The organism is Pseudoalteromonas sp. NZS71_1 (assembly GCF_015864305.1).
GTDB classification, from domain to species: Bacteria; Pseudomonadota; Gammaproteobacteria; order Enterobacterales; family Alteromonadaceae; genus Pseudoalteromonas; species Pseudoalteromonas arctica.
The window spans coordinates 1-115343 of the sequence record NZ_JADYXM010000006.1 but is presented as its reverse complement, the minus strand read 5'-3'; the positions used below and the strand labels follow the sequence as shown (position 1 = coordinate 115343).

The 115343-nt window shown below is 39.7% G+C and carries 88 protein-coding genes, 2 tRNA genes and 1 pseudogene (1 of these 91 running past the window's edge); 56 read left to right on the top strand and 35 right to left on the bottom strand.

Annotated elements, in window-relative coordinates:
* Positions 1-1424, bottom strand: the 5' portion of a protein-coding gene (nirB, locus tag I6F43_RS11155; RefSeq protein ID WP_197102327.1) for a nitrite reductase large subunit NirB. The gene continues 1150 nt to the left of window position 1, outside the view; 1424 of the gene's 2574 nt are visible here — the first part of the coding sequence; its start codon is at positions 1422-1424; the stop codon falls past the left edge of the window.
* A gap of 394 nt (positions 1425-1818) precedes the next feature.
* Here nirB and I6F43_RS11150 point away from each other — a divergent pair, with 394 nt between their 5' ends.
* Positions 1819-3975 (top strand): 2Fe-2S iron-sulfur cluster-binding protein, encoded by a 2157-nt coding sequence (locus I6F43_RS11150; RefSeq protein ID WP_197102325.1) that lies wholly within the window; start codon positions 1819-1821, stop codon positions 3973-3975.
* A 45-nt stretch (positions 3976-4020) separates the two neighbouring features.
* Here the strand turns inward: I6F43_RS11150 and I6F43_RS11145 are convergent, their stop codons facing one another.
* Both I6F43_RS11145 and I6F43_RS11140 read right to left on the bottom strand, forming a co-directional pair.
* On the bottom strand, positions 4021-4311 hold the full coding sequence (locus I6F43_RS11145; RefSeq protein WP_149602508.1) for a hypothetical protein: 291 nt from the start codon (positions 4309-4311) through the stop codon (positions 4021-4023).
* A 641-nt stretch (positions 4312-4952) separates the two neighbouring features.
* Positions 4953-5576 carry a glutathione S-transferase gene (locus I6F43_RS11140; RefSeq protein WP_197102322.1) on the bottom strand — a complete coding sequence of 208 codons (624 nt, stop codon included), beginning with the start codon at positions 5574-5576 and terminating at the stop codon, positions 4953-4955.
* A gap of 115 nt (positions 5577-5691) precedes the next feature.
* On the opposite strand from I6F43_RS11140, the gene I6F43_RS11135 reads away from it, so the two are divergent.
* Entirely contained in the window at positions 5692-6585 is an 894-nt protein-coding gene (locus I6F43_RS11135; protein ID WP_197102321.1) for a LysR family transcriptional regulator, read from the top strand.
* Positions 6586-6736: 151 nt separating this feature from the next.
* Here I6F43_RS11135 and I6F43_RS11130 read toward each other — a convergent pair whose 3' ends face one another.
* From I6F43_RS11130 to I6F43_RS11120, 3 genes are all read right to left on the bottom strand, one after another.
* Entirely contained in the window at positions 6737-7588 is an 852-nt protein-coding gene (locus tag I6F43_RS11130) for a universal stress protein (protein WP_197102319.1), read from the bottom strand.
* A 10-nt stretch (positions 7589-7598) separates the two neighbouring features.
* On the bottom strand, positions 7599-9089 hold the full coding sequence (locus tag I6F43_RS11125; RefSeq protein WP_121954540.1) for a SulP family inorganic anion transporter: 1491 nt from the start codon (positions 9087-9089) through the stop codon (positions 7599-7601).
* A 271-nt stretch (positions 9090-9360) separates the two neighbouring features.
* Entirely contained in the window at positions 9361-10089 is a 729-nt protein-coding gene (locus tag I6F43_RS11120) for an NUDIX hydrolase (protein ID WP_096793274.1), read from the bottom strand.
* A 364-nt stretch (positions 10090-10453) separates the two neighbouring features.
* Between I6F43_RS11120 and I6F43_RS11115 the strand changes: the two genes are divergently transcribed.
* From I6F43_RS11115 to I6F43_RS11075, 9 genes are all read left to right on the top strand, one after another.
* Complete coding sequence (locus tag I6F43_RS11115) at positions 10454-11809, top strand: MFS transporter (RefSeq protein WP_197102317.1); 1356 nt, start codon at positions 10454-10456, stop codon at positions 11807-11809.
* A gap of 62 nt (positions 11810-11871) precedes the next feature.
* Positions 11872-12939, top strand: coding sequence for a glycoside hydrolase family 43 protein (locus I6F43_RS11110; protein WP_197102315.1), 1068 nt, complete (start codon positions 11872-11874; stop codon positions 12937-12939).
* A gap of 387 nt (positions 12940-13326) precedes the next feature.
* The gene (locus I6F43_RS11105) at positions 13327-16356 is read left to right on the top strand and encodes a TonB-dependent receptor (protein WP_197102313.1); all 3030 of its coding nucleotides are present in this window, start codon (positions 13327-13329) and stop codon (positions 16354-16356) included.
* Between the two features lie 177 nt (positions 16357-16533).
* The gene (locus I6F43_RS11100; protein ID WP_197102311.1) at positions 16534-17277 is read left to right on the top strand and encodes a SapC family protein; all 744 of its coding nucleotides are present in this window, start codon (positions 16534-16536) and stop codon (positions 17275-17277) included.
* Positions 17278-17287: 10 nt separating this feature from the next.
* Positions 17288-18298, top strand: coding sequence for a cupin-like domain-containing protein (locus I6F43_RS11095; protein ID WP_197102309.1), 1011 nt, complete (start codon positions 17288-17290; stop codon positions 18296-18298).
* Between the two features lie 22 nt (positions 18299-18320).
* The gene (locus I6F43_RS11090) at positions 18321-19805 is read left to right on the top strand and encodes a tryptophan halogenase family protein (RefSeq protein ID WP_197102307.1); all 1485 of its coding nucleotides are present in this window, start codon (positions 18321-18323) and stop codon (positions 19803-19805) included.
* 5 nt (positions 19806-19810) lie between these two features.
* On the top strand, positions 19811-20533 hold the full coding sequence (locus tag I6F43_RS11085; protein ID WP_197102305.1) for a DUF6445 family protein: 723 nt from the start codon (positions 19811-19813) through the stop codon (positions 20531-20533).
* Between the two features lie 7 nt (positions 20534-20540).
* Positions 20541-21362 (top strand): ThuA domain-containing protein, encoded by an 822-nt coding sequence (locus I6F43_RS11080; RefSeq protein WP_197102303.1) that lies wholly within the window; start codon positions 20541-20543, stop codon positions 21360-21362.
* A 222-nt stretch (positions 21363-21584) separates the two neighbouring features.
* Positions 21585-22865 (top strand): glycosyl hydrolase family 8, encoded by a 1281-nt coding sequence (locus I6F43_RS11075; RefSeq protein ID WP_197102301.1) that lies wholly within the window; start codon positions 21585-21587, stop codon positions 22863-22865.
* A 153-nt stretch (positions 22866-23018) separates the two neighbouring features.
* On the opposite strand, the gene I6F43_RS11070 is transcribed toward I6F43_RS11075, so the two are convergent.
* Positions 23019-23993: an SMP-30/gluconolactonase/LRE family protein gene (locus I6F43_RS11070; RefSeq protein WP_197102299.1), complete on the bottom strand. Its 975-nt coding sequence runs from the start codon at positions 23991-23993 to the stop codon at positions 23019-23021.
* Positions 23994-24108: 115 nt separating this feature from the next.
* Here I6F43_RS11070 and I6F43_RS11065 point away from each other — a divergent pair, with 115 nt between their 5' ends.
* The 3 genes from I6F43_RS11065 to I6F43_RS11055 all read left to right on the top strand — a co-directional run bounded on the left by I6F43_RS11065 (position 24109) and on the right by I6F43_RS11055 (position 29073).
* Positions 24109-25242 (top strand): endo-1,4-beta-xylanase, encoded by a 1134-nt coding sequence (locus I6F43_RS11065; RefSeq protein ID WP_165721800.1) that lies wholly within the window; start codon positions 24109-24111, stop codon positions 25240-25242.
* 583 nt (positions 25243-25825) lie between these two features.
* Positions 25826-28048 carry an endo-1,4-beta-xylanase gene (locus tag I6F43_RS11060; RefSeq protein ID WP_197102297.1) on the top strand — a complete coding sequence of 741 codons (2223 nt, stop codon included), beginning with the start codon at positions 25826-25828 and terminating at the stop codon, positions 28046-28048.
* Positions 28049-28239: 191 nt separating this feature from the next.
* Positions 28240-29073 carry a hypothetical protein gene (locus tag I6F43_RS11055; RefSeq protein ID WP_197102295.1) on the top strand — a complete coding sequence of 278 codons (834 nt, stop codon included), beginning with the start codon at positions 28240-28242 and terminating at the stop codon, positions 29071-29073.
* A 135-nt stretch (positions 29074-29208) separates the two neighbouring features.
* Here I6F43_RS11055 and I6F43_RS11050 read toward each other — a convergent pair whose 3' ends face one another.
* Positions 29209-29646, bottom strand: a complete 438-nt coding sequence (locus tag I6F43_RS11050; RefSeq protein WP_197102293.1) for a cupin domain-containing protein — start codon at positions 29644-29646, stop codon at positions 29209-29211.
* Between the two features lie 14 nt (positions 29647-29660).
* The gene (locus tag I6F43_RS11045; protein ID WP_197102291.1) at positions 29661-31508 is read right to left on the bottom strand and encodes a DUF5060 domain-containing protein; all 1848 of its coding nucleotides are present in this window, start codon (positions 31506-31508) and stop codon (positions 29661-29663) included.
* 157 nt (positions 31509-31665) lie between these two features.
* On the opposite strand from I6F43_RS11045, the gene I6F43_RS11040 reads away from it, so the two are divergent.
* Positions 31666-32814 carry an endo-1,4-beta-xylanase gene (locus I6F43_RS11040; RefSeq protein ID WP_197102288.1) on the top strand — a complete coding sequence of 383 codons (1149 nt, stop codon included), beginning with the start codon at positions 31666-31668 and terminating at the stop codon, positions 32812-32814.
* A 68-nt stretch (positions 32815-32882) separates the two neighbouring features.
* On the opposite strand, the gene I6F43_RS11035 is transcribed toward I6F43_RS11040, so the two are convergent.
* From I6F43_RS11035 to xylB, 6 genes are all read right to left on the bottom strand, one after another.
* Positions 32883-33860 carry an aldose epimerase family protein gene (locus tag I6F43_RS11035; RefSeq protein ID WP_197102286.1) on the bottom strand — a complete coding sequence of 326 codons (978 nt, stop codon included), beginning with the start codon at positions 33858-33860 and terminating at the stop codon, positions 32883-32885.
* Between the two features lie 13 nt (positions 33861-33873).
* Positions 33874-34257, bottom strand: coding sequence for a hypothetical protein (locus I6F43_RS11030; protein WP_197102284.1), 384 nt, complete (start codon positions 34255-34257; stop codon positions 33874-33876).
* Positions 34258-34364: 107 nt separating this feature from the next.
* Complete coding sequence (gene tkt / locus I6F43_RS11025; protein WP_197102282.1) at positions 34365-36383, bottom strand: transketolase; 2019 nt, start codon at positions 36381-36383, stop codon at positions 34365-34367.
* Positions 36384-36441: 58 nt separating this feature from the next.
* The gene (gene tal / locus I6F43_RS11020) at positions 36442-37383 is read right to left on the bottom strand and encodes a transaldolase (protein ID WP_442960240.1); all 942 of its coding nucleotides are present in this window, start codon (positions 37381-37383) and stop codon (positions 36442-36444) included.
* Positions 37384-37419: 36 nt separating this feature from the next.
* The gene (gene xylA / locus I6F43_RS11015; protein WP_007375167.1) at positions 37420-38739 is read right to left on the bottom strand and encodes a xylose isomerase; all 1320 of its coding nucleotides are present in this window, start codon (positions 38737-38739) and stop codon (positions 37420-37422) included.
* 30 nt (positions 38740-38769) lie between these two features.
* A complete protein-coding gene (xylB, locus tag I6F43_RS11010; protein WP_197102278.1) occupies positions 38770-40227 on the bottom strand; it encodes a xylulokinase in 1458 nt (485 codons plus the stop codon).
* Positions 40228-40389: 162 nt separating this feature from the next.
* On the opposite strand from xylB, the gene I6F43_RS11005 reads away from it, so the two are divergent.
* Entirely contained in the window at positions 40390-41346 is a 957-nt protein-coding gene (locus tag I6F43_RS11005) for a Gfo/Idh/MocA family protein (protein WP_182681203.1), read from the top strand.
* A 105-nt stretch (positions 41347-41451) separates the two neighbouring features.
* On the opposite strand, the gene I6F43_RS11000 is transcribed toward I6F43_RS11005, so the two are convergent.
* Positions 41452-43062, bottom strand: coding sequence for a glycoside hydrolase family 43 protein (locus I6F43_RS11000; protein WP_197102276.1), 1611 nt, complete (start codon positions 43060-43062; stop codon positions 41452-41454).
* A gap of 211 nt (positions 43063-43273) precedes the next feature.
* On the opposite strand from I6F43_RS11000, the gene I6F43_RS10995 reads away from it, so the two are divergent.
* From I6F43_RS10995 to I6F43_RS10955, 9 genes are all read left to right on the top strand, one after another.
* Positions 43274-44314 (top strand): LacI family DNA-binding transcriptional regulator, encoded by a 1041-nt coding sequence (locus I6F43_RS10995; protein ID WP_007585144.1) that lies wholly within the window; start codon positions 43274-43276, stop codon positions 44312-44314.
* 59 nt (positions 44315-44373) lie between these two features.
* A complete protein-coding gene (locus tag I6F43_RS10990; protein WP_442960239.1) occupies positions 44374-45777 on the top strand; it encodes a sugar porter family MFS transporter in 1404 nt (467 codons plus the stop codon).
* Positions 45778-46424: 647 nt separating this feature from the next.
* Positions 46425-46817, top strand: a complete 393-nt coding sequence (locus tag I6F43_RS10985; protein WP_101163157.1) for a hypothetical protein — start codon at positions 46425-46427, stop codon at positions 46815-46817.
* Between the two features lie 605 nt (positions 46818-47422).
* A complete protein-coding gene (locus tag I6F43_RS10980) occupies positions 47423-48571 on the top strand; it encodes a N(5)-(carboxyethyl)ornithine synthase (RefSeq protein ID WP_197102272.1) in 1149 nt (382 codons plus the stop codon).
* Between the two features lie 170 nt (positions 48572-48741).
* Positions 48742-50106 carry a Na+/H+ antiporter NhaA gene (nhaA, locus tag I6F43_RS10975; RefSeq protein ID WP_197102270.1) on the top strand — a complete coding sequence of 455 codons (1365 nt, stop codon included), beginning with the start codon at positions 48742-48744 and terminating at the stop codon, positions 50104-50106.
* A gap of 776 nt (positions 50107-50882) precedes the next feature.
* Complete coding sequence (gene hflK / locus I6F43_RS10970) at positions 50883-51824, top strand: FtsH protease activity modulator HflK (protein WP_002962612.1); 942 nt, start codon at positions 50883-50885, stop codon at positions 51822-51824.
* Complete coding sequence (gene hflC, locus I6F43_RS10965; RefSeq protein WP_197102268.1) at positions 51821-52804, top strand: protease modulator HflC; 984 nt, start codon at positions 51821-51823, stop codon at positions 52802-52804. The genes hflK and hflC overlap by 4 nt, the downstream gene beginning before the upstream one ends.
* 52 nt (positions 52805-52856) lie before the next feature.
* Complete coding sequence (locus tag I6F43_RS10960) at positions 52857-53315, top strand: hypothetical protein (protein WP_024610325.1); 459 nt, start codon at positions 52857-52859, stop codon at positions 53313-53315.
* Positions 53316-53771: 456 nt separating this feature from the next.
* Entirely contained in the window at positions 53772-56330 is a 2559-nt protein-coding gene (locus I6F43_RS10955; protein ID WP_197102267.1) for a putative bifunctional diguanylate cyclase/phosphodiesterase, read from the top strand.
* 76 nt (positions 56331-56406) lie between these two features.
* On the opposite strand, the gene I6F43_RS10950 is transcribed toward I6F43_RS10955, so the two are convergent.
* From I6F43_RS10950 to I6F43_RS10940, 3 genes are all read right to left on the bottom strand, one after another.
* On the bottom strand, positions 56407-56610 hold the full coding sequence (locus tag I6F43_RS10950; protein ID WP_024590352.1) for a hypothetical protein: 204 nt from the start codon (positions 56608-56610) through the stop codon (positions 56407-56409).
* Between the two features lie 171 nt (positions 56611-56781).
* Positions 56782-58269 carry a bifunctional 2-methylcitrate dehydratase/aconitate hydratase gene (locus tag I6F43_RS10945; protein ID WP_197102265.1) on the bottom strand — a complete coding sequence of 496 codons (1488 nt, stop codon included), beginning with the start codon at positions 58267-58269 and terminating at the stop codon, positions 56782-56784.
* Between the two features lie 22 nt (positions 58270-58291).
* Complete coding sequence (locus tag I6F43_RS10940; protein WP_197102255.1) at positions 58292-67120, bottom strand: GH36-type glycosyl hydrolase domain-containing protein; 8829 nt, start codon at positions 67118-67120, stop codon at positions 58292-58294.
* 648 nt (positions 67121-67768) lie between these two features.
* On the opposite strand from I6F43_RS10940, the gene I6F43_RS10935 reads away from it, so the two are divergent.
* On the top strand, positions 67769-68506 hold the full coding sequence (locus I6F43_RS10935; RefSeq protein ID WP_024590349.1) for a Crp/Fnr family transcriptional regulator: 738 nt from the start codon (positions 67769-67771) through the stop codon (positions 68504-68506).
* A 140-nt stretch (positions 68507-68646) separates the two neighbouring features.
* On the opposite strand, the gene I6F43_RS10930 is transcribed toward I6F43_RS10935, so the two are convergent.
* The gene (locus I6F43_RS10930) at positions 68647-68838 is read right to left on the bottom strand and encodes a DUF2934 domain-containing protein (protein WP_010552595.1); all 192 of its coding nucleotides are present in this window, start codon (positions 68836-68838) and stop codon (positions 68647-68649) included.
* 540 nt (positions 68839-69378) lie between these two features.
* Here I6F43_RS10930 and I6F43_RS10925 point away from each other — a divergent pair.
* The gene (locus I6F43_RS10925; RefSeq protein WP_024590347.1) at positions 69379-70104 is read left to right on the top strand and encodes an HAD family hydrolase; all 726 of its coding nucleotides are present in this window, start codon (positions 69379-69381) and stop codon (positions 70102-70104) included.
* A gap of 184 nt (positions 70105-70288) precedes the next feature.
* Here I6F43_RS10925 and I6F43_RS10920 read toward each other — a convergent pair whose 3' ends face one another.
* Positions 70289-71113: a PRC-barrel domain-containing protein gene (locus tag I6F43_RS10920; RefSeq protein WP_197102253.1), complete on the bottom strand. Its 825-nt coding sequence runs from the start codon at positions 71111-71113 to the stop codon at positions 70289-70291.
* Between the two features lie 665 nt (positions 71114-71778).
* Here I6F43_RS10920 and corA point away from each other — a divergent pair.
* From corA to I6F43_RS10860, 12 genes are all read left to right on the top strand, one after another.
* Positions 71779-72876, top strand: coding sequence for a magnesium/cobalt transporter CorA (corA, locus tag I6F43_RS10915; protein ID WP_225305725.1), 1098 nt, complete (start codon positions 71779-71781; stop codon positions 72874-72876).
* 180 nt (positions 72877-73056) lie between these two features.
* Positions 73057-73296 carry an SHOCT domain-containing protein gene (locus I6F43_RS10910; RefSeq protein ID WP_008168384.1) on the top strand — a complete coding sequence of 80 codons (240 nt, stop codon included), beginning with the start codon at positions 73057-73059 and terminating at the stop codon, positions 73294-73296.
* A 70-nt stretch (positions 73297-73366) separates the two neighbouring features.
* Positions 73367-75751, top strand: coding sequence for a phosphoketolase family protein (locus I6F43_RS10905; protein ID WP_197102251.1), 2385 nt, complete (start codon positions 73367-73369; stop codon positions 75749-75751).
* On the top strand, positions 75748-77205 hold the full coding sequence (atpD, locus tag I6F43_RS10900; protein ID WP_197102249.1) for a F0F1 ATP synthase subunit beta: 1458 nt from the start codon (positions 75748-75750) through the stop codon (positions 77203-77205). Before I6F43_RS10905 ends, atpD begins: the two co-directional genes overlap by 4 nt.
* A 40-nt stretch (positions 77206-77245) precedes the next feature.
* Positions 77246-77572 carry a F0F1 ATP synthase subunit epsilon gene (locus I6F43_RS10895; protein ID WP_290293871.1) on the top strand — a complete coding sequence of 109 codons (327 nt, stop codon included), beginning with the start codon at positions 77246-77248 and terminating at the stop codon, positions 77570-77572.
* A 20-nt stretch (positions 77573-77592) separates the two neighbouring features.
* Positions 77593-77946 carry an AtpZ/AtpI family protein gene (locus I6F43_RS10890; protein ID WP_024607604.1) on the top strand — a complete coding sequence of 118 codons (354 nt, stop codon included), beginning with the start codon at positions 77593-77595 and terminating at the stop codon, positions 77944-77946.
* A complete protein-coding gene (locus tag I6F43_RS10885; protein ID WP_024594210.1) occupies positions 77939-78268 on the top strand; it encodes an ATP synthase subunit I in 330 nt (109 codons plus the stop codon). The genes I6F43_RS10890 and I6F43_RS10885 overlap by 8 nt, the downstream gene beginning before the upstream one ends.
* Positions 78252-78941 carry a F0F1 ATP synthase subunit A gene (locus I6F43_RS10880; RefSeq protein ID WP_024590339.1) on the top strand — a complete coding sequence of 230 codons (690 nt, stop codon included), beginning with the start codon at positions 78252-78254 and terminating at the stop codon, positions 78939-78941. Before I6F43_RS10885 ends, I6F43_RS10880 begins: the two co-directional genes overlap by 17 nt.
* Positions 78942-78975: 34 nt before the next feature.
* Positions 78976-79257 carry a F0F1 ATP synthase subunit C gene (locus tag I6F43_RS10875; protein ID WP_010552606.1) on the top strand — a complete coding sequence of 94 codons (282 nt, stop codon included), beginning with the start codon at positions 78976-78978 and terminating at the stop codon, positions 79255-79257.
* 3 nt (positions 79258-79260) lie between these two features.
* Positions 79261-80061, top strand: coding sequence for a F0F1 ATP synthase subunit delta (locus I6F43_RS10870; RefSeq protein WP_197102241.1), 801 nt, complete (start codon positions 79261-79263; stop codon positions 80059-80061).
* Entirely contained in the window at positions 80061-81641 is a 1581-nt protein-coding gene (locus I6F43_RS10865) for an alternate F1F0 ATPase, F1 subunit alpha (protein ID WP_197102238.1), read from the top strand. Before I6F43_RS10870 ends, I6F43_RS10865 begins: the two co-directional genes overlap by 1 nt.
* Positions 81638-82525: a F0F1 ATP synthase subunit gamma gene (locus tag I6F43_RS10860; protein WP_197102236.1), complete on the top strand. Its 888-nt coding sequence runs from the start codon at positions 81638-81640 to the stop codon at positions 82523-82525. Before I6F43_RS10865 ends, I6F43_RS10860 begins: the two co-directional genes overlap by 4 nt.
* 548 nt (positions 82526-83073) lie before the next feature.
* On the opposite strand, the gene I6F43_RS10855 is transcribed toward I6F43_RS10860, so the two are convergent.
* From I6F43_RS10855 to I6F43_RS10840, 4 genes are all read right to left on the bottom strand, one after another.
* Positions 83074-83150: transfer RNA gene (locus I6F43_RS10855), tRNA-Val, on the bottom strand.
* Positions 83151-83271: 121 nt separating this feature from the next.
* Positions 83272-83348 (bottom strand) — tRNA-Val (locus I6F43_RS10850).
* A 113-nt stretch (positions 83349-83461) separates the two neighbouring features.
* A complete protein-coding gene (locus tag I6F43_RS10845) occupies positions 83462-84508 on the bottom strand; it encodes a DUF3080 family protein (RefSeq protein ID WP_101217814.1) in 1047 nt (348 codons plus the stop codon).
* The gene (locus I6F43_RS10840; RefSeq protein ID WP_007585131.1) at positions 84489-85859 is read right to left on the bottom strand and encodes an MATE family efflux transporter; all 1371 of its coding nucleotides are present in this window, start codon (positions 85857-85859) and stop codon (positions 84489-84491) included. The genes I6F43_RS10845 and I6F43_RS10840 overlap by 20 nt, the downstream gene beginning before the upstream one ends.
* Before the next feature lie 128 nt (positions 85860-85987).
* Between I6F43_RS10840 and I6F43_RS10835 the strand changes: the two genes are divergently transcribed.
* Positions 85988-86614, top strand: coding sequence for a riboflavin synthase (locus I6F43_RS10835; RefSeq protein ID WP_007585130.1), 627 nt, complete (start codon positions 85988-85990; stop codon positions 86612-86614).
* A gap of 1 nt (position 86615) precedes the next feature.
* On the opposite strand, the gene I6F43_RS10830 is transcribed toward I6F43_RS10835, so the two are convergent.
* Positions 86616-86819, bottom strand: a complete 204-nt coding sequence (locus I6F43_RS10830; protein WP_008166246.1) for a CPXCG motif-containing cysteine-rich protein — start codon at positions 86817-86819, stop codon at positions 86616-86618.
* Positions 86820-86922: 103 nt separating this feature from the next.
* Entirely contained in the window at positions 86923-87795 is an 873-nt protein-coding gene (locus I6F43_RS10825) for a fructosamine kinase family protein (RefSeq protein ID WP_182197008.1), read from the bottom strand.
* Between the two features lie 125 nt (positions 87796-87920).
* Here I6F43_RS10825 and I6F43_RS10820 point away from each other — a divergent pair, with 125 nt between their 5' ends.
* The 4 genes from I6F43_RS10820 to I6F43_RS10805 all read left to right on the top strand — a co-directional run bounded on the left by I6F43_RS10820 (position 87921) and on the right by I6F43_RS10805 (position 92421).
* Positions 87921-88613, top strand: coding sequence for a hypothetical protein (locus I6F43_RS10820; protein WP_024603971.1), 693 nt, complete (start codon positions 87921-87923; stop codon positions 88611-88613).
* 279 nt (positions 88614-88892) lie between these two features.
* A complete protein-coding gene (locus I6F43_RS10815) occupies positions 88893-89678 on the top strand; it encodes a hypothetical protein (protein WP_197102234.1) in 786 nt (261 codons plus the stop codon).
* A 100-nt stretch (positions 89679-89778) separates the two neighbouring features.
* Positions 89779-91161: an amidohydrolase gene (locus I6F43_RS10810; RefSeq protein ID WP_165734843.1), complete on the top strand. Its 1383-nt coding sequence runs from the start codon at positions 89779-89781 to the stop codon at positions 91159-91161.
* Positions 91162-91173: 12 nt separating this feature from the next.
* Positions 91174-92421, top strand: coding sequence for an amidohydrolase family protein (locus I6F43_RS10805; protein WP_197102232.1), 1248 nt, complete (start codon positions 91174-91176; stop codon positions 92419-92421).
* 294 nt (positions 92422-92715) lie between these two features.
* Here the strand turns inward: I6F43_RS10805 and I6F43_RS10800 are convergent, their stop codons facing one another.
* Both I6F43_RS10800 and cspD read right to left on the bottom strand, forming a co-directional pair.
* Entirely contained in the window at positions 92716-94938 is a 2223-nt protein-coding gene (locus I6F43_RS10800; RefSeq protein WP_197102221.1) for an NADP-dependent isocitrate dehydrogenase, read from the bottom strand.
* A 525-nt stretch (positions 94939-95463) separates the two neighbouring features.
* The gene (gene cspD / locus I6F43_RS10795; RefSeq protein WP_002962500.1) at positions 95464-95682 is read right to left on the bottom strand and encodes a cold shock domain-containing protein CspD; all 219 of its coding nucleotides are present in this window, start codon (positions 95680-95682) and stop codon (positions 95464-95466) included.
* 209 nt (positions 95683-95891) lie between these two features.
* Here cspD and clpS point away from each other — a divergent pair, with 209 nt between their 5' ends.
* Both clpS and clpA read left to right on the top strand, forming a co-directional pair.
* On the top strand, positions 95892-96200 hold the full coding sequence (clpS, locus tag I6F43_RS10790) for an ATP-dependent Clp protease adapter ClpS (protein ID WP_007585109.1): 309 nt from the start codon (positions 95892-95894) through the stop codon (positions 96198-96200).
* Positions 96201-96294: 94 nt separating this feature from the next.
* The gene (gene clpA / locus I6F43_RS10785; RefSeq protein WP_007585108.1) at positions 96295-98556 is read left to right on the top strand and encodes an ATP-dependent Clp protease ATP-binding subunit ClpA; all 2262 of its coding nucleotides are present in this window, start codon (positions 96295-96297) and stop codon (positions 98554-98556) included.
* A gap of 213 nt (positions 98557-98769) precedes the next feature.
* Here the strand turns inward: clpA and infA are convergent, their stop codons facing one another.
* The 4 genes from infA to trxB all read right to left on the bottom strand — a co-directional run bounded on the left by infA (position 98770) and on the right by trxB (position 101540).
* On the bottom strand, positions 98770-98988 hold the full coding sequence (gene infA / locus I6F43_RS10780) for a translation initiation factor IF-1 (RefSeq protein WP_002962494.1): 219 nt from the start codon (positions 98986-98988) through the stop codon (positions 98770-98772).
* 90 nt (positions 98989-99078) lie between these two features.
* Positions 99079-99783, bottom strand: a complete 705-nt coding sequence (locus I6F43_RS10775; protein WP_197102439.1) for an arginyltransferase — start codon at positions 99781-99783, stop codon at positions 99079-99081.
* A complete protein-coding gene (aat, locus tag I6F43_RS10770) occupies positions 99776-100492 on the bottom strand; it encodes a leucyl/phenylalanyl-tRNA--protein transferase (protein WP_024594164.1) in 717 nt (238 codons plus the stop codon). Before aat ends, I6F43_RS10775 begins: the two co-directional genes overlap by 8 nt.
* A gap of 97 nt (positions 100493-100589) precedes the next feature.
* On the bottom strand, positions 100590-101540 hold the full coding sequence (gene trxB / locus I6F43_RS10765; RefSeq protein WP_008168643.1) for a thioredoxin-disulfide reductase: 951 nt from the start codon (positions 101538-101540) through the stop codon (positions 100590-100592).
* 287 nt (positions 101541-101827) lie between these two features.
* Here trxB and pssA point away from each other — a divergent pair, with 287 nt between their 5' ends.
* Positions 101828-103153, top strand: coding sequence for a CDP-diacylglycerol--serine O-phosphatidyltransferase (gene pssA / locus I6F43_RS10760; protein WP_197102219.1), 1326 nt, complete (start codon positions 101828-101830; stop codon positions 103151-103153).
* A 134-nt stretch (positions 103154-103287) separates the two neighbouring features.
* On the opposite strand, the gene ald is transcribed toward pssA, so the two are convergent.
* The gene (ald, locus tag I6F43_RS10755; RefSeq protein ID WP_010552621.1) at positions 103288-104409 is read right to left on the bottom strand and encodes an alanine dehydrogenase; all 1122 of its coding nucleotides are present in this window, start codon (positions 104407-104409) and stop codon (positions 103288-103290) included.
* Between the two features lie 142 nt (positions 104410-104551).
* Between ald and lrp the strand changes: the two genes are divergently transcribed.
* The 7 genes from lrp (at position 104552) to I6F43_RS10720 (ending at position 112573) form a co-directional block, all read left to right on the top strand.
* Positions 104552-105031, top strand: a complete 480-nt coding sequence (lrp, locus tag I6F43_RS10750; protein ID WP_007582985.1) for a leucine-responsive transcriptional regulator Lrp — start codon at positions 104552-104554, stop codon at positions 105029-105031.
* A gap of 173 nt (positions 105032-105204) precedes the next feature.
* Positions 105205-107700 carry a DNA translocase FtsK gene (locus I6F43_RS10745; RefSeq protein WP_024607615.1) on the top strand — a complete coding sequence of 832 codons (2496 nt, stop codon included), beginning with the start codon at positions 105205-105207 and terminating at the stop codon, positions 107698-107700.
* Positions 107700-108326 carry an outer membrane lipoprotein chaperone LolA gene (gene lolA / locus I6F43_RS10740; RefSeq protein WP_197102217.1) on the top strand — a complete coding sequence of 209 codons (627 nt, stop codon included), beginning with the start codon at positions 107700-107702 and terminating at the stop codon, positions 108324-108326. The genes I6F43_RS10745 and lolA overlap by 1 nt, the downstream gene beginning before the upstream one ends.
* A complete protein-coding gene (locus I6F43_RS10735) occupies positions 108319-109662 on the top strand; it encodes a replication-associated recombination protein A (RefSeq protein WP_101217384.1) in 1344 nt (447 codons plus the stop codon). The genes lolA and I6F43_RS10735 overlap by 8 nt, the downstream gene beginning before the upstream one ends.
* Positions 109655-110035 (top strand): fluoride efflux transporter CrcB, encoded by a 381-nt coding sequence (gene crcB / locus I6F43_RS10730; RefSeq protein ID WP_024590323.1) that lies wholly within the window; start codon positions 109655-109657, stop codon positions 110033-110035. Before I6F43_RS10735 ends, crcB begins: the two co-directional genes overlap by 8 nt.
* A gap of 9 nt (positions 110036-110044) precedes the next feature.
* Entirely contained in the window at positions 110045-111349 is a 1305-nt protein-coding gene (gene serS / locus I6F43_RS10725) for a serine--tRNA ligase (RefSeq protein WP_002962971.1), read from the top strand.
* Positions 111350-112279: 930 nt separating this feature from the next.
* Positions 112280-112573 carry a hypothetical protein gene (locus tag I6F43_RS10720; protein WP_197102215.1) on the top strand — a complete coding sequence of 98 codons (294 nt, stop codon included), beginning with the start codon at positions 112280-112282 and terminating at the stop codon, positions 112571-112573.
* A 405-nt stretch (positions 112574-112978) separates the two neighbouring features.
* On the opposite strand, the pseudogene I6F43_RS10715 reads toward I6F43_RS10720, so the two are convergent.
* Positions 112979-114169 (bottom strand): annotated as a pseudogene (locus I6F43_RS10715) (PQQ-dependent sugar dehydrogenase).
* On the opposite strand from I6F43_RS10715, the gene I6F43_RS10710 reads away from it, so the two are divergent.
* Both I6F43_RS10710 and I6F43_RS10705 read left to right on the top strand, forming a co-directional pair.
* The gene (locus I6F43_RS10710) at positions 114154-114600 is read left to right on the top strand and encodes a hypothetical protein (protein WP_197102213.1); all 447 of its coding nucleotides are present in this window, start codon (positions 114154-114156) and stop codon (positions 114598-114600) included. The pseudogene I6F43_RS10715 and the gene I6F43_RS10710 sit on opposite strands and share 16 nt — an antisense overlap.
* Positions 114601-114682: 82 nt before the next feature.
* A partial coding sequence (locus I6F43_RS10705; protein WP_197102212.1) for a transposase occupies positions 114683-115343 on the top strand: 661 nt, incomplete at its 3' end.

Sequence of the window (115343 nt, the reverse complement as noted above, 5' to 3'; positions counted from 1 at the left end):
ACTCCGCGACTTGCTAATTCGTTATCAACAACTGATTTTAGTAACGCAGCACAACCGCCACAGCCGCTTGCTGCTTTAGTGCATGATTTTACCGAGGCTAAATCGCATGAGCCGCCATCAATTGCACCTACAATGTCGCCTTTACTCACATTGTGACACGAACAAATAGTGGCGGTGTCGGGTAGGGCACTGCCAGATAACGACGGCGCGCCGCTGCTGTCTGGTAAAATTAAACACTCAGGGTTTTCTGGTAAGTCCATGTCGTTAAGCATGTACTGTAATAAAGTATCGTAATCGCTGGTATCGCCAACAAGTACAGCGCCCAGTAATTTATCGCCTTTTTCACTTAGTATTATTTTTTTATAACAGCCGCGAATAGCGTCTTGATATATAAGCTCTTTACAGTCTGGCGTTTTTGCATGAGCGTCGCCAATTGAGCCTACTTCCACGCCTAATAGCTTAAGTTTGGTGCTCATATCGGCACCTAAAAACTCAAGCTCGCCACCACTTAATTGACTCGCTGCAACGCGCGCCATGTTGTAACCCGGTGCTACTAAACCAAATAGTTTTTTGTCCCACAGGGCACATTCACCAATGGCTAAAATATCAGGATCTGACGTTTGGCATTGATTATTAATAATAATACCGCCGCGTTCACCCAGTTCTAAATCAGCAATTTTACCTAGCTGATCATACGGGCGAATACCGGCAGAGAACAAAATTAGGTCTGTTTCTAAAAATGACTCATCCGAAAAATTTAATCTAAAGCGACTGGTTTCGCCTTTTACTATTTCGCTGGTTGCTTTTGATGTGTGTACCGTTACGCCAAGTTTTTCTATTTTATTTTTTAGTAGCGTACCGCCTTGTCCATCAAGTTGAACAGCCATAAGTTGTGGCGCAAATTCAACTACGTGGGTATCAAGCCCTAGTTGCTTAATGGCGTTTGCGGCTTCAAGCCCCAACAAACCACCGCCAATAACAACACCGCTTTTACTTACAGCGGCACTGGCTTTTATTTGTTCTAAATCTTCTAATGTGCGATACACCAAACAATGGGGTTGGTCGTTACCTTTTATAGGCGGCACAAACGGAAATGAACCTGTTGCAAGTATAAGTTTGTCGTACGGGTATTGCTCACCTGTTAATGTGGTCACTATTTTTGCTGTTCTATCAATGCCTTCAACCCACTGGCTGGTATGCACATTAATATTAAGCTGTTTGTAGTTGTCGTGAGTGGTAAGTGCTAAATCGGCGGCGGTTTTGCCATCAAATACACTTGATAAGTACACGCGATCGTATGCAAGATTTGCTTCTCCGCAAAGTACAGTAATGTCTGCGTTGGCATCGCTTTGGCGCATTTGCTCAACAAAGTGGTGTCCGACCATACCATTACCAATAATGAGTATTTTTTGCGAGGTTTGCATAGGGCATTCCTTAAAGTGACGGTTTAAATACAAATAACAAAAAAGCCCGCCACAAATACGCAATATGCATAACTGTGTGCGGGCTTCTTTGCCGATGGTTGCTAATAGCTATTGTGCTCACAACCTAAATTTTTGCCGTAAGTAAAACGGGCTTGTTAATAGAATGTTTGCAAAAATACAGCCAGTTTTTTAAGTTATTGTTTAAATAGTATTTAATGTGTTTTTAGAGTGAGGATAAAACCTATTTTGTTATATGTTGGTGCGCGCCTGGCACTAAGAGGGTGCAAGTATTGTCATTGTTTTGTGCATTATCAGTCAATAAAACACCCATTATCATTCATTGTGTATTGGGTTAAATTTATCCCATGAAATACGCACACGAATTACGAGCAAAATGATAAATACAAACTCAATAGATGCTTCACCTTTTCACGAAGGCGAGCTGGCAATACAAGACAAACTCGGTAAACGAGAAATAATGGAAACATTTGGCAAACGTGCCGTGCGCTCATTTATGCCAAAGCAGCATCAAGCCTTTTTTGAGCAGTTACCATTTGTGGTTGCAGGCAGTGTTGATGAAAATGCTAATCCGTGGGTATCTATTGTTTCAGGACAGTCAGGCTTTTTAAGCACCCCAACTCCTACGTCGTTATTAATGAAGCACGCGGTTGATAAAAACGACCCCTTACATAACACGTTAAATATTGTCGGCTCGCCAATTGGTTTATTAGGCATTGAGCTGGGCACGCGTAGGCGTAACCGTTTAAATGTGCGCGTAGGTGAGGCAATTGACGATAATCAGGTGAGTTTTAATGTTGATCAATCCTTTGGAAATTGCCCACAGTATATTCAAACGCGCGACTTAACGTTTAATAGAGATCCTTTAGTTAAAAGTAGTGCAGTACAAAAAGTTGAATTTAATACACTTGATAACGCAGCTAGTGTGTTAATTGACACAACCGATACATTTTTTGTATCGAGTTTTATAACCGCAAAAAACAATCCAAAAATTGAAGGTGTTGATGTTTCTCACCGTGGTGGGTTGCCGGGCTTTGTAAAGCGAAAAGGCAATACATTAACGATTCCTGATTACGCAGGTAACAATTTTTTTAATACCTTGGGTAACTTTTTATTAAACCCAAAAGCAGGTTTGTTATTTCCTGATTTTGACACGGGTAATGTATTAATGCTTACCGGCAGCGTTGAAATTTTATGGGACGGGCACCCAGAGCTTGAAGGCTTTATTGGCGCAGACCGAGGCTGGAAATTTACCCTCACTAAAGGAATGTGGCTTAAAAACTTACTCCCGTTTAGTGCTAAATTTGATGCTTATTCCCCTAACACTAAAATGACGGGCACGTGGCTTGAGGCTGATAAAAACAAACAAGCCGAAAAACTAAAACATACTTGGCAGCCTTTAAAAGTAACTAAAATAACGAAAGAAAGTGATGTAATTACATCATTTTATTTAGAAGGGCATAACAATACAACCTTGCTACCGTTTAAAGCTGGGCAGCACTTAACCGTACAAATACCAAGTAAAAGTAGTGGTAATAGCAATAACAGTAATAGCAAAGTCGTTATTAGAACCTACACCGTGTCATCGAGCCCTCATGAACTATTTTATCGGTTATCGATTAAAAAAGAACTCAGTGGCGAGGTGTCTAACTACTTTCATAATAACGTAAAAGTAGGCGACGTTATTTTAGCTAAATACCCACAAGGGCAGTTTTTTATTGACCCGACTAGTACCAAGCCTGCGGTACTCATTGGTGGCGGAATAGGCATTACACCTATGATTTCAATGGCTAAACACATTGCCAATGAAGGGTTAAGAACCCGCTATACACGCCCCCTGCATATTTTCCACAGTGCTAAAAATAAACAGCAGCGTGCTTTTTATAACGAGTTAAAAGCACTAGCAGATACGAGCGGCGGGGCAATTGATTACTACTCACTTTTATCGCAGTCTGAGCTTAATGAAAAACAAGACGACATTTTTGATTTAAAAGATAATAGCTTTAATTTAAAAGATCAGAGCTTTAATTTAAAAGGGCGCATAAATGCGGATGTGTTTAGGTATTATTTACCACTTGATGATTACGAGTTCTTTTTATGCGGACCTGCTGCGTTTATGCAACACGTATATAACGAGCTGTTATTGCTCGGTGTGCAGGACAAAAACATATTTGCGGAAGCATTTGGACCCTCCAGTATTAAGCGCAAAGTGCTTAACACAAACGAAGCACCTAATAAAACCAAAGAGATTAGTGTTGAGGAAGCAGACAACACTGTAATTAAATTTAGTAAATCGGGCTTTGAACAGCGCTGGAATAAAGGCGACAACACTATACTTAATGTAGCCGAAGCTCATGGTTTAGAACCTGAGTTTGGTTGTCGAAACGGCAGCTGCGGCAGTTGCGCCGTAAAAATAAACGCAGGTGCTGTGGTTTATCGCAATAACGTAAGTTATCCAGTAGAGGTAGGGCAGGCGCTGATTTGCTGCGCCGTACCGGCTAAAGGCGTTGATGAACTTGATTTAGAGCTGTAGCCCTCAAGCTACTTAAATTTCGATGGGTTAGTAAAACATTTGTGGTTATGAACAGGCTTCTTCATGTGCGATTTTGATCGTAGCAATTTTATTTCTTAAATCCGTACTTGAAGATGAAGAATTATTAGCAAGAGGGAATAAGCATAATTTGAAAATTGAAGCTATTAGGCTATCGCCACTATATCGCTTTGTTATTTCGTTATCGCTTACATCAAACTTAGTTAAAAGCATACTATAAGCGTTAAGCGCATTAGAAGCATACAACTCATAGTCAATGCTTCCTAAAGCTTCAAAAAGCTCCTCTTTTGAGTATTGTGAGTAATCAGTATTATTCATATACCTTTGATCCAATTCGATGTTAAGTGAGCCTACAAGAGGCATAACGTTTATTATGGGTAGTTAACTTGTTTAGTACTAAACGATTTTCATTCACTTTTTAGTCTTTATAAGCTCTTGTCCACCGAATATAAAACATAAGAGCAATATTAGTTCATCAATTAGCCATATTTGAGATAAGCCAGTTGGTATTAATAACAGCATCAAAATCATACCAGGGATAAAAAATGAAAAAAATTTAACTTTTTTCTGACTAGGGAAATAATATAGGTATAAAGAAACCAAAGTTATACCAATTGCGGAGGATAGTAAATAAGGGAACAAATTAGTTAAAATTAGTTCGTCTTCACCGAATAACCCACGTAATAAAAAAAACGTCAAAGACATCGTAATACACATTATTAAGAGTTTTATAATTTTATTAGCGGTAATGAGCACGGTGATCATCCTTATCGTTTAGTTTCCAAGGTTCTATTATTTAGATATAAAAGCCCTAAAGCCATAGCTAACTATTAATACCAAACTCTAAAACCTATTGCCAATTATAAATACTATAGACTAGCTTTTCAGATTCCACTTAAACAAGAACAAAAAAAGAGGCTATTAAGCCTCTTATAAAACACTCTTAAATACTTGAACGACTAAGCCAACAAACCTGCTTTTGTTTCAGGCATTGCTATAAAACCATCAAGTTTTCGAATGTTGCTTAACCATCTTAAAATATTTGGGTATTGCTCAAGCGATACGCCGCCCTCTGGTGCGTGCGCTATGTAAGAAAAGTTGGCAATGTCGGCAATAGTTGGCTGAGTGCCTACTAAGTACTCGCGATTTTGTAAATACGCATCCATTGTTTTAAATAATGTGTGGGCAATGTTTATCGCGTTTTGATGATCAAGCTCTGCGCCAAATACAGTAACTAAACGCGCCGAACACGGACCTGAAGCCACAAGCCCTGCAGCAACGCTCAACCAGCGCTGAATATGCGCTTGAACAGTTACATCTTCAGGGTACCAGGTTCTGTTAGCATCAAATTTTTGTGCTAAGTACACTAAAATAGCGTTTGAATCGTTAATAATGTCGTCGTTGTTTTTAAGCACCGGTACTTGTCCAAAAATATTCATTTTTAGAAAGTCATCGTGCTTTTGTGCGCCGTCTTGCAGTGCCACATCAACCATATTTACATCAAGCTTTAAAAGCGATGTAAATAGCTCTGCACGATGAGAATGACCAGATAAAGTAAAACGATATAGCGTTAAGTTGCTCATGGGTTGTCCTGTTTTTAATTTGAATAGTGATTTTTAATAACGCTATTCTTTCACTATTATCAGTTTTGAAAAACCGAGCTAGTAAGGAATAAATGTCAATGCTATATTGACAATCATGGATACTATTATTGGCATTAAAACAATCATCGCGGTTGTTGAAACAGGCTCTTTTACAGCCGCAGGCGACAGACTAGGGCTTTCAAAGGCGCTGGTTAGTAAATATGTGGGCATTGTAGAGCAAGACTTAGGGGTTAGATTATTTAATCGTTCCACGCGCAGAATTTCGATTACCGAGGCGGGGCAAAGTTATTACGCAAGCGTAGTGCCGGTAATTGAAAGCTACAGCGAAATGCTCGATAACTTATCGGGTCAAACAGCCCTTGCCAGCGGCAAGCTTCGGGTGAGTGCGCCGGTGTCGTTTGGTGAATCAAACCTTGCGCCGTTAATGCCTGAGTTACTAAGCCGATATCCTGATTTAAGTATTGATTTAGTGCTTTCAGACAAAACAATTGATTTGCTAGAAGAGGGGGTTGATTTAGCAATTAGAATTGGCAGTATGTCTGACTCTAATTTAATCGCGAGGCAAATTACCAGTTACCCTTTAATTTTATGTGCGTCAGCCGAATATATTCAGCGCTTTGGCGCACCAGCGAGTGTTGATGAGCTTGAACAACACGCCACAGTGATTGATAGCAACTTTAAAATAGGTCGCCATTGGCCTTTAATTTCACCTAGTGGTGAGGCATTAACGGCAAGCGTAAACTCGCGTGTTTCGGTTAATAATCCGCAAGCTGTAAAAGAGGTGGTTGTAGCAGGTGGCGGTATTGGCTTAATTCCTGAGATAGTGGTGAGAGACGATATTGCATCGGGTAAGCTTGTACAGGTTATGCAAGGTTATAAAACCTTTGAGTTTGGCTTATTTGCTATTTATCCGCATAGAAAGTTTGTGGCTCAAAAGGTTACGTCGTTTATTCAGTTTTTATTTGAAAAGTTTGAAGCTAAAAAGTAAAGCCACTCTAAACCTTACTTTAAATTTAAAACTAAAACTAAAACCCAACCTAAGCCAAAAACAAAAAGCCTAAAATCAGTTAAGTGATTTTAGGCTTTTTGTATGGGATTCTAAAACTTATTTAAAACCAATCCTTATTTAAAAATGGTCCTTACTTTAAAATAACCACTGGCACATCGCTGTTTTCGAGCATTTTAATGGTGTTACTACCTACAAAAAACTGCCTTAGTTTAGAGTGCCCAAACGCACCCATTACAATTAACTCTACATTATTTTGTTCTTTGTATTGCATTAACGAGTCAAAAACATTGCCCTCTAAAAAGCTTGCAGACACTTCAAAACCCATACTACTGAGTTTAAATTGAGCGTTAAGAAACTTCTCTTCTAAGTTCTTCTCATTATTATTAATACTCACTAAATGACAATGAAGCCCATGTAATAAACCGCCATCAATGACTTGTTGCAGTGCTTTGTCGGCTGTTTCGCGACCATCGTACGCAATCATAAATGATTTAGGCTGCTTAAACTTTTTAGAAATAAGCAATATTGGTTGCGAGGCGCTACGCACGAGCGTTTCGATGTGTGAACCAAGTGCATTTAAATCAACACGATGATCAACACCATTTCGACCAATAACGATTAAGCGAGTATCATCTTTAAAATCAATAATAGCGTCGATTACATCACCGTGACGTTTAATTAATTCATAGTTTTGAATATGAGCAATTTTTGCTTGTACAGCAACCGAGTCGAGTAATTCATCTGCTAGTTTTAAAGAAACTTTACTACGGTGTTCATCGAGTTTTGTCATTTCTTCAAGCAAAGCCGATTGGGCACCTAAACCAATTGTACCGGTGTAGTTACCTACATTAGTTTGTTGTATTTTTTCAAGCATATGTATAAAGCTAATTGATTTATCTAGCTTTTTTGAAGCCCAAATAGCAGCTTCGGTTACAGCGTGTGTAATGACAGAGCCATCGATACAGGTAATTATTTTTTCCATTACATTCTCCTTAATGACCGCCAAGTAGTTTATCGACTTCTTTGGGGTCGTTATGTACGCCAAACTTATCAACAACTGTTTCGGTTGCGCTATTCATACCAACAATATTAACTGTTGCGCCTTCGCGTCTAAACTTAATAACCACCTTATCGAGTGACGATACACCGGTTATATCCCAAAAGTGGGCATGGGTTAAATCAATTACTACGTTAGAAACCGCATTTTTAAAATCGAACGACGCTATAAACTGCTCAGCTGAGGCAAAAAATACCTGGCCTACAACTTCATAAGTTACTAGGTTTTTAGTTTCATCGTGCTTAGTTGTAACAACCATAAAGCGACCAATTTTGTTCGCAAAAAACAACGTAGCTAGCAATACGCCAACTAAAACACCAATGGCAAGATTATGCGTGGCAACAACCACAATAACGGTTGAAATCATCACTACGTTTGACGAAAGAGGGTTCTTTTTTAAATCTTTAACTGATGCCCAAGAGAATGTACCAATCGACACCATAATCATTACTGCAACTAATGCCGCCATAGGAATTAAACGCAGCCACTCATCTAAAAACACCACCATGATGATTAAAAATAAACCAGCAATAAAGGTTGAAAGTCGTCCACGACCGCCCGATTTAACGTTAATGATTGACTGTCCAATCATGGCGCAACCCGCCATACCACCAAATAAACCTGCGCCAATATTAGCAATACCTTGGCCCTTACATTCTTTATTACGATCGCTCGTTGTATCAGTTAAGTCATCAACAATGGTGGCGGTCATCATTGATTCAAGTAAGCCCACAACCGCAAGACCAATTGAATACGGTAAAACAATTTGCAGTGTTTCGAGTGTTAGTGGTACATCGGGCCATAAAAATATAGGTAGGGTGTCTGGCAGTTCGCCCATGTCGCCAACGGTTCTTATATCAAGACCCAAAAACAGTGAAACCAGTGTAATAACAACAATACACACTAAAGGAGAGGGAAGTATTTTGCCAATAGTTGGAATGTATGGGAATAAGTAAATAATACCTAAGCCTGCAGCAGTCATGGCGTAAACATGCCAAGTAACATTGGTAAGCTCAGGTAACTGTGCCATAAATATTAAAATCGCCAGCGCATTTACAAACCCTGTTACAACAGAACGCGATACAAACCGCATTAATTCACCGAGCTTTAAAAAGCCTGCAAATATTTGTAGTACACCAGTAAGTAAGGTAGCAACCAGTAAGTATTCCAGACCATGATCTTTAACCAGCGTCACCATTAACAGCGCCATTGCACCGGTAGCAGCCGATATCATGCCAGGGCGTCCGCCTACAAAGGCAATAATAACCGCAATACAAAATGAGGCGTATAAACCCACTTTAGGATCAACACCCGCAATAATAGAAAAGGCAATAGCTTCCGGTATTAGGGCAAGCGCCACAACAATACCAGCAAGCACATCACCACGAACATTAGAGAGCCAATCTCTTTTTACGTGATCAAACATGTAATAAACCTAATTAGTTAGTTTCCCAAAGTATAGGGGAGTATTTTATTTAAATAACAATGATTCTCGCGCAGATGGCGATTAAGGGTGCACGCAACGTGCTGATGAAAAAGGGAGTGGTTGCCTAGGGCGGCGTAAGTTTCAAGTAAAAAGCTCCTTTTTGATTAGTGTGCATTGATAATGGGAATAAATTGTAAGTAACGCATACACTTTAGCAATATGCAGTTAGTTCATAAAGAGTAAACCTCAAAACAATAAGGTTCTTAAGCAATTAAAACTCAAACGTAAAACCAAACTCTCTTAATTTTTCGTACACGTTTATGTCAAAACGATAAAGCGTTGCGGCTCTGTGAGCTACGTTGGTTTGTTTTTCTTTGCAGTTTATTAATAAGTTCATTTTTTGAAACTTACGTCTAAAGTTAGGTTTATCGAGTGATTTATTTAAAATCGACTCGTAAATTCCTTGTAGCTCAAGCAGGGTGAATTTTTCAGGGAGTAAGCTAAAACCAATAGGCTCGTGTCTTACTTTGTAGCGTAAGTAGTCTAAGCCGCTTTTTAAAATATCAGCATGGTCAAACATTAAAGCCGGTACACTATTTACATCAAACCATTCACACTCTAAAGCATTGTCGCCGCTCACAAGGTTGGTTTCTTCAAAGCGAACGAGCGAATAATAAACAATGGTAATAATACGTCTGGCAGGGTAGCGGTCTACGTTACCAAAAGCACCTAACTGATCTAAATACAGGTTTTCAACACCGGTTGTACTTTTAACGACACGAAGTGCGGCTGAATCTAGGTTTTCATTCTTTCGAACCCAATGACCAATTAAACCCCACTGGCTTGTTGCAAGGCCGCGGTTATATTTAACCAGCAACACCTTTAACTTACCTTCATGAATAGCAAATACAATATTATCTACGGTTAGATTGCTAATGCAGTCATCAGGAATCGATTCTTCGTCGATGTTGTTAGAAATGTTTGATGTTTTATAGTGCATAAATTACTCAGCCAAAGCTATACGTAGATATTGTTATAAAGACTATTAAGGGTATATAAAAGGTGGGTAAAGCGCAAATAAAAAGCTTTTATAATTCCTATTTAAAACAATCACATCTATTTAATTACTCACTTTATAAACTGTACCTGTTTTTACGCGTTCACGCCGATATTCGATTTTGGTTTGGTATTGGTTTTTTATTGAACGGATAATACCTTTGTATGTTAGTAAATTTAACGGCTAATTAGCGTCGTGTATTAAATACATTACTAGCAAATTAAAAATGTAACATAAATGTTTACATGCGCTAAAAATGCATATAGTATTTTTGACTATATCGATTTGCATTGAAAATTGAGCACACATGAACAACACAAAACACACACTCACAATTAAAGAAAAAATAGGGTACGGCCTTGGTGATACAGCCAGTAATATTGTATTTCAAATGGTCGCTAACTTTATGTTGATATTTTATACCGATGTTTACGGTTTATCTGCAGCCGCTGCGGGTACCTTATTATTAGCGGTTCGTTTATTTGATGGTATTACCGACCCTATAATGGGCAGCATTGCCGATAGAACGCGCAGCCGTTGGGGCTCTTACCGCCCATATATATTATTTTTAGCCGTGCCTTACGGTGTGTTTGCTTGCTTAGCATTCATAACCCCAGATTTTGATTCCACGGGCAAGCTTATATATGCCTACTTTACTTACGGACTTTTAATGACATGTTATACCGCCATTAATATACCGTACGGCGCACTTGGCGCAGTAATGACAAACGACCCTAAAGAGCGTGCATCGCTTCAGTCATATCGATTTGCAATGGCAATGGCTGCACTACTTGTAATTGTATGGGCACTGCCTAAGCTGGTTGCTTTTTTTGGTGACGGAGACGATGTAGTAGGTTACCCGCTAGCCATGGTGTTTTTAGGCGGACTTGCTGCGGCTTGTTTTTTACTGTGTTTTAAAATGACCAAAGAAACCAAACAAGTTAAACCCGCGCAAAGTAAAAAGAATGCTTTCCTTGAATTTTTAAGCTTATTTAAAAACGATCAATGGGTTGTTATAGCCGTTATAAGCCTAGCAACATTAATATTAATTGGCGTTAGAGCCTCAGTAGCACCGCATTATATTAAGTACTACGTAGGAGAAGCCTCACTTACTTCTAACTTTTTAACACTCTCAGCAATTGGCTCAGTATTGGGCGCTGTGTCTACCAACTTTTTAACCAAATTTATTGAAAAGAAAACACTATTTATAGTCGCTTTAGTGGTCGTAATTATTTCTCACAGCATGTTTTACGTACTTGAGAGCGACGCCATAGTCACCATTTTTATCGTCTACTTTATTGCTAACTTTGCCCACATGATAATTACCCCAATTATGTTTTCGATGGTGGCAGATACGGTTGACTACGGCGCATTAAAAGTTGGTCGCCGATTAACCGCTGTTACGTTTTCGGGTCATTTATTAGCAATAAAATTAGGCTTTGCAATTGGCGGTGCTATTGCAGGGTGGATATTATCTGGCTATGCATACGTGCCTAATCAAGAGCAATCAGAACACACGTTATCAGGCATTTTACTCGCCTTTGCTGGCATTCCAGTAATTTGTACCGTGGCATGTTTAATTTTTATAACACGTTACAAACTTACCGAGCCTGAGGTAAAGCGCATTCAAACGCAGCTGGCTGATAACAAAACCATAAACTAATTTAGCAGTCCACTTTGCACCTTTTAAAAGTGCAAAGTGGGCAGGCAATACTAGGAGTAAAAATGCAAAATACAGCACAAGCAGCACCCCCATCTAATGGATTAAGTGACGCTGAACTTAAACAGTTAAAAGACTTACAACGAGCCAACTCGTTAATACAAAATCATAATGTGTTAGTTGATCACATGTATACCGCCGATCCGTCTGCGCATGTGTTTAACGGCAAAGTGTATATTTATCCATCGCACGACATTGAATCAAAAAATGAAATTAATGATAACGGCGACCACTTTGCAATGCGCGACTACCATGTGTTTTCCCTTGACGAAAGCTCAGGCAAAGCCATAGACCATGGCGTAGCACTTTGTGTAGATGACGTAAAATGGGCAAGCAAGCAAATGTGGGCACCCGATGCAGCGCATAAACTTGGTCAGTATTACCTTTATTTTCCGGCGCGCGATCAGCAAGGTATTTTTAGAATTGGCGTTGCAAAAAGTGATAGTCCAACAGGTCCATTTAAAGCCGAAGATGATTACATTCAAGGGACGTTTAGTATCGACCCAGCTGTATTTGAAGATGATGACTCAAGCCATTATTTATATTTTGGCGGTTTGTGGGGCGGCCAATTACAAAATTGGCAAACCAGCGAATTTAATGAACAAAGCACGTATCCAAAAAATGGTGAACCTGCAATCCCTGCGCGTGTTGCAAAATTATCTGAAGATATGATCAGCCTAAGCGAAGACGTAAAAGAGGTTGTTGTATTAGATGAGAGCGGCTCGCCAATTACAGTGTGCGATAATAACCGCCGCTTTTTTGAAGGCCCTTGGGTACACAAACACAATGGTGTTTATTACTTTTCGTATTCAACGGGTGATACGCACAAAATTGTATACGCAACAGGCGATAACCCATACGGACCATATACCTATCAGGGCGTTATTTTAAACCCAGTACTAGGTTGGACCACGCATCACTCAATTGTTAAACACAATGGTGATTGGTTTTTATTTTATCACGACAGTACGTTGTCGGGCGGGCAAACCCATTTACGCAGTATGAAAATGGCTAAGCTTGAGCACGACTCAAACGGAAAAATTCAAACAATAAGCCCATATGAACACGCTTAGTAAAAATAGTTACAAACATTGCAAATTATCTGCGTAAGCACCGCTACGGCTTTTATTTGCATAAAAAAGATATAGTCAATATGACCATTAATTTTTATTGTTAATGGTCAAAATAAGAGGAAGCTGAGGACATATGACAAAATGAAAATATTTTAAAGCAAAAAATTAGCACAAAGAATTAGCATAAACGTGCTGTTATTTAACGGTTTTTAGTTAAGTAACACATGTTTAAAACTGGTTGTGGTCTTTGTAAAACGTTTAAAACATACACACACAATAATTATTTATTGACCGTAAAATGAAACAAATAGTTTACAATTATGTTTCGAGTAATTCTTAAAGTCTTGCAGTACGTCAATAATAATTAAATAAGAAAAAGGCATCATGATGTTTAAGAAAAAGATAATTTCAACAGCCATACTCGCTGCAATGGGTACCGTTACGCTTCCTCACCAAAGCTACGCTGCCGAAACTGTTGCCGATGAAGATGTAGAAATAATACAAGTAACCGGCATTAGAGGTTCATTGCAACGCTCTATGGATGTTAAACGCGACTCTTCTGGTATTGTCGATGCAATTTCGGCTGAGGATATGGGGAAATTTCCTGATACCAATCTTGCTGAATCGCTACAACGTATTACCGGCGTATCAATTGATAGAGCGGGCGGTGAAGGTAGCCGCGTAACAGTACGTGGATTTGGACCTGCTAATAACTTAATTACTATTAATGGCCGCCAACTTCCAAATACAACAGGTGACCGCACATTTGATTTTGCAAATGTCGCATCTGAAAGCGTATCGGGCGTGCAAGTTTATAAAACATCAGACGCAAGTGTTACCTCAGGTGGCATTGGCGCAACTATAAACTTAACAACAAACAGACCTTTAAATAGCCCAGGTATAAAAGCATCGTTTGGCGTAAAAGCTGTAGACGATCAATCAACCGACGAGGGTAGCATTACACCAGAGGTAAGCGGTTTATATTCGCAAACATTTGGGGATGACAAGTTTGGTATTTCGATTTCAGGTAGCTACCAAGACCGTGAAAGCGGTATGCAGCAGTTTATTCAAGATCAAGGCTACAGAGCATCTGATTACACAAATACAGGATGGGGCGGTGTACCTGCAGGCGCAGAAGGCGGAGCAAACAGACCTACATCAGGCACTTACTCAAACCCGCAACAACCACGTTATGTGTTTGAAGAACGTCAACGTGAACGTGTAAATGGTCAGTTGGTATTTCAATATCAACCTGTTGAAAATATTACAGCAACCCTTGATTACACGGGCTTTAAAACAACCGTTGAAGAGCAGCACACTGACGCCTCAGTTTGGTTTAACTACGCTGGCGACAGAAGTGAATCTGTTTGGGCGGGCGAGCCTAACGCGTACCCACTCATTTACTCAGAAATTTATGACATCCAAAGTGATGCCGATTACCGCGATACGTCGCTTACGGTAGGTTCTTGGGGTCGCGAAGAAAAAACAGATTCATTAGGCTTTAATTTAGAGTGGACAGTGTCTGATCAGCTTAACCTAGAGTTTGATCACCACAGTTCAAAAGCCTCAATGAAAGCAACTGATCCACGCCACGGTACACGTAATAATATTCAGTTACCGTCGTACACACGTTCGCGCTCAGGGCTTGATTTAACCGGCGACTTACCCGGTATTGCTATTGGTAATATTGAAAACTTTAACCCAAGTACTATGCGTTTATCTGGTAGCTGGTTTGCAAACGATAAATACGATTCAGAAATCGATCAAACGCAAATTTCAGGTAAGTACTTTTTTGACGACAGTTTAAGTATTGATTTTGGTGTTGCAGTTAATAAAGTAAATAACCATTACCGTCATACACAAGTACAGCGCCCAGATTGGGGTGGTGTTGGTGTTGAGGGCGACTTTGCTGATATCGATTGGCGCCAAGATACTATTTTAGATAAGTTTCAAGCTAAAGCGGGTAACTTTGAAGGCACTGCAACACAAGGCGAATACGATTTATTTAATACAATCTTTTTTGCCGACTTTGATGCGATTGTAAATGCAGCAGAGTACGCAGATCCTATTGCCAACGTAGATAACCTTTATGGTGATTGTAAAGCAGCCGACGGCGCAGCGGCAGGACCAAACGGCGAAGGACAATTTTGTGCTTCAACCGACTGGGATGCAGCAACAAACCGCTTTACTGAAGAAAAAACGCAATCTGCTTTTGCACAAGTAAACTACAAAGGCGAATTGAGCGGCATGTTCTTCGACCTGCAAATTGGCTTACGCTACGAAAAAACAGACGTATTTTCTAAAGCAACCGCACCAGGTTACAGCCGCGTAGAGTGGAACGAAGATACAGCCACATCAGTAACCGGTGTTACTGGTATTGAAACGCTAAGCCAATCGGCAGATTACAGTCAATTCCTACCTAATATTAACTTTAATATTGAAGTTGTTGAAGATGTAATGATACGTGCAGCAGCGAGTAAAACTATTTCAAGAGCGGGCTACGGTCAGCTACAAGGCGGTACAACTATTAATACCGGTGGTAGTTTAAGTGGTTATTCGGGTGGCTCTGGTAATCCAGGTCTTAAACCGCTTGAATCAATTAACTACGATTTATCAAGTGAATGGTATTACGACGAAGGAAGTTATATTTCGTTTGGTTACTTTAAAAAAGACGTAACAAATTGGATCACTACAGGCACTATCGACTCAAATATATTTAACTTATATGACCCATTAAATGGTGAAAAATTTAGAGCTGCATCAAGTGCACTAGGTGGTAATGCATCTAACGAAGACATCAGAAATTACATTTTTGAAAACTTTGCTGATGATCCAAATGTGCAGCCTAATTTTGATGAAGATGGTGAATTAGACGGTGGCACAATTGTTGGTGACCCAGACTCAGATGATCCAATTAACTTTAGAATAAACGTGCCTGTAAATGGCGACCAAGAATACACTATTGATGGCTTTGAATTTAATATTCAGCATTTATTTGGTGAGTCAGGTTTTGGCGGTATTTTTAACTACACTATGGTTGACTCAGGTCTTGAATACGACAACGACTCATTAGAGGATACAGAAGCACTCGTAGGGTTAAGTGATACAGCAAACGTGGTGTTCTTTTACGATAAAGAAGGCTTACAAGCACGTATTGCGTATAACTGGCGCGACTCGTTTTTAAATGAGCGTCGTGTAAATGGCGATTTAACCGCACCAATTTACACCGATGAGTATTACCAAATAGACTTTAACGTAAGTTACGAAGTACCCGCAGTAGAGGGACTTACTGTATTTATTGAAGGTATAAACATTACTGACGAGTACGTAACATCGTACGGGCGTAAGCAAGAGCTGATTTATAACATTACTCAAACTGGCTCTCGTTACGGTTTAGGTGTTCGTTATAATTTTTAATAAATTACTCTTGTAGCAACCTTATAAAAGCCGCATTTTGCGGCTTTTTTATTTGCCTAAATTAACCTAGTAATAATAATATTCAGCTGTTATAGTCAATATGAATTTAACTTATTAGTTACATTTAATGTGTAGCAATAGGTAAAGGCACACAACAACAATTGGAGCACACAATCCATGGCCAATCATGCATTATTAAATAATGTTGAGCATCAGCATTTAAAAATAAACCCTGCACGCAGCACACACCTAGGTGACGGGGTTTGGTATAGCGAAACATTTGTGAGCGAATTTAGAGTCGCTCAAGCACATTACCCAATATTTTTTACCAAAGATGACGCAACAAATACATTTTTGGCGGTGTGTTTATACGGCATAAACAAAGACGAAAACTTATTTTTAGTAAACCAACAATGGCAAGCACACTACATTCCGCTCAGCATGCAGCGACTGCCTTTTGCTATTGCGACTCAAAATACAATGCAAAACGGTGTAGCAACGCAAGAGCGCATGCTTAGTATTGATTTAGACTCGCCAAAAGTGTCAACAAAGCAGGGTATTAGCCTCTTTTTAGAACACGGCGGGAATAGTGATTACCTCGAAAATATAATAAACGTGCTCGACAGCCTTCATCATGGCCTTCAAGAAAATCAGCCTTTTATTAAAACCTTAATTAAACATGGTTTGCTTGAGTCGGTATCGCTAGAGCTTGATTTAGTAAACGGGCTTAAACATAACTTACTCGGTTTTTATACCATAAACGAAGACTCGCTTAACCAGCTAGGTAGCGAGGCAATTGCAGAGCTTCACTCACAAGGGTATTTAGCGTGTATATATATGGTCATTGCATCGCAAGTACATGTACGTGATTTAGTGGCGCTTAAAAACGAGCAACTTATGCTACAAAAGCACGCGGTGTAAGTGCTTAACTATGGCAAATTTAGTAAATAAAATTCAAACGCTCAGTGGTTTAACTCCCAGTACGTTACCAAGGGAGCTTTTAAACTCGCCTGTGCCTATTGTACTAAAAGGGTTTGTAAGCGAATGGCCCCTCGTTATTGCTGCTAAAAAATCTGATGCTGCAGCAATTGATTATTTAACGCCGTTTTACGAAGGTTTTTTAGTTAATACCTGCACAATAGCCGCCAGTCAAAATGGGGTTGTAGGGTATAACCCCGATATGAGTGGTTTTAATTTTACTAATCAACAAGCGCCATTTATTAACGCGCTTGAGCAAATAACGCAAACTGCAAATAATCCACACGCAGATACGGTATACATTGGCTCTACTAGCATTGCACAATGCTTACCTGCTTTGGTTGATCACTGCCACGTTAATGCGTTAAGCGAAGGCTGTTTATTTAATGTGTGGGCAGGCGGCAAGGTTACCGTGCCAGCACATTACGACGTAGCGCAAAATTTAGCCTGTTGCGTTGCAGGTAAAAGGCGTTTTACTTTATTTCCCCCCGATCAAATCGATAATTTATATATCGGCCCGCTTGATAAAGCACCAGGTGGTCAGCCTATAAGTTTAACCACCACAACAGCACCCAACTTTAAGCAGTTTCCTAAGTTTGAACAGGCAATAAAAGCGGCAATTACCGTTGACTTAGAGGCGGGCGATGCGCTTATTTTACCCAGCATGTGGTGGCACCAAGTACAGGGACTTGGCAGTTTAAATATTCTGTTTAATTATTGGTTTAAAAATACGCCAGCGGTTTATGGTCAGCCGACTAATGCACTGCACCTTGCTATTTTAAACATACGTAATTTACCAAAGCATGAGCGCGCCGCATGGCAACGTTTGTTTAATTACTACGTATTTGCCGATAACGAATTTACCCACATACCAACGCCTGCACAGTCTATTTTAGCAAAGCCAATGGATGAGCTTACAGCGCGTAAATTAAGAGCCGAATTACAAAATAAATTAAGACGCTAAGCGTACTTGTAAGGTTTGAAATATGAATCAAAATGCAATTAAAAAAATCGTAATAGCAGGTGGCGGCACCGCCGGTTGGATGTGCAGCGCTGCAATGGCAAAGTTACTAGGTAAAAATATTGAAGTGTGCTTAGTTGAATCTGATTTAATACCGACCGTAGGGGTCGGGGAATCAACTATTCCTACGCTGCATATATTTCATGATTTACTAAAAATTAGTGAATCAGAATTTATGGCAGCCACTAACGCCACGTTTAAATTAGGTATATCGTTTGAGGGCTGGAAACAAAACCAGCAAAGCTACTTTCACTCATTTGGTTATGTTGGGCAAGGCTGTTGGGCTGCAGGTTTTCAGCACTTTTGGCTAAAAGGTATGCAACAAGGTGTTGCAGCCGATATTGGCGACTATTGCACAGAGCACGTAGCAAGTCGCTTGGGTAAATTTGCCGTAGTACCGAATCAAGACCGTAACCATGCTTATCAGTTAGATGCCGGTTTGTACGCTAAATTTTTACGAAATTTTGCAGAGCAAAACGGCGCTAAACGTATAGAAGGCATGATAAGCAAAGTTAATTTAGAGCCCACCAATGGCTTTATAAAATCGCTTACTTTAGGTGACGGGCAAATTATTGAGGGCGATTTATTTATAGATTGCACCGGCTTTAAAGGTTTATTAATAGAGCAAGCGCTACACACCGGATACGAAGATTGGAGCCATTGGCTCCCGTGCGACAGCGCAGTAGCAGTGCAAACAGAATTAGTAAGCCCAATTGTGCCATACACACGTGCAATGGCACATAAATGTGGTTGGCAGTGGCAAATACCCCTACAAAGCCGCCGTGGTAATGGCTTAGTGTTTTGTAGTAAATACATGAGCGATGATGAGGCAAAAATAGCGCTACTCAATAACGTAGAAGGCAAACCTATTAATGAGCCGCGCGTTATTAAATACCGCACCGGTACACGGCGTAAACATTGGAACAAAAACTGTGTGGCTATTGGCTTAGCAAGCGGTTTTATTGAACCGCTGGAGTCAACCAGTATTCATTTAATTCAGCAAAGCATTATTAGATTAATGCAAAACATGCCAACCAAAGCAATCGAGTCGTGCTATCAAGATGACTTTAATAACAAAATGCGCTTTGAAGCCGAAAATATTCGCGACTTTATTGTGCTGCATTACCATGTGACGCAGCGCACCGACAGCGACTTTTGGCGCTACTGTAAAAACATGCCAATACCAGAGTCACTCGCCAAGCGCATTGAGCTATTTAAGCAAAGCGGGCATGTATATAAAGCAGAGCAAGAGCTATTTGGCGAAGCATCGTGGTTACAAGTGATGTTAGGGCAAGGGCTAATGCCGCAAAATTATCACCCAATTGTTGATAGCATGAGCGATGATGAGCTTAAACGATTTTTAGAATCAATAAAAAATCATGTGGCTAAAAAAGCAAATAGCTTACCGAGTCACATTGATTTTATTAATCATTATTGCAAAGCTAAGTAAGTATTATGCTAACACTTGGCAATAACTTACAGCCGCAATATGAGTTTATTGGGCAAGAGCAAACGCCAATTATTATAATTGACGACTACCTTAGTGAGCCGCAAAAACTTATAAACTTAGCGCAAAGTGCTGATGAAAATCATGCGCAAAATCAGGGAGAGTTTAAGCCTGACGAACTCACTCAATACCCAGGTTTACGCATGCCGCTGCCAAAGCAATGTGTGGTTGATTACTTAAAGCCGCTTATACAGGGGTTTTATAACGTATTTAATATTGGGCAAACACTTACCCCATGCCCAAAAGATAATACCTTATCGTTAATTACTAAAACGGAGCAGCAGCTATCACCAATACAAACCTTGCCACACTTTGATACCAACGATCCTAACCTAATTGCCATTATTCATTACCTTGGAGAGGGAGCGCACGGCGGCACTGGATTTTTTAGACATAAAAAAACAGGGTTTGAAACAATAAGCTCAAAGCGCAAAAACACGTATTTAACATATGCTCAGAAGTACCTTGAATCAGATAATGCAAAGCCTAGTTATTGCACCACGCAGCACAGTGAATTTGAGTGCTACAAGCACATAGAATATAAGCCAAATAGGCTTATTGTGTTTCCTGGGTATTTGCTGCACACCAGTTTACTTAACACCTCTACTGATATTTCACCGTGTTCACAAACAGGGCGGCTAACGGCCAATATGTTTGTTCATTTTAAATAGGAATACTATGTCTTGTTTTTTACCTAGATTCGCATATAAAGGTTGGCTATTAAGCTTTTTTGTATTGGTTTTGAGTACGGCAACAGTGCAAAAAAGTCATGCTACAGGGTTTGATACCCTCCCTAAAAAGCAATTTAATGTGCTGGTATTTACAAAAACCGCAGGGTGGCACCATAAGTCGCAAACCGAAGGCGTTAAAGCGCTAGAAGGCTTAGCCGATAAGCACTTTTTTAACTTAATTTGGCACGAAGAAAGCCATTATTTTAACGACGATTACTTAAAAAATGTTGATGTAGTAGTGTTTTTATCAACCACGGGCGATATTTTAAACCCAAAAGAGCAAGCCGCGCTTGAGCGATTTGTAAAAGCAGGCAAAGGCTTTGTTGGCATTCATAGCGCATCAGATACCGAATACGATTGGCCTTGGTATCAAAAGCTGGTGGGGCGTACCTTTAATATTCATCCTGTTATTCAAACTGGTGTATTAAGTAAAGTGCCTAATACTAACTTTATTGGCTTAAATCACATGCCGCAGCAGATGCTTTGGACAGACGAGTGGTACGAGTTTGGGCCAGAGCTGACTAAATTAAACTACTTACTCACGGTTGATGAGCAAACTTACAACCCAAATGCCGATTGGGGTAATAACAAAACAGGCTCGGGTATGGGGGCGTTTCATCCTATTTCGTGGTATCACAATTACGATGGCGGACGCTCGTTTTATACAGCCCTTGGGCATACTAATGCGGTGTATAGCAGTGAGTTTTTAGCCGAGCATATTTATGGCGGAATTTATTGGGCTGCAACGGGTAAAGGATTAAAAAAGTAGTAATTAATAGATACGCTTTTTAGCACAATTCATGTCGATTCAGGCTGCTTTTTTAAGCGGCCTTTTATATTTTTTAAGCACTTCTTAAACACTTATTAAGCACCTCACACATTTCACTTAGTTTATAAAACAAACAAATAGTTTTGAGAATCACTTGATCAAATGGTCAAAAAGACTATATTAAATTTGCACGCTGATATAATTCAAATAAAGAGGATAAACATGAAAGTATTTTTTAAAATAACAACTTTATTGTTAACACTAATAAGCTATCAATCACTTGCTGCATTTAATAATAACCCATCGAGTGTAGGCGCCGACAGTTCAGGGGCATACCGTAACCTCGCACAAGAAATGGGTAAAACAAACATACAGCAAAAGGTGAATAGTACTTTTGACAATATGTTTGGCTATAACAACACTCAACAACTTTACTACCCGTACACCGAAAACGGTGTTTATAAAGCACACTACATAAAAGCAATTAACCCTGACGAGGGTGATGATATAAGAACAGAAGGGCAATCGTGGGGAATGACCGCCGCTGTCATGCTTAATAAACAAGAAGAATTTGATAATCTATGGCGCTTTGCAAAAGCGTATCAAAAAAATCCAGACAACCACCCTGATGCTAAAAAACAAGGCGTTTACGCGTGGAAACTAAAGCTTAATCAAAACGGCTTTGTTTATAAAGTAGATGAAGGCCCCGCTCCGGATGGCGAAGAGTACTTTGCTTTTGCACTACTTAATGCCTCCGCTCGTTGGGGTAATTCAGGGGAGTTTAACTACTACAACGATGCAATTACCATGTTAAACACAATTAAAAATAAGCTGATGGAAAACCAAATAATCCGCTTTTCGCCTTACATTGATAACCTAACAGACCCTTCTTACCATATACCTGCGTTTTACGACTACTTTGCTAATAACGTAACTAACCAAGCAGACAAAAATTACTGGCGACAAGTAGCCACAAAAAGTAGAACCTTACTTAAAAACCATTTTACAAAAGTAAGTGGTAGCCCGCATTGGAACTTACCTACATTTTTATCGCGCTTAGATGGCAGCCCTGTTATTGGCTACATTTTTAACGGCCAAGCAAACCCAGGTCAATGGTATGAATTTGATGCATGGCGCGTAATTATGAATGTGGGTTTAGATGCGCATTTAATGGGTGCTCAAGCGTGGCATAAAAATGCAGTTAATAAAGCACTTGGCTTTTTAAGTTATGCAAAAACAAACAACAGTAAAAACTGTTACGAGCAAGTGTATTCGTACGGTGGAGCGCAAAACAAAGGCTGTGCAGGCGAAGGTCAAAAAGCCGCTAATGCAGTAGCGTTACTTGCTTCAACAAATGCTGGGCAAGCAAATGAATTTTTTAACGAGTTTTGGTCTTTATCGCAACCAACCGGTAGCTACCGTTACTACAATGGTTCGCTGTATATGTTAGCTATGCTGCATGTATCGGGCAATTTTAAGTTTTATAACAACACGTTTAATTAAAATAACAATACCTAAGCAGCAAAAGCTTAGGCAGCAAAAAAAAACCGGTGTAACCAAGTTACACCGGTTTTTGTGCTTAACTAATAAACTTAACTTCCTCTTTAATAAGTTGCTTAACTAATTTAACTAATTTAACTAATTTAACTAATTTAGCTAATTAGCCAAACCAGCTATTTTTACATCAAGTGTAAATAACCCCTTAGCGGTAGTTATTAATAACGTTTTTCGGTTTTTACCACCAAAGGCAAGGTTGGTTACATTAGGGCCCAGTTCAATTTTATCGATAAATGCACCTTCTGGCGTATAAATATTAATAACGCCTTTTTTGTGGCTGCTAACGTAAATATTGCCAGCGGAGTCTACTTTTATGCCATCGGGCGAGGTTACTTTAATAAAGTCTTCGCGTGGTGAAATATCACCGTTTTCATCAATGGTGTATTTGCTTACGCGGTTGCTAAAGTCGCCAATATAAAGGGTATGCTGATCTGGGGATAGTGCAACACCGTTGGGCTTTTCAAGCGTAGCGTCAATTAAACTAAGTGTGCCCGTATTGCTTAACTTATACACACCGGTATAAGACATTTGCTGAGTGCGTTCGCCTAGTTGCCAATTAGGATCGGTAAAAAATATATCGCCATTTTTATGCATAGTCATATCGTTTGGCGAGCTAAAGCTTAGCCCATCAAATTTATTGACTATTACGGTATTGGTCTTACTTTTTATATTAATTTTAGAAAGCGATTGCGTACTATGGTTAAGCGTATAGAGGCTCTCTCCTTTGGCATACAAGCCGTTTGTACCACTGTGTTTTAAATAAGTGGTGAGGGTATTGGGAAGCACTAATTTATAAATGGTCGAATCAGGGCCAAGTGCTTGCGAGCTAGCAAAGTTCATTTCTGAAAAATAAAACGCATTGTCTTGGCTTGACCACGTTGGGCCTTCTAAAAATAATAAATTGTCACTAACAAGTGTGGGTGTTACGCCCTTTATTAATGGCGACTGCTCATTGCTTTGGCTGTTTACAGTGTTTAACAAAGGTGTATTTTCAGGTTGTTGTGCCAGCGCTGCTTTATTAAAACAGAGCATTAATACAACTAAGCTTAGCGTTTTTTTGTGTGTTTTTAGCATAGACGTTTACTCAGGTTTGTTTAATTTATAATTAATGGTCATTTTGACTATATCATTTATTTTTTTCGTTGTATGATATTTATCGAAAATAATAACGATTCAACGGAGCACACACATGCATAAAAAACACACACTCAGCCTGCTTTTACTTGCAGGGTCATTAAGCGTAAACGCTGCACAAGACCAAGCTCTTAAAAACACCTTTGCAGACTCATTCAAAATGGGGGTTGCTGTAAATCAAGATATAGTGACAGGCAAAAACGCAGCCGCGCAGTCAATTATTGCTAAGCAATTTAATACAGTCACCCTAGAAAACGCCATGAAAGCAGAAGTAATTTACCCACAGCAAGGTAAGGTCGATTTTAGTGGTGCAGATGCGTTTATAGATTTTGCCAAGCAAAATAACATGTTTACCGTAGCCCACACCTTAGTGTGGCATAACCAAACGCCTGACTGGTTTTTTACAAATAGCAAAAATGAGCCAAATACCCCAGCAGAGCAATTAGAGCAAATGCGTAAACACATAGAGCTTGTAGCAGGGCGCTATAAAAACAAAGTAGATGCGTGGGATGTAGTTAACGAAGTGATTGCTGATGATGGCTCTTATCGCCCAACTGTGTGGGTTAACCGCGTAGGCGATGGCGATACTATGGTAAAAGCCGCGTTTAAATACGCCCAGCAGTATTCACCTAGTACCGAGCTTTACTACAACGATTTTAATGCATGGCGACCAGAAAAAAGAGACGGCATTATACGCATGATCAAAATGCTGCAAAAAGAGGGTATTCGAATCGACGGCATTGGCATACAAGCGCACTGGGGGCTTAACTTTCCTAAAATGCAATACATTGAACAAGCCATCGATGCATATGCCGCGCTGGGTATAAAAGTGATGATCACCGAGCTTGATATAGACGTGCTGCCTTTAACAAAAGAAGGGCAAATTACCGGCACCGATATGATGAAACCACAGTTTCAGCTAGAAGAGTTTGAAACCTACCTCGACCCTTACAAAAATGGCTTGCCAAGCGACGTAGAGGCGCAACTAAACGCCCGTTATAAAGCCTTGTTTGAATTGTTTTATGCAAAGCGCGACAAGATAGACCGCGTAACCTTTTGGGGATTACACGATGGTATGTCGTGGAAAAACGACTACCCAATCCCAAACAGAACAAACTACCCATTACTATGGGATCGTAATTTAAACCCTAAGCCAGTTATTAAAACCATTGCTGATGTAGTTAAGTAAATCGCATTGTGTAGTCAAAGCCGAGTATTTTTAAATACTCGGCTTTTTTTGTTTGCAAATTTTTATATGGAGGCAAATAAAAGTTATTTTACTAAGCGATTAGCTGGTAAACCTTGATCTTACCTAAGTAATACAAGCACAAGTATCACTTACACCTTCTATTTAATTATTTTTATCAGACTTAAATCAAACTCAAAGCATACTCAATAAGAAACGGGTCAAATTTTAGTCTTGATCCTTATTGTTAAATAGACTATAACAATGTTGGTTTTAGGTTAATTTTATGATTGCATATTCACACACACGATATAAAACAATAAATTTTAATTTAAACCTTAACTATAACTTTATGATTTTAAATTTATATTTGTACCGTTGTACAAAGTAAATATTAACGTTTGAAGAGATATTAAAATAATAAATATAAATGACTGTTTGTTTTTCTAATTAGTTGTAGTCATATTGAATAATAGCTTTTGATGATGCAGTAGAAATACTCTTATCATATTTTATTCACTCAAATGGCTTTACTGCACCTAGTTTATAAACGACTCATTTATTGCTTTAGTCTAAGGAATAAAAAATGAATAAATCGATTTTTCGTAACACCGGATTAGTGACCTTAGTATCACTATTAATGGCGTGCGGGGGGGATAATAAAGATACACCGGTGCCTGAACCCATACCGGAAGTAGTAGCCCCTGATACTCCAGCGCCTGAAGCGCCAATAGCAGCTGAAATAGCAAATGGTGGGTTTGAAGAAGACACTACAGGGCAAACAACGCCCGTCGGAAATTGGGTATTTAGACCAGACCAAGAATCAAGCGCTACTTCTACTATAGAGATAATTGAATCGCAAGAAGGCGTTAATACTTACAAAGGCACCAAAGCAGCTGAGGTTATTGTTAATACATTGGGTGACAACCCTTGGGGAATTGAAATAGCTTATGAAGACCTTCCTATCACCGGAGGTAAAAATTACGAGTTTAGTGTTTGGGCCAAAGGTGAAGAGGGAACCAGTGCCGATTTTTGGATTCAAACACCTGCGCCAGATTATGGCCAACTTAGCCTAGTAAAAGAAACACTCACAGGCGAGTGGCAAAAAATAACATTAACAGCCGCAACAGCCGAAGCTGACTCCTTAGTTAGGCTGGCAATTCACTTTTCAAAAGAAGAAAACATTAACAAGTCTATATACTTAGACGAATTTTCAGGCTTTATTTTAGACGATGTACCAGCAGAAGAAATACCTGATGTTCAATACAGCGAAGTGACAGCACAAAGTTTAAAAGCATTAGCACCTAATTTTAATATTGGTGTAGCTGTTCCTGCGGGTGGATTTGGTAACAGCATAATAGACAGACCAGAGATTAAAACGATTATTGAACAACACTTTAATCAACTCTCTGCTGAAAACATTATGAAGCCTACCTATTTACAACCAACTCAAGGTGAATTTTTTTACGATGATTCTGATGAGCTAGTTAACTACGCCAAAGACAACTCACTTACTATACATGGCCATGTTTTTGTTTGGCACTCGCAAATTGCGCCTTGGATGCAGAGTTTTCAAGGTGATAAAGCCGCATGGATAACCATGATGGAAAATCACATCACTCAAGTTGCCACTCACTTTGAAGAAGAAGGCGATAACGATACCGTCGTTAGCTGGGATGTAGTTAACGAAGCGTTTATGGAAAATGGTAAATACCGTGGTGAAAAAACTACAAACGACAGTGCCGACGAATCTGTATGGTTTGAAAATATAGGTGCTGAATTTTTACCGTTATCATATAAAGCAGCAAGAGCAGCCGATCCTGATGCCGACTTATACTACAACGATTACAACCTGATTTGGAATGCCGATAAATTAGATGCCGTTATATCTATGGTTAACGATTTTCAAAACAATGGCGTGCCTATTGATGGTATAGGGTTTCAATCTCATATTTCACTCAACAGCCCTGATATTTCAACCATTCAGGCACATCTTCAAAAAGTGGTCGATATTCGCCCTAAAATCAAAGTAAAAATTACCGAGCTAGATGTTCGTATGAACAACGAAGGCGGCATTCCTCTAACTTACCTAACCAGTGAAAGAGCGGACGAACAAAAGCAGTACTACTACGATATTGTTAAAACATACTTAGAAACGGTACCTGAAGATCAACGCGGTGGCATTACTATTTGGGGCGTAATTGACGAGGATAGTTGGTTACAAAACTGGCCAGAGCCAACAACAGAATGGCCACTGTTATTTTTTAATGACTTTACTGCAAAGCCTGCCTTGCAAGGATTTGCTAATGCATTAAAAGAGCTAATTGAAGTAGCTGAACCAGCACCTTCATCAGAACTGCTAAGTAATGGCGACTTTGAAGACGGACTAGATTCATGGCAAGCCCGTGGTAGTGCAAGTGTAACTCTTGAAACAACCCAAGCCCACAGTGGCAATAATAGCGCTTTAGTACAAGGGCGAACTGAAACGTGGAATGGCATACAAAAGGATATAAAAGGCTTATTTAGCGCAGGTGAAACGTATAACGTATCTGCGTGGGTTAAGTTATCTGACGACAGCACAACAGTGTCGCCAGGAATAAAACTCACGCTACAAATAGAGCACACTAGCACCGAGTACCTTGAGCTTACACCCGTCACTACCGTTAACGCGGGTGACTGGGTACAGCTTTCGGGCACTTACACACATTCAATCACAACGCAGGAAAGCGCCGCTTTACTTTATGTTGAGTCAAGTGAACTCACTGCAGATTTTTATGTAGATGATGTATCGGTCACTTTGGTTGAATAATAAACCTAACTAAAAGTAATTAACCTCAGATTAAATAGTCTGTATTTTTATACAGACTATTTTTTTGCCTATCTAAACGAATCAATAGTTTTAGTATTTCTAAGGCTTAAAATTGATATTTATGGTTTACTGGTTTTTAAAGTGATTAATAGTAAAATGATATCATTGAAATAATATCGGAAAAATTGAGAATGGGAAAAGCAGGTTTAGAATGGATATTTCAAAACTATAATAATCAATTATATTTACTATTTAATTTCGTTAATAAGAGCCATCAGTCATTAGAAGAAGATGCTTCAGTAGCGCTGACAACAGACTGCCCAGATACGAATGAAGCTTTAAAAGAAACGTCAAAGAAGCTATTGAGAGCCATTAGTAATGACGAAAAAATTATAGAGTTAGATTCTCAATATTCCCGTGAGATACTTAGTGCCCTGAAAGCATTCAAGATGTCTTCATCGACTAGAAATATACTTCATGAAATGGTACTTAGTCAAATTGCAACCTTGCAAGAAGCTATGTTTAAAGATTGCTTACAACATATATATATTTCCTTTCCTAAAACATTAATGAGTAAAGAAAAAGTTTCAATAATTGATGTATTAAAGCATAGTCATATGGCTGATTTTATAGAGTCACATGCCAAAGAAGAAGTACAAAAGCTTCGAGGTGGTATCGATTCTATTCAAAAAATATACAATGATAAGTTTAACATTGATCTTACAGGATTCGACGATTGGTACAATATAATAGAGCTTACTTATCGTAGAAATTTATTTATTCACAATAAGGGTATTATAAATCGCGATTATTTGAAAGCATTTACTGATGCCAAGAAAAAATCAACAAAGGATATGAATGCAGTATTTAGTTCATCAAGAACAGACTTAAAAACTACTGAAAATATGTTGAAGATTGATAGCTTTATTAGTATGAATGATAAGTATATTTTAGATGGGATTAATACGTTATATAACTTAAATCACTTTGTAAGAGAACAGATATTAAATAAGTTTTATAAGTAAAAGGTGATGATATTTCGTTTTAATTAAAAAACAGCCTGATCTAATATCAGGCTGTTTTTTCCTCTAAAAGCGAAGCGTCTCTTAACCTCTTTGTGAATCATTCTCTTGCTCTATTAAACTAAAAAATCATCAAAACTACTTAGCCTGATACCTCACTACCACAAATTTAAGCGGTACATCTCCGTTGTTATAGATCCCGTGTAGGTCATTAGGGGCTGCAAATAAAATATCTCCAGTATGCGCTGGCTGGCTTTTGCCATTAAGCGTCCACGTGCCTGAGCCCTCGAGAATCATTAGGTATTCTTCATCGGGATGCTGGTGGGCAGGATGTATTTCGTTATTAGGTTTAATAACCACAACGCCCGTAATAGCACCTTTAGTGAGTGGTGTATCGCCATAAAAGTAGGTATGAAAATCGCCGCCTTCGTAGTGAGTAATGTGCGCGTCTTTTTGACTTACAATAGCTGATGTAAGTTGTGTGGGTTTATCTGCTGCGTTTACAGGTAATGCTATGGTGGCTGCGGCTGTAAGTAATGCGCCGGTTACACAATGTTTAACTGTTAAATGGTTCATGGTTGTAATCCTTATTATTTAACGCTTAGGTTAATTAAATAAACCCAGTCGTTGTTTGGTGTGTTGGGTGGTGTTGCTAGTTGTGTACTAATTGCGGTATTTACACAAAAGCGTTTGCCGTTTATGTAGTTGTTAGTTCGTGGGTTAAACCAGCCGAGGGTATAACACGCGTTTGGTAATGTGACCTGAGCTTGGCTTGCGTTACTAAAATAAAATAAGTAAAACGTTGAGTTATCACTTAACGCCCAGCCTGTTTTTGTAAGCTCTGGGGTGGGTGTAAGCTTTGTAACTGGCACGTATTTTTGAAAAAACGCAACGGCGTTGGTCATCGCTAAATAGTAATCTTTGTATGGTGTTAAATCTTGCTCTGTTAGGTCGCCGCCACCGCCTAAATAAAACTCAATACCTGCGCCACCTGCCATAAATGTGGCCCACACGTTACTTTTACGCCACGTATCTACATTGTTTGCATACTCGTAAATATAGGCCTCGTCCATGGTAATCACCCACGGGTGAGGATTGTTTTGAGTAAGCTGGCGGTACTTTAAAACATCGCCGTAAGTGGTGTTAGTTTTAAGTTCACCTTGTAAGCTTGCCCCTGTGTAGGCGGGGTAGCCCAAAATGTTGTCGTTTGGTTTATCGTAAATGTGGTAGTCGAGCGACGGGCCGTTATGTATCACAATATGCTCAGGGTAGTAGGTGAGTGATTGAAAGTAATCGGCAAATTGCTTTCTTTGTTTTGTGGTATTAGCTTTTTGTTGTTTATCGTCGCCGCTTGGATCTTGCCAGCCATTTTCTTCGCCAATATTCCACGTGGTTGCTAAATGATAGCCAAAGCGGGCAAATAACTCGCGATAGTAAATTTTACGACTAACAGCAAAGTCGTTTTTAAGCTGGCTTTCGTTCCATTCAAACAGTGATTCGTTTTCGGTTTCGCTCATTACAAAGTGAGTCATTATGCCTTTTTGCTGCATGTGGCTAAATACAATATCCCACTGAGCTAATTTAGATACATCGTAGCGTGTGGTTTGGGTTTTGCTAAGCCATGGCCAAACTTGGTCGCCATCGCCGTAGGCGTTCATGGTTAAAAAGTAATACGCGTTGATGTTAAGCGACGCTAAATAATTTATTAGCCCAATAATGCCTTTAGAAGATTGATGAATACTGTTATCAGTCTCTGTATTGGTTGTTTGCCATGTAGGGTCGCTATTTTGCCAATGCTTTATGTGCGCTTGGTAGTTACGCTTTGTGGGAGTGGCATCAAACCCTGAAAAGCCAAGCAGCACTTCTGGACTGTTAGCACCTGCTTTTAAAAAGTACTCTTTTGAGCCATTAAACTGCAAATAAGGTTTATTAACGTATTCAAGCTTACCTTTGCTTTTAAAGTCTTTACTGCTGGATGACTTAGTGGCGGCGGTAACATTAAACTCGCCTGTTTGTTTATCAAAAAATCCGGCTGATTGCTCGTTTGTAACAGTATTTAATGGCACGCTTGCGATATTACTGCCTTTAACAAATGAGAGTGTATAGCGCCATTTGCCAAGTTCGTTGGGCGAAAACAAAACTTGCCATTTGTTGCCTGCTGTTGCATGTGTTTGAGCTGTGTTTGCATCGGCTGCATAATATCCAGGTACTGTATATTGCCTGTTAGTGGGGCTGATAAATGTTGCATCTAAGCGGTAGTCGGTAAAGGGGTTAGGCGTGGCAAGCTCGCTGGTGTGCGGGCCTTCAAGGGTTAAGCTTAATTTATGCCAAATGGGCACGTGAGTGCAGGTTTGCTCCGCGCGAATTAGGGCGCTGAATATAAATGAGGCGAAAAATACGCTAATTAACAGAAGCCGTTTTATTGTTATTTTTTTCATGTGTATCCTTGCTAATTTTGTTGCTAGTAAAGTGTGTGATTAAGGAATGTATGCTGTGTTATTTTTGTTCAGTCTATTTTAATAAAACGTTGTTGTCAAAAGGACTATATGGTGTTAAGTTTACGTTGCACACTAAAAAACACACAACAGGTACATCATGCATAAAAATAAACTTACGATTGCTATTTTATTAGGAATGTCGAGCCTTGCACTTGGCTGTAATGACTCAGCAGAGCAAAGTAAACCGACATTAAAATTGCAAAAAGCGCCGGAGCAAATAACGCTTAAAGCGCAATTTAAAGACCACTTTAAAATTGGCACAGCGATTAGCCGCGACCAAATATTAGGGGCTTTGCCTGAATATTTAAACGTAGCTAAAGCGCAATTTAATACTTTTACGCCAGAAAACTCAATGAAGTGGGAGCGTATACACCCAGAGCTAGAAACGTATGACTTTGAAGCCGCTGATGCGCTAGTTCAGTACGCACAAGAGAACAGCCAAGAATTAGTTGGGCATACATTAGTGTGGCATTCGCAAACACCTGATTGGGTTTTTGAAGACGAGCAAGGCGAACCACTTACTCGCGACGCATTACTTAAGCGTATGCAAAACCATATTAATACTGTTGCAGGGCGTTATAAAAACCGTATTTTTGCATGGGACGTGGTAAACGAAGCACTTAACGAAGACGGCACACTGCGTGAATCTAAATGGAGCACCATTATTGGTGACGACTTTATAGAATACGCGTTTAAATACGCTAAGCAGGCTGCGCCTAATACCAAGTTATACTACAACGATTACAACTTGTATAAGCCAGAAAAAAGAGCCGGTGCAATTGCGCTTATTAAAAATTTGCAAAGCAAAGGTATTCAAATTGATGGTATTGGTATGCAAGCGCATTATTCGCTTGATAACCCAGAGCTCTCGTTAATGGAAGACTCTATTGTGGCATACGCTGCAACGGGTATTGATGTGATGATAACCGAGCTTGATATTTCGGTATTACCGTTCCCTGAAGGTGAAGAGCAAGGCGCTGATATTTCGTTAGATATTGCGCTACAAGAGCGCTTTAACCCATACCCGAATGGTTTACCTAGTGAAGTAAACACCCAGTTAGGCGAGCGCTATAAAGCCGTGTTCGACATACTTAAAAAACATGATGATAAAGTAAGCCGCGTTACATTTTGGGGCATAAGCGATGCACGCACTTGGCGTAACGATTGGCCAATGCAAGGGCGCACCGATTACCCATTATTAATTGACCGTGAGCTAAAACTTAAAAGCTTTGTAAGCGATTTATAATCGCACTAAGTATTTAACCTCCCGCAAAGGATCGCTTAATAGCGATCCTTTTTTGGTTTATAAAATAGCTATTTTTTATTGGTTTTAGTTAAGCAGTAACTAATATGCGTTTGTAAAGGCACTTGTGGTGTTAAATAGCTAAATGGGAAGTGTGGGTTATTGGGGCTGTCGGGGCAAAATTGCGGCTCTAAGCAAATACCGTCAAATTGGTTAAACGGATTTTTTAAGTGCTGCCCTGTATATACCTGAATAGCAGGGTAGTTAGAAAGCACACTCAGCATTACTTTTTCATCGGCGCTTGTAAGCGTCGCGTGTTGCTTATTGGTTTGCAGGTTAAGTACTTGCTCGGTTACAAAGTTATGATCGAGTTTATCGATTTTATTAAGCACGCGCATATTTGTGTAGTCAAAAGTGGTATTTGCTACAGGGGCTATTAAACCTGTGGGAATGGCGTTTGTATCTACGGGGGTATAATGCGCGGCAGCCAGTTTTAATGTATGCCCTTGTGCGCTGTTAGTAATGCCATTTAAATTAAAATATGGGTGCGCTGTTGGCCCTGCAATGGTTTTTTTATTACTGGTAATCGTAAATTTAATATCAAGATTACTTTGGTTTTTACTGTTAGTGGTAAAGGTATACAGCACGTTAAATATAGTTTTACCGGGGTAGCCGTTGTAACCATCAGGCAGGGTAATACTTAAACTTAATGCATTTTTTTGATGATAATCGAGCTGCCAAAATAAGTCGCTTAATGCTTTTTGGCCGCCGTGAAGTTGGTTTACTCCTTCGTTTTTATTAAGTACATAGGTTTTATCATCAATGTTTATTTGGGCGTTACTTAGCCTGTTTGCATAAGGGCCGGCTATAGCGCCTAAGTAAAACGTGTCGTTCAAATAGTCATTAATATTAGAATAACCAAGTATAATATTTCGTTTTTTATTATCAATATGGGTAACCCAGCTGGTAAGCCGGGCACCGTAGTTAATAATAGAAATAGTATCGTTTACCTCATTACTTAGCGTGTATTGAACAAGTGAAGTTGTCATGATGGTTACTCTTTTAATTGTTCGCTCTAGCTTTTTTAATTTCTTCTTTTACGGTTGGGTACAGATCGTAAGTTGGGTAAAACTCAGTGCTGTAAGCTTTCCAACCATAACGTTCAATCGATAAGTTTACTTTTGGTAACAGCGCTGCCGGAAAGCGCAAAGTGACTACTTGCCCTATGCCCATCATTACTTTCCAAGATTCTACCGTTGCGCCCTCTGGCGGAAAATGTTTGTAAAAGTTAGCGTTGTTGAGTATTTCTTTTATTTCAGAGAGATTTTTTGATTGGTCGTGTTTTAAAAAAATCGTTAGCATTAGTTCATCATTTTGCTCGTCATTTGCCCATGCGTTAAAACTAGTACTTGCACTAAAAAGCATAATTAATAGTAAGTATTTCATAGTTCACCTTTGTTTGTTAATTGTAAAAATGCGCCGAGCTTTGGGAGGCTTAGCGCATTAATTGGATAAAGTTTGGATTATTTAGCGCATTACGCGTACTAAATATATTAAGCGTTGGCTTTAATTAACGCCTGCGCGGTGCTCACTACATTTTTGGTGGTAAAGCCAAAATGCTCTAATAACACATTACCTGGCGCCGACTCACCAAAAGTGCTCATACCAATTACTTTGCCTTGTAAGCCTACATATTTAAGCCAGTAATCTTGGTGTGATGTTTCAATTGCAATACGGTTTACAACTGAGTTTGGCAGTACACTTTGCTTATAATCGTCTGATTGCAGGTCAAACAATGTGGTGCTTGGCATTGATACCACACGCACTGCAACACCTTGTGCTGTCAGCTCTTTTGCGGCTTGCATTGCTAAATCAACTTCAGAACCCGTTGCAATTAAAATAAGCTCAGGTGCTTTATTGCTTTCGCTAAGAATGTAGCCGCCTTTTTCTATGTCGCTAATTTGCTGAGCGCTGCGTGGCTGGTGGTTTAGCCCTTGGCGACTAAAAATAAGCGCAGTAGGTTGCTGCTGATTTTGTATCGCGTTTTTCCACGATACTGCAGTTTCTACTGCGTCACATGGGCGCCATGTGACTAGGTTTGGGGTCATACGTAGGTTGGCTAGTTGCTCAATAGGTTGGTGAGTTGGACCGTCTTCACCTTGGCCTATAGAGTCGTGGGTATACACAAATATATTTTGAATACCCATAAGTGCCGACATTCTTACTGCGTTACGGGCATATTCCATAAACATTAAAAATGTAGCGCCGTAATTAATAAAACCACTGTGCAGTGATATGCCATTCATAATACCGCTCATACCGAACTCGCGCACGCCATAAAATAGGTAATTACCGCTGGCGTCATCTGCGCTTATGCCTTTAGAGCCAGACCACAGCGTTAAATTAGAACCAGCTAAATCGGCAGAGCCACCCAATAACTCTGGTAAATGCGGGGCAAAGGCTTCAATAGTGTTTTGCGAGGCTTTTCGGCTGGCAATATTGGCAGCGTCTTTATCGCACTGTGTAATGTAGTCGTTTGCAATAGCTTCAAAGTTTTCAGGCAGGGTGCGTTTAATTACGCGGCGTTCAAATTCTTTGGCAAGCTCTGGGTGGCTTTTGGTGTAGTCGCTAAACAGTTGTTGCCATTGTTTTTGTTTTTTATCACCGCTTTGTTTAGCGTCCCAATGGGTGTAAATATCATCACTGATACTAAATGCTTCATTTGGGAGGTTTAAAAATTTGCGCGCCGCAGTTATTTCGTCATTACCTAATGGCGAGCCATGGCAGTCGTGCGAGCCTGATTTATTTGGCGAGCCAAAACCAATCACGGTTTTACAACAAAGTAGAGTAGGTTTATCGCTCACTTGTTTTGCTTGTGCAATGGCGCTGGCAATTTGTTCTGGGTCGTGACCGTCAATATCTTTTATTACATGCCAGCCGTAAGCATCAAAGCGTTTAGCGGTGTCGTCGGTAAACCAGCCCTCAACGTGTCCGTCGATAGATATGCCGTTATCGTCCCAAAAAGCAATAAGTTTACCCAGGCCTAATGTGCCTGCAAGCGAACATGCTTCGTGCGATATGCCTTCCATTAAACAGCCATCACCCATAAAACAGTAAGTGTAATGATCAACAATATCAAAACTCTCTTTGTTAAATTGCGCTGCTAGGGCTTTTTCGGCAATGGCCATACCTACAGCGTTTGATAAACCTGCGCCAAGCGGGCCTGTGGTTGTTTCAACACCTGGGGTATAACCGTATTCAGGGTGACCTGGGGTTTTTGAATGCATTTGTCTAAATTGTTTAAGCTCGCTAAGTGGTAGTTCGTACCCGCTTAAATGCAATAAAGAATAAATAAGCATAGAGCCGTGACCGTTACTAAGTACAAAGCGGTCTCGGTTTGGCCAATTTGGATCGGTTGGATTGTGGTTTAAAAAATCGTTCCACAGTACTTCGGCTATATCGGCCATACCCATAGGTGCGCCCGGATGCCCTGAGTTTGCTTGCTGTACCGCATCCATACTGAGTGCACGAATGGCATTAGCAAAAGGCGCACGAGAAGAAAGTTGAGTCATGTATTACCTCAAATAAAATTAAAAAAGCCCGCACGTTATGTAGCAGGCTTGAGGGAAATTAGTTTAGTAAGTCTTCAACCAATTTAGCCAAAACACGCTGATCTTTGGCAAAGTTACGAATACCTTCACCGAGCTTTTCGCTGGCCATTGGATCTTCGTTGTGCTGCCATAAAAATTGCTCGTGGGTGAGTGGGGTTATGTCGCTTTGCGGTGCTTTGGCAATGTTTGCAGCGTCAAGCTTTGTAACCAGTTCACCTTTTTGGCTTTGTAAATCATTGAGTAATGATGGCGAGATAGTCAGTAAATCGCAGCCAGCAAGTTCGATTATTTCCTGAATGTTTCTAAAGCTTGCGCCCATTACCACGGTTTTATAATCGTACTTTTTATAGTACTGATAAATACCTGTAACCGACTGCACACCAGGATCTTCGCTTGGGGTATATTCTTTATTATCGCGGGCTTTGTACCAATCAAGAATACGACCAACAAACGGAGATATAAGCGTTACGTTAGCTTGTGCGCACGCAATGGCTTGAGCCATCGAAAAAAGCAGCGTTAAGTTACACTTAATGCCTTCTTTTTCTAACTGCTCGGCGGCTTTAATGCCTTCCCATGTTGAAGCAAGTTTAATAAGTACGCGGTCTTTTGAAATACCCGCTTGCTCGTAAAGTGAAATAAGCTTACGCCCTTTGGCAATACTTGCTTGGGTATCAAACGATAAACGCGCATCTACTTCGCTCGATATACGCCCAGGTATTACTTTTAGTATTTCACAGCCAAAGTTAACAATAAGTTGGTCGCATATAGCGTCAACGTTGTTGCCAGCTTTTTGTATAGCGTCTTCAATTAAATGTTTATATTGAGGTAATTTTGCAGCTTGTAAAATTAACGAAGGATTGGTTGTTGCATCAACCGGTTGTAGGGCTTTGATTGACTCTACATCGCCACTGTCGGCAACGACCGTGGTTACTTTTTTGAGTTGTTCTAACAAGTTCATAATGATGTACGCCTCGGCTTTAAAACCGAGGCGATGTCCTTATACGTAGCGGTTAACAATATTCTCAAGCAGTTCTTGGCGACCAGAAACTTGCTTAGGATCGATGTTGTTCTCGTGTACTAAGGCTGAAAGGCTCTCAAGTGATTGCTCACCATTTAGAATGCTTTGACCTAGGTCTTCTTTCCAACCAGCGTAACGTTTTTCAACAAAATCAGTCAGCTCGCCACCTTCAATCATTGCTGCTGCATTGAGTAATGCTTTAGCCATCGTATCCATACCGCCAATGTGGCCAATGAATAAGTCATCACGCTCACACGATTGACGACGAAGTTTAGTGTCAAAGTTAAAGCCACCGGTTGTAAAACCACCCATTTTTAAAATTTCGTAAACAACAAGTGTGCACTCAGCTACGTCGTTAGGAAATTGGTCTGTATCCCAACCGTTTTGCATGTCGCCACGGTTAGCATCAATACTACCCATAATGCCTTCTGCGCAAGCAACTGCAATTTCGTGGTGGAAGCTATGACCCGCAAGTGTTGCATGGTTTGCTTCAATGTTTACTTTAATTTCGTCTTGTAAGCCGTGCTTGTATAAAAAGCCTGCAACCGTTGCTGTATCGTAATCGTACTGGTGCTTAGTTGGCTCTTGTGGTTTTGGCTCAATTAATAATGTGCCTTTAAAACCAATTTTTTTCTTGTGCTCTACAACCATTTTCAAAAAGCGTGCGTACTGTTCGCTTTCTTGTGCAAGGTCTGTATTTAGTAGCGTGTCGTAACCTTCACGACCACCCCAAAGTACGTAGTTTTCGCCGCCTAAACGATGCGTAATTTCCATTGCATGTTTAACTTGTGCTGCTGCATATGCATACGTATTAGGATTAGGGTTTGTTGCACCACCGGCACAAAAACGCTGATTTGAGAATAAGTTAGCAGTACCCCACAGTAGTTTTACACCTGTACGCTGCATTTCTTTTTCGATAATGTTAGCTATGTGCGTTACGTTATCGTGGCTTTCTTGTAGTGTTTTGCCTTCAGGGGCAATATCAACATCATGAAAACAAAAGTAAGGAACGCCTAATTTTTCATAAAATTCAAAGGCTACTTTTACTTTTTGTTCAGCAAGTTCTAATTGATTGCCTACAGGTTGGATCCAAGGACGGTCAAACGTACCTTCACCAAAAATATCAAACCCTGTAGAACAAAAGTTATGCCAGTAACAGGCTGCAAAACGTAAATGTTCTTTCATTGTTTTGCCAAGCACTACTTGGTTTTCGTCGTAGTAACGAAATGCAAATGGGTTTTTAGAGTTTTCACCCTCAAATTTGATTTTTTCAACGTTTGTAAAAAATTGTTCGCTCATAATGTGCTCCATTAATTTTATAATAGTGTATTAAAAGTATGTTTTTACACTTTGGTAAAGTGCTTTGTATGTTGTGTATTGTTGTGCGTAAAAGTTTTGCATGACTGGGTCTGGCTCAATTGTTTGCGTTACTTTGCCGTTAACACACACTTGTTGTGCAGAGAGTTGTGTTACTGCTATTCGGGCAAGTCTTGCAGCGCCAAATGCGGGGCCAACTTCAGAGCCTTCTCGGTAAATTAGGGGGCGGTTGAGTACACTTGCGATGATTTTTCCCCACAGTGGGCTTTTAGCGCCACCACCAATAACGGTTACATCGTCAATTTGTGCGCCGGCATCAAGCAGTACTTGTTGGCCATCGGCAAAAGCAAAAGCAACGCCCTCGAGTACTGCGCGGCCAAGGGCTGCTGCATCGGTATCACTGTCTAAACCAAAAAATACGCCTTTGGCATCGGGGTTATTATGCGGCGTACGCTCGCCAGTTAAATAAGGTAAAAATATCACTGAGCTTGGTTTGCTAAAATCGCATTTATTTACTTGTTCAAGCAATGCGCTTTCGTTTTCAAAACCGGTTAATTTAGTGACCCAGGTTAAACAGCTTGCTGCGCTTAACACCACTGACATTTGGTGCCAGGTGTTTTCAATGCAATGACAAAAAGTATGTACAGCACCTTCTGGGTTAGGCAGGTATTTATCGTTAGCTACAAAGTAAACGCCCGAAGTACCTAATGACAAAAACGCTTGTTTAGGCCTTACTACGCCAACACCGGCAGCGCCTGCGGCATTATCGCCACCACCTGCAACAACAGGTACTTGTTCCATACCCCATTTAGCAGCAACTTGGGCTGTTAATTTGCCAGTAATTTGTGTGCCCTCAAAAAGGGTAGGCATGTGCTGCTCTGTTAAGTCGCAAGCGCTAAGCATTTTTTGCGACCATGCTCTTTTTTCTACGTCTAGCCACAGTGTGCCTGCTGAGTCAGACATGTCTGATGCAAAATCACCGGTCATTAAAAAGCGTAGGTAGTCTTTTGGTAATAATACTTTGGCTACTTTTGCAAAGTTTTCTGGTTCAAACTCTTTTAACCACACCAATTTAGGCGCAGTAAAACCAGGCATTACTATGTTGCCGGTAATATTACGAGAATTTGGTTCGCGTTTTTCAAGCTCTACACATTGTGCTGCACTGCGCCCGTCGTTCCATAAAATGGCTGGGCGAATAATATTATTGTTTTTATCAAGCAGCGTAGCGCCATGCATTTGCCCAGAAAGGCCCACAGACTTTACCGATTTTAGTAATGCAGGGTGAGTATTTTTAAGCTCCTCGATTGCACTACAGGTAGCAAGCCACCAATCTGAAGGGTTTTGCTCAGAAAAAAGTGGTGCTGGGCGTGAAACGCTTAGAGATCCACTTGCTTGAGCAAGCAATTGGTCTTGCTCGTCTAAAATAATTACTTTTACACCTGAAGTGCCTAAATCGATACCAAGGAACATGAATGTGATACTCAATGTTGTTTTAGTGTTAGCGCTAACATTAATGATTTGATATTGTTAAGTCAAGCTAGTTTTGAACTATGTTTAACAATTAATTTGCAAGTTTATTGCTTGGTTGTTGGAGTTCACTTAAATTTCTTTTTAAGATCATAAGGAAACACTATGAAAAAAATAAACTGGGGTATTGTTGGTTGTGGCCGAATTGCTGCACAATTTTGTGAAGACTTAGCACATACAAATAATGGTGTTGCGTACGCAGTTGCAGCAAGAAATGGGGATGATGCAACCGCTTTTGCGAGCAAGTATGGTGCGGCCAATGCCTACGAAGGGTATCAGGCATTATTTGACGATAAAAACGTTGATGTAGTTTACATTGCGACCCCGCATAACTTTCACTTTAAAAATGCCAGCGATGCTATTAAAGCAGGTAAGCATGTATTGTGCGAAAAGCCTATTACGGTCTCGGCTGAAGAGTGTAAGCAGTTGTCTTTACTGGCTAAAAAGCACGACGTATTTTTAATGGAAGCCATGTGGACGTACTTTTTACCTGCAATACAAAAAGCAAAACAATGGGTAGAGCAAGGGCGAATTGGCACTATTAAACATGTTAAAGCTGACTTTGGCTATCCTGTGCCTTTTAACCCCGACGGGCGCGAATACAACCCAGATTTAGCAGGCGGTTGTTTACTTGATATGGGGATTTATCCGCTTGCCATTGCCAATTACTTTTTAAATAACGACCTTGAAAACTTATACGTAAGAGCAAATATTCGCTACAAAGGCGTGGAAGACGATGTACTTATTACTGCTAATTGTGGCGATGTAATGGTGAGCTTAGCAACGTCATTTCAATGCCGGTTAGGGAATGGCGCGTATATTATTGGCGACAAAGGCTATATAAAAATACCCGATGCATTTAGAGCTTATGAGTGCTCTTTGTATGAGCTTGATGATTTAATAGAGCATTTTGAAGATGGCAGGCAGTCACAAGGTTACAGTTTTGAAGCCCAAGAAGTAGGGCGCTTACTGAGCGAAAACAAACGAGAGAGTGACATTATGAGCCACTCTCAAAGTTTACTTTTACAATCGCAAATGGAGCGTATTAAAGCCCTGTTTTAAAATAGTTTTAAGAGAACTTTAATAGAGCTTTAAAAGAGTTTTGAATGAGCTTTAAAGCAGTTTCAAAAAGCTTTCAATCAACTAATAAACTTAACTAGCGGCGATTTATTCGCCGCTAGGTTCGTCATAATTAAAAAATGAATAGTGAGCTTCTTTATTTGCCCCCGATAAGTCTTGGCAGGCCATACCAACAAAAGCACCGGTAAAACACGGTCGATATCCTTGCGGTGATTGCTGCACGTAATCATCCGATAAAATACTGCCATCGAGCACTGGACCAAACTTTATCCAGCAGTTTTTTTCGGTGGCGTAGTAAAACTGCAGCTGAGCGCCATTAAAATCAGCTTTTAAGTAAACAGGTTTGTTTGTTTTAAGCAAAAGCGGTGCAACAGGCGTACTTGTTTGGTACTTATCGCAGCTTATTATATTTAAATAACGTGGTGTGGTTTCATCGCCTACATCGCCGCCGCTTATATGCAAATAGTAGTAATGAGCGGTGTTGTAATAACATACTAGCCCCGCCATTTGCTGAAAACTGCTCGGCGCAAAATAAACGCATGTGCTGCTAACAGTATGATGAGCCTGTACACGCCTGGCAATAAAACTTTGCTGATGCAATGAGCTTAAAGACTCTTTTCCCACTAGGGTGAGCGATGCTTTTTGAGTATTTTTATAGACCCAATTTTTGCACATAGGTATACGCAATGACTGAAAATCAACAGTCAGATCATCGTTACTAAAATCAATATGTGTTGTGGGTTGCGGCTGTGGATTTGGCGTTAAGCCCTCAACGGGTACGTGTATTCTCGGGGCTTTATTTGTGTGTTTTGCATAAGGCCAGCCATCGTCTTTCCAGATTATTTGCTCAATCCCTGTTTCACGCCCTGTAATGCAGCGGCCGCGCTCAGTCAGTGGTCTAGATGTTAAAAATACCGTGTACCAATTACCGGTTTGTGTTTGAAAAAAATCTCCATGGCCACATTTTTGTAGCGTATTACTCGGCTCGTGGGCTGCTGTAATAACGGGGTTGTACGGGTGTACTTGGTAAGGGCCAAATACGTTTTTAGCACGCGCTACACTAATGCAGTGTTCATACCCAGTGCCACCTTCAGCGGTAATTAAATAGTAGTAATCGCCGCGTTTTAAAATATGTGGGCCTTCAGTGCAACCAAGTTTTGTGCCTGAAAATATAGGTTTAACATCGCCTATTAATTTATTGGTTTTTAGGCAAAGCTCTTGCATTACTATGCCACCAAAGAGTGCGTTGTTGCGGTGATCAACCAGCATGTTTAGCAAATAGCTTTTACCGTCATCATCGTGAAAAATAGACGGATCAAAACCGCTAGAGTTTAAGTAAGTCGCTTGTGACCAGTTGCCGGTAATATCAGTGGTTGATACAAAATAATTTGGCGTGTCTTTCCATGGGCCATCAAAGCTTTTTACATTGGTATACACCAAATAAAAACGCCCATTGTTGTAGCTAAGTTGCGCAGCCCATACACCGCAAGAGTCGGGCACTCCTCGCATATCAAGTTGCTCTACGGTATTAAGCGCTTGACCTATAACTCGCCAATTAACTAAATCGGTAGAGTGGTGAATTTGCACACCGCCAAACCATTCAAATGTTGAAGTGGCTATGTAGTAATCGTTATTAACTCTGACAATGTTTGGGTCTGGGTTAAAGCCTCTTAGAATTGGGTTTTGCAGCATGCTCATAATATAGGCCTTTTTAAGTTTTTTATATTATTGGATGTGAATATTATAAATTTGTTGTTAGCGCTAACATTTTCGGTGTAGTATAAGACTTTGTCAATAAGTAATCATTTAAAACGCGCTGTAAACAATATCAAGCTTTACAATTATGTATAATGAAAATTAAGAAAGTTAATTATAACAATCCACTGATTGTGAGTAGGTAATAACAGTAATGGCCGATCCTAAAAGAGCAAGAATACAAGATGTAGCCGAGCAGGCTGGTGTATCAATGATGACAGTTTCGCGCGTGCTCAACCAAGACAAAAAAGTAAGCGACAAAACCCGCGAAAAAGTAATGGCGGTTGTTGAGCAGTTAAATTACAGACCAAATGTGTCGGCTAGGCGCCTTGCTAGCACTAAGTCATTCTTTTTAGGACTTTTGTACGATAACCCAAGTGACTCTTACATAAGCCAGTTTTTATTGGCTGCGCTTAAAAAATGCCGCGCATTGGGCTACCACCTTGTTGTTGACGAAGCGCATACCGATATTGACAAAACAATTGAATCGGTAAAGCAACTTATTGATGTTACACAGGTTGATGGCATGATTTTACTGCCTCCTATGTGCGACAACGAACAGGTTTTAGATGTGCTTACTAAAGCACAAGTACCATTTGTAAGAATAACGCCAGATACAAAATTAAATCGATCCCCTTATATATGCATGGACGATTACCAAGCAGCGTTTGATGTTACAGAGCATTTAATAAATCAAGGGCATAGCAAAATTGCACATATTATTGGCGACACTAAACAAGGTGTTAGCCGTTTGCGTTACCAAGGTTATTTAGATGCACTGCGCTCTAATAAAATAATAACGCCACCTGAGTATATAGAGCAGGGCAGTTTTACTTATCAATCGGGCATGGAAGCGGCAATAAAATTACTTTCACTTGATGATAAGCCTACAGCTATTTTTGCAGCTAACGATGACATGGCAGCCGCTGTAATCTCAATAGCTCAAAAACAAGGTATTAATATTCCAAGCGAACTGTCGGTTGTTGGCTTTGATGACACGCAACTTGCAACCATAGTGTGGCCAAATATTTCTACGGTAAAACAGCCCATTAATGAAATGGCTGAGCTTGCCATTACTTTACTTGCATCGGGTCAGTATAACGATTTAAGCAATGTAAAAAGCTTAGACTTAAGACATATTTTAGATTTTGAATTAATAGAAAGAGAATCAAGCTCAACCAATAAAAACAACTAAATAAGCACACCCTTTTGAGCTTCAAAATCTATATAAAATAACAACAACACACAATATGGATACTTATGAACGAGAAAGAAAATGTACTTTTAATAGTACTGGTTTGCTTTGTTGCGACCATTGGCGGTTTTTTATTTGGGTTTGACAGCGGCGTAATTAACGGCACTGTTGATGGGTTACAAACGGCGTTTGGCTCCAGTAGTGCGGGTACGGGGTTTAACGTATCGAGCATGCTAATTGGTTGTGCCATTGGTGCGTTTTGCGCAGGTCGATTGGCTGATAAATTTGGACGACGTCCAATTTTACTTTTTGCTGCAGCCTTATTTATTATAAGTGCTTGGGGCTCGGGTGTGTCAGTCACATCGTTTGAATTTGTTATTTATCGCATTTTAGGTGGCTTAGCGGTAGGGGCTGCATCGGTTATGACCCCCGCATATATTAGCGAAATTGCCCCCGCACGATACAGAGGCACGCTCTCTACACTGCAACAAGTGGCTATTATTTTTGGTTTGTTTAGCGCATTTGTAAGTAACTATTTTTTAGCCAACACTGCTGGCGGCTCTACGGCTATATTTTGGCTCGACTTTGAAACATGGCGTTGGATGTTTTGGGTTGAGTTATTACCTGCATGCTTGTTTTTAATCGCTTTGTTTTTTATTCCCGAAAGCCCTCGATACTTAATTATGGCTGGTAAAAAAGAGGCCGCCGCGCGTGTTTTATCGTCATTATATGGCGATGAAACTGCCGCTCTTAAATTAAATGAAATAGCAGAGTCTCTTGCTGGCGATAAACACCAACCTAAATTATCTGATCTTATTGATAAACCTAAAAAACGTTTACGCCCCATTGTTTGGATAGGAATTGGCCTAGCTACATTTCAACAATTAGTAGGCATTAACGTTGTTTTTTACTACGGCGCGGTACTTTGGCAAGCAGCTGGTTTTACTGAATCTGACGCGTTACTTATTAATATAATAAGCGGCTTTGTAAGTATTTTAGCGGTGTTTATTACCATGTATTTTATAGACAAAATTGGCAGAAAACCTTTTTTGTTAACCGGCTCAATTGGTATGACGGTGACACTTTCGGTTATTGTTTATGCCTTTTTAAATGCAGATATTGGCTCAACAGGCAACTTAGAATTAGGAGAGCAGGGCATAGTTGCTTTAATAGCCGCTAATGCGTATGTGTTCTTTTTTAACTTATCGTGGGGCCCTGTAATGTGGGTTATGTTAGGCGAAATGTTCCCTAACCAAATTCGCGGTTCAGGCCTTGCAGTGACCGGCTTTGCCCAGTGGATAGCTAACTTTTTAATTACCTGGTCGTTCCCTGTTATGCTCACCGGTATAGGTTTAGCAGGTGCGTATGGTTTTTACGCATTTTGCGCGTTTGTTTCAGTCATATTTGTATTTAAGTTTTTACACGAAACCAAAGGCAAAGAGCTTGAACAAATGAAAGGGTAAATATTATTCCTTTAATAAGCGCCAAAACTAAAGCAATAGAACTAGAATAATAGAACTAAAGCAATAGTTTTGGCGTTGTTAGACTGCTTCACTCGTTAAGCTTTCTTTTTACTAAACCCAAACACTTTATAAACTCGCAGCAACTATCTCATTTCTCAATAGTTAAATTATTAATGCATTTAAGTAAAGTGTAAGTCGCTTGTTCAATATCACGATTTGCAATAGCGTTTAACATCATTTTTTAAACTTTTATTATTTCGATTTAAGCTGCCTCGATCGCCGTTTTCCCTTAGTTGTTAACTGGGTCATCAACCTTCGGCCATGTTTAAAAATGAATAATATTAGACGTGACGTAGCTTTTTTAACAAGACGTAGTTGCGCAGTTTGTGTAATAAGCAACTAAAAAGCAAATACAGCTGATAGTCTGCAGTGAGCGAATAGCGGTCATTCAGGTGAGTCGTCATTAACTTAGTAAGAATAAGAGGACACTTTCCTCTTTTTTAGATGTTTATATAAGCTACAGAAACTATAATATTTATAGCTGGCAATAGCTTACACTATTTGCTATTAGTATAAGTTCATAAAATAAGGACGTTTTCGCGCTAAAAAAGGGAAAGTGTCCTCTGATAAAGTTGTTAGGCATATCGATGGATCGCAAATATATTACTGCTGGAGTTATTTTTATAGTTTGCTTTTTAAGCTTATTTTTCCTGCCTGTTTTAGCTGTTTACACTAATAGTTTTATTCCTCGGCTCGTTAGTAATTATATGTTTTTTTGGCCTCAATTAAGTTTGCCATATGATAGTTTAGTGATACGAGAGGCTTATAAAAGCAATCTAGTATTTTCTCCTTTTATAGCAAATATATTAAATATCTTTCAGTGGCTTGTTTTAACTGTATTATTTAGCCTTGCCACATCAAATATGAGCAATAAAAAGTATCAAATTGGTTTGTCGTTTATCATCATTATGCTTTTTCCAATAATACTTAGTTTTTTGGTAAATTTATTGGGTTATACGATAGAGCTAGATGGGTTGTAAATATGCCTAACAAGCTGTTAAACAAGGACAAAAAACAGTTGGTTTTTGCTCCTTCGTCGCTTATTTTAACCAACTATTTTATTGCCTGTTAACAGGGCGTTACCACCGTCCGCTTATGGCACTCTCCAGCCACTCGACAACATAAAATGTTGATAATAATTGGCAAGGTATTTTACTGTGTCGGATGGCGCTTCGCTTATCCGACCTACACTGGCACATAGCCGGAGTTGATATAAAAGCCAAACGTTCAGCTAGCCCAATACAAAGCTCATTAAATCTGTTCTACAGAGTAAATCATTAAGTTAAAACCTCAGTATTTAGCGAGTACTCCCTTTATTTAAGTATGAGATACCCAAGTTAGTAATACTTATTTCTGATATACTCAGCCAGCACTTTTACTCAAAAGGTAATAGTCTTCAGCTTGCAACTCAATGCAAGTTAACTCACTGCTCTTCATTATTTATTGTCAAAATTACACCTTTGTAAAATAGAGTTGGTTCATCCGAGCCAAAAACGTACAGAAAAAACACCGCCTAAGTTTATTGGCGAAGTATGATGATTCGTTGATGAACTCAAGCGTACTTACTTTATAAACAGGACTTAGCATGAGTGAATTAACTATCGGCGTTATCGGAACATCCCGCAAGACAGATGAAAGACGGTATCCTATTCACCCAGAGCATTTATTACGAATTCCCGAAAATCTTAGAAAACAAATGGTGTTTGAACAAGGCTATGGCACCGCTTTTAATGTTAGCGATGAATATATTGCAACGTTAACGGGTGGCATTGCATCTCGCAGCGAAATACTTACCCATATTGGCACGGCCATTATTGCAAAGCCTGTACTTGCTGACTTAGAAGAAATGCGCGAAGGAGGCACTATTTGGGGTTATGCCCACTGCGTTCAACAGCATGAAATAACACAAGCGGCGATAGAACGTAAACTTACCTTAATTGCTTTTGAAGATATGTATGTGTGGTCACCACAGGGAAATGTAGGGCGCCATACTTTTTATAAAAACAATGAAATGGCAGGGTATTGCGCTGTAATACATGCTTTGCAACTTAAGGGTATTGATGGTCATTATGGCGATCAACGTAAAACGATTATATTTAGTTTTGGTGCAGTGAGTAGAGGCGCAATTTACGCTCTTAAAGCGCATGGTTTTAGAGATATTACAATTTGTATTCAGCGTCCTGATCACGAAGTGCGTGAAGAAATATTAGATTGTCATTATGTTAAGGTACGAGAAGGTCTTGAAGGAGAGGCTCGCATGATGGTTGTTGAGCATGATGGGACTAATCGACCTCTTGGTGATCTTATTAGCGAAGCCGATATTATCGTGAACGGGACTTATCAAGAAACAGCTCATCCGGTTAACTTTGTAATTGAATCAGAAGCCGACTGCTTAAAACCTAACAGCTTAATTATTGATGTTAGCTGTGATGAGGGGATGGGATTCTTTTTTGCAAAGCCGACAACGTTTAAAAACCCTTTATTTCGATATAACAACACGGATTATTATGGCGTTGATCATACACCGAGTTATTTATGGGAAAGCGCGACGCGTTCAATTTCTGCGGCGCTCATTGTATATTTACAAACGATACTTAAAGGCGCTTTACAGTGGCAAAAAGATGAAACCATTCGCCGTGCAATAAATATTGAGCAAGGAATAATTAAAAATACGGCTATTTTGGCATTCCAAAACCGCGAAAATATTTACCCTTATAACGTAATAACACAATGATTAAATTTATCTCTAATCTAATTTTACATTAGATTAATTAGGGGTGTGCACTTCGTCTTAATACTAGTAATTTTAAGGCGAAGTGTTTGTTGACTGATAGTAAAACTGGAGAACTTAAATCTTAAAAGTTTTGATAAAACGAACACCCACAATTTATAAGGCTACCTGATATGCCTAACGATTCTAAAAACATACTAAATCGTGGTTTAGACTATATGCACGACCCATTTTCTAATTTTATGCGTGCTCAAACCACCTCTAGCTTGTTTCTTCTGGTATCTACAATCATTGCACTATGGTGGGCAAATTCAGCTTATTCAGCTACCTATCTGAACTTAGTGCATACGCCTATTGGAATCTCTCTAGGTGACTTTGAGCTAAAAACCTCGCTTAAACACATTATTAATGATGGTTTGATGGTGATATTTTTCTTATTGCTTGGGCTTGAAATAAAACGAGAGGTACTTGCTGGAGATTTAGCTGAGCCCAAAAATAGACACATGCTCATTTTTTGCGCTATAGGCGGAATGGTCGTGCCGGCTGGTATTTATTCGCTGTTTAACTGGGGGCAAGATTCACTGATTGGTTGGGGTATACCCATGGCAACCGATACTGCGTTTGCATTAGGTGTGCTTACAATTGTAAGAAAACATATACCAACAAGCTTGTTGGCTTTTATTGTAGGTCTTGCGATTGTTGACGATGTGGGGGCAATACTCGTTATTGCCGTGTTTTATACCCAAGAAATATCGGTGATGTATTTGTCATGCGCCGTTGTTCTATTTGCTTTTTTAGTAGCCGCCAATTATGCCGGAATAAGGCAGCCGCTTTTTTACATTATCATTGGTCTTGCCACCTGGTGGATGATGTTGCAGTCAGGTGTTCATCCTACTGTAGCAGGTGTTGCTATTGCTTTAACGGCTCCTGCACGCTCAATGTTGGGCTCAGGAAGGTCGCTTGAAAAGGCAAAAACAACCATTACCTCTATGCAAAAAGAAATAGAGAAAGTAGATGTTCTGGCTAGCAGGCAGGATCATAAACAGGTACTCGAAATTCGTGATTTAGCCGAAAATGCGGGTACACCTTTGCGTCGGTGGGAAGATGTGCTGCACCTGCCTGTCGCACTGTTTATTTTACCGCTATTTGCTTTAGTTAATGCGGGTGTGGTTTTTAACTTTAGTTCATTTGTTGAGAGTCTCAGTGATCCCGTTGGCTTAGGTATTATTAGTGGTCTTGTTGTTGGTAAGTTTATTGGTATTTCGGGTGCGTGTTGGCTTGCTTTACGCTACAAAATAGGTTGCTTGCCTGAGGGCATTAATCTTCAGCATGTTATTGGTGCTTCACTTATCGCCGGGATTGGATTCACCATGTCTACTTTTATTGCTACGTTGGGGTTTGATGGGCAAGCCGAGCATCTTCATAACGCAAAAACATCGGTTTTAGTGGCTTCGGTTCTTTCTGCAATACTTGGGGTTTTATATATTCGAGTGGTTGCCTCAAAAAAGAGCAATAAATCAATTAATTCAACGCCATAATAGGGCGTTAAGGGGCTAATGGGTATTCAATAATGTGTACTCATTAGTTGTACTTAACCCTTTATTTATCAATTAAACCTATTGTTTAAAACACGCTATGTGTTGTAGCGAACAGACCAATTAAAATAAATACGCTAATGTCTTACTAAGGTTTTTTGGCTTTAAATTAATGCTTAAGTATATGAATTTAAATCTTAAAACGATTCCTTAAATCATTACCCCTAAATTATTACCCTTAAATTATACAGAGGAAGTTATCACCTAGATTGCGAAGCACGTTGGCGCTTTAGGCTAGGGTCTGTTGATCTTTGCGGGTTAAAATTTGTTCAAACTAGGGGCTATTTAATCGCGGCGCGAGGTTTGTAACCTAGTGGGCTAAGTAAAAACCGAGCAACAAAGAGTAAATAGCCCCTAGAAAGAACCCTTTGGCCAGCGCCTGTTTGGCATTAATGCTACGTTATCGCCCATTTATGGGGAATAACCACACTACATAGGCTCTGCCTTGCCTAAATACCAAACAGACTGCTGCAAATTTAACCTTGAAAGATCAACAGGCCCTAGGGCTTATGACAATCTAAAGTAGTAATAAGGCTCCATATTTTTGGTTTCTTAAAAAGGAGAATATTATTTCTACACAAAACGAAAATAGTCCAAATTCTAAAAGTAAAAGCGGTCCGCCAGATATCGATAAAGTGATGAGCGGTGCGTTTAAAAAGTATAAGAAGTTGCTGAGTGGAAAATTTAGCACAAGTTTAACCATAGTACTGTTTTTGGGATTGATTGCTACAGGCTATAGCGCAGTCTATACCGTTCCCAGTGATTCAGTTGCTTTGGTATTAAGGTTTGGTAAGTTTCAAGAAATTCTGCCTGCGGGCTTACATGTAAAAATCCCATTAGGTGTTGATCACGTCACAATAGTGCCTACTAAGCGGCAATTAAAGCAGGAGTTTGGTTTTTCTACTCCTGGAGCCTCCGACCCAGATCAAAATATTAATCCTGAAAATAATATTCGCTCATTTGCGCCAAAAATTTCACCTGCAACAAATCAACGCGAAGAAACCCAAATGGTAACTGGCGATTTAAACACTGCGCTGATTGAATGGGTAATTCAATATCGGATAGCCGATCCCCAAAAGTACTTATTTGAGGTGCGCGACCCGGCAGGCACTTTACGATATGTGTCTGAATCAGTTATGCGTGAAGTTGTAGGCGATAGAACTGTAGATGAAGTAATTACCATTGGCAGGCAAGGGATTGAAATTGAGGCATTACAAAAAATGCAGGCATTGGCAACCAAATATGTAATGGGGATTAGTATTGATCAGGTTCAACTAAAAAATATTAACCCACCCGTACCAGTACAAGGGTCGTTCAATGAAGTTAATCAGGCTCAACAAGAGAAAGAAAAGTTGATTAACGAAGCGCGTCGCGAATATAACCGAGTTATTCCGCTTGCTGAGGGTGAGCGCGATCAACGAATAAGAGAAGCTGACGGTTACCGCCTTAAGCGAGTTAATGAAGCTGAAGGCGACGCTTTGCGTTTTAATGCGCTGTTTGCACAGTACCAACTGGCACCTGAGGTAACACGCAGACGAATATATATAGAAACAATGACTGATGTTATGCCAACGATAAAAAATAAAATTATTATCGATAGCGAAGCACGCGGTGTATTACCTTTACTCAATTTAACGTCACTAAAAGGACAGCAGCCATGAAATCTTATTTAATCGTTGGCAGCAGTATTTTAGCTGCACTTGTAGGGGTTACTTTATATAGCGCTTTATATACGGTTAACGAAGTAGAGCAGGTTGTTATTACTCAGTTTGGTAAACCGGTTGGTGAGCCAATTAGAGAGGCGGGTATTCAACTCAAAATGCCATTTGTTCAGCAAGTTAATTTTATTGATAAGCGCGTGCTGGAATGGGAAGGAACACCTTCTGATATGCCGACCAAAGATAAGCTTTATATTTCTGTAAGTCTTTATGCGCGGTGGCAGGTTACCGATCCGTTGCAGTATTTTTTACGCTTAGGTGATGAGCGAAGCGCACAGTCTAGGCTCGATGATATTTTTGGCAGTGAAACGCGTAATGCAGTAGCCACACACGAATTAATCGAAATTATTCGTACAACGAAAGATCGCCAACCCTTGCGTGACTCGTCACTCACCGAGGCTGAAAAAGAGCAGAATATTGGTAGTTTAGTGCCTATAAACATGGGACGTTTAGTTGTCGAGCAAGATATATTTAATGCCGCAGCCAAAAAAGTAAAAGTATTTGGTATTGAGCTTATGGATATTCGCTTTAAACGTATTAATTATAATGAAAGTGTACGCCCTAAAATCTATGAACGTATGATCAGCGAACGTCGTCAAATAGCAGAACGCTTTTTGTCAGAAGGAAAAGGCGAAGCTGCCCGTATACAAGGTAACAGAGAGCGAGACTTAGATAAAATTCAATCTGAAGCCTACCGAGCAGTAACAGAAATTAGAGGTAAAGCTGATGCTAAAGCAGCCGCTATTTACGCCTCAGCCTATAACAAAAATGATCAAGCAGTCGCATTTTATGCATTTACCCGTTCGTTGCAGGCGCTTGAACTTGCCCTTAGCCAAAACACAACATTGGTATTATCGACCGACAGTGAGCTATTTCAGTATTTACAACACACTCAGGCGAGTGAGCCTAATCCTAAAAATTAGCATGCTTCATATTAAAATATTGTATAGATATCATCAAACTTAGGAGCAATAAATGCAAATTGAAACAATTAGAGATGTACTCAATTGGACCGTTTTATTTCACAAAAACTTAAAAGATAGCCTAAACCAGAGCTCTGAACAAAATAAGGATGAGGGAGCACGAATGATGCTTCGCTACCTATCTGAGCATGAGGAGAGTTTAGAGAATATTGTACAAGGATTTGAAAATACGGCAGACGAAAAAGCGCTAAACACCTGGTGTTTTGATTACATCGAAAAGCACTCAATTATTGAGCGCGTTGATTGCAACTCACTCTTTGAAGAGCTAGATATCTCGGACATTATGGAGAAAATAGTAAACCATCATGAACAAGTTATTGAGTTATACATTCATATATATTCTCGTGTAGATATCGAAAGCGCAAAAACGTTGCTTGATACAATAAAAGATATTGAAGAAAATGAGATAAAAAGAATTGTGCAATCGGCTAACCGATTTTCAGATATGTAATAGACTGATTGAACTGGCAATATTAGTGTATTACTAAGGTGTCAGTTCAATCAAATGTATGTGATATCAATTTATATCCAGGATCTTTTCTTTTAATCGAGTTAAGTAAAATGGTTTGGTGTGCTCAACATATCCGGACAGTCAATCTTAGTTACTAAGTTATACCAATCTGCTTATATACGGGGTCTATTTAGCAACGTTATAGAGTGATTTAATTTGTTTTAATTGTTCAAATATTTATGCAGGTTGATATTAAAATGAGAAGCAGATGATATTGCATGACTATGAATCTACTTATTTTTCGTTAGATTATTCCCTCAATTTAATATATAGCCATAAAGGCTGTATCTTTTTATTTAATATAATACAAAACAATTAAATTTGACTGTACTAATACGGCAGTTGCTTTACAGTTTAAGATCTTGGCGACTCAAATTAGAAGGTTACAACAGACTCATGCGGTTATCTCTAACTCAATCAGCAGCAAGTATTTTATATTTAGGCTTTATTCAGTTTTTTGTTGTTGTAGTAATTTTTGGTGGGTTGGAGAGTATTTTACTTGAAGCACCTCTGATGCCTATAATTTCTATTAGTACCGCTTTAATATCGCTAGTTTTAGGCTCAATCTTAACTTTATTATTTAATTTTAAATTTACAAATAAAGTTAAATATGTGACTCCTGTATTAGGCATTCTAGGGTGTGCTTTTTTCTTAAATTTTCAATTGAGCTTATGGGGAGTCGTTGACGAAAAGTTTTTTTTAATTAGTGATAATCCATTTATTACTGCTTTAAATGCCGTTATGGTTTTTTCTTTTTTCTCAGCGCTCATTATTAAAATTTTATGTTCTGCAACGATAACTAAAGGGGCTAAGTTTACCAAAGCAGTCATGTTTTTAGTTATCTTTACGGGTGTGTCTTTATGGTACGCTAGTGCAGTAAAAACAGTGAGTAGTGAAGAAGAAAAAGCACGAGAAAAAATAAGCTTAGTGGGGACAATGCTTAATAAAAACCTTGATGAGCATAAAAAGTCATTATCTCGGATTAAGTCGAGATTAGAAAAAGTGAGTCATGATAATTTTTTAAAGCTTGCCGCTGTTGATATGAAAAATTATGCGAGGGATTATAAAATCATCAAAGGGATGCTTATTCTTGATGAAAATCTTACGTTAGTTGAAGGTGACATATTTTCTAAGCAATTTATTTCCAGTGGATTTCTATCAAGTGATTCTGTAGTGAACTGGTTAAATACAACTACGGATGAAGTTAGATTTGCAGCTAATTCATTAACGTTGAAAACGAGTACGCCGACTATTATGTTTTCGATACCTATAAATTCAGTTACTGGCAGTAAGTATCAAGTTTTAGCTTTACTAGACATGAATTTATTAATTGAGAACAGATACATAGATTATCTAAATACGTTTGATGTATTTATTGAATTGACGCCTCAAGTTTACTTTTCTGTTAATGCTAAAAAGCAAAACGTATACGATTTAAATATACTATTGAGTTTATACAGTGACTATATTGTAGAAAAAGTCGATGTAATGGGCATTTTAAAGCACAATGTATATAGTTTTATTAATAACTACTCTGCATTAAAAGAAAGGGCAAAAGTCGAACAAATTATAATTTGGCTTACTTTCATCTTTATCTATATTTTTATACTCGCTTCAGACTCTTCATACCTACTAAAACAACAATCAAAAAAGCTGTTTAAAATGGCTAAATATGATGAGTTAACAGGGCTAATTCGCCGAGATGCGCTAGATGATGAAATAAACGCTAAACAGTCTAAGCAGGCCAAAGCGTTAAACTCACCGTGTGCAATGGTTTTTATAAACCTAGATGGCTTTAGTTCTATAAATAATAGTTTAGGGCATGCCATAGGTGATAAAGTTCTTAAGTTAGTTGCAAGAAGACTTAAAAATAACGCGCTGACAGCCGACTCAATAGCACGCTTTGGTAATGATGAGTTTATTCTTTATTACAGTAATATAAGTAAAGATAAACTAAGAGAAGAAATATCAGTATTAATAAGCTCTTTAGCAAACGTTTATTATTTAGAGGACGTTGATATTTATCTTACAGCCAGCGCTGGTATATCGATGTCTAAAGAAAGAGTAGGAAATTCAAAAGTACTATTACAGCATGCAGATATTGCTATGGACAGTGCGAAAACCCTTGGAGGGAATCAGCTTTGTTTTTATCATAAGCTAATGGATGATAAGCATAAAGAAATAGTCCACATTAGAGGAGAGCTTCAAAAAGCGCTTAAAGATGGTGACTTAGAAGTGTATTACCAACCAATCCATAGTTTATCTGATAACAAAGTGATTAGTGTTGAGAGTTTGGTGCGATGGAAAAGTAATGGTGCGTATATTTCCCCGGCTATTTTTATACCTATAGCAGAGCAAACGGGGCAAATATTAGAAGTTGGCAAACAAGTACTAGCACAGGTACTTAAAGATATGAGTAATACTGCGCAGTTAAAAAATATTACTGTGGCTGTTAATTTTTCACCCCAGCAATTACAGCTGCAAGGGTTTGTTGCAAATATTTGCCAATTAGTCTCTGATAAATGTATAGAGCCACATCGGCTCACCGTTGAAGTGACTGAAACAGTCATGTCAGAAAAAGGGGTTATCGAAGGCGTTCTTAGAAAGCTGATGGCTAAGGGCTTTAACGTTGCGATTGATGACTTTGGCGCTGGATATTCTAGCCTTTCTTACTTGTCGAGGCAGCCTGCTAATATTATAAAAATAGATCGGGAGTTCACGATTGGTGCTGAGCATGAGGGCCAAGAACGCGCTTTATTAGAAGGTATCATCAAGATTTGTACAGAGCTTAAAAAAATAGTGGTCATTGAAGGTGTTGAAAATGCTGAGCTGATCGCCTATTTATCTCAATTCAGCAGTATAAGGGTTCAAGGCTATTATTTTTCCAAACCAATACCTTTAAATAATCTTATTGATTATATTAATAGCCTAAATAAAACAAGTCATCATAAGTAAAACGAGAACAATCAATTATTACCTTACAACATGGATTAACTCGCCAGCTATGGAGTAATAACATAGCCACGAGCGTCTATTTTTTTACGGGAATATCATTTAATAGCTTTATGATAGCGCTGTTATTACCGAGTTTAGCTAAGTCTAACAGGTAGCTTTTTTCTAGCTCTTGCATTGACTGATCTGCTAATAATTCTTTTACCGATTGTTCTTCCCCATTTGCTATTGAAGTTTCTAAGGCTGCAAAGTTTGCAATTGAGTGTTTAATTTCATTAGTCATAATAAGTCCCGTTTGCTGTGTTTTGTTAAAGCTTCGTTTTAAAAAATATTTATATAAAACAATTGTATATTATAAGCTCGCTTTGTTAGTGAGCTATTTTATTACCTAAAAATAGCTCACTTAATTAAGTGAATTGGTATTACAGTATCACCGTACATACTGCAATTTAACTTATTGAATAACAAATAAGTCCATAAAGCTGTTTACTGGCGTATTTTCAAGCTTGGCTTGATCTTTACAAAGGGTAAATATGGTTTGGCATTGTTGGGTTGCAAGGCGTGTTGCTAAATTAGATTTGAATTTAAGCTCTAATAATGGAATGCCTTCCTCACGACGACGGCGATGACCCAAAGGGTACTGAACAACCACTTCTTCTGTTTTACTACCATCGTTAAAGAAAATTTGAATTGCATTGGCAATAGAGCGTTTGTCCGCCTCTAAGTATTCAGCTGTAAAGCGTTTATCTTCTAACACCTCCATTTTGTCGCGTAGTTTATCGATGATAGGGTGCGTGTTGTGAAAGTCGTCCTCATAATGATCGCTAGTTAAGTTCCCAAATGCCAAGGGAACAGCAATCATATATTGTAAGCAATGGTCGCGGTCAGCTGCGTTGGCAAGCGGTCCTGTTTTAGAAATAATGCGTATGGCTGACTCGTGGGTGCGGATCATTATTTTCTCAATATCGTCTAAACGCGACTTTACTTGAGGGTGCAAAATAACGGAGGCTTCTGCTGCTGTTTGCGCATGAAACTCTGCTGGAAAAGAAATTTTAAACAAAATGTTTTCCATTACATATGAACCGTAACCTTGGGAGAACGAAAACGTGCGCTCCGCTTCAGGCTTTAGTGCTTGGTCTTTATTAGTTTTGGAGAAAGAGACATCATAAAACCCCCATTGCGCAGCTGTTAATGCACTGGGTATACCCATTTCACCGCGCATTGCCATATCAGCTAAATAAACTGCTCTGGAAGTTGCATCGCCCGCAGCCCAAGATTTACGAGACCCAGTGTTTGGCGCATGACGATAAGTACGCAGTGCAGAACCATCAACCCATGCTTGAGATATGGCTGCCATTATTTGCTCTCTACTGCCCCCCATCATTTTTGTGACAACAGCCGTTGAGGCTATACGCACCAATAATACATGGCATAAGCCAACACGATTAAAAGAATTTTCTAATGCGATAACGCCTTGAATTTCATGCGCCATAATCATGGCTTCAAGTACGTCTCGCATAGTCAGGGGAGGCTGTGAATTTGCGATTCTGACTTGAGACAAGTGATCGGCTACAGCTAAAATAGCACCTAAGTTATCAGAAGGGTGCCCCCATTCAGCAGCTAACCACGTATCGTTGTAATCGAGCCAGCGGATGGTACAACCAATGTCCCACGCTGCTTTAACAGGGTCCAGTATGAGCGAGGTCCCTGGTACTCGTGCGCCATTAGGAACAACGGTCCCTTTGACAATTGGACCAAGAAGTTTGGTACATTGTGAAAACTTTAAAGCGAGCAGTCCACAGCCTAAGGTATCCATTAGACAATTACGTGCAGTGTTTAGTGCTTCTGCGCTTGATACTTCAAACGTTAATACATAATCAGCGATATCCTGGATAACACTGTCGTAATCTGGGCGAGTGTTATTATCTGTATTACTACTCATTTTGTATCCTTAATTCGTTTGTTTATATTTTACTTGGTTTCAATTTATTAGAAGTCACTGAGTAAACGCTTAGGTGAACTTCATGCTTTTGCTTATCGTTTTCAAGTGGAATATAAGTTGATTCAAGCGCTATACCGTCAAGTATTAGCTCACTTTTATTATGTTTTTTATCCCCTATAATTTGCTCAATTGTAATATGGTAATAGGTGCTCTCGAAGCGATAGTCGATTGAGTAGGTGCTCCAATCCTCTGGAATACACGGTGAAATGGTTAGCTTATTTCCTGTTCGTGTTACACCTAATAAAGATTCTATTATTAGTCGGTATAACCAACCCGCAGATCCGGTATACCACGTCCAACCGCCTCGTCCAATATGCGGAGCAACGGCATAAACATCGGCGGCTACGACATAAGGTTCGCCTTTATAGGTTTCAACTTGTTCGGCGTTTTTAGCATGATTTAATGGATTGATTATATTCATCAATTCCCAGGCTCTTTTTTTGTCGCCTTGTTGAGCAAATGCCATGCTTGCCCAAATAGCGGCATGCGTATACTGCCCGCCATTTTCGCGCACGCCCGGGACGTAACCTTTTATATAACCAGGGTTCATTTTTGATTTATCAAAAGGCGGATTGAGTAATTGGATTAATTTATCATCGCTATTGACCAAATGCTGATACAAAGACGACATTGCTTGCGTAGAGCGCTCATTATTAGCTGCACCAGAGAGCACTGACCAACTTTGCGCTATTGAGTCAATAGTGCACTCTGGGCTTTGTGATGAGCCCAGCGCGGTTCCGTCGTCAAACCATGCGCGACGATACCAAGCTCCGTCCCATGCGTGTTTAGCTAGGTTACCTTGTAGTTTTTGTGCTTCATCGTCACAACGAGTAGCAAACTCTATATCGCCATGTAATGCAGCAATAGGTGAAAATTCTTGTAGTATTTTATATAAAAAGAACCCCAGCCAAACGCTTTCGCCTTTGCCGTGTATTCCAACAAGGCTCATACCGTCATTCCAATCTCCTGAGCCCATTAACGGTAAACCTTTTTCTCCAAAGTGTAAACCATGCTCAATTGCCAACACGCAATGCTGGTAAAGGCTCGACCTTGCTGCACTCACAGAGGGTAAGTCGTAATAGGATTCTTCGTCGTCTTTAAGGGGGCGACCTTCAATAAAGGGCATTAGCTCATCTAAAATAGTTATGTCATCAGTGCCTTTAATGTAACGACACGTAGCTAATGGTAGCCATAAATAATCGTCTGAACAGCGTGTTCTTACACCGCGCCCTGATGGTGGGTGCCACCAATGTTGCACATCACCTTCGCTATACTGACGTGTGGCGCAGTACAGTATGTGATCCCTTAGTAATGCAGGCGAAGCATGTATTAATGCCATGGCATCTTGTAACTGATCGCGAAAGCCAAACGCGCCACCACTTTGATAAAACCCACTGCGAGCCCAAAAGCGACATGCTAAAGTTTGGTACACAAGCCAGCCATTTGCTAATACATTCAATGCAGGGTCGGGGGTATTAACCTGCACACTGCCCAGTGTTTGCTGCCAAAAATCAGTGACTTTTTCGAGTGCAATGCGTGCTGTACCGGGTTTTCTGAGTTTTAAAGCAAGGGTACTTGCTTGCTCTTTATTTTGCGCAGCACCGAGCCTAAAAATAATTGTGCGCTCTTGTTCACTTTGCAGTTCAAAAGGGACTTGAATTGCACCGCACGGATCGAGTGCCGCTCCTAAGTTGCCAGATAAATGAGTACGAGTCATTGCCTGGGGGTCGTGTAATGTTTTATTGCGACCAATAAACTCGCTACGGTCTCCTGTTAGTGTTCGTGACATATCATCAACGTCAAAAAAAGCAACTCTGCCACCAAACTCTGAGTTATAGGCATTAGAGGCAACCAATGCACCGCTCTTAGCATCAATTTCTGTTACAAGGTGTAGCGCTGTTTTAGAACGAAGATCGCCAAGTACCCATTCAACATAACCTGTTGCACTTAGGCGCCTGGTAGTTAATGAGTTGTTTTTAATTTTTAATACCGAGTATTTTACGGCGTCGAGTGTATCTACATACACACAAAGAGAGGATTCGATGCCGGTTTCACTGTGCTCAAAGGTACTATAACCAAAGCCATGGCGGGTTATATAGGGATTAGCCCCACGTTTTGGCATCGCACAAGGTGACCAAAATTTACCTGTATCTTCATCACGTAAATAAAAGGCTTCGCCACCAGATGAGCCTGTAGTGTCTGCACTCCACGGCGTTAAACGAAACTCATGGGCGTTTTCGCTCCACGTATAAGCAAAACCATTTTCGTCAATAACGCTGCCAAAATGTGCGTTTGCTAGCACATTAACCCAAGGCAGAGGAGTTGGATTCGCTTCGGTGGTGGTAATAATATATTCGCGACCATCTTCACTAAACCCACCCAGTCCATTATTTAAAAGTAAGTTTTCTTGAGTATTGCCAAGCGCTTGATTGATTTTGGGATGTAATGCTTGAGTTGGGATTAATCCCTTTACGTTTTTCTCTGCAAGCGTTCGACGGTTTACTTGCTCTGCCAATGTGCCACTTTGATCAATAATAATCCGCGAAACGGCTTGTAACAGTATGCGGTCTTCATTCGAAATTTGTTCTGCTGAGCGAACGAATATCCCGCCAGGGCGATCAATATAATGAGGCTCAGTGCCCGTTGCGATTAGCCCCATAATTTGGTCTTGCAAACCTTGTCGGTAACCAACTTGCTCTTCATTCCAAATGACTAAATCAGCGACAAGCCCTTTTAAGCGCCAATAAGCATGGCATTGAATAAGTTGGCGGGCAATTTCAATATTATTACCGCTGGCTACTTTTAATAATATGATAGGTAAGTCGCCAGAAATTGAGTAGCCCCATAGTCCAGATTGTCCTCGACGATTTTGTATTAATACAGATGCGTTAGCCCGAAGAGTTGCATTGGCATACAAAATATACCCAGCCAGCTGCCGGTAGAGTTGAGCATCTGCTTCATTGGCGTTAATTTGGCGTAAGGTCACATCGCTATGAGTCCATGCTAAATCAAGTGCTCGATCGGTAATGTGATGATCTTGATATTTAGCAATTAACGCAAGGCAAGCCTGTCTACTTTGTGCCATACCCGTTATTACATCGAGTGTTACTACACTGCCAGCAAGTAAAGTCACAGGGGCGCGAATAGCAACAATAGGATCAAGCACTGACCCTTGTTTAGCGTCAAGTTCGCCCATTTCTAGCATTGCTTGTGGTGAAACCAAAGAGCGACCTCTACCAATAAATTGCATGCGATCAGTTGTACAAGACAGGGTTCCGACTTTTGTTGTGCTGCTATTGTCGCGTGTTGAAAGTAAATGAAACATCCAAGGTGTTTTTTCATTAGCAGAGCGTGCACGACGAGTACATAAAATAGCATTGCCACATGGAAGTATTTCAGTTTGTACAAACAAATTACTAAATGACGGTTGCATAAGGTCGGCTGCAGGATTTGCCATTACAACTTCTGCATAAGTGGTTATATCAATTGTACGGGTATCGGGTGAGTGATTACTTAAGCGTATACGACGAAGTTCAATATCGTCCTCCGGAGAGACAACGATTTCAGTGTAAGTTTCTATATGCTGATCGCTTCGGCGAAACTCAGCGCGACCTTCAGAAAATGATGCGCTATACGACTGGGCTGGTTTTAGCGTTGGCTGGTGGGCTGCCGACCAAAAGTCGCCTGTGGCTGTATCTCTAACGTAGACAAATGTTCCCCAATTGTCGCAAGTAGGATCCTCACGCCACCGTGTAACGGCTAAGTCGGTCCAGCGGCTGTAGCCACCTCCTGCATTTGTAAGCATTATATGGTAACGACCATTTGAAAGTAGCTGTACTTGGGGGGTTGAGGTAATGGCTGGAATAGGTGGATTAACCTTTATTTTTGCATGTTCAAATAAAGCCCCGCTCTCTGCGTATTGGTCTATATGAGGTTGGAATATAGATGTTTTAGGCACGCGCTCTTGTAGTAATAGCAAAGCTGATTGCAGTAAAGGGTCTGATTCAAAGCGTTTTTGCATAGGCTGGTCAAGTAAATGATATGCCAATGCAAGTAAGCTCATACCTTGATGGTGAGCCATAAAGGAGCGAATGACTGCGCTTTTTTGATCTCTGGATAAACGGGCAGGGGTGTAATCTATTGCCTCATACAATCCGTAATGTCCCTCAAGTCCACTATCAGCTAACAGTTGAAGATTTTCGCACGCGGCTTGTGGGTTAACCATTAATGCCAATGCAGACGCGTAGGGAGCGATGACGAGGTCTTCTGATAAGCCTCGTTTTAGCCCTAAACCCGGTACGCCAAAGGCATGATATTGAAAATTAAGAGAAGCATCTACCGTATTGTATGCCGACTCAGATATGCCCCACGGTACGTTTTGTCTTTTTCCATAATCAATTTGTCGGGTAACCGCTGCACGGCAAGTTTGTTCGAGCAATGTACCGTCGTAGCTAGGCATAACTAACATGGGCATAAGATACTCAAACATAGAGCCACTCCACGACACCAGCACCGGCTCGGCGCCAGCGCTGGTTAGTAGGCGACTTAGAGCGAACCAGGTTTGCTGTGGCAATTTACCTTGTGCTATAGCAATAAAACTGGCTAAACGTGCTTCAGATGCCAGTAAATCGTAAAAACTGGTGTCACGTCGATGCTCATCTACGTTATAACCAATAGCCAATAAATGGCGAGACTCATCATATAAAAATGCATATTCCATTTGTGCAAATTCAATCGCTCTGTTGGCTAATTTGTCACATTGCGAAATGCAATCTTTGGCAAGCTGTGTACTGGCTAAAGTATGAATACGTAATGAAGAAAGCCACTGAGTTTCGTCGGATGGTAATACCGATGATAAAAGCGCATCAATTGCGTTAATAGTGTCGGGGCAACGTTTAACTAATTGCTGCATTGTCAAAATATTAGAATCAAGAAATAGCAGTTTTAAGCTAACTGGCGGATTAGTTAGTTTGAGCCATGGCGAAAATAAATAGAGTTCGTTTAGGGTACGCTGGCATTGCCTGTGTAAGTCTTGAGTCCATACTTTATGCTCTTGCGACTTTGTATCTAAATCATTAGTAGCGTCTTGCTTTATATTCTCTAACAATATTCGCGCATTATTATTGAGTGTAATTAAGTGCTGTTCAACGTCATATAGATTTGTAGGCGCAGTGATACGAACAGCGTTAAGTATTGAGCTCATGGCATTAATAGCGGTATCGATAATATTGTTTTTATTTTGCTCTGAGTCTAATTGCAATGTTTTAAACAAGTTTGCCACAATAGCCAAAGTGATACTTATGCCTTCAAACATTTGTGGGTGAACAATAGGTTTAGAAGGGAGTTCTTTTAATGCTATTTGTAAAGTTAAAAGGTGACCGGCTAAGTTACCGCTATCTACTGATGAAATATAGCGCGGTGGCAAAGGTTGCAATGTTTGTGTGTCGTACCAGTTATAAAAATGCCCTTCGTGGCGCTCGAGTTTATCGAGGGTATTAAAGCAATCTTGCGTGCGTTGAATTAAATCACTTTGTACAATAAAACCAAAATCATAGGCGCTAACGTTAGCCAGTAAAGACAGACCAATATTAGTAGGCGATGTACGGTGCGCAATAACAGGACCGGCTTCCTCTTGATAGTTATCGGGAATTAACCAATGATCGTCTGCAGTGTTAAAGTGGTCGAAAAAAGCCCATGTTTTACGGGCAATAGTTTGTAAAAATAATTGTTGCTTGTCGCTCAGTGGCGCTAAATTATCGAGTTTAGGCTCACTAAACCACCATGTTATAGCCGGTGATAAAAGCCATAATAAAAGTAGAGGAAATACAGCTAATATATTTGTAAAAGTTAAGTGTAAAGGGGCAAAGTAAAGTAGCGAAGCGATTAAAGTAATCGCAATAAATGGCGCAGTCCACATAGTGTAATAACTATTTATTAAGGCATTTACTACATGATTAGATTTATGATCTGTGACATGCCACTCTAATAAACGACGTTGAGTAAACAGCATTCGACCCGCACTACGTAATATTGCGGTTAAGTTAAACACAGCCTCAAAAGGTAAACATGCTAAACGAAAACCGATTTGAATAAGTTGACGAACAAAGCACTGTAAAACATCATGCAAATGGTGGGATATCAGCATTTCTGCGGGTTTGCGCATCGACGAAATTAGCGCGCTCAGCAATGGGGGTAATAAATAAATAGCACTTATGGCAAGGGTCCATTTCAATGGATTAGCTGCTGTAAACCAACCTACCGTAAGTAATAAAAAGATTGCGAGTGGTTCGACACTTCGACGTAAATTATCAAGAATTTTCCAACGTGATAAAGGTGACAAAGGATTTTGACATTTATCGCTTCGAGTGTTTAAAACACGAGGAAGTAACCAGCGCACAATTTGCCAATCTCCTCTGATCCAGCGCTCACGCCGACACATATCAGTGTTGTAACGTGTAGGGTATTCTTCGTACAAGTGCACATCACTAATCAACCCTGATCGAGCATAGCAACCTTCGAGTAAATCATGGCTGAGTATTTGGTTTTGTGGTAAACGGTTACCAAGTGTTTGTTCAAATGCATCTATATCGTATATACCTTTACCGATAAATGAGCCTTGTGAAAAGAGGTCTTGGTATACATCGGATATTGAACGCGTATATGGGTCGATACCCGGTTCTTCACCAAATAATTGCGAGTAACGAGAAGGGTTATGTCCCGATAGACTTGCTGCCATACGTGGTTGTAAAATGCCGTAGCCGCCTACAATACATTGTCTTTTTTCATCAAATCTTGGTTGATTTAAAGGGTGCGCCATGGTCGCAACTAACTGACGGGCACAATCTCGTGGAAGTTGTGTATCGGTATCTAAAGTAATGACATATTTAACTTTTTGTATAGCGTTAATATCACCGACGATAAGTTCAAATGCATGTTCTATTGGGTTTCGAAGTAGTGCGTTTAGATCTGATAATTTTCCGCGTTTACGTTCAAACCCCATCCAAATTTGCTCTTTTGGATTCCAGGTTCGTGGGCGATGCAGTAAAAAAAAGCGACTTTCTTGCTGTAAAAGAGAAGGCTCTGCATATTTGGCATTAAGGTTTTCTATACCAAGGCGTACTTGCGATAACAACGCTTCGTCTGTGGGGAGTGTTTGTTGCTCTGCATCAGTAAAGTCGGTCAGTAGAGCAAAGTGTATATGTTGATCGCGATTACCTAAAAATCTAACTTCGAGTACTTCTAATAACTGCTCAATACTTATAGAGCTGGTAAGCATTGTGGGGATTACTACGAATGTTTTATTTTGCGCTGGTAACCCTTTTGAATAGTCCATTCTGGGTAATCGTTGTGGGTCGACTAGCAAGGTAACTATCCAGTTTACAAGTGCTGAGGCTAATTGACTTGCTCCGAATAAAGTTAAAATTATTAAAAGAATAAACTGCCAGTGAGGTATGTTATTAGGAACGACCATAGCCATAAAAGAGGCACTAATTAGGGCTGTTAAGGATATAATTGCCCCTAAATAAAGTACTAATGTTATACGCTTGGCTTGCGAAAATAACGTTTTAAAAATAGGCGTTTTTACTGTTATGCGCTGCTTTAATTGCGTAATACCTTTATCAATTAAATAGTAGCCTACATGGTTAGGCGCAAGCGTTGTGTTTGATATTGTTTGGGCTTGATCAGCCTGCAGGGCTAATTTTATTGCTTTTTTAGCTATATCGACTTCTGAAAATGAGCTTCGCTTAGCGAGTTGATCTATGATTTTTCTGTAACTATCTCGCGTGATAAAGTCCATATAACCATACACACCCTCTATATCTTGGCGCAAAATGTGTTCTACAGCGCTATGATCTTCTACAAAATCCGCCCAGTTCATCGCGGTCAACCAGCGTAAGCTACTAATGTTATTGCTAATTGAGACTTGATCAGCGGCTTGTTGCTGATTCTCTTTTTGTACTAGTTGCTCTATGGTTAAACTCGAATCAGCTAGTTGTTGTTCAATCCAAGTAAGGGGAAGTGCTAATGCCGAACCATGCCCTTGTAATAAACGAGTTAGCTCTGCTACAAAAGCGCTTTCCATAGGAGGCTTTGAGCGTGCCATGTCGGCAATAACTAAAATTAAACTATTAGGGTCTTGCTCAGCAATTTCTAACATTTGATTAGCCCACTGTTGGGCTAGATTTAGGTGCTGGCGTGCGATTATGATACGTGTACTTACGCGTTGTAGGTTTTCAATTAAGGCTAACCTTAGCATAATTGGAATGGCCCAGAGTTCACCAAGGTTAAGCGTTGTTACTGTTTGATACGCGGCTAAAAATTGCGCTAGAATTTCGCTATCTACACGCCCGTCGCCATGGGAAATTACATTTAACGCAATATCATAAACTCGCGGCATACCTAAAGAGGCACCTTGCTCTAAACGTGGCAGTTCCTGACTATAGTGCTTAGGTAAATGAAGCCGAGCGGTACGAATTTGCTCTTCAATAAGATAAAAATTATCGAGTAACCACTCACCAGAGGGCACTATAGGCTGCTTTGCTTTAACGGCAATGGTTAATAAACTATTGGCTTTAATCAGTACTTTTTCGTTTTCGTCTAGGCGCTCAAGTAGCTGATCTTGAGTGTTTTTAGCATCTAAAATATGACTTTTTGCTAGTGATTTTGCATGTTTTTCCATTTGTTCAGCACTTAAGAGCTCTGATCGAATGGGGATTTGTTCTTTTGGGGGAGCTGATTTAAGCCAAGGGAAAAATGGCGAAAGGATGTTGATAAGCTTATTTTTATTCATCGTGGTAAATACTTGAGACTAAACGTCGTAGTGAAGATATTGACGGTTAAATTTATCACTGGATTTAAAAAAAGATGTTTTAAATTATTTTGGTTATTAGAGGTGAGCAGGTAATCATTAAAAATATTCATAAAGTTTATCTTATTGTTGAATACATACATCAACATATAACAAGCTTCGTTAAGGGTCGGTTCGTCAACACACATAGTCTAATAGTAGAGCTCTATTTTGTTTTTTATAACAGTGAGTTGTCGCCATGTTATGGTGTGGATTATCTTTAAATTTCATCAACCATTATGCATATATATCAACTAAAGGCAGATAAATTTAGACTATGTGTGTTAGCGTACATATTCGCCTTGTTATATTGAGTATTTTATTATTTCAGTGAAGTACAGCTGGGAGTGTCGGCTTATATTTAAAGTGAATAAACGTATATAAAATAATAAAGGCACCTTAAAATTCTTTAATAAAAATAGAACAATTTTTATTATCAAAAAGCAACGACCTTTCATTTCTAGCGCCTAATAACTGTATAAACAAATCCGAGTTTATTATTAAAATATCCTGACTTACATACTTTCAAAGCCATTACTTTTAGGTTTTATTAGTTATAAGTTGGGCATATAAAAAGGAAATTCACATTAGATGGGTCAATTGAAGAACAAACTGCTTAATGCTTTATCTACTGACGCACAACACCGCATGTTTCCGCTTTTAAAGCGAGTCAATTTATCCCTTGGAGAAGTTATTTATGAAACAAGTGAAAAGCTCGATTACGTTTATTTTCCAATAGATAGTATTGTTTCATTATTGTATGTGATGATTGATGGCTCATCTGCTGAAATATCAGTTATCGGTAATGAAGGGGTGGTAGGTATAGCTGTATTTATGGGGGGAGAAAGCACTCCTAACCGGGCTATTGTGCAAAGTGCTGGTACTGCTTATCGCTTACCCGCTTGTGAATTACGCAGGCAATTTAATAGCGAGCCTGATATGCGTATGCTCATGTTACGTTACACGCAATCATTAATTACCCAAACAGCGCAAACCGCAGTTTGTAATCGTCATCATAGTATAGTGCAACAACTAAGCCGCTGGCTTTTACTATCGATTGACCGTTTACCGAGTAACAATTTAATAATGACTCAAGAGCTAATAGCAAATATGTTAGGCGTAAGACGTGAGGGAGTAACTGAGGCCGCTGGTAAACTACAAAAGCTGGGTATTATCACTTATAAACGTGGTCATATTAGTGTGATAGACCGACCTCAATTAGAATCTCAGTCATGCGAGTGCTATGAGGTTGTAAAAAGAGAAACAGACAGGTTGGAGTCTTATATGGAAAAAAAACCTAACGTTAGAAAACTATCCATTATCAGTTAATATATTTTGGTATCTAATCAGTTTATTTACATAAAAATAAAATCCGGTAATAGCTTCAAAACAGCCCAGCACGTTGCTCATTGAGCCTGGGCTTTAAAATTTGTGTATGTTCTGCTGTTAGTGGGCTTTTTACATTTAACCTACTTTGGTAGTTGTCCGTCTACTTCCTTTTCAGCCTCAAGCCAATCATTTAAGTGATTGTCACCGGTAAAGTCACGATCACTGGCTAATGAGTAAGCTTTAGCTTCAATCATGTCATGTCGGCTGAGACCTTCTTTATTCAAATTAGATTTAGTTTTTGATACTGAATTACTTGAGATGTTATTACTCATGTGATTATTCCTAAAATATTACTCGATAAAATAAAAAACTTAATACCAAATTAAAACATTGAGTGTAGTTACATTATTCTCAATCTTAAGTGGAATGTAAGCTCGATTTATCATAGTAATACCAATGTGCAATAATACTTGATCAATTTGAGGGCATAAACCTGACGCTAACTGTGTTAAAAATTTCTGATAAAGAACAACTAAATAACGAAATTTTTGCCTTGTTATCGACACGGTTTTCTTACCTAAAAATAGCTCACTTAATTAAGCAAATTGGTATAAAAGCAGTACTACGTATAGCTTAAAAGACTATTCTACAATTTGTATGACCGCTTTATCCTAATGGCTTTGCAATTTTGAGTCTGTGCCACAGCGAACATAAATCACCCATTATCTGTATTTATAGTAATTTTGAGAAGGTAACGAGCGTTGAATATATGAGCTTTAATAATCATTGTTTGGCGCGATACCGTACAGAGTCAATATTAATAAACTCATATAATAAAATATAAAGTACTTAAATTATTTTAAGGACAGCGCGTGCAAACAGTTCCCGATATCGTATTTTTACTGGATGTTGATAATACATTGCTCGATAGCGATACTATTTTAAGCCATTTGAAAGATTTTTTAGAAGGTGAATTTGGTTGTGAAAATAGTGACCATTACTGGTCTATTTTTGAAAAACTTCGTAAAGAACTCGGTTATGCCGACTATTTGGGCGCACTACAGTGTTATCGAATGGAACATTCTGATGATCCGAGACTGCATCTGATTTCTTCTTTTTTAATTAATTATCCATATAAAGAAAGGCTTTACCCTAACGCACTTGCTGTGATTGAACATTTACAACAATTTGGCCCCACCGTTATTTTGTCTGATGGCGATATTGTATTACAACCACTTAAAATTTTACGCTCCGGTTTATGGGATGCAGTGGAGGGAAGGGTGTTGATATATGTTCACAAAGAGCAAATGCTTGCAGCAATAAAAGAGCAGTACCCCGCTAAACATTATGTAATGGTAGATGATAAGTTACGTATTTTAGCTGCTATGAAAGCGCAGTGGAAAAATGATTTAACAACTATATTTCCACGTCAAGGACATTATGCCCACGATATTAAGCAGCTACTTACCTATCGAAAGGCGGATACGAGTATTGATAGTATAAGTGATTTACTCAACTACGGTTTTTCTTATAAAGTGGATTTAATTGAATACAATTTAAATTCAAATAAAAAATTGTTTTATATTGATGTGTATTGATGTGTATTGATGTGCATTGATGTGTATTGCTCTTATCTTATTTGAATTTTACCTGGGTTTTACAAATAGCATTTTGAGGAAACGTTTTTAAGTATAAAAGCAAATATCGTCCTTGAATATTTGCTTGGTAAGAGTGTTATAAAAGGCAGATTAAGACACGCTTGTTTTGGAATTTGCGCCTGTTTTAACTTTGTTTATTTACTGTTTTAGCAATTTTTTCCCAGTATGCAGCAAGTTCATAGTGATGAAAAACAGCTGCTTCAAAGTCCTGAGTTATCTCTTTATTTGGCTCATATACCGGCGCATCTTTTATCGCTTTACGAACTAAATCAGTTGAAATTGAGTTGTCGAGCCATTGCACTTCGTAAATCCATGCTGACGGGATAAGTGCTTGATGTCCTCCCCACCAATTGCTCGTTTCAACAATTAGGTAACGAACCGCCCATGTACTTTCTTCAACTAAAAATCCTGATACATGGCCAATGTCTCCGTCTTTAGCGTGTATGTTATAGCCAATAATAGCTTTGCAACTACGAAGATTAGGATCCCCTTTTTGAACATGCTGACTTTTTATACTTTTATGAATTAGATTTGCGCTGCGGGCACCTTCGACACTATGTTCAAAAATGTCATTGCCAGGATATAAGGAGTAGGGATATATCCCGCTTCCCCAAAAATTAGTACCGATCCAGTAATACGGGTATCCATAGTAGTTTAGGTAATCCATTTCATGTTGTCGTGAAACGGGTTTATTAGTATCAATACCAGGACTATTTTTAACTTGGTCTTTACTGATTAAAACAGGGAAAATCTTTTCATCCCAATTTGGGTTTTGCACCGCAATAGGGGAAATTAAAACTTTGCGACTCGATAGCCACGTGCCTGTTTCTACAACAAAATAACGTATCACCCATGCTAGGTCATCAAACAAAAAATCTTTTTCTTTGCCTACAATACCGTCACTAGCAGCGATTGCACAACCTTCTAAGTCTTTCATACTACGTAACATAATAACGATCCTTTTTAGTGGGTTATTTGCATTTGTAATGCATTATTTTTGCAGTTTTTAACGCGCTTTTGCTTATCAAGTGCTTTCTTCTTATTTAGGGCACGTTTATCTTTTGAGGTTAAACATGCGCAGCCCTTTGGGTTAATTCTAGAGCGTGAGCTGGATGCGGAAGCTTTGCTCGGTTTTTACCGAGCCCGCTAGGTTGCAAACCTTGCGCCGCGATTAAATAGCCTCTAGATAGAATAAATTTCTATCTTAAAAGGTCAACAGACCCTAATGCTTATCTATAAAAAACCATGCTTTATAAGCTGTAAAGTACAAACGATAAGTAGATTAATATTTCCAGTTTCGGCTTTTGAAAAACAAAGGTCTGTGCGCTGACGAACAAGCAATGTTATTTTTCATTGATTTTTAGGTAGCGCTATAACAAGAATAATTAGAACGTGCGAAGTGTATTTTTAAAACTGGCATTATATTTGAGTGTTAGCGCACGGACTCTATGCTTATTTTTGAGTAGCGTGGCTTTGTGACTGACTTTTATTCGCGCTGTAAGTGTTGAGAATACTCACTTTATTCAGCTAACTTTAAATAAAGTAATCGAGCATATAATGTTAATACATAATAAAAAGAGAAAGTTGGGTGCTCCAGCATTGGGGCTATATAACGTGCGCAAGTCGAGAAAACATAAATATAACACTATTTCTGGGCCGTCACCCAAAGTTGAATACGTTGCTGGTGTTTTAGCGCCAACAAGATCAAACAATGCTGTTATACGTTATATAGATTATTCAGCTAGCCGTATAGAAGCCAAAGAGGTTAGCGATATTGATGAGTTTTTAAAAACTCCCCAACCTGAGTGGGCAACGGTGAGGTGGATCCACGTGAGTAATACAGACTCTTATATTGTTGGTTTACTTCAACATCATTTCGCATTTCATACGCTCACCGCAGAAGATATTTTACATGTACCTCAGCGACCTCGTATCGAATTTTTTGACGATCATTTATTTGTTGTATTAAGCATGTTGAAGCTAGAGACGCATGAGCCCAATAATACAATTCTTGATATTGAGCAAGTTAGCTTACTTTTATATGACAATGTTTTACTGAGTTTTCAAGAAAAACCAGGAGACGTGTGGCAATCCGTTCGCGGTCGTTTGCATACAGAAAATCGTCGTATTCGCAAAAATGGTACTGGTTATTTACTTTATGCATTACTTGATGAACTGGTTGATAAATGTTTTCCGGTACTTGAACAATATGGCGATATCCTTGAGGAACTTGAAGTAACAACACTTGAAAATCCAACTCCCCACGTACTGCACCATATCCATAGTATTAAACGAGAATTGGCATTATTAAGAAGAATTGTTTGGCCTATGCGAGAGGTTATCGACCATTTGTATCGCGAGGAAGGAGGCAGAATAGATGACTCTACGCGCCCTTACCTTAGAGATGTGTATGAGCATAATATTCAAATTGTTGAAATTATTGAGTCATACCGTGAAATGGTAAGCGGTTTAAGTGAGCTATACATGTCAGCTATTTCAAATCGTATGAATGAAATTATGAAAGTGCTTACTATTATATCTTCTGTTTTTATACCGTTAACATTTATAGCTGGAATTTATGGAATGAACTTTAAATACATGCCAGAGCTAAACTGGACTTGGGCATATCCCGTTTTGTGGTGTGTTTTTATTTTGATAACGGCAGCAATGATATTTATTTTTTGGCGTAAAGGTTGGCTTAATAGAAATTAACTTTAATAGAAACAAAATTTAATAGAAACAGCAAGTATATGCTCAATAAAACAACTGCTTATGATTAACAATAATAAATGCGTACGCTAGCGAACAGAACCAATAATATCACTCACTTACACTCATTGTATTAATTGGGGTGTAAGTGTTTTGCGCTCCATATTTTAAGTGGAGATTAAAATGGGTCATGAATTTTGGAGTGAGTGGTACTCAGGTTGGGGTTGGTTTTTATGGTTTGGTATGTGGTTATTGCTCATATCGAGTTTAAGCCATTGGGGTTATAGCTACCGAACCCATAGACGCTATGGGTTAGAGTCTAATAAAACAGCAATTGATATTCTTAATGAAAGATACGCCAGCGGCGATATTGACAAAAAAGAATTCGAGCAAAAAAAACAGGACATAACTACCACTGCGTAGTTATTGCGCTGGCTAACCCTCGCCATGCTCTTATATAGAGCATGGCTTAAGCATTTTTGGATGCGACAAGATGGAAACCCTGCATATGATTCTTCCTTCATTAACATCAAAAGAATTAGAGTTAATTGACGCATATTGGCGTGCCACGAATTACCTGTCGGTAGGTCAAATTTATTTATGCGATAACCCACTTTTAGAGCGCCCACTGATACTAAGTGATATTAAAAATATGTTGCTTGGGCACTGGGGAACAACACCCGGGCAAAATTTTATTTATGCGCATTTAAATCGTGTTATTAAAATACACGATCTAAATATGATTTATGTATCTGGCCCAGGGCATGGCGGGCAAGCTATGGTTGCTAATACCTATCTTGAGGGCACCTACAGTGAAATTTACCCTGATATAAGCCAAGATAAAGCAGGTATGCAAAAACTGTTTTTACAGTTTTCGTTTCCCGGTGGCATTCCTAGTCATGTATCGCCCGAGTGTCCTGGCTCGATTCATGAAGGTGGCGAGCTGGGCTATTCTTTGAGTCATTCGTTTGGAGCTGTATTTGATAATCCAGACTTAATAGTTGCTTGTGTGGTGGGTGATGGTGAGGCAGAAACAGGGCCTATTGCAACTGCATGGCATTCTAATAAGTTTCTTAATCCTATCAGTGACGGTGCTGTTCTCCCTATATTGCATTTGAATGGGTATAAAATTGCGAATCCTACCGTTTTAGCGCGTATTACCCATGAAGAATTAGAGCAATTAATGTTTGGTTATGGCTGGAGCCCTATTTTTGTTGAAGGACATGAGCCTGAGCTAATGCATCAGGCTATGGCTAAAGCACTTGATGTCGCAATACATCAAATAAAAAAAATAAAAAAAGATGCTCTCGATAATAACGATCCAACTCGTCCACGTTGGCCAATGATTATCCTCATTTCACCTAAAGGGTGGACGGGTCCAAAGCTCGTAGATGGTTTTCAGATAGAGGGAACATCGCGTGCGCATCAGGTTCCTATTTCTAGCCCATCAGCTCATCCAGATCATTTGCAATTATTAGAAAGCTGGCTGCGTAGCTATCATCCAGAAACACTTTTCGATTCACAAGGGCGTTTATTACCAGAGCTTGCTGAATTGGCCCCAACGGGGAATCGCCGTATGGGAGCAAATCCTCATGCGAATGGTGGGTTGCTGCTAGAAGATTTACATATGCCTGATTTTCGCGATTATGCATGCGAAGTAATCTCTCCCGGTATACGCGGAATTGGTGATACCAGAGTTTTAGGTCCATTTTTGAGAGATATAGTTGAGCTTAATGACGAGCAACGTAATTTTAGAGTATTTGGACCCGACGAAACAGTATCCAATGGTTTAGGTGCACTGTTAGAGGTAACCGATAGACAGTGGAATGCAGCAACCCATAGCAACGATGAGCAGCTTTCGCCTAGTGGCAGAGTAATGGAAATGCTGAGTGAACATCAATGCGAAGGTTGGCTTGAAGGATATTTATTAACCGGCCGCCATGGTTTATTTAATAGTTATGAAGCGTTTATTCATATTATTGACTCGATGTTTAATCAACATGCTAAATGGTTAAAAGTGGCGGCAGGTTTACCATGGCGTAAAAAAATCGCTTCACTTAATTATTTACTGGCATCGCATGTATGGCGACAAGATCACAACGGTTTTACCCATCAAGATCCGGGTTTTATCGATCATGTTATTAATAAAAAAGCTGAAATTGTGCGCGTTTATTTACCGCCTGATGCTAACTGCTTGCTGTCGGTAATGGATCATTGTTTGCGAAGTCGTCATTACGTTAATGTCGTTATTGCAGGCAAGCATCCTGCGCCGCAATGGTTAGATATGGTGGCAGCTGTTAAACATTGCGAGGCAGGGATTGGCATTTGGCAATGGGCGGGTAATAGTGTAGATGCAACACCTGATGTGGTGATGGCTTGTTGTGGTGATGTGCCTACATTGGAAACGATGGCAGCCGTTATGATTTTACTCGAGCATTTTAGTAATCTTAGAATCCGGGTTGTTAACGTGGTTGATTTGATGCGTTTACAGCCTAATACCGAACATCCTCACGGGTTAATCGCAGAGGATTTTGACACTCTGTTTACTATTAATAAGCCGGTTATTTTTGCATTTCATGGCTACCCAACGCTTATTCATAGGCTTACGTACAAGCGTAATAATCATCATAATATTCATGTTCGCGGGTATAAAGAAGAAGGCACTATTACAACTGCTTTTGATATGACGGTATTAAACGAGATTGATCGTTTTCATTTAGTGTTAGACACACTGGAACGCCTGCCAAACTTGGGTACAAAAAGAGACGCACTAAAAAAACAGCTTGAAGAAAAGCTTGTTGAGCATAAAAAATATATTAATAAGCATGGGCAAGATCTCCCTGAAATTCGTAATTGGCAGTGGCAGGCGCATCAATGAATTTTGTAGCTCAATCCACGATTAGTAAATTTGAAAATCTCGGTACAATTACCGCTATACGCGGCAGCGTAATTGACGTGCGTTTTGACAAGAAGCTACCTGCGATTAATTCAATGCTTAGTGCTGGCGAAAATAAACAGTGTATTTTTGAAGTGCTAGAGCAGCGCAATGAGCATCATGTAAGAGCAATTGCGCTCACGCCTACACAAGGACTTGCGCGTGGCATGGAAGTTGTTGACAGTGGCGGACCGTTACTTACCCCTGTTGGTAAAGGAACCTTATCGAGAATGTTTGATGTGTTTGGTAACACGCTTGATGGCGGTGGTGAGCTTAAAGATGTTCAGTGGCGCTCTGTACATAATAAGCCAGTGCCATTAACCGAACGGTCAACCCAATCAGAGATTTTTGAAACCGGTATAAAAGTAATTGATCTGCTGGTGCCGTTAGAACGTGGTGGCAAAGCGGGATTGTTTGGCGGTGCAGGTGTTGGCAAAACAGTGTTATTGACTGAAATGATTCACAATATGGTGGGCAAGCACAAAGGTGTTAGCCTATTTTGTGGCATAGGTGAGCGTTGCCGTGAAGGCGAAGAGCTTTATCGCGAAATGAAAGACGCGGGCGTTTTGCCAAACATGGCGATGATTTTTGGGCAAATGAACGAGCCACCAGGGAGTCGTTTTAGGGTGGGGCATGCAGCTTTAACTATGGCTGAGTATTTTCGTGATGATGAGCAGCGAGATGTGCTGTTGCTAATCGACAATATATTTCGTTTTATTCAGGCAGGCTCTGAGGTATCGGGCTTAATGGGGCAAATGCCTTCAAGGCTTGGTTATCAGCCTACTATGGGCACAGAGCTTGCTGGGTTAGAAGAGCGAATTGCCAATACACAAAATGGTGCTATTACTTCTATTCAAGCGGTGTATGTACCTGCCGATGATTTTACCGATCCGGCCGCAGTTCATACATTTTCGCATTTATCGGCTTCTATTGTGCTCTCTCGTAAACGCGCAAGCGAAGGATTATTTCCGGCTATAGATCCCCTGCAATCTAATTCAAAAATGGCGAGCCCCGGGGTTGTGGGAGAGCGCCACTACTTACTTGCACAAAAGGTACGTAGCACCTTAGCGCAATACAATGAACTCAAAGATATTATTGCTATGTTAGGGCTTGAACAGTTATCAGTTGAGGACCGCAACATTGTTGGACGCGCAAGGCGTTTAGAGCGTTTTCTTACTCAGCCATTTTTTACAACAGAGCAATTTACTAGTTATAAAGGCAAACTTGTTAGCCTTGATGATGCGCTAGATGGGTGTGAACGCATTTTAAATGATGAATTTAAAAACGTGCCAGAGAGTGCACTTTATATGATAGGTGCCATAAGTGAGGTCAAAATAAAATCCACAGTAAATAATAATGAGGATACAAGCGGTGCCGCAAACTCAGATACACCTTAAATTATTGCTGCCATATGAGATATTTTTCGACAGGCATGATGTGACTCATGTTGTTGCCGAAACAAGCGAAGGATCGTACGGATTTTTACCCAATCGCCTTGACTGTGTTGCGCCACTAACCCCAGGTATTTTGACATTTAATTGCGAAAAAGACGGTGAGATATTTGTAGCCGTAGATGAGGGCGTATTAATTAAAACAGGAAACACTGTGCTGGTATCGGTGCGAAGTGCCATATTAGGTACTGATCTGGCGACACTTCGCAGCGCTGTAGATAAAGAGTTTTTGGCACTCAATGAACAAGCACAACAAGTAAGAACAGTGATGGCTAAATTAGAAAGTAGCTTTTTAAATCGTTTTCGACTTTAACCACTAAAAGCTATTTATTTATGACAAATAAAAAAGACGACCTAGGTTCAAAAGACTCACAAAGCAGTTCATCAACACTTGCAGAACAAGTAGAAATAAAAGCCCAGCGTAAGCTAAAAGCAAGGCTTAACTCTCATCAAAAAATATGGTTTGGTTTAGGAATGATGGGCCTTATTGGTTGGTCGGTTGCAGTGCCTACCATACTTGGTGCAAGTTTAGGTGTGTATATCGACTCGCATTATGCCACTGAGCGGTCATGGACATTGGCTTTATTGGTGGCGGGTTTGGCGCTTGGGTGCTTTAACGCGTGGCACTGGATGAGCAAAGAAGACAGCGCGATACATCAAGAGCAAAAGGATGACGAAGATGCATGAGCTAGTTGGCGTATTAATTATTGTTAGTGTAGGTCTAATGCTTGGTGCCTTATTTTTTGGTGGCCTGTGGTGGACGGTGCAAAAAAGTATGGTATCGACTCACCCAGCCCTATGGGTTGTGCTGAGTTTATTTATACGCATGGCAATTACTTTAAGTGGCTTTTATAGTGTGATGACGAGTGACTTATTATCAAAATCTTGGTTGCAATTACCACTGTGTTTATTTAGCTTTTTGATAGCCCGTTTTATTACCACTTATGTTACCCGTACTGCATCAACCTCTCATTTAGCAAAGGTGACACATCATGCACCTGAGTCCTGATACGGTTATTTATTGGCAAAATGGTTTTTTAAAACTCAATGCAACCATCGTTTTCACTTGGGTTTTAATGTTGGTTTTGGTGATTAGTTCGATATTGATAACCCGTAAGCTTTCAACCACGTTAAAGCGTTCTCGTTGGCAAAATTTTTTAGAAATTATAGTAACGGGGATCACACAACAAATTGAAGACGTAGGCTTGAATGACGCTAAAAAATACCTTGGTTTTTTAGGCACACTGTTTTTATTTTTAGTAACCGCGAGCATGTTCACCATTGCTCCGGGTTATGAGCCACCCACGGCGTCGTTATCGACTACAGCAGCACTGGCGCTCACTGTATTTATTGCAGTGCCTTTATTTGGTATCAGTGAACAAGGGCTTGGCAATTACTTAAAATCTTATATGGCTCCTACTTTTATTATGTTGCCATTTAATATTATTAGCGAATTATCACGGACACTTGCTCTGGCTGTGCGGTTATTTGGCAACATGATGAGCGGGGCAATGATCATTGGCATTTTGTTAACCATTACACCCTTTATATTCCCAATCGTAATGACGGCACTGGGTTTGCTTACAGGCTTAGTACAGGCTTATATTTTTACTATTTTAGCCGCTGTTTATATTGCTGCGGCTACGCGCTCAGTAAAACCAGCCAAACAACGAGTTAATTAATCACGTATTTCTACACATCATACTTGGAGAGAACATGGATAGCATGACAATGATAGCAATGGCATCAATCGTTATTTCAGGAATTACAATTAGTTTTGGTTGTTTAGGTCCATCGCTTGGCGAAGGTAAAGCAGTAGCAACGGCATTGAGTGCATTAGCACAGCAACCTGATGCATCAGCAACTATTACGCGCACGCTCTTTGTAGGGCTTGCGATGATTGAATCGACCGCAATATACTGTTTTGTCGTGTCGATGATTCTTATTTTTGCCAATCCGTTTTGGAACTACGCTATCGCACAAGCTGCAGGAAGTTAAACCATGCTAATTGATTGGTTTACAGTTGCAGCCCAAGTGGTTAATTTTTTAATTTTGGTGTGGTTACTAAAACGCTATTTATATAAACCAATTTTGCACGCTATTGATAAGCGAGAAGAGCGTATAGCCGCTGAGTTAGACGATGCTGAAACAAACCAAAATGAAGCACTGGCGGAGCGTGAAAAGTTTTTTCTGAAAAATGAAGAGTTTGAACAACAACGTACACAAAAGATGCAACAAGTAAGCGTGAGTGCTAAGCAAGCAGAGCAAACACTTATGTTAGAGGCGCAAAAAAGAGTCCAAAGCTGGGGCACTAAATATCAACAAAATATAGTAAAAGAGACTGATAATTTAAAGGAGTCTTTAAGTCGAAAAGTTAAGCAAGAGGTATTTGCTATTAGTCGCAAAACCTTAACTGAACTGGCATCAACAACTTTAGAACAACAAATATGTGAGGTGTTTACAGCCCGCTTATATAAGCTTGATGACGACAAAAAAACTACTTTAGCGCAGGCGCTAAATACAAATAGTGAATTTGTACCTGCCTTAATTCAAAGTGCGTTTGAGCTAACTGAACCTCAGCGTTTAGCACTTAAGAATGCTATTAATACTGTGTTTTCAAAAGATATTACCATTAAATTCACCACCGATGAGAGCCTTATTAGCGGGATTGAGTTATGTGTCAATGGACAAAAGCTGGTGTGGAGTATTGACGATTACTTACAATCAATCGAGCAGGAAGTTGATATGTTACTAAAACAAAAAACAGCTCAGCCTACAACTTCTCAACCTGTTGATAAGTGATGAGTGACCTTAGCGAAAACACTCAAAATAAAAACACAAAAATACACAGTTTAAGAAACGCGTTTGGTGATGTGTTTAAGCACATTCAGCAAGGGCTAAAAACAGTTAACTCAAAATTGAACTTACATGAAGTTGGTATTATTACCAGTGTATCAACGGGTATTGCGAAGGTGTCGGGATTACCTGGCGTTGGCTTTGAGGAACTAATTATATTTCCCGGTAATGTGCTTGGAATTGCGTTTAATATTGATGAAAAAGAAGTCGGTGTTGTGCTTTTAGGTGAATACGCCCACTTACAAGCTGGGGATGAAGTGCGCCGCAGTGGTCGTGTAATGGATGTAGCGGTTGGCAATGCGCTATTAGGGCGAGTGATAAACCCACTTGGCGAGGCACTAGACGGTGGAAGCGTTATACAAACCGAGCAGCGTTTACCAATAGAGCGTCCAGCTGCACCAATTATGGACCGCTCTCCTGTTACTACGCCTTTGCAAACCGGACTTATTGTAATCGATGCAATGATTCCAATAGGGCGAGGACAACGAGAGCTTATTTTAGGTGACAGGCAAACAGGTAAAACAGCTATAGCCATAGACACGATTTTAAATCAGCGAGAACAAAATGTAATTTGTATTTATTGCGCTATTGGCCAGCGGGCATCAACAGTTGCTAAATCAATAGCAATATTACGCGCGCAAAATGCAATGGCTTATACGGTTGTTGTTGCAACAGAGGGTAATGAACCACCGGGCTTACAGTATATAGCGCCTTACGCTGCAACCAGTATTGCAGAATATTTTATGGAGCAAGGACGTGATGTACTTATTGTATATGACGATTTAACTAAGCACGCAAGAGCTTACCGCGAGTTGTCTTTGTTGTTACGACGACCACCCGGACGAGAAGCATTTCCTGGGGATATTTTTTATATTCATTCACGATTACTAGAGCGTGCGACCCATTTAAATAAAGAACGTGGCGGTGGTTCCTTGACCGCACTCCCCATTATAGAGACCGAAGCTCAAAATATTTCAGCCTATATTCCAACTAATTTAATTTCGATTACCGACGGACAAATTTATTTATCACCCTCATTATTTGCTCTAGGTGTATTACCAGCCGTTGACGTTGGTAAGTCGGTTTCTCGTGTGGGCGGTAAAGCACAGCGTGCTGCGTCTCGTGCAGTTGCTGGCGATTTAAAGCTTGCATATGCTCAATTTGAAGAGCTAGAAACCTTTGCTCGTTTTGGTGCCCGACTTGATGATGATACACGGCGTATAATTGAACATGGACGGCGTATTCGAGCGAGCTTACATCAATCTGAATCATCACCTATGCCAGTGCCTGAGCAAATTATGCTATTACTCGCACTCAGTAATGGCTTTTTAGATTCGATTGAACTGCTAAAAATAAACGACGCAAAAAATATTCTTAAAAAAGCAGTTGCGCAGTTAGACGATACTTTATGTGATAGATTTGATACCGCTAAAAGCTTAAGTGATGACGATCGACAAACAATTGTTGAGTTGGCTAAGCGCGCACTTGTTGATTTTGAGCCTGAAAAGGAGGCAATAACAACATGAGCAATAGTGCCGCTAATTTACGCCATAAAATAGCCAGTGCAAGTGATTTACAAGGCGTGGTAAAAACGATGAAGGCACTTGCTGCCTCGAGTATTGGGCAATATGAAAAATCGATTAGCTCATTGACCGATTACTACCGGGCAGTTGAGTTAGGATTAAGTGCGAGTTTGCGTGATGACATGTCATTTCAATTTTCACCACAACCCAAAAATATAAATGAAAGCAGAGTGGGTGTGATCATATTCGGCTCAGATCAAGGGTTGGTAGGGCAATTTAATGAAAGTATTACCGACTTTACAATTAAAGCGCTAAGTAACGAGACCCAGCCACCTCTAATTTGGGTAGTAGGCGCACGTGCTGCATCTCGACTTACCGATGCCGGCTTTAATTTAGTAAAAGTATACACAGTGCCAGTGAGTGTTCACGATATAGATACCTTAGTTAGGCAAATTCAAATAGACAGTGAATCAAGCTTGGTTCTTAATCCTGGTTGCCGTGTATTGGTGTTTTATAATCAACCTAAACAAGGCGCGCTTTATGAATGTGTGTCTCAGCGATTACTCCCACTTGACGAGCAATGGCGAGATAATTTTAAAAATATTTTATGGCCAACTAAAGCTTTGCCAGAAGTACTCTGTAAGCACTCTACAACAATAAGGGCATTGATCCGCGAGTATATTTTTATTTCTCTTTATCGTGCATGTGCCGAGTCGTTGATCAGCGAAAATAGCAGTCGTCTTGGCGCAATGCAACGCGCTGAAAAAAATATTGAAGAGCTACTTGATAAGCTTTCGAGTGAGTTTAATACTCTGCGTCAAAGTACCATTGACGAGGAGTTGAGTGATGTACTTGCAGGTTATGAATTACTAAATAAAATAGACTAGAGGCTGTTGATCTTAGAGGTTGAATTTGCAGCTGTATGTGTTGTTTTTTAATCAAAACATCGCCTATACAGTGCGGTTATTGACTCTTTGTTACTCGATTTTTACTTATTCTTACAAGAATGTAAGCCATCAGAGTAACGCAGAAGCCGCTACCGAGCCCGCTAGGTTACAAATCGCGCACGATTACCCCCCTGTAAATTGAATGAATTTTAATCATGAAATGTCAACAAAACTCACAAGGATAATTTACAAGAAATAAAGCTACAACCTGGTTGTAAGTGATTGTTAATTAATGATTAACTGTTGAAGCTGAGTGATCAAGAGTGGGTAGTGCTTTTACTTAGGTTTTTTTATTACTTTGAATTAGTACGACTGAGTGGATTCGAACTGCTGACCCTTGGACCGGGTGATCAAGAGTGGGTAGTTCTTTTTCTTTGGTTTTTTATTACTTTGAATTGGTACGACTGAGTGGATCCGAACTGCTGACCCTTGGACCGGGTGATCAAGAGTGGGTAGTGCTTTTTCTTAGGTTTTTTATTACTTTGAAGTGGTACGACTGAGTGGATTCGAACCACCGACCCCTACCATGTCAAGGTAGTGCTCTAACCAACTGAGCTACAGTCGTACAATTTTTGAGATTTTACTTAAATTTTGGTACGACTGAGTGGATTCGAACTACTGACCTTTGGACCGGGTGGTCAAGAGTAGGTAGCGCTCTTTCCTTCAATTATACGTTTCATTAATGTTGGTACGACTGAGTGGATTCGAACCACCGACCCCTACCATGTCAAGGTAGTGCTCTAACCAACTGAGCTACAGTCGTATTACTTTATTTAACTAGGTGTTAATTGCTTAACAACGGCGGCTAATATATAGCGTGGCGGTTGGTGAATCAAGCAAGTTTGTTGTTTTTGAGTTTATTTGCCGTTTTTTTATTCATATTGGGCTTATTTCACACGTTTTATAAAATACTTGCCACCAAACCACATGTTTTTTAGCTGAGCTTTTTAGTAAGTTCAGTAAGTTACTTGCTGAGCCCGTTTTTACTAAGTTATTAATTTGAGGGCTTGAGATACTTTCGTTAAACCAAAGCTCATTATAAAGCGGTTGTAGTGCCTCTAGATAACCAGTTAACTGCGCTTGATAGGGCTGAATTTCTTTTAGGTAAAACTTTTGAAATACGTTGCTTATGATTTTTGCGTTTTTATTATTTTTATCCTGTGGGCACAGCGTATTAAAGTTTAATGTTTTTACAAACTGCGTGGCGTTGTTATTTAACACTACCTGCTTGCGGACCGATTGAATGAGTGCCTGGTTAAATTGAAATTTATTAAGCTGCTCGAGTGCACTAAAAATAGAATTGCTATTAATTTCACTAAATTCTTTAGCCTTAATTTGTTGCTTAATGAGTACAAGTTGCTTTAGCGCAAGTACGGTATCACTAAAACCAGCAGGTTCAGTAGTAAGCTCGTTTGAAGTGAGTTGCCAAGTACGATTTAGCTCAGGCTCTTTAAATAACATGGTGTTAAAAAAGTGCATTAGGTGTGTTTCTTTGTAGTTTTTGGCTGCGAGTATTTTTGTGTAACTAGGACTATTTTTATCAAGCGTGTTTAAGCAAACCTGTGCACTTTTAATAAAGTTTATTTGATATTTTAATTGCCCAGCAGCGCTGGCGGTTTTTCCTAATTGGTTATTGTGCTCACTTATAAGCACGTTAAGCTTACATTGGCTAATGCCTGCAAGCTCAACAATGCTCAGTGTTAAGTCACTTTGTGCTATTGGGGTAGGCTGCAGTAAGGGGAGTTGCTTGAGTGGCGCAGGCTGTGTTGGGCTTGTATCAACTGTGCTACTTAAGCGTTCAATATAAGTAACGTTTATACTACTTTGTGGTTTGTTGCAGCCAGTAAGCGTTAAAAAACACATTACCAGCAAAGTAGCTGGTAATGTTTTAAGGCTGAGTTTATTAGTTTTGATTGAGTGCATCAATTTTAAGAAATTCATATTTTAGACGTTTTTTTACCGTTAGCATTAATAAAATAGCAGCGACACTAAGTCCCACTATTATCCCAGTCCAGAAACCGTGTGGCCCCATAGCTGGCACAATTATGTCTGTTCTTGCCAATACGTAACCTAAACAAAAGCCGATTAACCAATACGATATAAACGTAATATACGATATAGGCGTGGTGTATTTTAACCCACGGAGTATGCCATTTGCTGCAACTTGAAGTGCATCAGGTAATTGGTAAATACACGCTAAAATCATAATTGATGAAGCCAATGCCATAACAGCAGGGCTGTCGGTATACAGTTGGCTAATTAAATCACGACCGGCAAACGTAATAAGCGCTAAAAATAACGCCACAGCAATGGCTAAAATATAGCTGGTAGAAACCGCAACTTTTAATTGAGTCATGTTCTTTTGGCCGTATAAGTTACCTATACGAATGCTGATAGCGATTGATAGGCTCAGCGGCATCATAAATAGCAATGTAGTTACACTGGCTGCTATTTGATGCCCCGATATAGCTACTGCACCTAAATGCGCTATAAATAGCGGTATACACGCAAATAAAGTGACTTCAAAAAAGGTGGCGAGTGAAATTGGTATACCTAACTTAGTAATAATACCAATGGTAGTGAAATTAGGTTTTTCGAATGATGAAAGCAGGCCTTTAGCATCTACTTTTTTACTCATTTGGCAGTAAGTGACTTGTGCTATTGCCATAACAGTTAAAACAATGGCTGTGGCAATGCCACAGCCCGCGCCGCCATAAGCAGGAAAACCAAATAAGCCATTTATGAAAATATAATTTACCGGAATATTAACAGCTAAACCTAATAGGCTTATGTAAAACGCGGGCTTGGTCATTCCCATACCTTCGGTAACGTTTCTGTATACCGTAAAAATTAAAAATCCAAATACACCCCATTTCACAAAGTGAATGTAGTCAATGGCAAGGTTTGCAATTGCAGGCGTTGTATCGAGCTTAAAAATAATAGCATCTGCTAAATGGGCAATTCCAAAGCCTGTAAAGCTCAAAATAGCGGTTAAATAAAGCGCTTGTTGAAAATAGTGGCTAATGCCTTTGCGGTCATCACTGCCCGAAAACTGCGCAATAATACCAGTAAGCGCTAATAAAATACCTTGAAGGCCAAGTAATAAAGGGTTCCATATTCCTGTTGCAATAGACAGTGCAGCTAAGTCAGTAGGGCTAACTTGACCTGCCATAATTGTGTCGACGACCGACATTAAAATAAGTGTAACTTGCGCTAAAAAAACAGGTAAAGCGAGGGAAAGTAAACGCTTGGCTTCCCAATTGCAAAAGGTCATAAAAACAGCTAGTTGATAAAATAGGGCGTAATTGTAATCTATTGGGGTTTAAATAAAAATCACAGTAGTGAATGATTTTATGAGTTGATACGTTAAACTAGCACTTTGTAATAATTTAAAGTGATTTTATGTTTACAGGAATAGTGCAAACGCAAGCTACGGTGGTCTCTAAGACTCAAACAGACGGTGTTTTACGCTTAGTTGTATCGGTGAGCGATGAGTACGTTAAGCATTTAGATTTAGGCGCAAGTATTGCTATTAATGGCTGTTGTTTAACAGTTGTGCAAGTTGAGCTAAGTAATCACGATGTGGTAGCGCAAGTGCATTTTGATGTGATTGACGAAACCCTAAAGTTAACTAATTTAGGACTGCTTGAGTTAGGTAGTTTAGTTAATTACGAACGCTCTGTTACGTTTGGTACTGAGCTAGGTGGGCATATAGTGTCTGGGCATATTCATTGTACGTCACAAATTTCTCAAATAGTGAAGCTTGAGAATAACTGTAAAATTCAATTAAGCCTGCCAAAAGAGTGGCAAAAGTATGTGTTATATAAAGGGTTTGTTGCGATAAATGGCGCAAGCTTAACCGTGGGCGAAGTTGATGAACAAGGTTTTTGGTTACACCTAATTCCGGAAACGCTCGCCATTACAAACATTGGTGCAGCGCAAGTGGGTGACAAGTTTAATATTGAAGTTGATCAGCAAACTTACACTATTGTAAATACGGTAGAAAACTACTTACGCCATCAGGCTTAAGTTAAAATATTTGTTCGTCGTCACTGTCTACGTGTAGCTCTAACTTATTGTTAGCATGATCTATATGCATATTTAAATGAATTGGGTTACAGCAGGCAGTGCAATCTTCTATGTAGTCTTGATCGCCCATGCTTGCGTCTAAGTCTAAATGTATGTGGTGTCCGCAGTGTGGGCACGTTATTCGTTGTGATAAAAAATCTTTCATAATCACTCCAGTTATAAATAATTAAGTTAGATTTAACTTAATCGCTTACAGATGAACGCCTACTTACTCATTAAATATAGTGCTGAAATGCAGCTTATGACACTTATTTTATACCTTCAAATACCAGCTTTTCTATATGTTGTTTAGCTTCAGTAAGATAGTGACCGGCAAAGATGTTAGCGTGATTTAAAATAGGGTATAGCTGGTATATTAACTTACGTTTTTCGTAATTTTGAGAAAGCGGATAGTGCTGGTTATAGGCGCTATAAAAGTCTTTTGGCAGTGGCGCAAATAGTTCGCTCATTACAATATCCACTTCCCGATCACCATAATAACAAGCCGGGTTAAATACCGTTGGCTCTGCTTTTAAAAAGCCCATATTTCCTCGCCAAAAATCGCCATGCAGTAATGAGGGCTCAACTTGATGACTATGCAGCTGTTCTTTAACGGCATTAATTAAGCGCTCGGGTTCAATAAAGTTAATGCCTTTTTCAGCGAGTAACTGTAATTGCCACCCTATACGCTCTTCGGCGTAAAATACATCCCATTTTTTATGCCAGCGATTAGGTTGTATAGTAGTGGCTATGTAGTTGTCTACATCAAAACCAAACATGGCTTGGTCGTGTTTTTGATGCATTTTAGCCAGGCTGCTTCCCATAGTTGCCCACGTGTTGTGGGGTTGTTTATCTAAAACAAGCCACTGTAAAACAATAAACGAAAACTCTATATTTGCACCGGTTGTAATACATTCAGGGACTTTAAAATTACTATTTTGCGCTAAAAGCTTTAAGCCAATAAATTCACTTTCTAAACGCTCGAGTTCGCTTTTTAATGCTATTTTAACGAAGAAGTTATGCGTACCATTGGTAATATGAAATAGTTTATCGGTATTTGTACTTTGTAATTGGCGTTTATAGGTGTGTTTAAAGTCAAAATTAATGGCTTGGCTGATGTGCTCATTTACTGTTTTCCACATAACAATTGCTCGCCTTTTAAACAGATACTTAAACTATGGCAAAAAGGTATTAATTTAACAATCTAAACGTTGTAAAATTAACGACTATATTGCATAAAAATTACACTTACTGTAATGGAGTAAAAATGAACAAAAGTTTAATAACCAATTTGCTAGCGGGTTTATGTGTTGTTGTAGGTTTTATGTTTAACCAAGCAATTGTGTTATCAGTTGGTTTATTTGCACTTTCTGGCGCGGTAACTAATTTATTAGCGATTCATATGTTGTTCGAAAAGGTCCCGTTTTTATATGGCTCGGGTGTTATTGCGCTTAAGTTTGAAAGCTTTAAAGTAGCTATACGAAACCTAATATTAACGGAGTTTTTTTCAGAGCAAAAAATTAATAATTTACTTAATAAAGCGCAGCCCAATATCGACTTTGAGCCAATAATTAGCAATGTTGATTTAAACCCTGCATTCGACAATTTGTTAGAGGTAATAGAGCAATCTCAGTTTGGTAGCATGCTTGGGATGTTTGGCGGCACAGCAGCAATAGAGCCAATGCGTGAAAAGTTTATTGAAAAAATGCAATTGTCGCTTAGTGAGATTTCCCAAACTGACGACTTTAAAGCATTAGTAAGCCAAACACTTTCACAAGGTAATAGCGCAGAGAGCCTACATAAAACGGTGCTTAAACTAGTTGATGAGCGCCTAGATGAGCTTACCCCAAAAATGGTTAAAGAGATTATTCAAACCATGATCCGCGAGCACTTAGGCTGGCTTGTTGTGTGGGGTGGTGTGTTTGGTGGCTTGTTTGGTTTAATAGCGGCCGTGATTTAAATATAACTACTGATACCAATTAAAAAAACAATCATTTTATCGCATTAAATAGCGCACTTACTGCGTTAAAAATTGTTCGTGTACGAGTGCATGGATGCAAGAGATAGAGCAATGCAGGGAGTAATTAGTGATAGCAACTACACGTTATAATTTCGCCTTGTTATTGCGCTACTTTATTAGCGCAATAATAGATTACTAATTTAATGTAATTGGTATGACTTATTTTTTCAGGCTGTTATTATCGCCCCCATAATTTAGTCGTGTTTTTTAGGAGCAACGGTGAGCAAAACGTTAGCCAGTTATTATCAGCAAGCATACGCTTGCGATCAGCAGCATTTTAACCAGTGTTTTTATTGTGGCTGTGAAGCGACAGAGCGCGACCATTGTCCGCCGCTGCATATGCTACAAAGCATTGTTGATTTAGGTGAAGAGGCTGACTTTATATCTATTGCGGCTTGTTATGAGTGCCATGCACTTTTACATAACGAAAGGCTGATGACGATTGATGAGCGCTTTACTAAAATGAAAAAAAAGCTTGCCACTAAATACGCAAAACCTCTGCGTGTTTATAACATGTGGGAAGAAAACGAACTTGGCGATATGAGCGACGAGTTTGCGCATAGTATTCAAGCGGGTATGAAATTAGGAAAAGAAGCCGCTGAGCGTTTAGCGTTTACTGGTTTTAGTTATGCCACAGAAGATACCAAAGTAGCAGTACGTGAAAAAACAAAAGAGTTTGATGTAGAGGGCATGATATTTACCGACTTTAAAGAGGCGCTAAACTATTGCATTAATGATTTAAACGTACAAAAAAGTGACTTTTATAAAATTTTGGTTGAAGACTACCAAGGGGATTTTAATAAAGCGCTAAGCCAGTATCGTCATCGTCATGACATAGTAACTGCAGCTAAAGATGGTAATACAATTATTAAAGATTTTTCAAAGCTACATAAGCAAAACTCTGATTTTGTAACGCGTACGGTTAAGCACTTTATTAGTAAAGATCCATCGCTTACAACCGAAGGTGCGCTTGAAAAGTTGTATAACAATTATATAAAGAAATAATTACAGATATTCATCTTAATTAACTGCGTTTTCACCTGTTTTTTTGGCTTTATTCCTTAGCTTTCGCTAAAGTAGCAAAAAAACAGGAGATCCAAACAACATGCAAAAATTTGCACCTTCTTTATTAGCAGTTGGCTTAGCTGCTGCACTTGTAGGTTGCCAAGAAAACGGCCCGCAAGACGATAAAATAACAATCAACAAAAATCCTTACCCAAGCACTTATCAGCCCGTTTCTACATCAAGCACACTTATTACAAATGCAACAGTACTTACAGGTACTGGTGAGCGTTTAGATGATGCTGATGTATTACTTGTTGATGGTAAAGTACAACAAGTTGGTAAAGACTTAACTGCTACTGCTGATATTACAATTGATGCACAAGGCAAATGGGTAACACCGGGTATTATTGACGTACATTCACATTTAGGTGCATACCCAAGCCCGTCGGTTGAGTCGCATCAAGATGGTAACGAAATGACCAGCCCTAACACTGCAGAAGTGTGGGTTGAGCATTCTGTTTGGCCACAAGATCCAGGCTTTAATCGCGCACGCGAAGGCGGCATTACTTCTCTACAAATTTTACCAGGCTCAGCTAACTTATTTGGTGGACGCGGCGTTACGCTTAAAAACGTCCCTGCACACACTATGCAAGGCATGAAATTTCCAGAAGCGCCGTATGGTTTAAAGATGGCGTGTGGTGAAAACCCTAAACGTGTTTATGGTCGTCAAGGTGTATTGCCTTCAACCCGTATGGGTAATATGGCAGGTTATCGTATGGCGTGGGCTGAAGCCGCTGAGTACAAACGTGCATGGGATAAGTACGATGCCGATTATGAAGCAGGTTTAAACCCAGAAGCACCAGTACGTGATATTAAACACGATACGCTTCGTGGTGTGCTTGAAGGCGAAGTACGTATTCATAATCATTGTTATAAAGCCGAAGAAATGGCAATGATGATTGACCTGTCAAAAGAATTTAATTACGACGCGGGTACATTCCATCACGGTGTAGAAGCATATAAAATTGCTGACTTACTTGCCCAAAATGGCTCGTGTGCTGCACTTTGGCCAGACTGGTGGGGTTTTAAAATGGAAGCCTACGACATGGTTCAAGAAAACGTAGCTATTGTTGATGCTGTTAAAAATTCATGTGCAGTTGTTCACTCAGATTCAGATACCACTATTCAGCGCTTAAACCAAGAAGCTGGCAAGGTTATGTACCGTGCTAACGAAAACGGTTTTGATATTTCTGAGCAACACGCTATTAAATGGATCACGGCTAACGCTGCTAAGTCGTTAGGTATTGATGACAAAACAGGTTCACTAGAAGCGGGTAAGCAGGGCGATGTTGTTATTTGGAATCAAAGCCCATTTAGTGTTTATGCTAAAGCTGAACAAGTGTTTGTTGATGGTGCAAAAGTTTACGATAGAAACGACAGCGCGTATCAAGCAACAAGTGATTTTATGTTAGGTCAACAATAAGGAGCACCCAGAATGAAAAATTTATCACGTTCGTTTTCGCTTTCTCTGGTTGCTGCAGGATTATTAGCATCTGGTGCTGTAAGCGCACAATCGCTAGCAATTATTAATGCAACATTACATACGTCATCTGATCAAGGTGTATTAGAAGCAGCAAGCATTGTAATGACAGATGGTAAAATCACAGCGATTAACCCAACTGAAATTAAAGTAGATCAAATTATTGATGCAAAGGGCCAAATTGTAACCCCTGGCTTTATTGCAAGTGTAAATCAACTTGGTTTAGTTGAAGTAAGTGCAGTTGCAGGCTCTCGCGATGCAGGCGAGGAAAAAGCCGGTATTGATTTTGACGTAAGTCTTGCTTACAACGCACATTCAAGCTTAATTCCTTACGCTCGTAAAGGCGGTGTAACACGCGATGTCATTACCCCTCATGGTGGTGATAGCATTTTTTCAGGCCTTGCGAGTGTTGTTGATTTAAGTGGTAGTTTTGATAGCGACATGCAAAAACAAGCGGCTTTAATTGTTTACTTAGGTGAGCGCAGTAAAGGTTCTCGTGCTTTTACTTTGCAAACACTTATTAATAAACTTGATGAGCACAAAACTAAAGCTGGTAAAAAAGCTAAAAAAGATGATGACAAGCCAAGTACTGAAGACAAAGTAATGGCAAAAGTACTCAGTGGCGAAATGCCATTAGTGGTTGGCGTATCACGTGCGGCGGATATTATTGAGCTTATTAAAGTAAAAGAGCAATTTGGTATTAACTTAGTACTTAACGGCGCACAAGACGCTGTTGTAGTAAAAGAGCGCGTTGCTAAAGCAAATATCCCAGTGATTATTAGTGCAATGGACAGCTTACCAGCAAGTTTTGATTCGCTTCATGCGAGTTTAGATAATGCAGGTGTGCTTGAAAAAGCAGGCGTTAAAGTATTATTAACGGTAGGTGGTGATGCAAGTCACAACATTTACCAGCTGCGTTTTGATGCTGGTAATGCAGTATCGTATGGTATGAGCCAAGAAGGTGCGTTAAAAGCGGTTACATCAAACGTTGCTGATGTATTTGGCATTAATGCAGGTAGTCTTGAAGTAGGTAAAGCTGCTGATGTAGTAATGTGGAGTAATGACCCGTTTGAACTAAGCAGCCACGTGAGCAAAATGTTTATTAATGGGGTTGAGGTATCTACACAATCTCGTCAAGATAAACTGCGTGACCGTTATACGACTGATTCAAAAATGCCACGTGCATATACCAACCCGCAATAATACTTAATCAATTTGAGGGATTAAATCTGACGGTAACTGCGTTAAAAATTTCTGATATAGAGCAACTAAATAACGAAATTTTTGCCTTGTTATCGACAAGATTTTCTTGCCTCAAAGTTGATCACTTAATTAAGCGAATTGGTATGATACTAAATAATTAATTAATTAATTAAATAAATTTAATTATTCTAAAGGCCGCTATTTTATAAATAGCGGCCTTTTTGTTTGTAAAATTTAGACATAAAAAAGCCGCTTACTTTTACAAGTAAGCGGCTTTTAAATTTAAACTAATATTTATACTAATTTAGCAAGAATATCGTTAAATGTAGTGCTTGGACGCATCGCTTTAAAGGCTGCATCATCGTTAGGCTGGAAGTAACCGCCTAAATCAACTGTAGGGCCTTGCGCATCGTTAAGTTCACTTACGATTTGTTCTTTATTAGACTCAAGGTCGCTAGCAATTTGAGTAAACTGTGCTTTAAGTTCACTGTCATCATTTTGCTTAGCAAGTTCTTGTGCCCAGAATAAAGATAGGAAGAAATGAGAACCACGGTTATCAATTTCTTTCACTTTACGTGAAGGAGACTTGTTTTCTGCTAAGAAAGTACCAGTCGCTTTATCTAGTGTATCAGCAAGAACTTGTGCCTTGTTGTTACCCGTAGTTACGCTTAGGTGCTCAAGAGATGCAGCAAGTGCTAAAAATTCACCTAAAGAATCCCAACGTAAGTGGTTTTCTTTTTCGAATTGTTGAACATGCTTAGGTGCAGAACCACCTGCGCCAGTTTCAAATAATCCACCACCGTTCATAAGTGGAACAATTGAAAGCATTTTAGCACTCGTACCTAACTCTAAAATTGGGAATAAATCTGTAAGGTAATCACGTAAAACGTTACCTGTTACAGAAATAGTATCTTTACCTTCTTTAATACGCGCTAGTGAGAACAATGTTGCTTCAAGCGGTGCTAAAATTTGAATATCTAGGCCAGCTGTATCGTGATCTGGTAGGTATTTATTTACTTTTTTGATTAGCTCTGCATCATGTGCACGGTTTTCGTCTAACCAGAAAATAGCTGGAACGCCTGTTGCGCGTGCACGATTTACTGCAAGCTTAACCCAATCTTGGATTGGTGCGTCTTTAACCTGACACATGCGCCAAATATCGCCTTGCTCAACACTGTGCTCAAGTAATGTATTACCATTTGCATCAACAACACGGATAGAACCATCTGCTTTAGCTTCAAACGTTTTATCGTGTGAACCGTATTCTTCAGCTTTTTGAGCCATAAGGCCAACGTTAGGTACGCTACCCATAGTTGTTGGATCAAACGCGCCATTTACTTTACAAAAATCAATAGTTGCTTGGTAAATACCCGAGTAACAACGATCTGGAATTACAAAGCTAGTGTCTTGTAATTTACCATCGTTATTCCACATTTGACCGCTTGAACGGATTGCAGCAGGCATAGAAGCATCGATGATCACGTCACTTGGTACGTGTAGGTTTGTAATACCACGGTCAGAATCAACCATAGCAATAGCAGGGCGGCTAGCGTAAACAGCTTGAATGTCTGCTTCGATTTCTTCGCGCTTAGCATCGTCTAATGTTTGAATTTTAGAATATACATCGCCTAAACCATTATTTACATCAACACCTAGCTCTTCAAAAAGCTTACCGTGTTTAGCAAATACATCTTTGTAGAATACTTTTACAGCGTGACCAAAGATAATTGGATCAGATACTTTCATCATTGTCGCTTTCATGTGAAGCGAGAATAAAACACCTTTTTCTTTAGCAGCATCAATTTCAGCAGCTAAGAAAGCTTGAAGCTTAGAAGCGCTGATGCTTGATGCATCAATAACTTCGCCAGCTAAAAGAGGCGTGCTTTGTTTAAGTACAGAAACGTCGCCGTTAGTTGCAACATGTTCAATACGTACATCAGTAGCTGTATCAACAGTTACAGACTTTTCTGAACCAAAGAAGTCGCCTTCGCTCATGCTTGCAACATAAGACTCTGAATCTTTGCTCCACGCACCCATTGAATGCGGGTTGTTACGTGCATATTCTTTTACAGAACCTGGTGCGCGACGATCTGAGTTACCTTCACGTAGTACTGGGTTTACTGCACTGCCTTTGATTTTGTCGTAAGCAGCTTGAATTGCTTTTTCTTCATCATTTTTAGGTTCAACAGGGTATTCTGGAAGAGCGTAACCTTTTGCTTGAAGCTCTTTAATTACAGCGCGAAGCTGTGGTACAGATGCACTGATGTTTGGTAATTTGATGATGTTTGCTTCTGGTGTTTTAGCAAGCTCGCCAAGTTCAGCAAGTGCATCACCAATGCGTTGTTCTTGTGTTAAATAATCAGGGAAGCTAGCAATTACACGACCTGCTAATGAGATATCGCGAGTTTCAACTTCAACACCGGCCGCATTTGTATATGCTTGGATGATCGGTAGCAACGAGTAAGTTGCTAGTGCCGGAGCTTCGTCCGTTTTTGTATAGATAATTTTTGATGTCATCATCATTCCTAGATAGTAGACCGAAAAGGTCTTATTCAACAATGCAAAGAAAATCATTACTAATGAGTGAGTACATATTATTAAACAAGTTAATGAATACATACGCTCGTAATGAATAGTTTGTTAGGTGTTGGTACTCAGCGTTGCTCTTTTATAAAAGCAGAATAGTCACACCTGACGAACTGGAATTGTATTTATAGCTAAAAAATTAACAAAAATAAATCAGCCTTTAGCCTAGTACATATAAAAGAGGCGACAAGTTGGATTAGTTGCTGCGTTAATACGCAATTTTTAGCACCAAGAGTGTAACAAGCTTAAATAAAAAGGGCTAGAGGTTGAGCATGCCCAATAAGCAGTTAAACAATCAACTCTTAGAACATTGGGGTATATAAAATAAATTCAAGGAAAAGGGTTGAATTTGAATGAAAAGAGGCAATAAATAGGGGAGAAGAGATAAGTTAGTATGCTTAAGGAATTAAGCGAGGATCTTAAAAGGTCACTCGCTTTAGTCGAACAAAACAATAGTCACTCAATAATGTCACCATCTGGGGCTATATTTTTAGCGTGTAGACCTTTAGGTCCTTGTTCTAATTCGAATGTTACATCTTGACCAGCTTTAAGCGTTTTATAACCGTCCATTACAATTGTTGAGTAATGAGCGAAAATATCATTCTCGCAGCCGTCTTCTACGATGAAACCAAAACCTTTAGCGTTGTTGAACCATTTAACTTTACCGCAAGCCATACTTCTACATCCTTCAATAAGTTGACTAATTTAGTTATTCTAAATTGTATTATTTGCTAGACTGACTAAGGTTTAATCAATCTACGTTTGACTGTAGTTTATTTAGCCAACCAGTCAAGTGTTTTGAGTTATTTTTTTAACATTTTATTTATTTTTTATTCAAGTTTGCTTGAGTTACAAAGACAAGACTATATTTAATTATGAGTGGTATGAAAGATTCAGGTGTTATCGATACAGTTCGCGACAGCGAAAAGCAAAAGCTACAGCCGCCGCGAAAATATAAAGTTGTTTTAAATAACGACGACTACACGCCGATGGACTTTGTAATAGAAGTTTTAACGACGTTTTTTAATATGGATAGCGATAGAGCAACCGACGTGATGCTTCAGGTTCATGAAAAAGGTAAGGGTATATGTGGTGTTTACAGCGCCGACGTAGCCCACACCAAAGCTGAACAAGTTAACCGCTACGCGCGTGATAACGAGCATCCACTGCTTTGTAGTTGTGAGCAGGAATAAATACCAATTTAATACAATTGGTATAAATACCAATTAGGGTGATCAAACATCCGATTGTTGTGGTATAAATTATTATCTCAGTAAGGGGTTGCCAATGCTAAACAAAGACTTAGAACTCACATTAAATGCCGCGTTTCGTGAAGCGCGCACTCGCCGTCATGAGTTTATGACCGTAGAGCACCTTTTACTTGCGCTGTTAGATAATCCTTCTGCAGGAGAAGCCCTAAACGCGTGTGGTGTTAATATTTCTGGTTTAAAAACCGAATTATTAGAATTTATTGACGAAACAACACCCGTCATTCCAGATTTAGAAGAAGAGCGTGAAACTCAGCCAACACTTGGCTTTCAACGTGTATTACAACGCGCTGTGTTCCATGTGCAATCGTCAGGTAAAAATGAAGTCACTGGCGTGAATGTGCTAGTTGCTATTTTTTCTGAGCAAGAAAGCCAAGCTGTATATTTACTTAAAAAGCATGATGTATCGCGTTTAGACATCGTTAACTTTATTTCGCATGGTATTTCTAAAGCAGATGATGAATTAGGCAACGACAGCGACGATATTCATGATGAAGTGCAAGAAGTTCAAAATGAAGAAGCAAGCAAGCTAGACAGCTTTACAACTAACTTAAACGTTCAAGCTCGTGAAGGTAACATTGATCCACTGATCGGACGCGACAGCGAAGTAGAGCGCACGGTACAAGTATTGTGTCGTCGTAAAAAGAATAATCCATTACTTGTTGGTGAAGCGGGCGTTGGTAAAACAGCAATTGCTGAAGGCCTTGCGTATCGCATTGTTAATAAGCAAGTACCAGAAGTAATTGCAGATGCTGTTGTGTACTCGCTAGATATGGGTGCATTGCTTGCGGGTACTAAATACCGCGGCGACTTTGAAAAGCGCTTTAAAAGCTTACTAAAAGAGCTGCAAGCTGAGCCAGGCTCTATTTTATTTATTGATGAAATACATACCATAATCGGTGCCGGCGCGGCGTCTGGTGGTGTTATGGACGCATCAAACTTGCTTAAACCACTCCTTTCAAGTGGTAAGCTACGTTGTATGGGTTCAACAACTTACAACGAGTATAAAAATATTTTTGAGAAAGATCGTGCATTAGTACGTCGCTTTCAAAAAATTGATGTACTTGAGCCAAGTGTTGCCGATACCACTAAAATATTAAACGGCTTAAAAGAGCGTTACGAAGAGCATCATGGCATTCGTTACACTCAAAAAGCACTAAAAGCAGCTGCAGAACTCAGTGCTAAATACATTAATGAGCGCCACTTGCCAGATAAAGCAATTGATGTAATTGATGAAGCCGGTGCAAGCCAGCGTCTGCAACCTAGCTCTAAACGTAAAAAAACCATTGGCGTGGCAGATATAGAACTAATTATATCTAAAATGGCACGTATCCCAGCGCAAAGCGTCTCGTCGACAGATAAAGAAACGCTTAAAAACTTAGACCGTAACCTTAAAATGCTCGTGTTTGGGCAAGATCAATCTATTGACGCACTTACATCAGCTATTCGCTTATCTCGCTCTGGTTTATCGAGCGAAGAAAAGCCAGTAGGTTCGTTTTTGTTTGCAGGGCCTACCGGTGTGGGTAAAACAGAAGTAACTAAGCAACTTGCTAAATGTATGGGTGTTGAGTTTATTCGTTTTGATATGTCGGAATATGTAGAACGCCATGCAATTAGTCGATTAATTGGTGCTCCACCAGGGTATGTTGGTTTTGAGCAAGGTGGTTTATTAACAGAAGCAGTTATTAAAAATCCACATGCTGTTGTACTTTTAGATGAGATTGAAAAAGCGCATCCAGACATTTACAACATTTTGCTACAGGTTATGGATCACGGTACGTTAACCGATAATAACGGCCGTAAAGCTGACTTTAGAAATGTAGTGGTTGTAATGACTACCAATGCGGGCGTACAAGAAACCACCCGTAAGTCGATTGGTTTTACAGAGCAAGATCATACGCACGATGCAATGGGTGCAATTAATAAAGTATTTTCACCCGAATTTAGAAACCGTTTAGATAACATCATTTGGTTTAATCACCTTGAACGTGAAGTTATTTTACTGGTGGTTGATAAATTTATTGTGGAACTGCAAGCGCAGCTTGATAAAAAATCAGTTAACCTTGAGCTTACGTCTAAAGCACGTGAGTGGTTGGCAGATAAAGGCTACGATAAAGCAATGGGTGCACGTCCAATGGCACGTGTTATTCAAGAAGAGCTTAAAAAGCAATTAGCTAACGAAATACTGTTTGGTGAACTTGTTGATGGCGGTACGGTTAAAGTATCGGTTAAAGATAAGAAGATTCGCTTTGATTACGAGAGTAATTTAACACCAGCGTAAAACGTTAATTAAATAATTTAGTTAAATAAAATGGCCCGCTACATAATAGCGGGCCATTTTTTTGCCCTTTTTATAGGCAACAAAAAACCCAGCAAAAACTGGGCTTTTTGTTTATTAAATGTAATTGCTAGTCAATGTCTATCAATTACATTTAATAAACGCTTAAAGCTAGTAAAACACTAGCCAAAAACTAAATCTCGTTTACGCACTTACTTAGCGAGCACGGAATACGATACGACCCTTTGATAAATCGTAAGGAGTCATTTCTACCGTTACTTTATCGCCGGTTAAAATACGGATATAGTTTTTGCGCATTTTGCCTGAAATATGAGCCACAACTACGTGACCATTTTCTAGCTCAACTCGGAACATTGTATTTGGTAAAGTATCAAGGACTGTCCCTTGCATTTCGATTACGTCTTCTTTCGCCATGTTTAGCGTAACACCTCTTTAATAGTTAAACGCTGCAGATTTTGCCCAAAATACTCCAATAAGTAAAGGCGCAGGGGCTATATTTGCAAATTAAATAGCCACCCACTCATCATTGAGCTGTTTTTGAGCAGGTAAAAACTGAGTTTTGTACTTCATTTTGTCGCATTCATCAATTTGATAGCCCAAGTACACGTATTGCTTATTTTGCTCTTTAGCAAACTTTAGCTGCTCTAATATCATCACAGAGCCTAAGCTATAATGTTCAAAGTCGGGATCAAAAAAGGTATAAATTGCAGAAATAGCGCTATTCATACAATCAGTTACGGCAACCGCGACTAAAGTATCTTGGTGCCACAGTTCAATAAATGTGATCTTGAGCCAACTACAAAGCAAAAAACTTTGAAACTGTTCTTTTTCAGGAGGATACATACTTCCATCCTGATGGCGCATCGTTATGTACTTGCTATAAAGTGGATAGTACTCAGGTCGCTCTTGCGTTGAATATTTTACCTCAAACTGTGTTTTTGCTTTGTTTAGTTTACGTTTTTGCGATTTTGAGGGCATAAAGTCTTGTGCTAATACACGTAAAGAACTACATGCGCTGCATATTGGGCAGTGTGGACGGTATATTTGGTTACCACTGCGACGAAATCCCAAGCCTAATAATGACTCAAATTTATCGGTGCTGTAGCAACTGGGATCAAGAATAACTAAAAGTTGCTCTTGTCTGTTGGGTAAATAACTACAGTCAAACTCTTGGGTTAAACCAACACGTGCAGGAAGTTGCTCATTCATAGATTGCGTCAAGTTCTTGTGGCTCCCACATAATAGGGTTAACAGTATAGTTATGTGCAGCTTTTAGTTTAGTCAAAAATGTGGAACGGGGGATTACTTTTGCACCTAGGGTCATTAAATAAGGGTTTTCTAACTGGCAATCAATAAAATGTGCATTATGGCGTTTAAGCCAATTTACCAGTGCCCACATAGCAAGCTTAGAGCAATTGGTTTGATGATGAAACATCGACTCGCCACAAAAAACACCATTTTGCATAATGCCGTATAAGCCACCTGCGAGCTCTCCGTTACTCCACACCTCTAAACTATGTGCAATGCCAGCATTGTGTGCATTAACGTAAGCGTCGAGCATGTCAGAGGTGATCCAGGTGCCATCGGTATCAAGGCGTTGATCGCGACAGGCTTCTATCACCTCTTCAAAGGCATTATTAATGGTTACTCTTACAGGGTGCTTTTTTAAATGCTTACGCAGGCTCTTACTTATATGAAAATCATTAAGCTCAAAAATGCCTCGCTCGCTGGGAGACCACCACATAATAGGCTCATCTTCACTAAACCAAGGGAATACTCCGCTTTTGTAGGCATTACTTAGGCGAGGTAAACTCAAATCTCCGCCAATTGCTAACAAGCCATCAGGGGATTCTAATGCGTATTCCGGATTGGGGAATGCTATATCGTTTTCGCTTAATTGGTATAGCTGATTTCTCATACAGTACTTATTTTATAATTGATCTTAAAAGTGTAACTATATTTTAGGCATAAAAAAAGGGCTGAATAATCAGCCCTATAATAATTTATTTAATTGCTTATAAATTATCTAAGAAACGCTCTGCATCAAGGGCAGCCATACAGCCTGTACCTGCTGATGTGATTGCTTGACGGTAAATGTGGTCTGACACATCACCTGCAGCAAAAACGCCTTCTACGCTTGTTTGAGTCGCGTTACCGTGAAGGCCTGACTCTACAACTAAGTAGCCATCTTTCATTTCTAGTTGACCAACAAACATATCAGTATTTGGCTTGTGGCCAATAGCAATAAATACGCCGGCTAAATCGAGCTCTTCAGTTGCATCAGAGTGTGCATCTTTAATACGAACGCCGGTTACGCCCATTTGGTCGCCTAATACTTCGTCCAGCGTGCGGTTGTAATGCATTACAACGTTACCGTTTGCTGCTTTTTCAGCAAGGCGATCAGCAAGTATTTTTTCACTGCGGAAACTATCACGACGATGAATAACATGTACTTCGTCAGCAATGTTAGATAAGTAAAGCGCTTCTTCAACCGCTGTATTACCACCACCAACAACCGCTACTTTTTGACCTTTATAGAAAAAACCGTCACACGTAGCACATGCCGAAACACCACGGCCTTGGAAGTTAGTTTCAGACTCTAGGCCTAAGTATTTAGCAGACGCACCGGTTGCAATGATTAATGCATCACATGTGTAAGTACCTTGGTCGCCAGTTAGTGTGAAAGGGCGCTTAGATACATCTACTTTATTGATGTGATCGAATATGATTTCAGTTTCAAAGCGCTCAGCGTGCTCTTTCATACGATCCATTAACGCAGGACCTGTTAAACCGTGTGCATCACCAGGCCAGTTTTCAACTTCAGTTGTGGTTGTTAATTGGCCACCTTGTTGAATGCCTGTAATTAAAACAGGGTTTAAATTTGCACGTGCTGCATATACTGCGGCAGTATAACCAGCTGGGCCAGAGCCTAAAATTAGTAGCTTACAATGTTTTGCTTCAGTCATTATTTTTTCCTAAACGTTTAATACGGTCTTTAATGCGCTCGATTCTAAGAAAAACAAGGCAGATGTAAACAAAATCCGCGATTATTTTTTTTATCAAATCGAAAAGCTGTGCAGTATTGTGTACTAGAGCTCTGTGCTTTTACAGTTAAAATGCCTAAGTAGCTCAATAAATAGACTAACAGGCAACAAAACAGCGTTATTTCATGACCCCTTTGAATTTTTTTGTTATGTTTTACCTAATTTTATTTGTCACTGATAGATTATGTGACCTAAGCAAATAGGCAACTATGTTATTTTGGCAGGAAAAACCCGCATTCGGGTTGACTTCAAAAGACGTTAACGTCTTAACCAATGCGCAAGATTACCGAACGCAATTGCTACGCTTGATAGCGAACGCAAAAAAACGAATTTATATTACTGCGTTGTATTTACAAGATGACGAAGCAGGTCGCGAAATTTTAGAAGCGCTGCATCGTGTGTCATTGGCAAACCCCGCACTTGAGGTAAAAGTGCTGGTGGATTTTCATCGTGCGCAACGTGGATTAATTGGCGCTGATAAGTCAGACGGTAACGCAAGTTTATATTGTGACGATTTAGAAAAGTTTAAATCGAACGTACAAGTTTATGGCGTACCTGTAAAAGCTAAAGAATTATTTGGCGTATTGCATTTAAAAGGTTTTGTAATTGACGACACCTTACTTTACAGCGGCGCAAGTTTAAATAACGTGTACTTGCAGCATAACGAACGCTACAGACTCGATCGCTACTTTTTAATAACGCAGAGCGAACTGTGTGACTCGGTGGTTGATTTTATTGAGACTAAGCTGCTTAGTTCAGATGCTGTACCGCGCATAGACACTCGACCGCTTAAGCGTTTGCACGACTTTAAGCTTGATCAAAAGCAATTAATGCGTGATTTAAAAGTCGCAAGTTATAACGCAGCAGAGCAGCTAAATACGCAAGCATTAGGTATTCGCTTGTTTTTAGGGCTTGGGCGTCGCAATAACGAGTTAAATCGTTTAATAAAAGCGTTATTTGATACAACAGAGCAAGAGCTTGTGTTGTATACGCCATACTTCAATTTTCCGGCACCGCTTATGCGATCACTGCGCCGATTATTAAAGCAAGGCAAGCAAGTGACTATTGTTGTAGGCGATAAAACAGCAAATGACTTTTATTTACCGCCAAGCGAGCCGTTTAGTAAAATAGGGGCATTACCTTATTTATACGAAACTATTTTGCATAAATTTGTAAAAACGCAAAAGCGTCATATCGATAACGGTAATTTAAATGTGTACCTGTGGAAAGATGAAAGCAATTCGTTTCATTTAAAAGGTATTTGTTCAGATAGAACAAAGCATTTACTGAGCGGGCATAACTTAAATCCGCGTGCATGGGGTCTTGATATCGAAAACGGTATTTTAATAGAAGATCCAGAGCAAACAATTATGGATGCTATTGATAACGAAAAGCAGGAAATTTTACAACACTGCCGACGTTTAACAGGCCCAGATGATTTAGAAACGATGGATGATTATCCGCAGCCAGTTAAAAAACTACTTGGCCAAGCTAAGCGCGTAAAAGTAGATTTTATAATTAAGCGTTTTATCTAAACCATTTTATCTAAAGTAAGTTTATATAAATCTGAAATTTAAATATAAAAAAAGCAGCTAATTAGCTGCTTTTTTTATGGGTTGTAGTTAGGTAGCTACATTACTTAATACCAACCTAACTACAAAACGCTAAATTATGCGTTTTCTACCGCTGTGCGTGGGTCAACATATTCCATGTTGAACGCTTCTGCTACTTCTTTGTAAGTTACTTGGCCTTTAATTACGTTTAAGCCTTTTAAGAAGTGAGCGTCATCTAGTAGCGCCTTTTTATAACCTTTGTTTGCAAGGTTAATGATGAAAGGCAATGTTGCATTGTTAAGTGCAAACGTAGATGTGCGTGGAACAGCACCTGGCATGTTAGCAACACAGTAGTGAACAACTTCATCAACGATGAAAGTAGGATCAGCATGCGTAGTTGCTTTAGAAGTAGCAATACAGCCACCTTGGTCGATTGCAACGTCAACAATTGCAGAACCAGGTTTCATTGCTTTAATGTGCTCAGCAGTTACTAGTTTAGGTGCAGCTGCACCTGGGATTAGTACGCCACCAATTACTAAATCAGCTTCTAGTACGTGTTTTTCTAGAGCATCAGCAGTTGAGTAAATAGCTTTAACTTTATTACCAAATTGCGCGTCTAGTGCACGTAATACGTCGATGTTACGGTCAAGAACGACAACTTCAGCACCAAGACCAACAGCCATTTGCGCTGCACTACGACCAACCATGCCGCCGCCAATGATAACAACTTTAGCTGCTTCAACGCCTGGTACGCCACCTAGTAGCATGCCACGACCGTGGTTAGATTTTTCAAGCGCTTGTGCACCAGCTTGAATAGACATACGACCAGCAACTTCGCTCATAGGAGCAAGAAGCGGTAAACCACCGCGAGAGTCAGTTACAGTTTCGTATGCAATACAAATAGCTTTGCTTTTTACAAGGTCTTCAGTTTGTGGAAGATCAGGTGCAAGGTGTAAGTAAGTGAAAAGAATTTGGTCTTCACGTAGCATTGCACGTTCAACAGCTTGTGGCTCTTTTACTTTTACAATCATGTCTGCTTTAGCGAAAACGTCAGCAGCAGTTGCTAAAATTTCAGCACCCGCTAGCGTGTAATCTTCGTTAGTAAAACCAATACCCATGCCTGCATCAGTTTCTACAATCACTTGATGACCGTGGTTTACTAATTCACGAACACTCGCAGGAACCATACCTACACGGTATTCATGGTTTTTAATTTCTTTAGGAACACCAATAATCATATCATTTGCCTTATTAAGAACGGATTAACATTTTTCACTATTATATTCATCATAAGCCCGTGTGTCTCACCTTTTTTAAAGTCAAATCTAGTGTTATCATCTATATAACAAAAATAAACAGCATAAAAAACTAGTTGGCACTATGCATCAGTTATTAGATAGAATTGACCGTAAAATTTTAATGGAATTACAGCACGATGGACGCCTTTCAAACGTTGAACTGGCCAGACGAGTTGGCCTAAGCGCCACGCCCTGTCTGGAGCGAGTGAAAAAGCTAGAACGAGAAGGCTACATACTTGGCTATAAAGCAGTGGTCGATCCAGCTAAGCTTGGGCAAGGTTTATCGGTGTATGTAGAAGTAACAATTACTAAAACATCTCCCGACGTATTTGATGAGTTTAGTGCGGCCGTTAAAAAGCACGAAGAAATTATCGAATGTCATTTAGTATCGGGTAATTTTGATTTTTTACTTAAAACGCGCGTAAATGATATGTCAGAATACCGTGGTGTATTAGGTGACATATTATTAAAATTGCCTAACGTTAGTGAAAGCCGAACTTATGTAGTAATGGAAGAAGTAAAAGGTGAAGAAGGCGTAATTATTCGTCCTTATATTACTTAAGGTTATTTATATTAGCTGCGTCATTTGCTTATATAAGCTCAAATTATAAAAACTTGTTCATAATCAGGCCATCAAGGTTAAGATAAAGTGCAACAAATTGCATTTCCTGCTAAGGTATTTCACTGCTAAGTAAGTGTGAATAAAAATAGAATAATAAAGAGGAATAGGGAACTATGCGCCTAAACGGTGTGCAAAGACTATTAGAAACAGGGCTGATTATCAGCACCTTTACGGCAATATTTATTTTATGTGCCTTGATCAGCTTTGATCCAGCAGATGCTGCATGGTCGCAAACTAGTTTTAGCGAAGTAAGCAACATCACAGGAGCAGCCGGTGCATGGATAGCCGACATTTTATTACTCACCTTTGGTTGGTTGGCTTACTTAGTGCCAGCGGCCATTCAGCTATTTGGCTACTTGCTATTTAAACAACCTCACCGCATTTTACAGCTTGATTACACCACCTTAGCGCTGCGTGTTATTGGTTTTGCTTTATTTATTACCTCAGCTACCGCTATTAGTAGTATCAATTTTGACGATATTTATAACTTTTCCTCTGGTGGGGTAGTGGGCGATGTTATTGCATCAGCCATGATGCCTGCGTTTAACTTTACCGGTACATCTATATTATTGCTGTGTTTCTTTTTTGCCGGGCTTACCTTATTAACGGGTGTATCGTGGGTTGATTTTGTAGATTACCTTGGCGATTTAATGGTTAGGTTTTATCGCTTTATTGTATCGTACGCAAAAGGTTGGATGCACCGAGAACACGCTGCGGGCAAAGCAAATAATCACGATGAAGTAGACGCCCATTTTGAAGACGATATAAAAGAGCAAATAGAGCTGCCTACATCAGCTAAAAAGGCAGATAAACAAAAAGCAATTAATAAACCGCAAACACCGTTTAATGAGCCACAAATTAGTGACGATTTTATGCCGTTTGACGAGCTTGACGACATACTCGATCAAGAAATTGGCTTTAGCGCCATAGACGACGAACCAATGGACACGGCCGCTGCGCTAAACGCGCTTGACCAAAGCCCAGTTGTAGAGCCAGAAAAACCAGTTACAACGGTGGTATCGCCAGCAAGACCAATGCCTAAATCAAAAGCGCAATATCAACCACCGCCAACGGCTAAAGAAAAGTTTGAGCAATTATTAACGCAAGAACCACCACCGGGGCCATTACCGTCGCTCGATTTACTCGACAGACCGGACAAAGCTAAAAACCCAATTTCGCAAGAAGAACTCGATACAGTATCGCGCCTAGTAGAGACAAAACTACTCGACTTTAACGTACAAGCTAAAGTTGTAGCGGTATACCCAGGCCCTGTTGTTACTCGCTTTGAGCTGGATTTAGCGCCCGGCATTAAAGTATCTAAAATTACAGGTTTAGCTAAAGATTTAGCCCGTTCGCTTTCGGCAATTAGTGTGCGTGTTGTAGAAGTTATACCGGGTAAAACATATGTGGGTATTGAGCTTCCTAATAAACATCGCGAAATAGTACGTTTGTCAGAAGTAATAAACGCGCCTAAATTTGAGCAAAATCCATCGCCACTTACCATGGTGCTAGGTAAAGACATTGCGGGTCAGCCGGTATGTGCTGATTTAGGTAAAATGCCACATTTATTGGTAGCCGGTACAACTGGTTCAGGTAAATCAGTGGGCGTTAATGTCATGATAGTAAGCTTGCTTTACAAATCGGGCCCTGACGATGTACGTATGATCATGATTGACCCTAAAATGCTTGAGCTATCAGTATACGAAGGCATTCCGCATTTATTGTGTGAAGTAGTCACCGACATGAAAGAAGCCGCTAACGCACTGCGTTGGTGTGTGGGCGAAATGGAACGTCGTTATAAATTAATGTCAGCATTGGGTGTGCGTAACTTAAAAGGTTACAACCAAAAAGTGCTTGAAGCCAATGAAGCGGGTTACCCGATTCTTGATCCATTATTTAAAGACACCGATGGCATGAAAGAAGGCCCGGAAGAACTTGGTAAGTTACCAAGTATTGTTGTAGTAATAGACGAATTTGCCGACATGATGATGATTGTTGGTAAAAAAGTAGAAGAGCTGATTGCCCGCATAGCCCAAAAAGCACGTGCGGCAGGTATTCATTTAATACTGGCAACGCAGCGCCCTTCGGTAGATGTAATAACAGGTTTAATTAAAGCAAATATACCAACACGTATGGCGTTTCAGGTATCAAGTAAAATAGACTCGCGTACCATACTTGACCAACAAGGCGCAGAAAACTTACTAGGTATGGGCGATATGCTTTATTTACCACCAGGCACTAGCGTACCAGAGCGTGTACATGGCGCGTTTGTAGACGATCACGAAGTACATGCCGTTGTAAACGATTGGAAAGCGCGTGCTAAGCCAAATTACGTTGATGAAATACTCAATGGTGATGCCAGTGAAGATATTTTATTGCCAGGTGAAGCAAGCGAAAATGCAGACGAAGAGAACGATCCGTTATACGACGAAGCCGTATCGTTTGTAATTGAAACCGGCAAGGTATCAGTATCGTCAGTGCAACGTAAACTGCGTGTTGGCTATAACCGCGCAGCACGTTTAGTAGAACAAATGGAAACATCGGGTATCGTGAGTTCACCAGGTCATAACGGCGCTCGCGATGTATTAGTACCTAATGGAGCAAATTAATGAAAAAATTTAACGCCTTATTATTAGTGTTAGGCAGCGTACTTGCCGCACCAAGCTTTGCTGATGACAGCCAAGCATTACAAGACAGACTTGCTACTTTAAAAAGCTTTAAAGCGCAGTTTGCACAAAAAGTAACAGACAAAGAAGGCCAAGCTGTTATGCAAGGCGAGGGCACAATAGCGCTTCAACAGCCTATGATGATTCGCTGGCAGCAAACTAATCCAGACGATACGTTATTTGTATCAAACGGCGATAAAACCTATTACTTCGACAGCTTTGCTGAGCAAGTAACGATTATGAAAACCAGCAGCTTGATCGACTCGACACCGTTTGTATTGCTTACATCTAAAGACCCAGTACAGTGGGAAAAATACAGCGTACTTGCAACAAGTACAGGCTTTAGCGTAACGCCAAATAAAGGCGTAGAAAGCCAAGTAGAACAACTTGATATAGCGTTTGCGGGTAACGAGCAAGGCCTTGCTAAACTAGTCGTTACCGACAACTCAGGGCAGCTATCGTCATTTACGTTTAACAATGCCCAAGTTAATACGCCGCTTGATAAAAGCACTTTTGAATTTACGCCTCCTGAAGGTGTTGAAATAGACGATCAGAGTAACGGTGAGTAATTTAGGATTTAATTTTGGGCCCGATGTACGCCCACTTGCCGCGCGTATGCGCCCCACAACGCTTGACGAGTACATTGGTCAGCAACACTTATTAAGTGCTGATAAACCACTGCATCAAGCCATTGTCGCGGGGCGATGCCATAGTTTAATTTTATGGGGCCCGCCGGGTGTAGGTAAAACAACACTTGCGCAAATAATTGCCAACCATGCTGATGCCTCACTTATACAAATGTCGGCGGTAACCGCAGGCGTAAAAGATATACGTGACAGCGTAACGCAAGCGCGCGATAACCTAGAAAGCCGTGGCCAACGCACCCTTATGTTTGTTGACGAGGTTCATCGCTTTAATAAATCCCAACAAGATGCGTTTTTACCGCACATAGAAGACGGCACCTTTATATTTGTAGGTGCAACCACCGAAAACCCATCGTTTGCCCTTAACAACGCTATATTGTCGCGTGCACGTGTGTATGTTTTAAAATCGCTTGCCGATACCGACTTATACACCGTAATAGAGCGCGCACTTAAACAAGACGAGCAGCTAAGCCAAAAACACATCACTATTGCCGACAACGCTAAAAAGGCACTATGCCAAGCAAGTGGCGGCGATGCGCGTAAAGTACTTAATTTACTTGAACAAGCGGTTGATTTAACAACCGAGAAAAACGGTCAATACAACGTAGACGAGCACGTACTTAGCCAAGTTTTACCTACTCATTTAGCTAAATACGATAAAGGCGGCGATGAATTTTACGATTTAATATCAGCCTTTCATAAATCAGTACGTGGTAGCTCTCCCGATGGTGCGCTGTATTGGTATTGCCGAATTTTAGCCGGTGGTGGCGACCCTTTGTATGTAGCAAGGCGTTTACTTGCCATTGCAACAGAGGATATAGGTAACGCCGATCCGCGCGCGATGGAAGTGGCCTTAAATGCGTGGGATATATTCCAACGTGTTGGCCCAAGCGAGGGTGAGCGCGCTATTGCACAAGCCACTCTATATTTAGCCAGCGCACCTAAAAGTAATGCAGTGTATATGGCGTTTAATCAAGCCAAAGCAGATGCTCAAAACGAGCCAAGTTACCCAGTGCCAGAGCATTTACGTAATGCGCCAACTAACTTAATGAAAGACTTAGGGTATGGTGCTGAGTATCGTTATGCGCACAATGAAGAAGGTGCATTTGCCGCAGGTGAAAAATACTTACCACCAGAAATGGACGGCAAAGAATATTACTTACCGAGCGAGCGCGGACTTGAGCAAAAAATTAAACAAAAACTCGATTACCTAAAAGAGCGCGATGCGCAAAGCCCACTTAAACGATACGAAAATGATTAAACTTTATATGATGATCGCCCTTGGCGGCGCCTCAGGTGCGTGTTTACGGTTTTTTATTAGCGAAAGCATGCTAAAACTCCTCGGTAGGGGATTCCCTTTTGGCACGTTGACGGTTAATATTCTGGGTTCATTGTTAATGGGCATTTTGTACGGTTTGATAGATAAAGAAATTATCACCGCCAGCCCCGTCAAAACTCTTATCGGTATTGGCTTTTTAGGTGCATTAACCACCTTTTCAACATTCTCAATGGACTCGTTGTTGTTATTACAACAAGGTCACTTTATTAAAATGGCCCTCAATATCATCCTAAACGTGATGGTGTGTATTTTTATGGCTTGGCTGGGCCTTCAGCTAGTAATGCAAAAAGGTTAAAAAACTAACATGTTAGATTCTAAATTTTTACGTCAAGACATCGAACAAACTGCAGCACGTTTAGCGGCGCGCGGTTACGAACTCGATGTAGCGACGGTAACGGCACTTGAAGAAAAACGCAAAACATTACAAGTAAAAACGCAAGAACTTCAAAGTCAACGTAATGCAAGCGCAAAAGCAATTGGTCAAGCCAAAGCTAAAGGCGAAGACGCACAGCCACTACTTGATGCAGTGGCTAACTTAGGCAGTGAGCTAGACGCCGCTAAAACAGAGCAAGATGAAGTATTAGCCGCTATTAACGACATTGCTTTAGCAATTCCAAACTTGCCAGACGAGTCAGTACCGGCGGGTAAAGACGAGGACGACAACGTTGAAATTTTAACGTGGGGCACCCCTAAGAAATTCGATTTTGAAGTAAAAGACCACGTAGATGTAGGTCAAGATCTAAACGGCTTAGACTTTGAAATGGGCGTTAAAATTAGTGGCGCACGCTTTACTGTAATGCGTGGCCAAGTAGCGCGTATGCACCGTGCACTAACGCAATTTATGCTAGATACACACGCAGACAAAAACGGCTACACAGAAATGTATGTACCGTACTTAGTAAATAGCGCAAGCCTTTACGGCACAAGCCAATTACCTAAATTTGCGGGCGATTTATTCCACACATTAGGCCTTGTAAATGACGACGGCGAACAACAAGCCGGCTTTAGCTTAATCCCTACAGCTGAAGTACCGCTTACAAACAGCGCCCGCGACGAAATTTACGACGAAAGCGATTTACCAATTCGCTTAGTTGCTCACACTCCGTGCTTTAGAAGTGAAGCAGGCAGCTATGGTCGCGATACACGTGGCTTAATTCGTCAACACCAGTTTGATAAAGTTGAACTAGTACAGCTTGTAAAACCAGAAGACTCAATGGCAACGCTTGAAGAGTTAACAGGTCACGCAGAGCAAATACTACAAGCGCTTGAACTTCCGTACCGTAAAGTAATTTTATGTATGGGCGACATGGGCTTTGGCTCAGCTAAAACATACGATTTAGAAGTATGGTTACCTGCGCAAGACACATACCGCGAAATTTCATCATGTTCAAACATGGCTGACTTTCAGGCGCGTCGTATGCAAGCACGTTTTCGCCGTGAAGGTGTTAAAAAGCCAGAGTTACTACATACACTAAATGGTTCAGGCTTAGCCGTTGGCCGTACACTAGTAGCCATCCTAGAAAACTACCAACAAGCCGATGGTACAGTTGTTGTGCCAGAGGTTTTACGCCCATACATGGGTGGACTTGAAGTAATTGGTAAACAATAAAAATCAAGTTTAAGTTTAAGTTAAGCAAGCTTTAAGCTTGTAAATCTTAAGACGAAAGCCGCTGTTTGCAATGAACAGCGGCTTTTTTGTTTTAGGTTAAAGGCAAAAGCTTAGAGAAAAATGTAAGTTATCTTATTAATAATATCGCTTACACCTATTTTATGGCTCATTACTTTTTTGTCCGATATTACTGATCTCTACCATTTTGGGGTATTTCTACATCAAGGAAACTTAAATACCGGCTAACTATTTGTTTACAAGTGCTTATTAGCTGGTTAAATTAGAATCTTTGTAATACTTGGACATTTGTCGGTTTATAAAGCTACAAATGTTGGATACAAAGTTGTTAGGTATTCAGGGAAGGTTCGAGTTTGTTTAATCTATTAAAATTTATAAGTATCGTTTTACAATGCTTTTTACTCTTATCATTATTTAACTTCTTTTCAGGTTTATATTCCGCATTCTTAGAATTATCTACAAATGATCCTAAATTAGTAGCAGGTCATTTATCTACAGGCATCGTGCTTTCACTTATACAAATAATTCCGGCTTTAATCGGTTTAATTATCAGTGTTTGGTTATTGAATAAAAATCATAGCTCCAAGTTGTTTGTTATTTATTGCAAATACTTCGCGTATTTATGGCTTTTATTTATTCCTATTGGTACATTCTTGGGTGTTAAGCAACTAAAAAGGTTAAAGAATACCTAACAAGAACATTAAATGGAAAAATTACAGTTGGCTGTTTTTCGTTCCTCAAACATTGTAGCCAACTATAATTTTCCGCTTATGTAAGCGTTATGTGTATAAATCTATATGGTGCAATATTCCAGTGTTTGAACAATTTAAGAAAATAATTGCTAATATTCTCCTTTTATTTTTCCTTTAGGGTTGCACTGTCGGTCATAAGGACTATCAGAGATATCTGAATATGAATATTGGTGAGAATATAAATAATCAAAAGCTTTCTAAATCACCCGATGCTGGTGAGTTGATAAGATCGGATTATTTAATCGCAGGCGAAGGGTTAACCAATATTACAACATTAGATACTGGTTTTTTGAGATACCATTTTAGCAGGCAAGAAGTATTACCGAATTACAGTATTAAAGACTATGTCGGTAAATGTCTTATTTATTACGATGTTGATCCTAAAACGGAAATCATAATTGCTTGGGGTTTTGATAAAGGTGGTAACTCTTTAAGTTGTAGAACTTGGCCTTGAGTGCAATATACACATAACAAGTGACTATGGTGTCAATTCCTAATTTCAAACGATTTTAGGATCCCACATGACACTATCTCGCACCATTGAATTTATGATCACTACCAGCTTTCGTTGGACTTCCTAGCTTTCACTAGACGTTTTAAAATTTGAATTGGCAGGCCAGTTGTATGAAAGTACACAGTTTTTATCACTAAACCGAGACCATGTACAGGCTGCTGGTGGTGGCAATACAATATATGGATTATTAGGCTCTCCATTTTTTAGAAAATACCAAGCTATATTAAATTTTGGTACTCATACACTCACAATTAGTGAGCCATTGTCTGATTGTGAGTGATTAAAGCGGTTCCCTAAAGCCGCTATTATCCTCTAAAAGCGAAGCGCCTTAACTCTCTTTGTGAACTAATTTGGCTTCACTAACATCAGCTCTGCATTTTTTCCATCCATTAATACCGCGACGTTACCTTTATCAGTTATAAATACATCTCTTAACCTGCCTGTGGCCTTAGGAAATACGTGAGACTGGGTAAATTCACCACTTACCAGATTAACGCTGTAGAGCTTTTTATCAACAAGGGTAGTGATAAGCACATGTTGCTGTAACGAGGGAAAAGCTGCATGTTTAGAGCCGTAATACGCCATGCCTGATGGCGCTATTGATGGCGTCCAATTAACACTTGGTTTTTGCATGCCTTTATATTCGGTAAAGGGTGAAATACGCGCTTGCGAGTAATCTTTGCCATAGGTGATTACCGGCCAGCCGTAATTAGTGCCAGCGGTTAAATAGTTTAGCTCGTCGCCGCCTGCAGGGCCGTGTTCGTTGCTAACAATTTGCTACGTATCGTAATCATAAACTAAGCCTTGAGGGTTACGATGACCAAGTGAGTAGACAGCATGTGCATTTAGGTTTTTATGATTAATAAATGGGTTATCTGTTGGAATGGTGCCATCTAGGTTTATACGTAATATTTTACCAAGTTGGCTGGTGATAACTTGTGCTTGCTCTCTAAAGTCAAACCCATCGCCCGTTGAAACTAATAATGTATTGTCGGGTAGGACAAGGGCGCGTCCTGCGTAATGTTGCGGTGTGTTTTTATCAGTCGCTACTTTATAAATAACGTTAGGCTTTGAAAAGTCAGTGCCATTAAACGTGGCTTTGGCAACAACAAGCCTGTTTGCGCTTGCATCACCTTGGGCATAAGTAAAAATAATTTCTTTGGAGTTGTTATAATCTGGCGATAATACAATGTCGAGTAAACCACCTTGGCCTGCAACGTATAAACCTGTTAGGTTTAATTTTACTCTTGATTGCGCATTGTTTTTAACTATAACTACGTGACCATCACGCTCTGTAATTAGCCATGTGCCGTTTGGTAGTTCAACCATGCTCCACGGAGACTGTAATTGCGTAGCCAGTGTTTTTGTACTGTATTGCTCCTTTGGGAGCGCAGCGCTTGCATTAACAGAAAACGCACAAAGCGAAAGCAGAGTAAAAAAAGAGATACATTGTTTACCGGGCAAGCCTTTGCTAGCATGGCCAGTATAAGAAAAAAGCTTTATTTTAAGTTGAGATAACCATGTCGTTTTTAACACGTGTATTGCCTTCATTTTTAGTTTCTTGGTTACTTACATTCACACTAGCTAGCTTGTTTCATAGCCAATACGTTGTCAATCAATTAGTTAATGTAGGTGTAGTGGTGGGCTTTAGTGATCGTGCTAGTTTAACGCTTGATGATTGGTTAGGCCTATTACCTACCTACGGCGCTATTATTGCCGTAGCACTTGCCATCGCTTTTTTTGTTACCGCAAAGCTTAATAAAAAGGTTCAAAAATACAGTACTCAGTTATTTGTTATTGCTGGCATTGTGGCATTTGCTATTGTGTTAATTGCCATTGAATCAATTATGAATATTCATATTATAGCGGGCGCAAGAGGCTGGGGTTTTTATGCTCAACTGCTTGCAGGCGCGGTAGGTGGTTTTACATTTTCGCAATTATTTAAAGTAACTAAAAACCAACGATAACAGTGATACCCATCCTATTTTTTGCAGTTTAGTGAACTAAGTACTAGGCTTTTATCAGTGTGAAAAATAAGCAGGGTGTCTTATGGCAATTGCAAGAAAGCGCCAAGTAAGTTTGGTTGATACAAAGTACTACCATTGCATATCACGTTGCGTACGCCGTGCATTTTTATGTGGGGAAGACCACTTTACAGGTCAATCCTACGAGCATCGTAGAGGCTGGGTTGAAGATAAACTGCTCGAGTTAGCCAAAGTGTTTTGTATTGATGTATGTGCTTATGCTGTTATGAGTAATCACACCCATTTAGTGCTGTATGTTGATGATAAAAAAGCGAATAGGCTAAATGATAAAGCGATTGTTATTCGCTGGCACAAGCTGTGTAAAGGCACTGTACTTACGCAAAAATACATACAGGGTGAAAAGCTAAGTAAAGCTGAACTTATCTTTTTTAATCAAACAGTAAAACAATACCGCGAGCGCTTATCAAGTATTAGCTGGTTTATGCGGTTGTTAAATGAAAACATTGCTCGCAGAGCAAATAAAGAAGATAACTGCACTGGCCGTTTTTGGGAGGGACGATTTACGTCTCAAGCATTATTAGATGAAGCAGCCCTTGCGGCCTGTATGGCGTATGTCGATTTAAACCCCATTAGAGCCAAAATGGCTAACACCCCAGAAGAGTCAGACCATACCAGCATCAAACAGCGTTTAACGTATGCAAAGGATGGCAAGCAACCAAAACAAC

What these genes read in the sequence shown, in the direction of transcription:
- I6F43_RS11150 (WP_197102325.1), top strand. Translation starts at nt 1,819, where the DNA reads ATGATAAATACAAACTCAATAGATGCTTCACCTTTTCACGAAGGCGAG.
- I6F43_RS11145 (WP_149602508.1), bottom strand. Translation starts at nt 4,311, where the DNA reads ATGAATAATACTGATTACTCACAATACTCAAAAGAGGAGCTTTTTGAA.
- I6F43_RS11140 (WP_197102322.1), bottom strand. Translation starts at nt 5,576, where the DNA reads ATGAGCAACTTAACGCTATATCGTTTTACTTTATCTGGTCATTCTCAT.
- I6F43_RS11135 (WP_197102321.1), top strand. Translation starts at nt 5,692, where the DNA reads ATGGATACTATTATTGGCATTAAAACAATCATCGCGGTTGTTGAAACA.
- I6F43_RS11130 (WP_197102319.1), bottom strand. Translation starts at nt 7,588, where the DNA reads ATGGAAAAAATAATTACCTGTATCGATGGCTCTGTCATTACACACGCT.
- I6F43_RS11125 (WP_121954540.1), bottom strand. Translation starts at nt 9,089, where the DNA reads ATGTTTGATCACGTAAAAAGAGATTGGCTCTCTAATGTTCGTGGTGAT.
- I6F43_RS11120 (WP_096793274.1), bottom strand. Translation starts at nt 10,089, where the DNA reads ATGCACTATAAAACATCAAACATTTCTAACAACATCGACGAAGAATCG.
- I6F43_RS11115 (WP_197102317.1), top strand. Translation starts at nt 10,454, where the DNA reads ATGAACAACACAAAACACACACTCACAATTAAAGAAAAAATAGGGTAC.
- I6F43_RS11110 (WP_197102315.1), top strand. Translation starts at nt 11,872, where the DNA reads ATGCAAAATACAGCACAAGCAGCACCCCCATCTAATGGATTAAGTGAC.
- I6F43_RS11105 (WP_197102313.1), top strand. Translation starts at nt 13,327, where the DNA reads ATGTTTAAGAAAAAGATAATTTCAACAGCCATACTCGCTGCAATGGGT.
- I6F43_RS11100 (WP_197102311.1), top strand. Translation starts at nt 16,534, where the DNA reads ATGGCCAATCATGCATTATTAAATAATGTTGAGCATCAGCATTTAAAA.
- I6F43_RS11095 (WP_197102309.1), top strand. Translation starts at nt 17,288, where the DNA reads ATGGCAAATTTAGTAAATAAAATTCAAACGCTCAGTGGTTTAACTCCC.
- I6F43_RS11090 (WP_197102307.1), top strand. Translation starts at nt 18,321, where the DNA reads ATGAATCAAAATGCAATTAAAAAAATCGTAATAGCAGGTGGCGGCACC.
- I6F43_RS11085 (WP_197102305.1), top strand. Translation starts at nt 19,811, where the DNA reads ATGCTAACACTTGGCAATAACTTACAGCCGCAATATGAGTTTATTGGG.
- I6F43_RS11080 (WP_197102303.1), top strand. Translation starts at nt 20,541, where the DNA reads ATGTCTTGTTTTTTACCTAGATTCGCATATAAAGGTTGGCTATTAAGC.
- I6F43_RS11075 (WP_197102301.1), top strand. Translation starts at nt 21,585, where the DNA reads ATGAAAGTATTTTTTAAAATAACAACTTTATTGTTAACACTAATAAGC.
- I6F43_RS11070 (WP_197102299.1), bottom strand. Translation starts at nt 23,993, where the DNA reads ATGCTAAAAACACACAAAAAAACGCTAAGCTTAGTTGTATTAATGCTC.
- I6F43_RS11065 (WP_165721800.1), top strand. Translation starts at nt 24,109, where the DNA reads ATGCATAAAAAACACACACTCAGCCTGCTTTTACTTGCAGGGTCATTA.
- I6F43_RS11060 (WP_197102297.1), top strand. Translation starts at nt 25,826, where the DNA reads ATGAATAAATCGATTTTTCGTAACACCGGATTAGTGACCTTAGTATCA.
- I6F43_RS11055 (WP_197102295.1), top strand. Translation starts at nt 28,240, where the DNA reads ATGGGAAAAGCAGGTTTAGAATGGATATTTCAAAACTATAATAATCAA.
- I6F43_RS11050 (WP_197102293.1), bottom strand. Translation starts at nt 29,646, where the DNA reads ATGAACCATTTAACAGTTAAACATTGTGTAACCGGCGCATTACTTACA.
- I6F43_RS11045 (WP_197102291.1), bottom strand. Translation starts at nt 31,508, where the DNA reads ATGAAAAAAATAACAATAAAACGGCTTCTGTTAATTAGCGTATTTTTC.
- I6F43_RS11040 (WP_197102288.1), top strand. Translation starts at nt 31,666, where the DNA reads ATGCATAAAAATAAACTTACGATTGCTATTTTATTAGGAATGTCGAGC.
- I6F43_RS11035 (WP_197102286.1), bottom strand. Translation starts at nt 33,860, where the DNA reads ATGACAACTTCACTTGTTCAATACACGCTAAGTAATGAGGTAAACGAT.
- I6F43_RS11030 (WP_197102284.1), bottom strand. Translation starts at nt 34,257, where the DNA reads ATGAAATACTTACTATTAATTATGCTTTTTAGTGCAAGTACTAGTTTT.
- tkt (WP_197102282.1), bottom strand. Translation starts at nt 36,383, where the DNA reads ATGACTCAACTTTCTTCTCGTGCGCCTTTTGCTAATGCCATTCGTGCA.
- xylA (WP_007375167.1), bottom strand. Translation starts at nt 38,739, where the DNA reads ATGAGCGAACAATTTTTTACAAACGTTGAAAAAATCAAATTTGAGGGT.
- xylB (WP_197102278.1), bottom strand. Translation starts at nt 40,227, where the DNA reads ATGTTCCTTGGTATCGATTTAGGCACTTCAGGTGTAAAAGTAATTATT.
- I6F43_RS11005 (WP_182681203.1), top strand. Translation starts at nt 40,390, where the DNA reads ATGAAAAAAATAAACTGGGGTATTGTTGGTTGTGGCCGAATTGCTGCA.
- I6F43_RS11000 (WP_197102276.1), bottom strand. Translation starts at nt 43,062, where the DNA reads ATGAGCATGCTGCAAAACCCAATTCTAAGAGGCTTTAACCCAGACCCA.
- I6F43_RS10995 (WP_007585144.1), top strand. Translation starts at nt 43,274, where the DNA reads ATGGCCGATCCTAAAAGAGCAAGAATACAAGATGTAGCCGAGCAGGCT.
- I6F43_RS10985 (WP_101163157.1), top strand. Translation starts at nt 46,425, where the DNA reads ATGGATCGCAAATATATTACTGCTGGAGTTATTTTTATAGTTTGCTTT.
- I6F43_RS10980 (WP_197102272.1), top strand. Translation starts at nt 47,423, where the DNA reads ATGAGTGAATTAACTATCGGCGTTATCGGAACATCCCGCAAGACAGAT.
- nhaA (WP_197102270.1), top strand. Translation starts at nt 48,742, where the DNA reads ATGCCTAACGATTCTAAAAACATACTAAATCGTGGTTTAGACTATATG.
- hflC (WP_197102268.1), top strand. Translation starts at nt 51,821, where the DNA reads ATGAAATCTTATTTAATCGTTGGCAGCAGTATTTTAGCTGCACTTGTA.
- I6F43_RS10960 (WP_024610325.1), top strand. Translation starts at nt 52,857, where the DNA reads ATGCAAATTGAAACAATTAGAGATGTACTCAATTGGACCGTTTTATTT.
- I6F43_RS10955 (WP_197102267.1), top strand. Translation starts at nt 53,772, where the DNA reads ATGCGGTTATCTCTAACTCAATCAGCAGCAAGTATTTTATATTTAGGC.
- I6F43_RS10950 (WP_024590352.1), bottom strand. Translation starts at nt 56,610, where the DNA reads ATGACTAATGAAATTAAACACTCAATTGCAAACTTTGCAGCCTTAGAA.
- I6F43_RS10945 (WP_197102265.1), bottom strand. Translation starts at nt 58,269, where the DNA reads ATGAGTAGTAATACAGATAATAACACTCGCCCAGATTACGACAGTGTT.
- I6F43_RS10940 (WP_197102255.1), bottom strand. Translation starts at nt 67,120, where the DNA reads ATGAATAAAAATAAGCTTATCAACATCCTTTCGCCATTTTTCCCTTGG.
- I6F43_RS10935 (WP_024590349.1), top strand. Translation starts at nt 67,769, where the DNA reads ATGGGTCAATTGAAGAACAAACTGCTTAATGCTTTATCTACTGACGCA.
- I6F43_RS10930 (WP_010552595.1), bottom strand. Translation starts at nt 68,838, where the DNA reads ATGAGTAATAACATCTCAAGTAATTCAGTATCAAAAACTAAATCTAAT.
- I6F43_RS10920 (WP_197102253.1), bottom strand. Translation starts at nt 71,113, where the DNA reads ATGTTACGTAGTATGAAAGACTTAGAAGGTTGTGCAATCGCTGCTAGT.
- I6F43_RS10910 (WP_008168384.1), top strand. Translation starts at nt 73,057, where the DNA reads ATGGGTCATGAATTTTGGAGTGAGTGGTACTCAGGTTGGGGTTGGTTT.
- I6F43_RS10905 (WP_197102251.1), top strand. Translation starts at nt 73,367, where the DNA reads ATGGAAACCCTGCATATGATTCTTCCTTCATTAACATCAAAAGAATTA.
- atpD (WP_197102249.1), top strand. Translation starts at nt 75,748, where the DNA reads ATGAATTTTGTAGCTCAATCCACGATTAGTAAATTTGAAAATCTCGGT.
- I6F43_RS10890 (WP_024607604.1), top strand. Translation starts at nt 77,593, where the DNA reads ATGACAAATAAAAAAGACGACCTAGGTTCAAAAGACTCACAAAGCAGT.
- I6F43_RS10885 (WP_024594210.1), top strand. Translation starts at nt 77,939, where the DNA reads ATGCATGAGCTAGTTGGCGTATTAATTATTGTTAGTGTAGGTCTAATG.
- I6F43_RS10880 (WP_024590339.1), top strand. Translation starts at nt 78,252, where the DNA reads ATGCACCTGAGTCCTGATACGGTTATTTATTGGCAAAATGGTTTTTTA.
- I6F43_RS10875 (WP_010552606.1), top strand. Translation starts at nt 78,976, where the DNA reads ATGGATAGCATGACAATGATAGCAATGGCATCAATCGTTATTTCAGGA.
- I6F43_RS10870 (WP_197102241.1), top strand. Translation starts at nt 79,261, where the DNA reads ATGCTAATTGATTGGTTTACAGTTGCAGCCCAAGTGGTTAATTTTTTA.
- I6F43_RS10865 (WP_197102238.1), top strand. Translation starts at nt 80,061, where the DNA reads ATGAGTGACCTTAGCGAAAACACTCAAAATAAAAACACAAAAATACAC.
- I6F43_RS10860 (WP_197102236.1), top strand. Translation starts at nt 81,638, where the DNA reads ATGAGCAATAGTGCCGCTAATTTACGCCATAAAATAGCCAGTGCAAGT.
- I6F43_RS10845 (WP_101217814.1), bottom strand. Translation starts at nt 84,508, where the DNA reads ATGCACTCAATCAAAACTAATAAACTCAGCCTTAAAACATTACCAGCT.
- I6F43_RS10840 (WP_007585131.1), bottom strand. Translation starts at nt 85,859, where the DNA reads ATGACCTTTTGCAATTGGGAAGCCAAGCGTTTACTTTCCCTCGCTTTA.
- I6F43_RS10835 (WP_007585130.1), top strand. Translation starts at nt 85,988, where the DNA reads ATGTTTACAGGAATAGTGCAAACGCAAGCTACGGTGGTCTCTAAGACT.
- I6F43_RS10830 (WP_008166246.1), bottom strand. Translation starts at nt 86,819, where the DNA reads ATGAAAGATTTTTTATCACAACGAATAACGTGCCCACACTGCGGACAC.
- I6F43_RS10825 (WP_182197008.1), bottom strand. Translation starts at nt 87,795, where the DNA reads ATGTGGAAAACAGTAAATGAGCACATCAGCCAAGCCATTAATTTTGAC.
- I6F43_RS10820 (WP_024603971.1), top strand. Translation starts at nt 87,921, where the DNA reads ATGAACAAAAGTTTAATAACCAATTTGCTAGCGGGTTTATGTGTTGTT.
- I6F43_RS10810 (WP_165734843.1), top strand. Translation starts at nt 89,779, where the DNA reads ATGCAAAAATTTGCACCTTCTTTATTAGCAGTTGGCTTAGCTGCTGCA.
- I6F43_RS10805 (WP_197102232.1), top strand. Translation starts at nt 91,174, where the DNA reads ATGAAAAATTTATCACGTTCGTTTTCGCTTTCTCTGGTTGCTGCAGGA.
- I6F43_RS10800 (WP_197102221.1), bottom strand. Translation starts at nt 94,938, where the DNA reads ATGACATCAAAAATTATCTATACAAAAACGGACGAAGCTCCGGCACTA.
- cspD (WP_002962500.1), bottom strand. Translation starts at nt 95,682, where the DNA reads ATGGCTTGCGGTAAAGTTAAATGGTTCAACAACGCTAAAGGTTTTGGT.
- clpS (WP_007585109.1), top strand. Translation starts at nt 95,892, where the DNA reads ATGAAAGATTCAGGTGTTATCGATACAGTTCGCGACAGCGAAAAGCAA.
- clpA (WP_007585108.1), top strand. Translation starts at nt 96,295, where the DNA reads ATGCTAAACAAAGACTTAGAACTCACATTAAATGCCGCGTTTCGTGAA.
- infA (WP_002962494.1), bottom strand. Translation starts at nt 98,988, where the DNA reads ATGGCGAAAGAAGACGTAATCGAAATGCAAGGGACAGTCCTTGATACT.
- I6F43_RS10775 (WP_197102439.1), bottom strand. Translation starts at nt 99,783, where the DNA reads ATGAATGAGCAACTTCCTGCACGTGTTGGTTTAACCCAAGAGTTTGAC.
- aat (WP_024594164.1), bottom strand. Translation starts at nt 100,492, where the DNA reads ATGAGAAATCAGCTATACCAATTAAGCGAAAACGATATAGCATTCCCC.
- trxB (WP_008168643.1), bottom strand. Translation starts at nt 101,540, where the DNA reads ATGACTGAAGCAAAACATTGTAAGCTACTAATTTTAGGCTCTGGCCCA.
- pssA (WP_197102219.1), top strand. Translation starts at nt 101,828, where the DNA reads ATGTTATTTTGGCAGGAAAAACCCGCATTCGGGTTGACTTCAAAAGAC.
- ald (WP_010552621.1), bottom strand. Translation starts at nt 104,409, where the DNA reads ATGATTATTGGTGTTCCTAAAGAAATTAAAAACCATGAATACCGTGTA.
- lrp (WP_007582985.1), top strand. Translation starts at nt 104,552, where the DNA reads ATGCATCAGTTATTAGATAGAATTGACCGTAAAATTTTAATGGAATTA.
- I6F43_RS10745 (WP_024607615.1), top strand. Translation starts at nt 105,205, where the DNA reads ATGCGCCTAAACGGTGTGCAAAGACTATTAGAAACAGGGCTGATTATC.
- lolA (WP_197102217.1), top strand. Translation starts at nt 107,700, where the DNA reads ATGAAAAAATTTAACGCCTTATTATTAGTGTTAGGCAGCGTACTTGCC.
- crcB (WP_024590323.1), top strand. Translation starts at nt 109,655, where the DNA reads ATGATTAAACTTTATATGATGATCGCCCTTGGCGGCGCCTCAGGTGCG.
- serS (WP_002962971.1), top strand. Translation starts at nt 110,045, where the DNA reads ATGTTAGATTCTAAATTTTTACGTCAAGACATCGAACAAACTGCAGCA.
- I6F43_RS10720 (WP_197102215.1), top strand. Translation starts at nt 112,280, where the DNA reads ATGAATATTGGTGAGAATATAAATAATCAAAAGCTTTCTAAATCACCC.
- I6F43_RS10710 (WP_197102213.1), top strand. Translation starts at nt 114,154, where the DNA reads ATGTCGTTTTTAACACGTGTATTGCCTTCATTTTTAGTTTCTTGGTTA.